The sequence below is a fragment of the Affinundibacterium flavidum genome (genome assembly GCF_014284175.1).
Lineage (GTDB): Bacteria > Pseudomonadota > Gammaproteobacteria > Burkholderiales > Burkholderiaceae_D > Undibacterium > Undibacterium flavidum.
On sequence record NZ_JACOGA010000016.1, the window covers coordinates 1 to 114,888 of the forward strand.

Genomic DNA, 114,888 nt, shown 5'->3' on the forward strand with positions numbered 1-114,888 from the left:
TCGCACAGTCCATTCAAATCTATAACAACGAACGGCCACACTCTAGTCTCAAAAACAAAACGCCCAATGAGGTTCATCGAGCGTGTTTGCAACACTTTTAGTTGTCAACTTATTTTAGGACTAGACAGAATCAAATGTAATGCAAAATTAATTTCGTGTTTTTAGGTCGCATACATAGATTTGAGGCTATCTTACGATAATCCGAAGTTATTTCCTCGTTGGCATACTCAGCTCAACATAAGTGTCTCGTTTGATCGAAAAATACTTCGACGTTTCAGTATTAGAGGAGTCGACAATGTTTGAAAGTAATAGCCATTCATCACTGCCAATTGGAACAAAATGAGAAACAATACCTGGAAAAATTAGTGTGCGGTGTCCGTTTGCTGTAGCACCTATCAAGAGCTCAAATTTTTCGGAATTATGCTGCTCGGTCAATTTAGCTAATGGGGTCGAATAGAAAGAGGTTGTAATTCCTTTCCTCACAGTGATGGAAAACTTGACCATTTCGGAGTGTTTGTCATCTAAAGTTAATGCAGAAACTTGTACTGGCGAGTCAAAGGTTTGTTCAATAAAATCGCTGAAATCTACGAAAACACCATTTTTTGAATTCAATTCAATTGAATCGTTATCAAAAATAGAAATTGGAACCCAAACAAATGCTACCGCCAAAGGCTTTTTGAAAGTCGACGATTCGTACTCGTCAATAGCAAACAAAATGCCACGATCAGTCATGAGCGCATCGACAATATTTGCTTTATTTGCAACGCCATTTTTGCGTGAGATTATATCAAATATTTTCTCACGTATTGCATTACCATTGATTACTGGATTTTTCAAAGAGGTAACGGCTAGACTTTCTGTATTGGATGTAGAAGTTATTTGTGTGGGAGGTTGACTTAAATTTGCAATGCATCGATACAATGTTTGTGTTGCTAGGTTTCTGACGTTAATAAATTCAGCAAAATCCTTAAATGAACTGATATTAACTTCCTTTTGCGCTGGAAATGTACAGTGATTGATAATGCCTCCGGCCTTCGTATTTCCTCGAGGAAGTGAAGCTGACGGCTGTAAATCTTGTTCCTTAAGCGAAATAGCGTTCAATAGATTTTTGCTTTTTATTAAGTACAACTCAGGCTCAAATTTACCCTCAACCTTACTGCCATTGGATAGCACAAAATAGGAGCTAGGTATGCGATTTCCAACAGAAACTGCAGAATGAATTCCGGCAAACTCGTTAGACAATAACAACTCGCTGTCAAAAAATGGTGATTTACTATTGCTCTGAGATAAAAGTCTTACGCCTTCTGTAGATACTTCCTTCTTTTCATCTTTTAGATAAAGAACACCATTTAAATAAATTGGACGAAAACCAGCGTCGTCGCACTTCACTTTTAATGACCCACATCGAAAATTCAGTGGTGTATTTTCAAGCTTTAGGTAATCGCGTTTCCAACCGCTAGATTGAGCAAAGGAAGTTTCCGTCAAAATGCAAAAAGCCCCGATGACACAAGTCGAAAATGATAAATATCTCATTCTATTTTTGTTCATTTAAGTAGTTTGCCATTAGATAGCCAATAACCCAACCACCATCACGATTGAAAATTATTTGGCGTGTATCTGCTTTTATTTCCTCCAAAACGGCAACAAGCAACGCAGATCCGGCTTGCAATTCACGTTTATGTGGAGGGAATACGTCGAGAACTTCGCTTATTCCATCTTCTGCATACTGAGGTAGATCAGGTGCAGACCAATCGGCACTGGCAAAACGTTGAGCAGTTCTTCGCACATCTGATACATTAAGATAGGTATACGGTTTGTTAATTTCTAACGGTTTGGAAAACGACGAAACTGCCCAAGGGGTGCCTCCCTCCATGTAAATTCTTCTCCGAATATTTGCGTATCCACCTACGCTTGCCAGTTCTTTGCGTATAACTGGACGAATCTCTTCGTCAATTATTTTTGCTAATGTGATTGAATAGTCACCACCGCGTTCAAGAGCCTTTTTTGCCAGGTTTGCAGTTCCATAGTCAACGGTGAATGATTCAAACCTACGTGCATTGTTCCTAGTATGAAAACCAAGTTTTGTATTTCCGCTGCCAATATCTAGCAGCATGCTGCGAGATTCTAGTCTTGGGCGAATACTTGTGCGCATTGCATAATAGATCTCCTCTGGTCCAGAAATTAATTTAACATCAATACCAGAAAGTTCTCTAATTCTCCTCTCTAATACAGGCCGATTGTTATAGAGATCAAGTGATGTTGACGCGACAATTACTGAATAAACAGGATCATATTTTCGAAGCACATTTAGGTGTTCTGCAACTGCTTTTGCACCACGTTCAATTCCTTCAGTTGTCAGGAAGCCGTCTTTCGCACCATCAATTATTCCAGGATTAGAATTCGCTTTGTATATGATCTTGTATTCTGCAACTGCCTCGGAATCCCCTGCCTTAGTATTAATATCAATCACACGAACTTTGACACCTTTTGAACCCAATTCAATTGCTGCAATAACTTCGGCATTCGCGGAACTACCAATTACACAGAAAGTTAAGGCAATCAAACTTATCACTAATTTATTCAGCATACCAACTCCATTAATTAAATTAAATATTACCCTTAGTGAACTTGTCGCACCCAGGAGTGCCTGGTTGGCAGTCTTTGATATTCGGATCCGGCATTGGTTTCAATCTTGAGCAGTTTGGGGGGGTACCTATTTGCCCCTGAGGGCACTTCTCTGGCGATGAGGCTGAGCAATTAGGTGGCGTACCCATTTGTCCAAGTGGGCATTTCTCCGCATGTTGGACTGAACAGTTAGGGGGGGAGCCTATCTGTCCTATTGGGCACTTCTGAGCTATAGCCGGGGTTGTGCAGTTCGGTGGTGAACCTACTTGTCCTTTTGGACATTTTTCTTGGTGCGTTGAGACAGCTCCATTCAATAAAATATAAGCGACTTCCAAAGGCTTATCTTGCGTTGCTGGTAGCTTGCATAGTGCCTTCAGTAGATCTGCCGAAGTCTTTTGACTATTTGCTGAACCAACCACAATAGTGGTCTCTTTGAGATCGGTTTCAATGAGCTTTGAAAAACTTCTACTGAATTGAACTTCATCAGTTAAATATACCAGCACATTGGGTTTCTCAAGTGTAAGAAGTCCTTTTAATTCTGATAAATTGACTAAAGTTGCTGTAGCAGGAGCAAGTGCTTCGACAGGCGGCTTCCAATTTTGTATTGTTTTGGCAACTTTTTCTTCCAGCGCTTTACCAGATAATTTTACCGAAAGAAAACCATCGATCCCAGTCGATTGAGTTAGCTTTTCTAAAGAACCTATTGGAACCGTTTTAGACTGATTCTGGTCGAATCTTCGCAAGTAAATTTGCGGCTCAAAAGTCACGTTATCGCAATCTGGCCCACCTGTCAGCGGTAAAATGAAAGGTTTCAATTTTTCGTCGAAGGTTAACTGTGATGGCTCTGTCGACTGATAAAGTGGTGCATTTGAATAAAAAGTGATCTTTATAATTTGCTCTGGTGGGCGACTGCATCCACCGAAAATAAGAACAATAAATAGTAGGTATATTCTTTTGCCGAAGGGTTTCATACTGGCTCTCAGATTATGCGATGGGATTGAATGAACAGAGCTGCTTTTGCCACTTCAGTTTGCGCAGCAGAAGCATATTCAGATTGAGAAAAGATATTCATTAATCCCACAATATCTTGATCATAAATGGCACCAAGTGGCTTAAGGTATAAAGCCCAGCTTCCATTTTCTTCTCTATTAAAAATAATTTTGTGCGCTCTGTGTTGCGCGAACGTTTCTTCTGATTTCGGTGCTGGCACCTTCTTTAATGCAATTCTCAACGCTGCGTCGCCACTAATTTTCTGTGGGAATGATCTTGCGCTTGCAAGATAACGAGTATCTTTTGAATTAGATTTATAACGAGAAAGATCCTTACTAAACCCCCAAATTCCAAACCAACCTGAAGCCCATAAATGTGCCAACACGTAGCCAGTAATATATAGGTGAACAATGCATGTCGCGACATAGACAATCGTCATTGCGAATAATGATGAGTCGATCTTTTGCCCGCCTATTCGATAGTAGGCAAAAACTTTCAATACTGTGATTAAGACAAGGACAATTGTTGGAATTATACCAATTGCATTTCTCCGACTTATTCTTTCAGCATAACCACCAGAAACAGCAGTCGGTGCTCGATCATCGCTCACTTCAATATCTGCAACATACTCTTTAACCTCTAATATACGTGGACATGTTTGACGATGATGCCAAAACGCAAAAACTAAATCCAACATCAATGCACCAAACGCTAATCCAACGGCGACCGATGTCGGCATATAGCGTGTAATTAAGAACATACCAACAAATTCCGCTATTAGGACTGCTGAAAACAACGCATAGTCACGTCCAACATGATCTTCACCAAGCAGGCCAAGTCTACCTATGGGGTGTGGTAAAGGCGACCTTCTACACCATGTCTGTGCCTTTAGCACTTCTTGTCTTGGCATAAACTCAGGGTACTCAATCGAAATCAATGGCATAGTTATGGTCTTTCTATCTAGACGATCAAAAAAAGTAAAATTCAGTTAACCCTTGACATCGTCAGGTCAATTGAACACATTTGTCGGTAGTGCATCACAAAAGATATTAACTTAAACCACCGAATGAAAATATTCTAACCGAGTCGCATGATCATAAGTGCAATTTTCGACATAAATTGACCCGATCACGCAACACATTTCCACGCAAGGCAGCAGTTCATGCACAAACGTGCCTGCGATCGTTTTAAATGCGAATGCTATGAGATGAAGTCACGTTTTGAAATGATACATTTTGAAATGGCTGGAACGGGATTATCCTCGGAGCTAACATTTGGCTTTTAATATATCCCGTGCATTGCTTTAGCTTCTACGACTCAGCTTGTACCAAACTCAATCACTGTGACAGATCATCAATGGAAACGCGGAGTCAAGTGGAAACGCGGGGTCACCCATTAGCCCCCAGTAGTCAAGTAGTCGAACCAAATACTCGCAAATTACCGCGATAGAAATTTCCTGCAACGCCACCACACATCTATCTCAAAATGCCATCGTGCCCTGTTGCTTCGTCGTGTGGTTGCGTGAATCGCACCAGTCACCCATGTGGTTCTAGCGAAAATGGTGTTGCTGTTTTCGCCCAAGTAGCACTGCTACTCCAGAAGCATCTCAGTACCGCTTTGCGTCCAAGTGATGGGCAGATCTGTGGCTACCTTTCGGTTCCAACCCCTTGTGGCTCACATTGCAGACGATTCATAAGCCTTCGACCGTGCGCACAACTCAAAAGTCTGTCACGCATGGTGAGAGCAAGTGTTAGGACGGAAGCGGTATTATCAATTAATAGAAAAAGTTATGCCCTTAAAATTTTTGGGCGCTATTTATTCGCTACTCTTTGATTTTTCACGATTAAGTACGTAGAAACGTCCAGCTTGGGTTAGTTCGTAAATTGTAAAATCCAAAGAATCTTCATGCGGTACTTCGGCAACGTATTTCTGATCTACCAGTTTCTTGATGAAATAGTCAAAGGATAAAGTTGGAATTTTCGATATTTGTTTAAGTTGCTGGCCATCTAATTTTTGGTGAGCGCCCAGTACTGTCAAGATTGTTGATTCGTCTTCGCTGAGCAGCAGTTCTTTTTGTTTTTTGTCTAAGCCTGATTCGAACTTCGCGAGTTTCTCAGCTTGAGTTTTGACAACTAATTCAAGCTCAATTTGTTGCCTTCTAAGGTCTGCAATTTCGGTATCTTTGTTCAGTCTGAGTGCGATCATTTCGCCTTGTATTATCATTGATTCTTCGAGGGTCAAAAGTGCACCTTTGGTCGCTTCTTTTAATTTATTTTGATGTCCTATTTGGAGCGTTGTCTGATCTTTATGAATCCAATTTGAAAGTTTTTGGTAGCCATATAGATAAAAGATTGCGAGTGCAAACGGAGCGAATAAATTCATAAATGTCGCAGTTGCATTTGGAAAAACGTGCTTATCAATTAGACCGAAAGTGGTTGAAATGGAATTGCTTGAAAATACGATCATGATCAACTTGTAATTCCATAGGCTCCATGAAATCACGTAGCTTGAAGTCAATGGACTTGCAAATCTGGAAGCAACCGCTTCTTTCAATGGAGCAAATAGGTATTCTAGAGTTTCCTTCATCTTGCCCCATCTAAGAATTAACTAAAAAGAACAGAGCGCCCATAAAGCTGTATCGACAGCGGTACGGGTTTCTCATAACTAAAGGGGGCAGCATCGATTAAAAGAATTCGACACTGACGGTTTTTGTGTGGTCTTAAGACTAAACAGACAACACAAACCGCGCTTTTAATTCCCGCAAAAACTGAAACGTATTCACGCAAGGCACGTCGAACTGAAGACAGATATTTGGTACTTTGACTTTCTTCGTATTAGCAGCAGCCAAAGCTTCATGCGTCACGATAGTTGCGCCTATCGTTTTTGCTTTTGCAATTATCCAAGGATCAGCTTTCGCTAGAAAATCATCTCGATTCCCAGGGTTGTAATCGCCAGTTACTACGGTTTGTGCGATTTGTGCAAACACAGATTGTGTAGCCACATCGTCATTCGCTAAGAAATGTGCAGGGCGTTCTTTCACCCAACTGGCTAATTCGTCGTTACCATCTTTGAGTTCTTTGGCGATCATGTGGATACTAGCGACCACACCAAATTGAAATTGTTGATCTAACCAATCCCAGTATGCGGGACAAATATCCATGCCGTAGTATTGGTTCTTTGCTTGGATGTAGGTGTTTGCGTCTAATAAGTATTTCAAAGACCTAGCTCCTTAGCGAAGTGTGCAATCTTGTTTGGTTTGATGCCGCCCAATAATGCACTTGCCTCACGTAATAAAAGCTGTCCGCTAAGCGCTTCGGTCACCACCGCCTTGGAGAAAGCCGTGCTGATCTGTGCCTTTTTCAGCGTGTAATACGAAGGGCCGCTAGCTTCTTTATTTTTATGCGCTTTGACTTTTGCGCTGATAAAAATTCCGTATTCTTCTTGCGTGACGAAGCCTAAGGTTAACGCACGTCTTGCGAGTACCCAAGTGCTTACATGGAAGCGTGCTTCAAGTGCTGGTAGATTGGCCTGCCAATTTTCCAGTTGATCATTCCATAAACTGCTGAACTCTTTTTCTGGCACAAGCAGTTCTGCGGCAACGGCATTGCATAAAATTTCGTCTTGTCGTTGAGTTTGTGTACTGCCATCAGACAAGCCGGACTGTCCAATCCAGATATGACAGAGTTCATGAATCAAGGTGAATAAACGCGCGCCCATAGCATCGGCATGATTAACAAAAATCATCGGGGCTAAATCATCCACGATGGCAAAGCCACGGAATTCTTCGACCTTGAGTGGGCGAGTGAAATGACCAAGGTAGGCTTGACGCATGACTAAAATCCCTAAAGATTCTATGCGTTTTACAAGATCGCGATAATACTCTTCCCAATTGCCACGTTGAGGATGCTCAGCTATGTTCAAGTGTTTCCGCATATCTTGAACGATGGCAGTAACGCCATCATTTATACTAAAGCGACCGACGATAGAATTGGATTCAGACAAATGCTGTTTTAAATATTCTTTGTACCATTCCTGACGCTGTAGCATGAGCTTAAGCAAATCCAATAGCTCGGCACTAGGGCGCTGTACACCCTGACCATCTATCGTGCGTAAATCAGGAATAGGCAGCGAATCTTCTGGTGGTGCGGAGAGAAATAAATAGCCAAACGGGATATAGGCTTTTTCGGCATAGTTCATGGCTTGACTAAATGTTAGAGCAGCCTCGCCTGTTTCCCAAGCCAATATTTTTTCTTCGTCTACATGACATTTTTGAGCAAAATCAGACAAAGCAATGCCAGAACGCGTACGCGCCCAGCTAAGCATTTGTGCATTGATATTTGCTGTGGACATAAATTTCTTGGGTGTGTTGAAGTGATGATTGTAAATCGAAACAGGACTGCTTATTTTTTAGCTTTTCGAATTTTATAGGTAACGGCTATTAATTAAACTATAGAAAATAAAGAAACTACATAAAGTGTAAGTTTGAAACAAAAATTTATCTTGTGTGACTGCGTTGTCGCCTTGGATTATGGTTTTTTAATGCCTAAAGTAGCTCAAGGAAACCGAAGAATATGAATTCAGCGCGGGCTTGTTATCTACCTGTAATTTCAAAGTAAGTAGCTGGAAAGATTGCTCTGATTGAGCTACAAAGTCCATCATTCAACTAGGGTTAGGTTTGCTACCCATAGCTGAATGATGTTTTGTCAAACTTTATATCTCTTTTTTGGGCTTAAAAACCAAAAGAAACCGAAAATGCCAATCCATATTTGGTTGTTTTTTTATATCGAATTTCTGTTTCGCCAACTGGTAATGGAGAATTTGCTGCTAGGCCATCGCCTAAAGTTTGAGCGTGTGGAGATATCGCTAATCCTAATCCTAAGTTCAATGTTTGCGTTGTCTTTGGTTGTCTAAAGCCCCACATCCATCCCAATATTGCGGTGTCAATTCCCGCATCCCCACCCATTACAAGCCCAACGAAAGGACCATTTACCGTTTTGCTCAAACCATCAGGTGAACCTTTGGTGAATTTATGGGCTTCAAGAAAAAATCCAACTTGGGCCTTAGATTCTTCGTCAATTCTCACTTTACCCGCGACAAGCCGCGCATTCTTAACGCGCAAATTTGACGGTCCTCCTAGGTCAATGTTCGCCATAATCCCAGCGCCGAAATATTTTGAAAGAATTTCTTCCTGCTCGGCCGTTTCGTCAGATACTTTCGGAACTATAGGCGGTTTTCCCGGCTGGCTATCCGCAGATTGTGCCATAGCGCTTCCTATAATTAAATGCCCTAGAATACCTAAAATTAATACAAATTTAATGTTTTTGAAATAGTGTGATTTCATAATGTACCTTTTGAAAAAATAAAATAAAAAGTTACCTCTATTTAGTATTTAATCAACTTAGATTTTTTGGTCGAAACACTAAATATTCAAAAAAGAATAATGTAAAAGTCTTTATATGTATATTTATATTTTTAGTAATTTTGTAATTTTAGTGTGGAAATTAAATAGAAATTAGGATAACTATTTGTCCTGAGGCGGTGGCTTAAGCCTTGAAATGACAGATTTTTAACTGAACGGAATCGGATCATCCTCGAAGCCAAAGCCTCGCCAGTGTCAATTTAAGAACCTGTGAACACCAAACCATTCACCACACTCAAAATCTCAGGCGATTCCGCAATCACCTCCTTGATGCGAGGTGAAGCCGACGATGTCGAGTGATTGCAAGAAGCAGCGGAATATAACGAGCAAACACGAACCCAGATTTTCCATTAGACCGCTTCATCTCTTTAAATCCAGAGCCAGAGGTCAGAATCCGGAGCCAGAGGTCAGAATCCGGAGCCAGAGGTCAGAATCCGGAGCAAGGGGCCTTACATTTGACATTTCTCTTTCATCATCTTAAGCGCTTCAGCATTTAAATCGACGGGAGATGGAAATGGCGAGACCATTACGCATAGAGTATGCAGGTGCTTTGTACCAAGTCACAGCCCGCGGGAATGCACGAGCGAATATTTATGGCAATGACGATGATAGCCAGCGGTTTTTATCGCTGTTGAAAATTGTGGTGGATCGCTATGATTGGTATTGTCACGCTTACTGTCTGATGGACAATCACTACCATCTTTTGATTGAAACAAACCGAGCAAGTTTGTCTGACGGTATGAAATTGCTCAGTGGTTCTTATACCCAGTATGTCAATCGGCAGTATCAACGAGTTGGCCATGTTTTTCAGGGGCGATTTAAAGCGATTTTGGTGCAGAAAGAATCCTACCTGCTTGAATTGGCGCGCTACATCGCCTTAAATCCGGTACGTGCTGGCATGGTGCGCAGTGCCAAAGACTGGCCGTGGAGTAGCTATCGTGCCACTGCCGGATTGGCAGAAGGCGCGGCATGTCTGACGACCGATTGGGTTCTGGGTGGATTTGCCAAGACCAAGAATATCGCACAGCAGTGCAATTGTGAATTTGTACAGCAGGGCAAAGGACAGCCTTCTCCTTGGCAGAGCTTGAAGAACCAAATTTATCTCGGTGACGACGATTTTGTACTTGATATGCAATGCAAGCTCGATCCCGAACAATCACTCAAAGACATCCCTAAAAAACAAAAACAAGCCCTCATCAAACCATTGGATTACTTTGTGAATTTGGAAAACACACGAAACGAAAATATGGCATTGGCATACTTGAGTGGGCACTACACACTTGAGCAGGTAGGTACCCATTTTGGGGTAAGTTACGCGACGGTTAGTCGGGCTGTGAAACAGAAAGAGCGTGGTGTTGATTGATTGCTGAATGTCGAATATGAAACCTGACCCCGTTCTTCCGCGCCTTTTTTGCGGTCGACTGTGCAGCTATTGTTGATGCTGCCAAATTGGCTGATAAGAGAACATTTCGCTAGTCGAAGTGGTATCAGACAAGATTGCCTGCTGAGGTGCTCAAGCAGGCATTTTTTTTGCTTATATGCATGGAAATAAGCATGGCGATACAACACCGCTATGGTTTATTTCGCAAAAATTTTATCAAAAACAATATAATTTTTGATTCAGTTCATTCTTGTGTCCACGGTTATTCTTAATGAGGTCAATCATGAGTTCAACAACTTACCAGAAACAAAGCGAAGCCGAAAATCTGTCTTCCCATGCTAAACCGAAGACACAACTTAAGTCGCAAGCGAGCTCTGCAAACAGCAAGTCAAACGAGGCACTCAATCAATTACAAGTAATCTCACACAACAGCGCGCAAAGCAATCAACTACAAAAACTGAACCAATTAGCAAAAGCGAGCGAGCGTACAACTCAGCTCAAAGCCTTGACAACGATCATGGACAACTCGACGGCACAAAGAGTCGAAGATGAGGAAGCACTGCAAGGAAAATTTGCATCCGTGCAAAGAATTGAAGAGGAAGATCCACTACAAGGAAAATTTGCAACAGTACAGCGAATGGTTGAAGAGGAGCCTTTACAGGCACATGCGGCGACAGCACAGCGAATTGAAGATGAGGAACCGCTACAAGCAAAATTGATCAACGATTCTATCCAACGCGCGATCGATAGTCAGCCCGCAAAATCAAACGACACTGGGCTTCCAGACAATCTTAAATCGGGTATCGAATCACTCTCTGGCATGAACATGGATCATGTCAAAGTTCATTACAACTCTGCCCAACCCGCACAACTTAACGCCCATGCTTATGCTCAAGGTAGCGATATCCACATTGCACCGGGTCAAGAGCAACATTTGCCACATGAAGCTTGGCATGTAGTTCAGCAAGCACAAGGGCGTGTTAGACCAACCATGCAAATGCAAAGCGGGATAGCGGTGAATGATGATGTGAGTTTGGAGAGTGAAGCAGATGTGATGGGCGCGCGGGCAATCCATCAAATGGGAGATACTGTAAAAACCGCCCAAATGAAGGGATTAACCAATAGTCGAACAATTCAATTTATGTTACCTGGTAGCTACGAAGAATCCGAAGCTGACGACTATAATCCCCATGGAAAATCTGACACTTATCGCTCCGGAGTAGATAATTTTAAACGTCTTGCATCGAGCGGCTTTATCACTGGCTGGCGAGAAAAGATGATCGATCATTGGAATGATAAAGGCTGGGTCACGAAACCTAACAATTGGGGAATTCGGGGTATAAAAGAACAAAAAACAGGACAATTCATTGACGAGCGGGGTATACAACTAGATCATGCAAAAACCGTATCGAGCATGAAAGATGATCTACTTGATGTAGACGAAAACCAAGCAATATCCGCAGCTTATTCGAACAGTGCGATGAAAAATTATTACCACTTAGAAGATGGTAAGAAAAAACATATTGCATGGCCAAAATCAAAAACTTTAGCAAAAAAGAAAACAGCAATAAAGAACACCACCGTTGAACCAACCATACACGGCGCAAGAAAGTACTACCATGATATGGATAATTTGGTTCCATTAGCGGGGACTGATAATGCTGCAAAAGGTGATAAAGACGTCGCAGTATTCGATTGGGATTGGGATTTTCTAAAGAATCAAAGGGAATGGGAAGAAATGATGGGTTGGGTAAGAGAGGGTGTTTCGAACAAAGATATTGATGAAGTCACTGATGCCGTCGATGCAATGAAAGAAACTTTAGATGAATACGATGGTGACTGGCCTGTTCTTTAAACCTACCGACCATCTGCTCACGCCTCCTTCGTATGAAAAATGCGTAAGTACAGTACTGGGTCAGGCCTTACATTCGACATTCATCAGTAAATAAATCAGAGGGAGAGTGGCGTTGACGGATGTTGAATATCAAGGCCTGACCCCAAAGTGTTCGTGTCAATTTTTTACTCGAAATAATGTTCATGGAACTTATCTATTTCGCTTTAACATCCATGTAATTTTAATATAGTTAAAAATTACTCAATAAATTCTCCATGGACAAAGCACAAGGTATGAAATCAATTCTAAACATTTGGTATCTCTCAATCGCCATAATTTTCACTGGATGCGCGACAAAAATTGACTCCCTCAGACTTGAACGAAATGCTCCGCCTATTAAAGATGTCTCAATTGTTATTAGCTTGGGCGATTTATCCTCGGTAAATGTTGCATCATCAACGGAAAAATCTTTTTATCAAGCAAAACTTCCTGAAAGTTTAAAGACGCGCCTTCCAGCAATATTTTCGAAAAATGAAATAGCTCTTCAAGGACTCATCATTCAACAGAAACTGATTACTGATCATGAAGTTCCACCATTTTTAGAAAAAACAAAAGCAACGCATCTTTTAGTGGTGACCCCATTTTCCACAAGTTATTTAACCAACTCATACGGTGCTCGTATGTCAGATATTTCAGTCAACTTTGTAACCGCCCTTTGGGATGTAAGCCAGAAAAAGCCAGTCTGGCGGGCAACTCCCAAACTTAAATTATTGAAAGACCAACCCCTTTTAACTTCTCAGGAATTTGCAGGAATGCTGCTAAAAGGCCTTTTCCGTGACGGTTTTTTGAGCCTTAGACAAGGATTTCCAATCGATCTAGATGGGAAAGAAATTATGCATAATTGGGGAACTGGTAACGATAAGTGATAAAGAGTTTGAAATTGGTTTAAAAGTCGAGTGTCAAGCTTTGACATGACATATTTTTTGAAGTGAACGGAACGGGGTCATTCTCGAAGTTGGTATGTAAGCAGTTTGCGCATTGCAGATAAACCGGAAACACGGGGTCACCCATTAGCCCCCGGTAGTCAAGTAGTGGAACAAAATACTCGCAAATGACTGCAATAAAAATTTTCCTATAACGAAAGCCCGGGGTCTGGCTTTACATTTGACACTTCTCTTTCCTCTTTCGCCATCCCACGGAGAGCGGAGCACGGGGTCAAGCGGAGCACGGGGTCAGGCCTTACATTTGACATTTATTCGCCAAGGAAGGGTCAGTTTTAGCATGCCAACATCGGTCGTAAAATGTATGAATGTTGGAACTGACCCCGTTCTTGTTTTGGAACTGACCCCGTTCTTGTTCTAATTTTTTCGTGTTCTAGAGTTGACTTGAACAAATACTCCGCATATTTTTCAAATGCAAAATGATCGATGTTGTTCTGCTTAACGAAGCATCATTCGCCATGGAAAAAAACAATCCGGAGTCGATATGTTCCATTTCATTTAGCTTTTTATCAGTAATCGAAGTCCATGAACTTTTGATCGATATTTTTTCATTCAAAGGGACTTGTACGCCGTGCGGTAGTTTAATAGTCGCGCCATCCATGTTTACTGTTTTGCTTGGGACATACTGAGGATCTTTCATATCAGATCGCATGTTGAAGACAGCGACCGTTTGACCTGATGACGCAAGATTCTGAGTCAGTACAGATTCTTCCCAAGATGTGGTCACATTTACGATACAACCATCGTTGATTGTCAAACGAACCTTTCCTGAAGTTGCGAAATCTGGATGATCCAATAACGCATTCACTGCATTAAGCTCAGCTTGCAAATTCATGGGTAGCGACTTAGGTGCTGAAGTGCTGCATCCAACAAGTAACAAGAAAAATAGTGGAAGAATTTTATTCATGGAGCCATACACCTTTTTGAATTGCGTAAATTGTACATTTTACACCAGTAGTGTCCGGTTAAAAATCGAGTAAATTCAATTGGTTAACGGTGGGTGCTGTTTCAAAGGACGGGGTCAGACCTTACATTTGATATTCTCTTTCACTACCCTAAGAAAGCCCGGGGTCAAAAGCCCGGGGTCAGGCCTTACATTTGACACTTCTCTTTCGCCATCCCAGACTCTACCGTAACTAAATCGACGGGAGATTGAAATGGCGAGACCATTGCGCATAGAGTATGCAGGTGCTTTGTAGCACGTCACAGCCCGCGGGAATGCACGAGCAAATATTTATGCCGATTACGATGATCGTTATGAATATGAACGCTGAAGGAGCAATGTTGTAAATGGAATCACCGACTTCGCGTGCAGTAAACAGCGAGATGATTATCAGGCCTTACACTTGCTCTGGCTACTTTGCGCGCACTTTTGAGATCACAGACCGCACTGCATCAATGACAACCGCAGGCCGATCAAGTTGGATATAGTGACCTGTATCTTGTACCAGCTGATGCTGACTCTGTGATGACCACTTCGCTTGATCTTTCTGCATCCACGACCCATTTTCTTTTAATGCTTTATCGAACTTGGAGAGTTCTTGTTTAGGTACAGGCTGCACTGCTGTCAAGACCGCTATTGGGCGGTCGCCAAGGTGCCGAAACGTTCCTGCTTCATTCAATGTTTGCTCAAGCGCATCCTCTTCCTTTAGAAAGGAACTAAATGAAGTTGACGCGTAAGCTTTCTCGGCCTGATCATTGGACTCAGTCCGATTTCCCTCTTTTTCTTCCATAGCTGCAAGGAACCGAACTATACCGGTCCAATTTAATGCAGCCCCCGATTTTTCTAGAAAAGCCGACCAGTTCGACTCTGACTTTCTTTCCAATGGTGCCGAATTCGACTCTAAAGCTTCCAGTGCTCTACCGCGCGATAGCTGATCAGGGTGAGATGTATCAACAAATACCAATCCCGCTACTTCCGCACCGAAGTATTTCGTGTAGACCATGTTGTAAGGGCCGCCAAGAGAGTGCCCTACAAGGACTAAAGGGCCTTTTTCGTTGGCATTTTTTAAGGCAGCATGCAAGTCCTCTGCAATCGATTTTGCAAGCGCCGGAGCATCATGGGGGGCACTCCACATGATGCCAGCGCGACTATAGGCACAAGCCCGAGTTGCCTTCGCAATTTCGTCATGAACTGCCGACCAGCTCAGCGATCCCGCCATATCCTGTCCCGATTGAAATACGACAGTAGGGCTCCCCGAACCTCGGCAATCCAATTGAATATGACGACCACCAATATCGACTAATTTGCCAGGTGGTGGAAAGTTCTGTGCAGCACTTCGTCTACCCAAGTTCTCATAGATGGTGCCGACGATGAGAAGAACGAGGATAAGTCCAAGAATGCCGAAACCAATATTGACGAATATTTTCTTCATCGTATCTCCACTCAAACTTTTTTTTGTGCGGCACCCCGAAGGGGAACCGCGTAGCGGTGTCCGCTACCAATGCTCTTTGCACGGCGCGTCTACAGCTGGTTATAAATTAGTTATGGAGATTTTAAGAGTTGTCAGAACGAGAAGCAATCTGATTTATTCTTAAATTTAAAAGAATGTTAATCAAAGGGGGCAGCATCGAATATTTCCGTTCGATGCTGACCCATTTAGTTTCCATTTGGTTTTACGTGCCTTAAGCCAATCACTACTCAATCATGCTTGTGTTCGCACCAATACGCCAGTTTCTCGACTTTTGATTGGCTTGCCGCCTGATTCAAGTTGCCCATAGTTCACTCTCCTCAATCCGCCTTTACGATTTAATGAGGTGTACGTTTAATGGTTTTGGGTTGGACGCTTACACAGCCTCCACAATTTCTCCACATCTGATTTATAAGATACGTTTTTGGCAAAAATGCTGCTAGCTTTTGCTAAATCTTGCTTCTCAGAGAGCAATCATGAAGTCGCTATTAGTCAACCTAGGGGGCAGTTCTTACATTTGACATTCATTCACTAAAAAGAGGTCAGATTTATCATTCCAACATCGGTCGTAAAGTGTAAGAGCCACCCCCCATTTTGGGATTGAAATTTTTGAGGAATCAACTAGTCTGACAGATGGGAGTAATGTCATATGTAAGGCCTGACCCTGTTTTTCCGAGTCCTGATGTACCAAACTGAGCGCACCTATATTGCAAGCACGGGGTCATGCCTTACATTTGACATTTTTTTCAACCGCTACCCTACGCTCTGGTGTAAATAAATCAGAGGGAAAGTGAGATGGCGAGGCCGTTACGTATTGAGTTTGCTGGTGCGTTGTACCATGTTACTGCTTGCGGTAATGCGCGAGCGAATATTGATGGCAATGACGATGATCGCCAGCAGTTTTTATCTCTACTAAAAACCGCAGTGGATCGCTATGACTGGTATTGCCATGCCTACCGCCTGATGGATAATCACTATCTTCTCTTGATTGAAACAAATCGCGTCAGTTTGCCTGACGGAATGAAATTGCTGAATGGCTCTTACACCCAATAGGTCAATTGGTAGCATCAACGAGTAGGCCATGTTTTTCAGGGATGATTGGAAGCGATCTTGGTGCAAAGAGTATCCTATCTGCTTGAACTGGCGCGTTATATTGTCTTGAATCCTGTGCGTGCCGTGGGTTCAAAGAGTCAGCATCGAATAGAAAATAATCGATGCTGACTCCTTTAGTTCCGTCCGCTTTCTTGTGTACTAGGTACTCCACGCGTATCATGATTATTGTAATTTTTTCGCATTCGTATTACGCCCATGTTGCGTCATGATTAAATGGCTGGTTTTGCCGTTAGCGTCCTTTTCAAATTTCAGTTGACCGTTGAAGCTCTTTGCAAGAAAAACATTGTCAGCGATTGCTGAAATTTCGACTACGTCTTGGCCGGTTGCTTGAGTATAGTAGCGATCACCATTTCGGCTGACGGTCAAAATGAAGTCGGGCGCGATTTGATATTTTCCTACATAGGTATCGAAGATCGCCGGGGCTACTTTCACTTCCTTGATTATTTTTGTGGTCGAATTTTTGATACGCACTGCAGGTCTTTCATCACCCCCATAGGTCAATAGGAGCTGAGGTACTGAACCGTCGGCGGCGGGTTGAAACACCACTTTTGCGCCAGCTTCATTCGAAATAAAAGTATCCTGAGCCGTTGCTGTTAAAACGACAGGCAATTGCCCAGTTGCTTGTCCGATGAACTTGGTTCCGTCACGGCGTATTGATATGATTATCTTTGGTGTTAGTTGATAATCGCCGACGTAGGTATCCAATAGCGCAAGTGGGACGGCGACTTCTTTTGGCAGCGCTTCGTAAGTACGTGAAAACCTGCTTATGTCGCCATTCTGATAGACGATGACTTTAATCCCTTCTTCCATTACATTCTTGATGAACTCAATTCGCGTCAGAGAATTGGTATCGTAGAAAAATCCCGTCTCAGAATAGGCTTGCAAATTCATTGTGGGACCATTGGTACTAGACATAATGAATTTGTCACCCTCACGAACAAAATTATATTGATTCTTGTCGTCGATTTTATACATACCAGTGAGCTTGTCCATGGTTTTTGCATCGAGCTTGATCGCTTTGAAATTGGGTATAGACTTGCCAATGAGCTTCGCGGCAAGTCGATTGGCCACCATGGCTGGTGACGCTAGTCCTCCATCACTATTGGTCAGTACGGCGACATACACTTTCTCTTCTGGCAAACGGAGTGCAAACGCCGTGAATCCATTGATGCCTCCACCGTGTGAAATCATGGGGCTGTCTTCGAGTTTGCGTATGAACCAGCCATAACCATATTGACTGCCTTTACCATTACTCAATTTATACTCGGTAAATACACGCTTCCAACTTTGTGCGTTAAGTAATTTTCCAGTACTGATGGCAGCATCCCAAAGCTTCATATCGTCGACTGTCGATATGAGCGATCCGCCGGCATAAGGCTGGCTCATGCTAAGTGGAGTGCTGGCGGAAAATCTTGATCCGTCACGACTATGCCCGGCAGCATGTTTCTGCTTTGTCCGTTCAAATCCTTCGTAAGCAGTGTTTTTCATGTCGAGAGGCACAAAAACATTCTTTTCCATAAATTTTGCATAGGTCTCACCACTGACTTTTTCGATCAAGGCACCAAGTAAAAAATACCCAGAATTACTGTAGATCCAATGTGAGCCAGGTTCAAATTCGAGAGGATCGTTTTTAAATGTATCGAGCATTTGATTAACGCTGATGTCCTTTATAGAATTGGCTTTGAAATCGGGTTTCTCGGTGTAATTGGGAATGCCCGAAGTGTGGGTAAGTAAATGTTCGACAGTGATTTTTTTACCCGTTTTCGGATAGTCTGGAAGAATCTTGGAGACGGTATCGTTGAGGGAAATTTTGCCTTGTTCTACGAGCATCATGATCGCAACAGCGGTAAATTGTTTGGTGATGGAGCCTATGCGCAAGACATCATCGGCATGCATGCGACGTTTTTCAGCGAGGCTAGACATGCCATAGGCTTTGCGTAAAATCGTCTTGCCGTCTTTTACGACGATGACGGTTGCCCCTGGCTCGTGCGCTTTGTAGTAAGAGCTTACTAAGCGATCGAGTTGCTGGGAATCTTGCTGTTTGCCGATAGCCACTGGCTTGGCGACATGGTTACTGTTTGAGTCTGTTTTGGGATGGAATACGCGGGTGGAATCGGCGTGTTGAACCCGCTCAAATCCAACTGTATATGCGCCGAATGTATTGGTTAACTCGATGTCTGCTGCATGAACGTTTCGCATTGCTAGGTTAGAAAAAAAACAGAGTAGGGAGAAAAATATGATGCGCATTGATGGCTCCAAAGTGAATTGAAATCAAAGAAAAGATACTGTACGAATTGGAAAACTGCGGTGAATTTTGTCGAGCAAGCCAGCGCGTCATACCATATTGCAGCTTTATGTATCATGGCGGCTTTTCGCTCACCCCTCATTCGAGATTGAAAGAAAGATGAAAATTACCCAACACATTATGCTCATCCCCCTGCGTAGCATAAAAGTACCGTGTGATCACAAAGGATAAGCGTGTGACGAACCATGCATCAAGGGTGTCTAAAGTAAAGATGAGTTGCGATATACTGCCCAGATGCCTATAACAAAACTCAGCTTCGCCAATGCATCTACCTTATTACCGTCCAATAAATGGTTACGGTCGCTCGTCGTTAATCTTTTAATTTGGGGAAGCATACTTACGCTTGGTGCATGGGGCCAATATCTGGATGTTGTTAAGGAGGAAAAGGATTTGCGTTTTGTGAGTATGTGGATGAGTTGGGTGGAAAATCAGTTTCTACTTTTTGTATTAAGCTGCATCCTTTACCCGCTGCTAGTGAAATACCCCCGTCTTGTGGCTAATGCGTGGAGCATCTCGCGTTTATACCTCAATTTGTTGATCTTCTATTACCCATTGTATGCGCTGTCGAAATGTTTTTTTAATTGGAAACGGTTTGATCTACACCTTCGAAACAAGAGTTTTCTCGACTACGTACTAAGCGTGGATAATATTGGTTTGTTTTATGGCTTTTATTATTTTACTTTGATGGTCACTGCTATAATTTTTGTTCGCATCTGGCATGAGAATAGAGAACGGCAAACCGACAACTTAAAACTCAATCTAGCGTTAGAGCAGCAAAAATTGCAAAGCCTACGTCAACAACTAGAACCACATTTTATTTTCAATGCGCTCAATGCGATCAGCGCCTTAGTCAGAACCAATGAAAAGTCTGTCGCATTAGATGGCATCAATAGACTCAGTGATTTACTGCGTTATGCGCTCTCGGCAACAAATAAGAATTGGATTAGCTTCAAGGAAGAACTCGATTTCATTCGTGACTATCTGGCGCTTCAACAATTACGTTATGATGACCGCCTCGAATTCTGTATTAGTGGCGACACGCCTGAAATCTTGCATGGCGATTGCCTACCTTTGCTATTACAGCCCTTAATCGAAAACGCTTTACGTCATGATCTCGATTGCCATGAAGAGCAAAGTCAAATCTATTTGCAATTGAGCTTGAACGCTGATCAGGTAACGATGCAGATACACAATCGCTTACATGCGCAATCTGTAAAAAATCCTGGCTTGGGGCTGGGGCTGTCCCAGACACGATTACGTTTAGAGATGATGTATAAGGGCAAAGCTAGTATGCGAATCAGCGAAAGCATTGACAATTTTAGTGTCCTCATCACAGTACCCCTTTATCAATCAGAGACGGTTCTATGAACCAAACCATTCGTGCCTTGATCGTTGACGATGAGAAATTAGGTCGCAAAAATTTGCACTGTGCGATTGAAGTCCATAGGAGTTGGTTGGTCGTTGCCCAGGCGTCTAGCGCCACCAACGCCCGCCTCGCACTTGCCGCGAACGATATCGACGTAATTTTTTTAGATATCCAAATGCCGCGTGAAACTGGTTTGCAGTTCGCGAGAGAACTATCCGAAAAAAACTTGCCTCCGTTGATTATTTTTGTGACGGCATTTAATGAGCACGCAATTGAAGCATTTGAATTGCACGCTCTCGATTATCTCTTAAAACCACTTAACGACAAACGTCTCGCGCATGCTTTAGAGCGTGCCGAGGCTATGCTTGGTTTGCAGCAGCAAGCCAACTATGGCATTGCATTGCGTCGCTATATTGAAGATGAAAAGAGTAAAGAGCATGCGAGTCCAAAATACTGGCAACAAATCAGTGTACGTTCTATCGGCAAAATCGAAACTGTTTCGCTTACTGATGTCTTATGGATAGAAGCGCAAGGCAATTACATGCAACTTCACACCAGTACTCGACAAATTCTTTACCGAGCCTCAATGGTGCATTTAGAAAAACATTTAGATCCCGACACTTTTTTGCGTATACATCGCAGTACGATCATACGCAAAGATCAAATTGCCAGCATTCATGTTACTGCCGACAATAACTACAAAATGGTTTTAGCTTGCAACGATCAGATCCCGATTGGTGAACGCTACGTTGCGGCAGTTAAGAAAGTTTTGGGTCAGCATTAACTGGTTAGTTACTGGTTAGTCAGATCAACTACACGTTGCCCAATTTTGCCGATCACACAGAAACGAGAACCAAAGGGGTCAGCATCAATTAAAAAATATTCGATACTTCCCAGTTTTTTTCTGATTTTAAAACTAAACAGACAATACAAACCGAGCCTTTAATTCCCGTAAGAACTGAAACGTATTTACGCAAGGCACGTCGAATTGAAGACAGATATTTGGTACTTTGATTTTCTTCGTATTAGCAGCAGCCAAAGCTTCATGCGTCACGATAGTTGCGCCTATCGTTTTTGCTTTTGCAATAATCCAAGGATCAGCTTTCGCCAAAAATTTATCTCGATTTCCTAGGTTGTAATCGCCTGTCGCGACGACATGTGCAATTTGTGCGAATACAGATTGCATGTTGACATCCCCATTCGCTATGAAATGTGCAGGCCGTTCTTTCACCCAACTAGCTAATTCGTCGTTACTGTCTTTGAGTTCTTTGGCGATCATGTGGATACTGGCGACCACACCAAATTGGAATTGTTGATTTAACCAATCCCAGTATGCGGAACAAATATCCATACCGTAGTATTGGTTCTTTGCTTGGATGTAGGTGTTTGCGTCTAATAAGTATCTCAAAGGCCTAGCTCCTTAGCGAAGTGTGCGATCTTGTTTGGCTTGATGCCGCCCAATAATGCACTTGCCTCGCGTAACAAAAGCTGTCCGCTAAGTGCCTCCGTCACCACCGCCTTGGAGAAAGCCGTGCTGATCTGTGCCTTTTTCAGCGTGTAATACGAAAGGCCGCTAGCTTCCTTATTTTTATGCGCTTTGACTTTTGCGCTGATAAAAAGTCCGTATTCTTCTTGCGTGATGAAGCCTAAGGTCAACGCTCGTCTCGCGAGTGCCCAAGTGCTTACTTGGAAGCGCACTTCAAGTGTCGGAAGATTGGCTTGCCAACTTTCTAGTTGATCATTCCATAAACTGCGAAATTCTTGTTTAGGCACGGGAGAATAGGGTCACAAGGAGAATAGAAGGAGAATAGAGCCAGGTCTTAAATTTGACATTATTCAACCTCCACTCTACCCTCTTCTAGAGGGAGTAAGCTGATTGAGGGCTGACGCATGCTTTAGTCCGGGACTAGCCTTCTTTTGCTTGTTAGCTCAGCGTTTGAAGTAAGCAATTTGCTGCGGTGTATGAATGCGATTTGACGCCATAAGCTTCTCCAAGATCGTCGATGTACTCGCCCGTAAATACATCCATAACGATCGTAAAAAACGATGGTCGATTGAAGAGTGCTGTCGGTAACGACTTCGCCGCGCAGGTCAGCGTCAAGCCCTATGATTAATTTCTAGCGGATCTATTTGCAAAAGCCACTGACTGGAATTTTTTCACCCGTTTATTTCACCCGTTTATATCTCGCGAGAATGGTGGTTGGACTTTCCCAAGTTCATCGACAAACCTTAATTGCAGAAGAACTGCTTCATTGTGTTGCACGAGTAATACACGTTCATTTAGAGAATCACTGAGTTTCCTATTTTCATTTAATTCTAATCGTTGCACCTACACTTTGCAGGCACTTTTGTATCGGCCTACGATATTAAAAGAACTGGGGGTAGTGACACGCTTGGAAACCCAAGTGGCAAAGCTGCTTAGTGCATTACCCGCCCAAGTAACAGGCACATATTTTGCATCGAGTCTATTTATCTGGCGTCGTCCAACCAGAAATAGGTGATAACAGTTCTACTCTGTCTGTCATCTGACATAGCAGCAAACTAAAGCCGTTTCTCCAAATACCCAAATTGACATGTAAAGATAAAACACTTATGAATACCTCAAGCAATGTTCAAGCTTTACCCAGCCAAACCATCAATTTTTCGGTGGCCAATCCCACGCCTTCTGCCAACCTCTCACTAGCCAAATCACAAGGCGCGGGATTTCGTTCGCAATATAGCACTTGGTCGCTAACGGAAAGCACTGGCTTCATGCAATTCAATCTCCAGCTCAGCACACCTGTGCGTGTCGCTTGGAGCATGGTAGTGTGCGCTGCTTTGGTCGATGGCGAAGCGAATAATCCCATTTCAATCAACGTCAACGGTTTTTCATTTATTCCTGATTACGTAGACCAAGATCCCAATTTTCACACGATAAATTGGACGATTCCGCCATCCTTATTGAACGCTGGCGACAATGCTATTACGGTCACGTTGCTAGACTCGGCCAGCAGTCAGTTTTTTATCCAGTCAGTGACTGTTGCAGCTACTAGCCTTACTCGTAGCAACGCCTGGAATAATGACGGCAGCTTTCAAAATACGGATTTATTGTGGTATGCCAAAGGTGTGGGCGCGATGATGTCGCGCTCGCTAGACGACCCTACCAGTTGGTGGTTTTTTGCGGCGATTCATGGTCAATACATCGTTGATAACGATGATCCTGGCACTCCAGCACCCAGCGGCTTTCCAAATTGGGCTGATATTCCCCCTGTTCCCGCCGTACCAACTAGTCCCTTGCCTAGCAACACACTCATTGCTCAATATTGGGATCAGTGCCAACATGCTGGTTGGTTTTTTCCACCCTGGCATCGTGGCTATCTCTATGCACTCGAAAACATTCTGAGCATCATTATCCAACAACAAGGTGGCCCGGCCAATTGGGCTTTGCCTTACTGGAATTATCTCGATACGAATACCAATGAATTGAATATGCCACCCGCATTCTCGCAAACGCAATTGCCTGACAGTACGCCAAATCCACTTTTTGTCACGGCACGATATGGTATTGAAGGTAACGGTAAGATTTATATTGATCCAACGGTAGTCAATCAGTCTTGCCAGCAAGATACGGTCTACACCGATGCTTATGGTGGCGGCGATACTGAGGGTTTTGCCCATTTCGGATCATCGACGGGTGATCTCGAGCAAAATCCGCATAATATGGTTCACGTCGAAGTGGGTGGTCAGGTTAGCCAAACCTTGTGGGGTTTAATGTCTGATCCGGGTCTGGCTGGGCTGGATCCGATTTTTTATCTACACCACTCCAATATCGACCGTCTGTGGGCGAGCTGGAATCAAGCGGATAATGTTAATCCCACCGACTCAGATTGGTTGGAAGGCCCGAATGACAGCGACCCCAGAGGCAATCGTCGGCCATTCTATATGCCTAATCCCAATGGTTCGGCTTGGTTGTACTACCCTTCGATGGTGAACACCATCAGTCAGCTCGATTACTCGTACCAAGACCTCAACGCGCAAACCAGTGTCACAGCGCCTAATCTGATGCAGACACGTTTGCGCACTTTAAGCAAAACCTCAACTCTAGCTGCACCTACGCTTATGCAAAACAAAGACACACCCGAATTATTTGGTGCTTCCAACCAAAAAATCAGTCTCGGCACGGCTGCCACTCAAGTCAGCGTTAAATTGGATAACACACCGAAACAAACACTGCTAAAAAGCCTAGCATCGGTCAGTGCCAATCAATTGCCTGACGATGTCTACCTCGCGCTGGAAGGCATCAAGGGCGAAATGGATGCGGCTATTTATAAAGTCATCGTCAATAATATTGATGCGGGTCACTTCTCACTCTTTGGGGTCCGCAAAGCGACTTTGCAAACAGGCCACCATGCTGGTGCTGGTCTGACGGTGAAATTGAATATCTCAGCCATAGCGGACCAACTACATTTGGTGGGAGATCTCCTTGATAGCCTGGATATCAAGATAGAGCCACAAGGGTCTCTCCAATCGGATGGAGAAACCTGCACCATCGATCGCATCAGCGTTTATCGTCTGGCTAATAAGTAAAGGACCTAAATCATGAGACTATCAGCAGAACTCCAACGCAAAATTAATGGTTTGCTGATTAGTCTCAGTCTAGTGGCTTGGGCACTGCTGATTTTCAGGCCGGGCGGCAGGCTCGAGATGGATATTTGCCGCGTCTTAACACCGACGACATTTTGGCTTAGCTTCGCGCAATTAGAAAATTTCAATCTAGTTTGGGATCAATTGCTGGGTTGGAGCCTGATGGTGCTGGCGATGATGTGCCCCAAATTAATACTACCAATTCAACAGCTCGTTGCGCTAAGTCTCAAACGCCTGCGTATCTTAAACGCGAGCCTGTTTGTACTTGGCTATCTCACTAGTTGGACTATGGCCGGTATCTTGATATTGGCAACCAGCCTGAACATCCTTCGCCTACTACCGCAGTCTTACCTGCCAGCTCTAGTCTGTTTGCTGCTGGCAATTATCTGGCAATGTTCACCGTATAAGCAATTTTTTTTAAATCAAGGCCGCCAGCACAAAATAATTCGAGCGTTTGGCTACCAAGCCGCCTTCGACTCGTATGTCTATGGCGTGCGGCACGGCCTATGGTGCGTAGGTTCAGGCCTGTTACTGATGTTATTCCCCATGCTGCTGCCCACAGCGCATATTTTCGCCATGGCACTCATCACCTTCATCATGCTGAGTGAACACCTGCAAAACCCCCGCCCCATCAAATGGCGCGTTGATTTACGATTGCAATTGTTGCGTTATTTGATTGTGCGGGCTGGCAAATACTTGACCAATGTCAAATGGCGTACTGCTGGGGATGTGGAGAGCTAAGGTCGTTCACTGAGATGAAAGCGGACTTTGTAGACGGTAACAATGATGGCTACATTTTTAACGAACGCTTTCCTACGATTGCTGTCATTCTAATTTAATTTTAATCTTTATGACCAGCCCAATGAAGTTTGAAAAAGAATGGTTTGCGTCACTTTGATATTGTCGATCAAGGTTGCGAGACAATTTCCAAGCTCGCCGCGACGCTGTTGAATTCTGAGGTCTGGTATTTTTGGTGGAATTGACGGTTTTAATACGTTCCTGCCAAGAAAGCGAGAATCGTAAATTGAATCCTTCACTTCAAAAATGAAAAAATGGGAGTCACGACTTGACCCCATTTTTCATAGCCTTGTTAGCATCAAGTTAGGAAAAATGCTGTGTGATCGCATATATTCCTTGCACCACTTGTGCCATGCGGCGGTAGTCGAGTTTTTCAAAGGTATCGGTCATCCTGTGATAGTGGGGGTTGCGAAAAAAAGCGGTGTCTGAGACCATCAATGCTGGGTAGCCTTCATTCCAGAAATTCAAGTGATCTGAAAGAGCGATACCCTGCAAATTCGCTGGCGCGTTGCAGGAGACGACCGGTAGATTGCTAACGCCGCGCATGAGTGCTTTGGCGCGGCGGATTGCGCCAAAATTACTTAAATTGCCGACCAGAGTAATAAAGTTGCCGCGATCCCCATACAGAGCGGACATACCCGGCGCGGGATAGTCTTGGCTGTTAGCCTTATCGGCAAAATAGCCTATCATTTCTATCGACAACATCAATTGAACTTCATGTCCTGATTCCTTGAGTGAGCGTGCATGTCGAAAGCTGCCCATTTCTTCGGTGCCAAAATGGGGATCTTCTTCCAGCGTGTAGGCCACCAGTTCTATCGATCGGGATTGCTGTTTTTTGCTCAGCAGTCGCGCTAGTTCAAGCAAGCCCGCCACACCACTGGCATTGTCGTCAGCGCCAGGTGTCGCCATTCCTTTTGGTTTCCAGTTGCGAAGCGATTGAGCGTCTGAGTCGTAATGCGCTCCGATGACTAATAACGGCCCTGTGGAAGGCCCAAATCGCGCTATGAAGTTTTTGTATGTCTTGCCCTTGACCTTGACTTCTTGCACTTCAACTGGCGCACCCATTGCTTTCAACTCGTCGAAAACGTATTGGCCCGCCTTTTCGAGATTTGAAAAACTGCTCGAACTACGCGGGTGAACGTCCGTCGAAAGGTATTTCACATGAGCTTTCAGTTTAATTAAATCGATCTCCTCGGGCGTTGAAGGAATCGGTGTCACGAAGGGCTGTGTTACGATGGAGATGACAAGGGCAGCAAGTAAAACAATCGTGGTGATTGTGATGTAGAGGGTCTTCAGACGCATAGTAAATTTAGGATAATTGGTTTTCGGGTAAAAACTGTTGAAAAAATCTAGGTTAAACCAATAAAACATTGTCACTTAACGGTGTGTTTAGGAATTGTTTGAAAAAAGGAACTTTATGCGTCACACAATTCCCTTGAACAATGAACTTTTCTTCGGTTCAGCCCAACAAGGATTCTCTGCTTCAAAGCCACACTGGCACTGCGGTTTCAATTTGCAAAAAATAAGCTAACTTGAGAAGCTTCATTCGAATTTGCCTTAGATTTCATTTCGCTCCTCCCAACAAGAATTGGCTCAAATTCACCCAGAATTCGGGCTTTTGGAAGCATAGAAAAAACGCCAATATTTGTCCAGCGACGAGAGAGGGCAAACCGATGGAATAGACGCGATGAACAGAATGGATGACGATGTGATCACGAATCATCGCCAAGACTATTAATGCGTCAACAAAAAAGTAAAACCACCAGCTAGGTACAATGAAATGCAATCTGGCGAAGGCTGCGCTGGTTAAGCAACATGTGGCGATGAGCAAAAGCCGCTTATGATATTCCGGTCTACTTCGCCACCACATTGCTAAACCAAATGCGATTGAAAAGCTAAGCATATCGTTGAGCGAGATACTAAAAAACACTGGATTGGTGCTGTGACCTTGACTGAGATGCCACTGATTCATTGCAATTTCGGTGGCAATCCCGAGTATTGGTAGTGAAATACCTAGTGCAAAACCGAATTGTCCCAATTGCCTGTGCAAGCGTAAATTCGCCCCTCTTACCAAACTCACTTGAACACAAAGTAGTAGCACCCATGCGACAGAAACTGCTGCATGGAGATACAAAATGAGAGGTGGACGAAGTGATGGATAAACCATTGTTTGGGCTAAATTCGGGCCAAAGGCAAATCCAATGATCGTCGCGATCAATAAAGACATGAACAAGTAAAAATAGGTGCTTAGTAGTTTCTTCATTTCCAAATTCCCGTCGCCAATAAAGAAGAATTCTGTTTATCAAGGGCCTCTTTGACGGAGGCAATGTAGCGTTCGCTTATTTGGGTCTGATCACCGCAACGCATGACCATTTTGTAGTAATTGTCAGCAGCCACATAGATGCTGGCGATTTGATCCTTGCGAACAATAGTGCCGCGATGTATGCGCATAAAAATCTTCGGGTCTAAATGCTTTACAAGGCGGGTCATCGGAGCACGGTAGAGAATGGCGCGCGCGTCTGTGTGAAGTTGCATGTAATTGCCTTGCGCTTCAATCCATAAAACATCGCTGAGAAAAACTGTTTCTATTTTTCCGATAGAGCGTACACAGACCTGTTGCCAATACTCTTGCGTCGGCTGTGTTTTGCTGTTTTCATCTTCAACATAGCGACGCAACGCTTTTCGATAGTCGGCTTTCTGCTGTAGTGAAAGCATACTTTCCGCACGCTCTAAAGCTTTGGCAAGGCGCGTATCGTTGAGTGGCTTCAATAGATAATCAAGTGCGTGTAATTCAAATGCTTCAATCGCATGTTCATTAAATACAGTGACAAAAATAATTAACGGTGGTGCTTCTTGCGTTGATAATTCTCGCGCCAATTGCAGGCCAGTCTCCTCGGGCATCTGTATATCTAAAAAAATGACATCTATCTGTTCAGACGCCAGAATATTGCGTGCTTCGGCAACACTAGAAACCTGTGCCACTATTGACCAATTGCTGTGTTCATCAATGGCGCATTGTAGATTTTTTCTACCCAGTTCTTCATCATCAACAATTAAGGCGCGGGGAATAAAAGTGGGCAAATTTTGGTTCATAGCATGTCGTCAGCTTGGTCGGGTCGATAGCTTGGTATGGTGATGACAACGCTAAAATCTTGTGCGCCTTCCTTAATGTGCATACTCGCTTTACCTTCGTACATCAACTCTAGGCGTAATCGTGTTTGTGATAAACCTAGGCCTAAACCTGGATTCTTTTTTGCCTTGCTTTGAATCTGATTGTTTATTTGAATAGTGATCTGACTTTGATCTTGATTCAAACTCAGTAGCACATCGATTTTGCTTTTGCCCTTATGGCAATCGAGATCATGGCGCAAGGCATTCTCTATTAATGGTTGCAGTAATAATGGTAGACAATCACCGTGCAAAATTGCAGGTACATCACCATGGATGGAAACCTCTAGTCGGCCACCATAGCGTAACTGTTGTAGCGCTAGATAGTCACGTATGAAGTCAAGTTCGTCTTTAAAGCTGCCCCAGTCTCTGTTGCTTGCCCTCAGTGCGTAACTCAATAAATCGCTTAGTTTTTGGATACCAACTAGTGCGACAGATTTCTCGTTTGTTCTTACTAACGCGCTGATGGCATTCAGCGCATTGAAAATGAAATGTGGCTCTAGCTGTTGTTTTAAACTCTGTAGACGTTGTTGTTCAAGCGCGAGTTCGAGCTGAAGATAGGCGGTTTGTGTCTGCTGCAAAGTGGCATTGCGTGCTTGTCCGATATACCAAATGCGAATTGCGATAACCGCAGTAAAGGTACCGGTGAACCAGCAAAATTCTATAAACCAAGTAAAGCTATTATTGTGTATAAACTCTGACCAAAGACTGTCTAGCGTATGCGGGCCAGGCGTATTTAACCAAGTTGGGACAATAGTGCTATACAGTACGTGGAGTGGAAAAAAAGTGAGAACTAATAGCACATAGAGACGAATGACGTGGCCTGTAGTGGCAATTTTTTCTGGATTTTTTTGTAGAAAAATATAGAGGCCGGTACTGATGAAAAACAGCATTGTGAGTGCATTGACCCCAGTGAGCCATAGCCCTAAATACGGTAAATAACCACCGTGACGCAAGATGTCGTGGTAGCGCCCCGCCGAACCCAAGGTGCTGATTCCCAGCCATATCAATAAATTGACACCTACAACTTTCAGCAAAGGCGCGTCGATGCTAGTGGGTGTGCTGTTGGACAAGTGCGTAGTATTCATGGCAGCGAGTGTACATGACGACATGGCCTGTGAAAACAATCTAGCTATACATTTTGTCACCTGCTTTTACAGTTTCGTCACTTACCCAATTTGAGAGGTGCAGAGGCGTGTTTGTGAAGTATGCGCGAAGTGTGACGCAGGTCTTACTATTGACATTTGATTAGATATTCACAAGTAGACATTCACAGCACATAGGGAGCGCCCATTAAGGTCCGACCCCAGATTGGTATAGCAGCGGCGGAACGAAAACCGAATGATCATCGCTCTTTACTTGTCGGATGACTGGCATTGAGTTGTTGCAGTAACGGTATCGCGACATCATCTTTCGGGTTCAGCGCCAGCGCTTTTCGACAGTTGACGAGCGCCTCAGCCCAATTGCCTGCCGCTAGGTACGCTTCGGCCAGACGGACATGGGCTCTTGCCGATTGTGGGTAAGCTACCAGGTTCAAACGGAAAATGCCGATCGCGTCATCATAACGCCGGCTGGCAACCAGTTTCTTACCCAAAGCCCGCAGCTCACTCTCATCGAAGTTATAACGCGTCGGCGCTGCAGATTTCAATGCGTGATATTGCTTTATGGCCTGATCAAGGCTGCCGGAAAGGAGGGTGGCAGAAAGCGTATCGGCAATAGAAATGCGATGGTCATTCGCCGCCTTGACTGCTGGAATCCAAGAGAACATCGAAACACCGACTGTCCCGATGACAGTCAATCCTGCGGCAATCGCCAGGGTGGCTGCCATGAAGAGCTTGCGGCTGGTAGCGGCATTCTGTTTGGTGCGCAGATAGAGCTCAAGAACGATCAGGGGAACCAGGTAGCAACCGAAGGACCAGAAAATGACCACGGGACCATCAAAGTTGGCACCCATGCCGACCGGGCCTTGAGCAATAATCAGCCAGGCGAATAGTCCAATCCTGGTAAACCACTGCGCATTCGACACAAGATAAAGACGCAGCGCCCAAAGGCGATGGCTGGCAATGTCACGCCGCATCGCTGTGCGCAAGGAGAGCCAACCGAAGCCAAGGATAAACACAGCATTGAGCGTGATGGCCAGGTCGGCGATCAATGGTGCGGGTGTACCGCGAATCCAGATCATGTACAGCCCTGTGATGCTCAGGCAGAGCACGGTTGCCATAAACAGGCGACCGTTCCAGCGGTGAAAAGTAGGCGCCGCTTTCCGTAACTGAGGGATGAGTTGTACCGCGCCGCCAAACGCGATGATGGCGGCAAGTAATGCATGTGCAGCAAACGCGAGATTGCCGACCGTATCGCCAGCCACGTAGCCCTTCGGTAACATTGGATTTTTGGTCCAGAGTTGAAAGTTGCCAGTCAACGTCGATGGTGCATAAAAGCCCAAGAGATAGGCCAGAAATACCCACTGGCCTATGATCGCTATGACAAACCACGCACGCGTCGCGATGCTAAAGAGTTTGTCTGCCAGCGCTCTGGATGCTGCCCCGCTTCCAGTAATCTTGGTGCGTCCAGGCATGCCTATTGCGCCTGTATCGCTGGCCGTTTTGCCTTGCGGCAGGTCGATGTGATTAATTGTCATTTCCATTCCTCAACTGGTTTGCGCTTGTCAGGTAGCACTTTGCGCATTGCCATGAGCCTCTGCCAGTGAATTGCGATGACCCACGTTACAATCTCGATGAATGACGGTCTATGGCGATGGCTTACAAGAAGGCCGTAGGCTGTGCCGGCTGAACCGCTAGGTGCTCCGTCGCAGCAAACCAAGCTTTGGTCGGGTCACCAGCGTGGTGAATCCATGGCTGTGCACCAAGGTGAGGGGGAGAGTATGAGTAAGGCGGCGATGGACGATAGTAATCAAAAGGGTCTTTCCGTTTTTGAGATACAAAAACTCACCCTTACAATCGCCAGATGTTTTCGAGGAAAATGTTGTGCATCATTTTGTCGCATCAATTCATTGAGACGTTAATTGGCCGTTTCCCGCGTTCAAATCTCAGACTCTCATAGGATTGAACTTCCAATCCCTCATTTCCTACCTTGCACCCCACTCCACGAAATCAGCAAACTGCAATGAAGACTTGACTCCTGTATTTATCTGTATATACTTAATATGCTCAGTTAAGCACGGAACTTCAGGAACTTCAAAAGGCTTCAGACAATGACCACAGATAAACTTTTTCTCTCCAATCACGATAGTACGCCGATGTACGAACAGATCATGGAGCAGATTACCACCAAGGTAATGGCTGGTGATTGGCGCCCGGGTCAATCCCTGCCTTCGATACGTGAATTAGCTAGCGCGAGTAGCGTGAGTGTGATCACCGTTAAACGCGCCTATCTCGAATTAGAACGCGCGGGCGTGATCGTCACTCGGCAAGGCAAAGGTTCCTTCGTTGCCGAGACTCAGGATCTGGCCAAACAACTTGTTCGGGACGAATTCGATGCGCATCTAATGGGCATGGTGGGCGCCGCGCACAAATTGGGTATGGATGGGAAGGAGGTGGTCGAGCATGTTAGTGCCGCTATGGTAGCGACCGCCCCCGACGTTTCCAACAGCAAAGCCATCAATGCAAAAACCAGCACAAACTCTTCTTTGACAAGGATCATCAAATGAATTTGCAAACCGATGTTGCCATTTCATTGCGCGCCGTGCAGAAAACTTACGCGGACTTTGTGCTGCACCCACTAGATTTAGAATTGCCTACTGGGCAGATTATGGGCTTGGTTGGAGCCAATGGCGCAGGTAAATCCACCATTATGCGTATCCTCATGGGCTTGATTCGTGCCGATGCAGGCGAAGTCGACGTCTGTGGTCATCGATTACCAGAGGCGCAGGTGGCAGCGAAACGGGATGTCGGTTATGCCTCTGAAGACATGCGCTTATACAAAACGCAGACACTGCGTTGGCATATGGATTTTATCCAGGGGATTTTCCCCGAGTGGGATGAAACTTACGCAGCGCAATTGCTCAAGCGTTTTGATCTGAAATCGCAACAGAAGTTAGGTGGTTTTTCGCACGGACAAAGGGTGAAAGCCGCCTTGCTGTTGATTCTTGCGCGCCGTCCGAAACTGTTGCTACTCGATGAACCAACCACAGGTTTAGATCCGGTCGCGCGGGCTGAAGTGCTTGAGGCTTTGGCGGATGTGTTGCGGGACGAATCGCGCAGTGTTCTCTTCTCATCGCATAACACGGTCGATGTGGAACAGCTTTCCGATTCCATCAGTTTTATCCACAAAGGCAAGCTCGTGGCATCCGAAGATAAGGAAACTTTCTTATCCAGTTGGCGCCGCATTATTTGCCACGGACCTTGGCAAGATGAGCTCAAAGACATACCCGAAGTGATCAGTGCGCGCAATAACGGCTCCATCATTGAACTCAAGGTGCGCAACGCAGGGGATGTTTTTGAGACGCGCCTTGCACAGATGAACCTGACGGTGAACACGGTAGAACCCATGAACCTAGAAGACATTTTCGTGACGAGCGTTCGCGCGGGAGACAAATGATGAGCACACTACCTCAAAACAACGCGAGTGAAACGCAACAAACAAGACACATGATCAAAAGGCTCATTCTGAAAGAGTTTCACATGTATCAAAAACAATTTGCGGCTTACGTGATCGGGCTACTCATTGGTTTGACCCTGATCGGCATGGCGAAGACGTGGGCGTTTTATGCTGGCGGCATGATCTTGCTCGTGCTCTTGATTTGTGTCGGTGGGTTTGCGATTCAGACCTCACTTCTGAATGAACGCAGGGAACACACTTTGACTTTCATGATGAGTCTGCCGATGACGCCGATGACTTTTTTTTGGAGCAAAGTTTTAGCTAATCTGGTGCTTTATCTTGTACCTTTCTTGATCGTGGTGGCGGGGACCGCGTTCTTGGTTCTGTTTACGCCTTTGCCAGACGGTATTTTGATTTGGTCATTCTTGATCTACGGGTTTCTGGCAACGAATTTTTTCATCTCGCTGAGTGCGGCTTTGGTGCTGGAGTCAGAGGGTTGGAATATCTTCGTTCAAATTGCGGTATCGACTTTCGTCGGCCCATTTATGGTCGTCCTCGGCACCATTGACGCCATCGGTAAGAAAATTGAAACCAACGACATCGTTTTGAGTCAAGAAGCTTTGAGCATTTTTGCTTTGGAGTTGGCAGTAATATTGTTGTCACTTGCTTTTGCCCGTGCCGTGTATCGCCGCAAGGATTCTTTTCTATGAACGCCCCAGCGCAGATGCCAGAAGCGAATGAGCGCTTTCACTACATGGACAATCTGCGCGCCCTGGCGATGCTGACGGGTGTGGTGTTTCATACCGCACTCGCCTATAGCGTTTTGGCACATCCATTTTGGCCCACTGCTGACAGGGGACAATCGCTTATCGTAGACGCGTTTGCCTGGTTCTTTCATCTATTTCGCATGCCCTTGTTCTTTGTGGTGGCGGGTTTCTTTGCCGCTTTGCTCGTGCAAAAGCGGGGCATGGGCGGCATGCTTAAAAACCGCTTCATGCGCATCATCTTGCCCTTGCTTGTGTTCTGGCCGCTTGTCTATTTCTCGATGGGCTGGCTCATTCGTCTGGCGATTACGGATGTAGAGAATTTATCTCCTTTACTTCAAGTGATTAAGCCGTGGCTGGACAATCCCCAAGCACCCACGGCACCACCCACGCTCGCGCACCTATGGTTTTTACCCTATGTGATGTGCTTTTGCATTTTGGTTTGGGTGGCTTCAACATTGGAATGGAATGAACATCTTAGCTGGCTAGATAGTTGGCTAGATGCGTTGACGCCAATGAAGAAGGTCTGCCTTGTACCGCTGGCCCTGATGCCAGCACTGTTTGCCGTACCAGCGCCTTTTCCAGCACCGGAAAGCTTCTTCCCGCAATGGTGGGCGCTGCTCTTTTACGGAGCGTATTTCCTGATCGGATTTCGTCTATTTCATCAAGCTCGTTGGATAGATCAACTAAGCCTGTTCGCGCCTAGATTGCTGCTGTTATCGTTATTGGCGTATGCGCTGTTTCTTTACCTTCTGCGAATCAATGGGGCGATCAAACCTGATCTATCCTTACAAGCGATTCTGGTGCTTTTACAAGCCTATACTGGGTATTGGATGACGCTTGTGTGCATTATCTTTGGTCGACGCTGGCTCGATGCGCATCATGGCTTTCTGCGCTATATCGCTGATGCTTCTTACTGGGTATATCTGATTCACTTACCATTGATCTTTGCCATCCAAATTCCATTAATGGACGTGAACTTACATTGGAGTGTGAAACTAAGCCTTTCACTATGTGCGACCTTGAGCATCGCATTTCTTACTTATCACCTGTTCGTACGTGGGCGCCTGTTGGGGAAATTTTTAAACGGCAATAATTCAGACACTAAGACCTCATGCGCTAAGACCTCTGCATCATAGCTTTGCATCACGCACAGTCGCTCGCAAAGACATGGTATTCGCATCTGATTGAAACAAACCGAGCCAGTTTCTCTGACGGTATGAAATTGCTGAATGGCTCTTATGCCCAATATGTCAACAGGCAGTATCAACGGGTAGGCCATGTTTTTCAGGGGCGATTTAAAGCGATTTTGGCGCAGAAAGAATTCTACCTGCTTGAATTGGCGCGCTACATCGCCTTAAATCCGGTACGTGCCGGCATGGTGCGCAGTGCCAAAGACTGGCCGTGGAGTAGCTATCGTGCTACTGCTGGATTGGCAGAAGGCGCGGCATGTTTAAGCCAGATTTTCCATTAGGTGCACCTGCGGTGCTATTTGCGTGCTGACAGCGCATTTTCGGCTATTTTTGCTACTCTTCGTTGCTAATAGCTCGCTATTAGCGCCTCATTCGCATCAAAACTATCTCGAAAAGTGCATCCGTCTTCATCGCAAATCCTAATGGAAATTCTGGGTTTAACGACCGAGTGGGTTCTGGGTGGATTTGCCAAGACTAAGAAAGTCGCACAGCAGCGTTATCGTGAATTTGTACAGCAGGGCAAAGGACAAGCTTCTCCTTGGCAGAGCTTGAAGAACCAAATTTATCTCGGTGACGACGATTTTGTACTTGATATGCAATGCAAGCTCGATCCCGAACAATCACTCAAAGACATCCCCAAAAAACAAAAACAAACCCCCATCAAGCCATTGGATTACTTTGTCAATTTGGGAAACACGCGAAACGAAAATATGGCACTGGCATACTTAAGTGGGCATTGCACACTTGAGCATGTAGTTACCCATTTTGGGGTAAGTTACGCGACGGTGAGTCGTGCAGTGAAACAGAAAGAAAGTTCTTCTACAACGGATTCTATCGTGCGGTCGCCTCGATCGTAGACTTTGAGTAGTGCTTGCTCTTTGAATTGGTAAGAATAAGTTCTATACATCTTTTGCATCTTGCGTTTGATCTCGGATCGAGATTCTTGAGGCGACAACTAGTCTGACAGATAGAGTTACAAATGGAGTCCTTTTTTCAACATTAAAGACAACTTAATAGTTAAAAGGCAACACGAAATAGTCGACTTCTCGTAGAATGACGAGCCTGCCAATTTTGGTATATCTCGATGAGGATCAGGCATCTACTTTTAGGGAACATTTAAATGAGCAGTTGTATTTTGAGATTATTCGCAGTTGTGTTGTCGGTGGCGGCTTTGGTGTCCGGTTGCGGCGGTGGCGGCGGCGGTAATAGTACGTCGAGTACGGTGACCACGATGACCACGGTGACCGTCAGCGCCCCAAGCAGCATGCCTGTAATTGCCAGTACTAAATTGGTGGATGAATATTACGACGATATTGAATTTTCTGGAACGATCAGCGGTAATCTCGATAGCCTGAACGGGAAGACCGTGTTCGTATTAGTGGAAGACCCAGCCAACCTGTTCCAAGCCGAGGGATATTTGATCATCCAGCGCCTCGCAAGCGGCTCGACTTATATCCTCAGACTGATAGGTAAGCAGTTGAAAGTGGCCGGTCACTTCACTGGCAATGTGCGCGTCAGGGCTTGCCTAGATGCGGCGTGTACTCAACCGATCGCTGGCACCCCGCTCCTGTTACCATACAACGTGAAAGTGGAGGCCGGGCTGACCGTGAGCCGGAATGAAATCAATGTGACAGTGCCATTTGGCACGGTACCACCACCGGAAATGGTTGATATTGGCTATTCAAGCCTTGGCAAGGGCTGGGTCGCAAACATTTCGAGCCCCTATAGAACCATCGTGGAGGAGCACACGTTAAGCATCGGCAATACAACGTACTATTATCCCTACCCGACCATTGGCGTGCTACCCAGACAGGGCACCATCTTGCAGGACAAGCAGATGCAGATCCAGATCTATCCGAGCAAGCCGGGCAACTATTTCCATACTGTGAGAGTGTCCGCTGTAGCAACGTCCCCGGGCCGGGAACTAATTTTTGAGCAGACCGTGAATGTGCGCTATAACGTCACGCCAAATCCTGCGATCAACTCACTGTTTTACCCAGCAACCTTGGACTTTATGCAGAAACAGCAAACGTCGACAATGGAATACAACTATCAACTGGTTACCAACATAGGTATTGCCAGTGAATTTGTTGGCATCGAGTATCTAAGCGCTGCAGGCACGACCGGCCCTGTTAACAGTTGGTGGAGTGAGTTTCCTTACCGGAGTGCCGCTACTTGTATCAGTAATTATTATAGTGGGATGAGCTGTCTGACGCCGGGCGTCTACACGGCCCAAGTGCGCTATCGTCTGATTACGCCGAAGGGGACCCTCGGCGACGTACTTTATCCGATCCGGATGACGGTCACAGGCGCTTGACGGAAACGGCCTCTGCCTAAAGGAAGCACGGGGTCAAGTCATGACATCACACTTTAGTGATTTGATCACGGTGTTGAGTTTGGCGTAAAGTCAGTCGTCGAAAATAAGCGCGATCATTGTTCCAGCTCTTTCCAATTTATATGTATTGGCCATGACTCACATTTTGAGGGAGATGTGGTGATGCTGCATAGTAAGACGTGACACGATTTTTTATGCACGTTAAACTGCCACGTTTTATGACTCAAACCACCTCAACTATCTAAGGACTTCGCGAATGAAGAAATTTTCTATTGCCCTGCTTTTTTTGTTTAATCTCGCGGCGTTTCCCGCATCGGCTGCCGACGCTCCTGCAAGTGATGCGTCGATTAAACAACTGATTGAAATTACCAACTCAAAAAAGATGTTGGATGGTTTGATGCCGCAAATGGATGCAATGATGAAGTCTTCTATGCAGCAAGCATTAGCGGGTAATAAAATGACTGCGGAACAAGAAGCTGTCGTGCTCGAGATGCAGAAAGAGCTCGCCACATTATTGAAAAATGAGATGACATGGGAAACGATCGAACCTATGTTCCTTGAGATTTACAAAAAGAGTTTTACTCAAAAAGAGATTGAGGGCATGCTCAGTTTCTATCAATCGCCAGCAGGTCAAGCTGTGATCAAAAAGATGCCTTTGGTGATGCAAATGACCATGCAAATGATGGAGCGCCGCATGGCAGTGATGATGCCGAAGTTAGAGAAAATTAGTGCTGAGAGCGTAGAGAAACTGAAAAAGGTCTCAGAACAACCGAAAGGCTAAAAAGTCGCTCGACATGAAAAGCTGGGGTCAAGTTTTGACATCACACATTTTCGTAGAGTTTGGTGGCAATCACACAGAAATTTGTGATTGCTGCTCAGCTCCAGCACATCATCTTGTCGGTATCATCTTAGATCCATTTCTTACTCTGAATCTGATTGTGGATTCTTTTTTTGATTGATCTTCAAGTACGCATCCTATAGCAGCTCACGGCTGGACAATTCGCAGCTTGGTTTTGCTGGTACTGCTGCGTTGGTGGTTTAAAAAAAGAATCCTTGCTATAATCAAAACCGAAGTACACAGCGACTTCGATTTTCAATCTCTCATAATAACGATAAAAAGGAGCTCATCATGAATTCAATCAACCTGTTCCCACCACACGCTTTTTTTATTAGCGGGTTGCGTCAGGCTTAAGCGTATTTCCTTGATCTATTAATCTGAATAATCTGAAATCAGATTGATTAGTTAAGCGGAATTGCGATCAATACGTCCTGGCGACGACCTGCACTTTTACAGGTTGAAACCGAATGGGCAATTCCTCATTACAAATCATCGCAGAAAATGTTTCTGTGATCGCCTCACCAAAAACATGGATTGAAGGAGGCGCAATCCAGCAATTACAAACTACAGCAAAACTGCCAGGTATGCACCGGGTGGTTGGCATGCCTGATTTACATCCGGGGCGTGGTTATCCTGTGGGCGCAGCTTTCTTTTCGGTTGGTCGATTCTATCCCGCATTGATTGGTGGCGACATCGGTTGCGGCATGCGTTTATTAAAAACGGATCTTTCCATTGCAAAGCTATCACTCGACAAATTGGTTAAGCGTTTGGGCAATATTGATGCGCCCTTGATCGAGCAAAATGATTTTTGGCGAGAGCGCGTGCGTTCTTATCAATTGCAAGAGAGCGGCTTTGAACCCAGTTTGGGCACGATAGGCGGTGGCAATCATTTTGCTGAACTACAGCAGATAACCGAAGTGTTTGATCAGCAAATTTTTTCAGCGCATGGACTTGATCGCAAACAAGTGATGTTGCTGGTGCATAGCGGTTCACGCGGTTTCGGTGGACAAATTTTGCGTCAGCATATAGAGCAGTATGGACATCACGGTCTAGCTGAAGATGATGCCGCCGCGACTTCATATTGGCAGCAACATCAGCAAGCTTTACATTTTGCGCTATGCAATCGGAGTTTGATCGCTGAGCGTATTTGTGCGAACTTGGCCACGCATGCCGAACCGATATTGGACATCCATCATAATTTTTTGAGTGAAGTCAGCATCGATGGCGCGCGCGGGTTCTTGCACAGAAAAGGAGCGACGCCTGCAGACGAAGGTTTAATCGTGATTCCAGGCTCTCGCGGTGATTATTCCTTTGTGGTGCAGGCAAGATTAGGTAATCAAGGTGAGCTGGCTAGCCACAGTCTATTTTCCCTAGCGCATGGCGCGGGTCGAAAGTGGATGCGTAGCGAATGTGAGCCACGCCTCAAGCAACGGTACACGGTGGCGCAATTAAGCAGGACAGCGTTAGATAGTCGGGTGGTGTGCCACGATAAAGGCTTGATTTTTGAAGAAGCGCCAGAAGCATATAAACCGATCGATAGCGTGATTGAATCGCTACAAGATGCCGGTCTAATTCATGTGGTCGCCAAGCTCAAGCCCTTGATTAGCTATAAAACATCGGGTGGGTGCTGCTTATGATCTTAGTACAAATCACCGCTGGTCAGGGACCGGAAGAATGTTGTCTGGGCGTTGCTAAGACCTGGCAAGCTTTGCAACGCGAAGCGAGGCGCTATGCTTGTCGTTTAGAGTTAGTCGAGAGTGTTCCCGCTACGCGCACTTCAAACTTTAAATCTCTATTGCTTAGTCTTGAGGGGGAAAATGAAAATTCGTCAACCTCATGGATTCAAGAGTGGCAGGGTAGCGTGCAGTGGATATGTGAGAGCCCCTAGTTTGCGTTACCCGCGTAAAAATTGGTTCATCGGTGTGCGCTTATTTCAGATCGAAGAACGCATTGCCGATCACACCATGTGCTATCAAGCATGTCGTGCTAGCGGACCCGGCGGGCAACACGTCAACAAAACCGATAGCGCGATTCGCGCCACGCATATGGCGAGTGGAATCAGTGTTAAGGTACAGACTGAACGCAGTCAATATGCCAATAAAAAATTGGCGCAGCTTTTGATTGCCCAGAAACTAGCTGAACGCGATGAACAGCAAGCACTTCAACAAAATCGTGAGCGGCGACTTAGTCACTTGGAATTAGAGCGTGGGCGTGCAGGCTTAGTATTTGTTGGCTCAGAGTTCAAACGGCTATGATGACATCGACATTGAGTTTGTTTAGCTAATTCAATGTGACGAGAGTTTGAAGCTTAGTGTGCGGCATAATTTGAAGCATACAACGACGATGGAGATAAATATTCGGGCGATAAATTTAAACGCGCCAAATTCGTGAGCATGCAAAACCCGACCTTAAGCCTTGACATAACATTTTTTTGATAAGACAGTATCAGTTCACCCTAGAAGCAATCTTGAATTTATCTTTATCCTCAATTGAAAAATATGAATACAGATCTTTTTACTACAAGCAAAACCACAGGCGAAGCGGCAATCGAATCACTGATGCAACAGCGTGGTACTTATCCTCAGACTGGCGATTATCCATTCTTGATCGGCGATGCCGACGATGTGGAGCAATTGCAAGAAGCGGCTGAATACAACGAGCAGTCAGTGGATGAGATTCTGGGCGAAGCGGCTCGATTCGACATAGAGGCGTGGCTGCAAGAGCGTCGTGCGGAAGCAGAAGAATATGAATTCAGCGAAGACGAGGTGCTTGGTGAATGGCCTGGTGACGTTGCTGAGAAAGGCGCGATCTCACTGCATCGCGATATCTTGACGAGCGAAGTGAAATCTGAGGTCTACTTAGGCTCAGCAAAAATAGCGCAGCCTTGGCATCTACCTGCGGTCTTAAAATATGGTGACTGGAATGATTGCCCTGATCCCGTAGTGCATTGCGCGATGCATCAATACTGGCAAAAAGAATTCGGCGCTGAAATTGTCGGCGTCTCAGGAGACGTGATCGAGTGCATCGTTAAAAATCCACCGCGCGACCAAGAGACCGCGATCAAACTCGCATGGCAGCAATATTGGTATTGTACGGATATCGTCGACCAAGGTTGCGAAACCATCGCCAACCTCGCTGCGACGTTGTTGAATGCTGAGGTTTGGTATTTTTGGTGGGATTGAGGGTTTTTTGAGACAGTACAAAGTGCATTTCGACAAAATGCGACCATTTCGTGTGGTAGGAGTTGCTGTGTGAGCGCGCCCTCGTATCGATGGTGATACAGTATTTAGTCTATAAATCGGCAGTAGTCTAGCGATCAAGTATATAAATACTGGGCGCACTGTCAACAGTGTAGACAATGCGTAAGTTTTCATCGATGCGATAAATGTGCACAGAATCTGCCGAGGTGTCCAATATAAGGCGATCGTGTAGAACCTTTCGCCCTGTCACGGAATCCATCTGCACAATGTAGTCCTCGGTAATTAATAAAATAGATCCGGTGTAGTCACCTTTAAGTACATCGGCGTCGTACTGAGATAAGGGGACGTCTTCATCGAAAGCGATGTTGTGAAGTTGCAGTTCTCTAGATTGAAGACGGGCGACCAACTTTTCATTTACCCATGGTTTTGCTTGGTCGTTTAGCGAAAACGTTGTCGGGTCGATTAAGGCTTGTAAACTTGCTTTTTCGTAGTCGACCGAGTTGTCGTAGACAAAGGCGGCATCGGCAATTTCGACGGCTTTGGGTAAGAGTGCCAGTGTTCTCTGATAGCGCTCACGCACTTTGTCGGGAGCGACAAAATGGCCGGTGGTTGTTTTGGATTGGTAACGATCAATCACGCGTAAAACGTTTTTTTCTGGATCGTCGGTTGTGATAAATACCAGTAGAACGTGATAGCCTTGATTTTTAAGTGAGACTAATTCGTTGATCCGTGATGTGTGCGACATCACTGTTTCGAAAGCAAAGGTCTGATGATTTTCTATCGCCGTGAGCCGCATTTGAATGGCCGTGTTTTGCGCGGCGCGGTCGTGATCTTCTTGACTGGCATAATCGCCTGTTAAATCTTTGGCTACTTGGTCTGGGTTAATGAAGTGCGTGGGGATAGGAAATATTCCTCCCAGTGCTGCCAATCCTGTCTTTTTCACCTCGTCAATGAGCGAAGTTTTTCCACTACCATTTGGGCCAGCAAATACCACAACGTAAGGAGAGTCTTGAGGCGCGAGACTTGTGCTAATCATCATTAAAAAACGCGGCGAACCGTGTTTGATTGTTGGCGCATGTGTTGATGGACTTATTGGTGTTTAATCGCTTTGTTTAGCGGACTATGCGCGTTTTGCGATGCTTTATCGCACTAGCCAGATCACCAGACGGAAGTTGTCGTAGATCTATAGTAGTTGTAGCGTTTGCATTTTTGGCAGCTTGTACCCGTGCTTTGACAACTTTGAGTGAATTGGTCATATCGCCAGTTAAGGCTTCATCCCATTGTTTCGCGGTAGCACCAAGCACTTTGGTCGTATCAGTCAAGCGCGTTGGCGTCGTAAAACGGGAATATGTCTTGGTAGTCATCATAGAACTCCTAGAAGGATCGATTTATTATAGTCGATTTATCCGGCGTTAGAAAACCTGACATGAAATTGCATTAATATTTGCAAAAGAATTTGGCGCTGAAATCGTCGGCGTCTCAGGCGACGTGATCGAGTGCATCGTCAAAAATCCACCGCGCGACAAAGATACCGCAATCAAACTCGCATGGCAGCAATATTGGTATTGCACGGATATCGTCGAGCAAGCTTGCGAGACAATCGCTAACCTCGCCGCAACGTTGTTGAATGCTGAGGTTTGGTATTTTTGGTGGGATTGAGGTTTCTTATTCCGCCTTTCACCGGCATTTCATAAGCCCATTGTCAGTTCCATTCCTGCTTAGAAAATTTTTAGCAATATTCGTGCGCATGAATTTATGCATAATAAATGCGTATTATATTGTGGGATTTCGTTATTTTGGAGTTAAAAATGAAGCAAACAAATTCACCAAAAAAAGCAACGAACATCAGCTTACCCATGGATGTTTACCTTAGCGCAAAGGAATTGGGGATTAACATTTCACAAGTGTGCGAACAAAGTTTGCGTGAAACGATACGTTCTGAACAAGAGCGTGAATGGAATGAAAAAAATGCCGCATTTATCAAAGTCTATAATCAAAAAGTAGAAGAAGATGGCGTGGCATTGGCAGAGTGGCGAGGGTTTTAAATGGCGCGCTTTGATGTGTATGCGAACACAGGGAAGAGTAAAAAGGCGACACCTTTTTTGATCGACGTACAAAGTAATGTGATTAGTGGATTGGCGACACGTATCGTTATTCCATTGCACGACTTGAGCACAACTTGAACGCATTTAAGAATGTCGAAGCGCCCGCAGATTTGTTTCCTAGGATTACAGTCAACGGAAAGAAATATTTGCTAGATACACCGCAGCTTGCCGCAATCCCATTGGTAGAGTTGAAGGAAAAAGTTGACACTGCCGCTGTATTTCAAGTAGCGATACTTGATGCCTTAGACAGAGTTTTTGGTGCATATTAATGGGCAACAAAAATTGTAGCTGGACGCATGGCAGCGATGTTGGTATTGCAAAAGCCAAATAAATTATTCAGTCACTCACTACCGACTTTGAAGCGCATGCGCAGCACACCTATCAGAGTGTGGAGTATTGGTTGGCACGGAATATTCAGCATCTTTAGATTACGCAAAGTGAGAAATTTCCTCAATGCGCTCAATAAAGTAAAGGCAGCTTGCGAGGTATTCGGACAGGTCATAGAAAACCATGCTCCTGATGTCAGGAACATGGTGGACTCACAAGACAAAAACAAGGGCAGTTTTCATATTTCAACATGATGGATGTCGTGTATTAATGTTAGAACTGGCTCCCTTTCACCTTAGCACTGCAGCCTATTGTGCGGGAAGTAAATAGTCGTCATACCAAACATGTTCCAAGCTATCCGCTTCCGCAAGCCATTCCTGTACCGTCGAACGTGCCAGTAACATCTCACCCCACTTTTTCACTAAAGGAAAAGCTGCGAAGTTAGGTTGATGGCGAAACAAACGCAACACGGCTGGCACAAAATTGAGATCAACCAGAGACAATGCACCGAACAAATACGGCCCACCACTAAAGCTTAATTGTTTTTCCCAGACCGCAAACAAGAATGCAATCTGCTCTTGTTCGGTTTGACTCAATGCACGCTTTTCTGGGTAAAACGCGCTTTCAAATGAGAGGCGATGGCAAATATTCGATAGCCCGCTGTGTTGCCAAGCCAGCATAGATCTGGCTCGTGCTCGTTCGATCAGGTTTTCAGGTAACAAAGTCTGCTCACCAAGCTCGCTCACCAGTTCCATAATGGCCAAAGAATCAAAGATCACTTGATCATCTACCAACAATACAGGTACAGCACCAGGTGGTGAAAATTCGGCGATAGCAGCCAGGTTCTTGAAGCGTTGTGGACGTCGTATATCGACTACACGCTCTTCAAATGTTAAGCCTTGCTCTTTCAACGCGAGCCATGCCCGCATCGCCCAACTTGAAGCATTTTTGGTTCCAGAATAAAGTACTAACTTCATGTTCTTTCCTTATTGTTGTATCACCGCGATGACGATGCCAAACCACCATTTAGTTTTGTAGTTTGAGCTCTCCAACTCTGGCAAGCGGTAAAATGATAGCTTCAAAGTAAAGTCGACAAGCGGCGTTAATGGCTGCAAAAACGCCCGATTCCTGCAAATTTTTTTAAAATGCGGACATACTGCACAAATGAATAAGCTTGATAATTTCGATCTCGTCATCCTACGAGAGTTGCAAAAAGACTGTCGTCGAACTTCTGAACAATTAGCGGAAATCGTCGCCTTATCTCCTACCGCCATCCAACGTCGCATCAAACGCTTGCGCGATGAACAGGTCATTCTTGCAGAACGTGCCACGATCAATCCTAAAGCATTAGGGCGCTACTTAAGTTTGATTGTCATGGTGAGCTTTAAACTGGGACGAAGTGATATTAATGCCCAATTTAAGCGAACCATGTGCGAGACGCCGCAAGTATTGCAATGTTATGCGGTCACAGGTGATTACGATTTCGCTTTGACCATTTCGGTCAAAGATATGGAAGAATATGAAGCGCTCACACACCATCTTTTTCATAGCAACGAAGCGATACAAAAATTTCAAACCATGGTGGTAATGGAAGCAGTCAAGGAGGGCTTGCAGATACCCATTGATGCATAAGCTATGACACACAGAGGGTTATTGCGATCGCGTCTCGATTGAATAACGCTACGACACAATTGCTTGCTACGGTTGTGCAGCGACCTCGATCTTGTAGAGCATTGCTCAACATCGATATCGGCAAAAAAAATTTGGCGCTGAAATCGTCGGCGTGTTAGGCGACGTAATTGGGTGCATCGTCAAAAATCCACGACGCGACAAAGAAACCGCAATCAAACTCGCATGGCAGCAACATTGGTACTGCCGCACGGATTATCTAGTCCACTCTTGCCCACGGGGTCATGGGCTAAACCTGACAATATCAGGAAGGCACGCGTTCAATACGACATGCGTAACAACCATAAGTAGGGAATCTCACTAAGACGAATTTAACTTCCTGCTTGGCCAACAATGCTTGCAAATCGACTTCACATTGCAACGGTGCTGTAAGGCAGGCGTCAACAATACGCTCTTGCGCTGAATAGGCACGCAGGACGAATTGTTGCCCAAGGTAATGCTGTTTGACGAGATCAGACAAATGTGGAGGATGCACTTGCGTATGCGTATGCGTATGCTTATGTTCATGTGCATGCGCACGAATAAAAACGGGTCCATACTCCTTATACGGGCTGGCGACCTCAAACGGGCAGTAACTTGCCAATATCAATTCCTCACCCGCCTTAGCTCTGTGTAAGCTATCGCGGCACGGCTCACCGCCACTTGCAATCAGTCGCTCGACGGTTTGACCTTGATCATCCACACCCGACTCGCGGGCGCGTTGCAGAAATGTCGATTTAACAGGAATGATTTTGTAGGATAAATCGGATTGCGCTTTCTGTTCTATTCTTTGTTCCATGCTTTGCACCACGCTTTTCATTATTCAATTGCGATTGAGGAGCTGCAATTGTCCAGCATCGTCGTCAATAATGATCGCCAAATTCGGACAGGTAATTGAAGATTAGCTTACTTAATTTACCTGCCTATCTTCGAGGCTCAAGGCTCAAGGAAGCTTCTCCGCCAGAGTAAGCAACTGATTAACGACCGCATCCAAACCAGGTCTCTGCATATTGGGAATGAACATGGCGTTCGCCAACAAAATCAGCGTCATTTTCTTTTGCGGTACTTGCCTATAGGCTGTCGCCATGCCACCGGTAAATCCATAAGTCGCGATACCATTCAATTCAATTAGATCCCAACCATGTGTGAAATTTCTAGCTTGAGCATAGATAAAAGGCTGGCGTAATCTAAGCAAGCTGGCAGTGGAAAGTAAGTTGCCCGCATCAAGTTTCTGATTCCATTCGAGAAAAGCATTCATACTCAAATTCAAACCAGCCGCACCGTAGTTGTAGTGAGGAAAATGCCAATTTCGCTTGGTCAATTTGTCGCTTGTATTGTTATATCCTGAGCTAAAATTTTGCATGACTGCCAGGTGATTCCCCTCAAAAAATACAGGAAATTGCGTCCTTGCAAATTGAGTTTCGAGAATATAAGCACTCAAGCTTAGTCCCAGTATCTTTTGAAAAATACGATTGAGTAGCCAATAGTTCGTTTGATTGTAATCAAACCGAGCCCCGGGTTTAAATAGAATCGCTTTCGCATATACCGCTTGCTGTGCCTCGGCTTCAGGTAAATTTTCATAGGTGACGATGTCTGGTAATCCGGATGAGTGACTGAGTAAATGTGCTATCGTTACCTCACGCCACGCCTCGGGCAGGTCGGTTAAAAAATCCACCAGCTTGCTATCCAGCGACAATTTGCCTTGCTCTATCAATTGATGAACTGCAAGCGCCGAAAAAATTTTGGTACTGGAAAATAGCGGAAACACGGTGTCATCAGTGACAGGCACAGAGAATTCTAAATTTGCCCACCCATAATTACCTCGGTGTATGAGTTTGCCGTCTCTGACTATCGCCAGTGCAAGACCCGGTATCTTATGCGACCGCTGAACCTCGCGCACGTAACGATCAATCTCGTTCTCGGTTTGAGAATGAGCATGGGGCATACTGAATAACAGTAGACAGATAAAACAAACTCGTGCCAAACAAATCAACATCATTTCTTCTCATTGAGTAAGCGAATCACAGCTTCTGCCACGGCAACCGAAGATTCCCAATTCATCCCTGTCACCAGACGACCATCAACCTCGAAATGGCTTTTACCATTAGCGCCAAAGGTGAATTTTCCTTTGCGTTGCGTAATCGTGGTCTCTAAGGAAAAAGGATAAGCTTTAAAGATGGGTGATTGTTGATTTAGGTAACGATCTGGAAAACTGGTCACTACCTTATCGCTGAGTAAGAAAGTTCCATTGCTTTGCTTTAAATTGCTAATACCTTGCGTACCTTGGCAAATCGCGGCAATCACGCCGCCTTGTTGCTCATAAATTTGCATAGCAATGTCTTGTATTGCCCGGTTATCGGCAATCTCAATAATTGCAGAGCCACCGCCTATGTAGTTAATGGCGGCATAATCCGATGCATTTATTTCGGATGGCTGCTTGGTATGCGATAGCGCCCACATAAAATCGTGGTCATACAGATGCTGCCGCTGTACGGTATCTGAAGTATTGATCATTTCTAAAGGGACAGAACCGCCTTGCTGACTCATGAAATCAATCGCATAACCGGCTTTGATAAAAGTCTGATACGCGTATGCTAATTCAGGAAAATTATTCCCTGTATTCATGGACGTGCCGGGATATTGCTGGGCATTCGACACCACAAACAGAATCTTGCGACCGTGCTGTGGTGCATTTTCTCGAATCGCCGTCTTACTAATAATTTGCCAGGTTCCCTGAATTTTCTTGAGTAAAAACACATCGACAAAACGTATACCTGGTTTAAGCAGCAAGATTTCTGCTTTCGCGGTGGCGACATCACCTGTGACATCCATGCTAATTATGCGGCCTAGTCGTCCATTGAATTGGCCTTTTTTATCCTCAGGAAAAAGTTGCGCATATTCTAAAGCCCCCATTTCACGCATCGCATCATCTTTGCCTGGTAAATATAAGCGGGCGTTGGCATAAAAAGCTGCTTTGATTTGGCTTTGATCGTTATAACTGGTTCCATTCAAATACAAATGTATGGCTTGCTTAATCCCTTTCCCTTCCTCATTGCCGGTCACTGCAGAGGCAGCGAGACTCCGGTCGGCTATTGCAAACCAACAACACAGCAAAAAAAGAATACGTACAAAGAAAATTTTATTCATTGCTTCACCTTCATCCGAAAAATATTTGTTCATTGATTTTGATTGATTGTTCAAATACAAATCGGTGTTCAGGGCTGACTGAAATTTAAAAGCGTCAAAAGCGTCAAAAACGTCGACACTGCACGCGGCTATGAACACCTGTTTTGCAGATGTTCAATGTAAGAGAGATAAGGATGTTTGCTGTTCCAAACCATGATTCAGGACTCCAGAATCATAATTTCAGAGAGTGTAGAGGGCGAAAAAGCTAGCGCCTATGCCTATAACTGTGGGTTATTAATATGGGTTATAACTTAGATGCAGCGCGATAGCTAGCGGGTGTCTGTTCGGTGATTTTCTTAAATGCGGCGAAGAAGGTAGAGTTGGAATTGAAGCCACAACGTTCAGCAACTAATTCCATGTTCAAGTGTGGTTCGTTGAGCAAGAGCTTTTTTGCATCTTCGATACGAAATTCGTTGACATAGAGATTAAAACTTTTATTCAGCCTGTCGTTGAGGACTTGAGAAACGGTGGTTTGCAGACTGCCCGTTTTTTTGGCTAGTAGTGCTAGAGTCAAATTCGGATGTAAATGTAACTGTTGTTCGTGCATGACTTGATTAAGTGAGGCCAATAACTTGAGTGCATCGTCTTCAGTCAATTTGCGGTTTTGATACTTTTCTTTTTTACCCGCATCCACTAAAGCCTCTTTGCGCAACATGAAAGCGATCACCGTTATGTGTACAGAAAAAGTAAATGACAGTGCTCCGACAATATATGAGGTCAGGGGAGTCGTAACATAAGCGATCAAAATCACGCCGCTGCTACAAAAAACGCTCAGTAAAAGAAAGGTATTGCGGGACATAGGCGCAACGTCATCGAACAATATCGCCCGTGATCGCCACAATTGCCAAGCAGCCGCCAATAAATAGGAAAACCAAACCGCATGTATGCCGTAGATGGAGTAACGCCAGATGATGCGATATTCAGAATAAGGGAAGAAGCATCCGAGAGCGATGACAAAGAAAGGCCAACTAAGATGCCAACGCCATTCATGCCCAGACACGGCTTGACGGAACTCGACCAGATGATAATGCACATAAAGATAGGTCAAAGGCCCGATCAACAAACAGGCTGATAACCCTATCTGCAAAAACTCAACGGCAAGATCTCGATTGAAAAAATATAAAGTCGATTTGGCGGTACGTACCGCGATCACTAACAAGAGCGCCCCCAACATGCTGTTGGCTAAACGATGAGGACGCCGGCTAAAAAAATAGATCGCCAAGAAAAGGCCGTTAATCGCTCCAAGCGCGCTAAACAAGAATAGAAGATGGCCTGCGAACATGGGCATATTTAGAGACTAAAGATTAAGTGTGGAAATGTCAGGTCGAAAGAATTTAGCTCACAAGTATAGACGCAATAGCACGCAGGGTGCTGATTTAAGTCCGGTGTTGATGTCTTTGCAGAAGTCGCATAATTTGACTTGAGCTCGTTTAAAATTTAGTCTTCGGATGGGTAGGTTTTTTACGCACTCTTTTTTCTGGTTTTTTGGTTTATATGACTTAACAGTGGTTCCGAATGTGAACTATGTGCCTTGAGCTTGTATGTCAAGATTTGGGCGCAATTTTTGCTTGTTCTTAAGATTTGTCATTATATTCAAATTGAAGCGAGACCAAAATGCAAACATCCGTACCGCGCCAAACTGAACAGACTCAGCAAACGCCGCAGCAAACCGGATTAACGAAGCAACCTAATTCCGTCTACGGTTTGGCTAGTACGCATTCTCTCGCGACGGCACAACGACAAGAAACGGCGGACAGTGCTGTTCAAGCGACACAATTGCAAGCGCGTTCGCGGATGATGGCGGCAAGCCACAGCGCTCTGCAATTAAAGGCTATCGCGACCTTGCTCAATGGCAATTCTGGCGCTGCAGCGCAGCGGGTAGAGCAGAACGGATCAACTTTTATCCAAAGAAAACCTCAATCCCAAGAGTCGCTACAAATGCAGGCAGTGACACCCGAAAAACCAAATCAGACCGGGCTCCCACACCAACTTAAAGCGGGCATCGAATCTCTGTCTGGTATCAGCATGGATCACGTAAAGGTGCACTACAACTCATCTCAACCTGCGCAATTGAATGCAATGGCCTATGCTCAAGGTCATGACATCCATGTCGCTCCCGGACAAGAGCGACATTTGCCACATGAAGCATGGCATGTGGTACAGCAAGCTCAGGGCAGAGTAAAGGCGACCATGCAAATGAAAGCCGGTGTGTTGGTGAATGATGATGTCGGCTTGGAGACCGAAGCAGACATCATGGGAGCCAAGGCCATGGAATTAAAGCCAGCTGCTACGTCTGCTGTATCTGCTGTACCAACGGCTCAGTTTCGACAAATGGCTGGAAACCTGAGTTCAGGAACTGGTGCTTACCCAATACAACTCGCTACCATCACTGGATCAGGTGGTACGGTCAAGACCTTCAACGAGACGACCACGAAATCAGTGTCATATGCGATCGGCGATGTGGCTGCAAAGGCGGGCGGCACGGCCACTGGCACCGCGGAGTGGAAGGATGTCTTAATAGACGCTGGTACAAACAACGCTGCTACGCAATTACATTTAGTAAACATGGATTGGGGCGGTAAAGGCGGCTCGGCTGACGGCAATATTTTCCCTGGATCGCAATCTTTGAATGGTCATCACAAAACACAAGAAAACAAATTTAGAAGATTATTTTCTGCCCCCGGTGACAAAGCACCGGTCGCTATGACTTATACCTGTTCCACTAATGGCCCGGTGGGAAATCACACTTTTCCATTAGGTCCAGCTGCTGCCGATGTCCCACTCGCAGATCATACCGTCAACGTGAGGGTGACAGATGACACTAATGGCGGTTCCTTGTTAAACGAAAATGTTGCCGCCGGCGCGAACATGAAAATACGTGATCCGAAGTAAAACCAAGTGGAAATAGGCTCTTGGCGCGCGCAAAAAATCCGATAACACAGAGCATTCGTTCAGCGACTATTTTGAACTGTAGCAATCACGCAAAATAGGTTTGATCAGAGTTCAAGGATGTTATTTTGTGATTCCCTTGAGATAAGCTCGGTCTGAAAATTCGATTTTTCAACGCCAGTTTTTGTCGTTTCGTCGCATATTCCTGATAAGTCAAAGAAAAATTCGATACAGTGCGAGCCGTCAACAGCTTTCACTGTTTTTCTTTTTTTCGAGACGATAATGCACACACCAAAAAGTTCAGTCATCACCCTTATTCTCTGCAATGTTATTGCCGTATCCGCACATGCTCAGCAGTCTAGCGATACGAAAACGCAAACTCAAACGCAAGCTCAAACTCAAGCACAACAGACACAACGTGTCGAAGTACAAGGCAAATCGCAAGAACAATTTGCACGCACAGAAACCGCTGCGCGATCTATTGTCAGCAATGCAGAACTCACCCGTTTTGGCGACAACAATATCGTCGATGCGATGAAACGTGTTCCGGGTGTGCAAGTCACCAATAACAAACTTCATCTCTTAGGGATGGCGGCAGGCTACACCCAAATTCTGATCGATGGCGAGGCACCGCGCGGCATCACCGTGGAAGATATTCCGCTCAATATGATCGAGCGTGTTGAAATTTATCGTGGTGCGAATGCGCAATTTAGTACGCAAGCTATGGCGGGCACGATCAATATTATTCTCAAGAAATCAGCGACCAATAAACAGCACAGTATTAAGGCCAGCGTTGGCCATATGTTCCAAAATACGGGCAGTGTAGATTGGTTTCATTCCGATAAAGACGGCAATCTTTCTCATACCGTCAGCGTCAGCTTATCCAAGGATCGTTCGAAAGCTAGTCAACCAGAGGATTCGACGACGAACTTCGTCAATGAAAATACATTATCTGGCGTTAAGAGCGAATTTCAGAATGTGTCGCACAGTAAGCGTGGTGATGAGTCGCTACGTATTTCTCCCAGAATTCAATATAAAACCGATTCCAATATTAATCTGACGTCGACATCGATCATTGCGCACAATCGCTTCAACGCAGACACAACGAGTCAGTTCAATAATGTGTCTGGACGTGTGTTTGAAATCGGTAAAACCACTTCACATGACAGCAACCGTGGCACTAACTTCGGCAGCACGCTCAAAGCGGTTACCAGCTTGGATAATCAGATTGGTGTCGATGCCAGCGCAGGCTTTCAGGCGCAAAGTTTTATCGCACGTTCGCAATCACAAAATTATCTGCCTGATGGCACACTTAAGTTTAATCGCGACCTCAATACGGACGTCCATGTCATCGTCGGCATTACCAATGGCAAGCTGAGTATCCCAACGAATGCAGAACATGATTTGGTCATTGGTTGGTCTGGTTGGCGTGCTAACGTCGATGTGGAAAATAATCAAAGCGATCGATACGCTTCTAGTCAAAATAATGTCTTTCGCCCGCATAGCGCAAACTCCGTAATGGACAACGCCGCTTTCTTCGCACAAGACGATTGGAAATTTAAGAAAAATTCCTCGGTCTCTCTTGGATTGCGTTGGGAATCTCAAGGCATACGTACTGAGAATAACTTTGGCGACAAAGTGAATAATCGCGCTAGTGTTTTGAGTCCGGTGGTTCAGACGATGTGGCAGCTCGATCCACAAAACACTGAACGAATTCGTCTTGGTGTTTCGCGTACTTTCAAAGCACCAGAAGGTACGCAACTCTTAATGCCGAAGATTTTTGTCATCAATAATTCCATCGAGAGTCCGAACATTGTCGGCAATCCAAACTTACGTCCAGAACTTTCTTGGAGCCTGGACGCCGCGTTTGAGCACAATGGAAAAGATGGTCTCAATTATGCGATCCGCGCTAAAGCGCAATCTATTGAGGATATTCACCGCGAAGTGGTATTCGAAGCCGATAATGCTTATTGGAAAAGATTTGTGAATGCGGGCACTGCACAGAGTCAAAGCCTTGAGCTTTCCACGCAATTTCCATTGAAACGTTGGATGGACAATGCGCCGGACATGGACTTTTCTGCCAGTTACTCTCACTTCTGGTCGAACGTAAAAGATTTGGCGACTCCGTATAACTCACTCACACCATATCAATATGTGTACACCTTCGGTGCAAACTACCGCGCTAAAGATATTCCACTTACGGCTGGTGTTAGCGCCAAAATTCAAGATTCTCATTGGCAGCAAATTAGTCTTACAGAACGTCAATACTTGAAGACACCTAAGAATGTCGATATCTACGCGCTGTGGAAATTCGACAAGCAAAGTCAATTGCGCTTTGCGCTGAATAATCTTCTCGGTGGAAAAGCCTATGATTCATTCACCTATGCCAGTGTCGGCAACGAGAGGAGTCAATCAGCACGAGCTGTGCCAACTGCGCGTAACTTCAGCATGACTTACGAGTATAAGTTTTAAGCTAGTATCTGCATCCCCGAAATCTGTATCTCCGAAACAGAGTCGGGGATGCGCTTTTCGGGTTCTATGAAAACTTAACCCTCAAGAAACACTGCAGCTCACTCTCTAGTATGTGCAGAATACGACCATATTCTTGCACTCTATCGCTCACCTATCTGAACCAAGTTTTTCCTTTGATAAGCTAGTCTCCTTTCATCATTGGAGGAGACTAAACATGAAAAAAACTTTGTTAGCGCTGGCTTGCTTCGCCAGCTTTTTTCACACCGCTATACAAGCGCAAACTGCCGATTTTGATCCACGCACCTGGAAAAAAGAAGTGCATGGTAAGGCAACGCAAGTCTTGGTTTTGGGATCGCCACATTTGAGTGCCTATGGCGATAAATTGAATCGCGCGCATTTGTCTGACTTGTTGGATCGATTGGCGCAGTTCAAGCCTGACATTATTACGATTGAAGCTTTGTCAGGTGAACAGTGCGAGTTTGTACGCGTCAATGCTGTCACGCACCCTGACGTGTATAAGGATTATTGCTGGGATCCTGCACCAGCGCAGAAAGCGATTGGATTCGGTTTGCAAGAGGCCTTGGTGGAAATTCAAACCACTTTAAAGACTTGGGCGCAGCAACCCCAAACAATACCTAGTCCTGCACAACGACGTCGCTTAGTCGCGGTGTTTTTAGCGGCGAATGATCGCGCGTCGGCCTTGGTGCAATGGTTGCGACTGGATGTGAATGAACGCAAGGCTGTCGATGGAATAGATGAGAGCGTGTTGAAATTCCTAAATCGTGAGTCGCCAAAATCCAACGAAAATTTTGAAGTCGCTGCCGTGTTGGCAGCAAGACTCGGCCTGGAGCGCGTCTACGCAACTGATGATCACACTGCTGATGATATTACTGACAGAGCCGGTCCAAAGTTCGGCGATGCTTTACAAGATATATGGAGCAAGATCAACATTCCTGAGAAAAAGGAATCGCAAGCTTTGGAAGCCAAGATGGACTCAACACAAGGCGTGTTGAATCTGTATCGCTTCTACAATAATCCAGAGAAGTTGCGTGCCTTTATCGGCGCAGACTTTGGCGGTGGCATCAAGCACGCAACGCCTGAATTATACGGGCGGCAATATGTGGCGTGGTGGGAGACGCGTAACCTGCGCATGGTTGCGAATATCCGCAGTGCATTTGGTAATCAGCCCGGTGCTAAAGTCTTGTCGGTCGTTGGCTCTTCGCATAAGCCTTACTTCGATGCCTACTTGAACATGATGCATGAAGTGCAGTTGATTGATGCGGCCAAGTTGCTTAAATAAGTTGATTAAATAAGGTGCTTAAATAAGGTGCTTGATTCAAATGAAACTAGCTCATCCAAGTTAAAGCTATAGAATGGGGATGAGCTAATTCTAGACATCAGAAGTAGCGTATCTAAGCAGATTATCCGCACATGGGTTGAGCGACGGAAGTTAAGCTTGCTTTGAAATTTGAATTCTTGTGAGGAGTGATCGTATCTATGAGTTGCCAGCTTCCACTGACTGTTTTGTCGACACGGCTCTCTATACGAAATACGCCCTGCCGAATTTGAGTGCAGGAATTATATGAATCGATAGGGCAAAGAAAGACACTCAGGCCATTTTCCGTGTCACCATTGCCTATGTTCCATTGTCCGACAAGTGAATCGACAGATCTATTTAATCCGAAAATGAGTTTTTGTTGGTTCTCAACGGGGAATTCGAATCTGGTTGCTACACCATCAACGGGTGAGCAGGCAGCCCAAGCTGTGCCTGTCACTAAGGTTGGCGCCTCTTCGTTACCGCCGCATGAAGACATGCACAAGCCGAGTATGGCAATGCTGATGATTCGAAATTGTGGTTTGATTTGACGCATAGATTTTTAATTGAGTATTTTTCAGATAGTCTAAAGGCATCGTAGATTTGAGCCAGAAGTGCGCAATTTTATCAAAAATAAAACATTAAATTTATTAAATTAATAGAAATAACTACGTAGGGCTCAGCATCAAATTATTGCTTTTCAAATTTGTTTCGCCATAGAACAAGCGAATCTCCAAATTCAAAGCATGCAGCTTGACAGAGCTTCTATAACAATTAGAATGCCTCAGTGATACAAAATTAACAAAGACAGAAACCTCACCATCTTGGGCCAATCTGAAAACAATAGGCACCGAAGAACCACACAATGTTCGTCTTCTGAATTAACTGACTGACCGATTAGGCGCTCTGACAATCATGAGAACATAGTGCCTTTATCAATGACGAAATTCTCAAATCACCATTAAAATCTAAACCAAAATGTCCGAAGACCTATCCATTCTCAGCCGCACAGCCAACCCACCAGATCTAAGCCTCAGTTATGGCGACCATGCCGACCAAGTCGCCGATATTCGTTACGGAAGCAAAGGTAGTGAACTCCCTTTACTAGTCTTAATCCACGGTGGTTTTTGGAAACCAGAATACGACCGCGCGCATGCCGAAGCGATGTCGTGTGCCTTAGCTGAAGCGGGCTGGACGACTTTGACTTTGGAGTATCGCCGTGTGTCAGGCCAGCCGGATGTGACTTTGGATGATGTGATGAGCGCCTTGACCACTTTGCCAGCGCGGGTGCAACGGCATAATGCTCAGGTGATCTTGATCGGGCATTCTGCGGGTGGACACTTGGTGCTGTGGGCGGCTGCGCGTTGTGCTCAGCTTGGATTGCCCCTTGTTTTACAAGGTGTGGTGGCCTTGGCACCAGCAGTCGATTTGCAGATGGCGCATGCTTTGAATTTAGGTGATGGTGCAGTGCTGCGTTTCTTGGGACAAGATCCCGTTCAGCGCCCTGATGTGAATCCTATGCATTTGCCTACGCCGACGGCGGCAGTGACGATCATTCAGGGCGACGATGATGAGATCGTGCCACCCGTAGTTGCCGCTTCGTATTGTGCGGCTTTCCCAAATACGCGTTTGGTGTCATTGCCGGACTGCGGTCACTTTGCGGTGATTGATCCGGCGACGGTGGCTTGGGAGGCTGTGGTGCACGAGTTGAGATCTTTGGCGTAATTTGTATCGTCGCTGGATTTTTGGATGGGCAGGTTTTCGTATCTACCCATGTAGCTAACTGCGAAAGATTCTTCGCTGAAGAAAAGCGTCGTAATCTTGTCGCTCAGTGCAGATCAAATAAACATAGATGTGTTGGCGATTTTCTTCAATCTCATAAACTATTTTGTTTTTTCCCATGACCACCATTTGTCGCCACTGCGTCATTCCTAACATTGCGAGTTGGGGTATGCTTGTGCCGAGTTGTGGATTGTCTTCCAACATTAATATACTGTTTCGGATATCAGTATAAATTTTGTTCGCTAGCTTTTCTGAGAACTGATTTTTAATGTAGGTATGGATCTGCCACAAGTCTTCTTCGGCATCATCTAGCACGTATACCGTGTAGCTCACCCCAATATTTCCTTGTCCATTTTGGCGAAAATTTCGCGGGCAGATTTGAATTGACCGTTTTCAATTTGCTTGCGACCAAGCGCCAATATCTTGAGTAAAGCCATCGTGTTTTTAGTGTCTTCGTAGCTTTTGATATCTTGAATGACACAGGTCGCTTCGCCATTTTGGGTGATGATGAGTGGCTCATGCGTTTCGGTCATTTCGGCGATTGCTTTGGCAGCATTATCTTTGAAATAGCTGATGGGTTTAACTTGTTCTGAAAGGCGCATGACGGGCTCCGTTAAGGGAAATCTTGGAAGTCAGTTTAAAGACTTAATTCAGACATGTCAACGCGGTACTTGGGCTGAAAAGCCCCGACCTGATACTACTTAATCAGGTCGGTTTGAATCAATGCCGCCTCTCTAGATTCAAGAATTACTCCGGGCTATCACTTCCCTTGTATCCGGGACGAGGTTCCACCCGCATTTTGTCATTTGTTTTGAGGCGCTCACGGAAGACTTCAATCTCGGCTTGTAAAGCAGGGATCAATTGATCTGCGGCTTTGTTGTAACCCTCTGCGCGCGCTGCACGTGCGCGTTCGCTAAAGTTAGCCAAATTGCCGCCACCTTTGACTTGACTCGTGCCCGGTGCGCGCATGAGCAATTTGCGGCTAGCTACATCAAACACAGAAATGTCCAGCATGGTTTGGGTATCGTGTTCATTGCCATGGATGACGTAGGCGCCAATCACCGTCCAATACAAAAACGACAGCGAATTACTATCGGTGAACTGAATTTGGTCATAGGACACCATCGCCATCACATCGACATTAAACATGCGGGCGACTTGTTCCATGTTGTCAAAACCGCCGGCTGGCTTTAAGTATTGTGAGGGAATAATGTCGATGGAGCCGATGAAAACTTGTCCGGCAAACGCTGTTTTGACACGTTCCATTAATTTGATTTTTTCTGTTTCGGGCAAGGTATGTGCCCTAGGATCGTTGGGTGCAAAGGCGATGCCCACCCGCACTGGTGGTCTTAGATAGGTGATGCCTGGTGTCAGTTGTGGTGCTTGTGTCGCTTTAGGATAGAGGTAATCGACGATGCTGGCAGATTGCTTGGATTCGCGTGGTCCGGCCATACTGGCACATCCACTGAGGGAAAATACGGTGAAAAGCACGACGGTCAATCCGCTGAGAAATTTGAAGGTCTTCATATTGTCCTTGGCGTAGTAAATAGTTTGCGTAGCTTAGCTTAAACCACTGCAGCTTGCGCGAGCTTTCAAAAAAGTCTTACGCTCTGCTACCGTGCGTAGCATCTCGAATCATCTTTCTCTGCAGACATCGCTTACTCGCGACTAAAGTGTTTCGTCTCGTTGAGCAAAAATGCTGGTGACAAATGTCATGTGAAGTCATGACAAACGCTACTACGCGACTTCCTTGTATTCCTTCATGATGGCTCCATCGCTGCACGCATAGTGTTGCAGACTTTTTGATAGGGAGCGCATCATGACATCATCTTCAGTGACTTCACATGTTTCTACTTCATTAGATCAACAGTTAGTCGAATTTCGCCAACGCCGTTTCTTAGCGATGCCCTTAGCGGGAATTTTGGTGTGGTCTGCACTGATTGTGACGGGGATATTCTTCAATCCTAAAGCCCAAGTCTTGGCGGTATTTGTCGGCACAGGCAGTATCGTTTATCTAGCAATGTTTTTAGCAAAACTCACCGGTGAGCAATTGCAATTTACGTCGAATAAAAAACGTAATTTCTTCGATACCCTGTTTCTATCTGCGGTCGCTATGAGCTTTTTATGTTACGCCTTGGTGATTCCTTTCTTCTTGGAGAACTATCGTAGCCTGCCTTTTGCGGTAGCTATTTTAACGGGCTTGATGTGGTTGCCCTTGAGTGTTTTGATACAGCATTGGGTTGGTGTTTTTCATGCCGTTGCGCGTACCACCTTATGCATTTGGGCTTGGATCATGTATCCCGAACATAGCTTTGTTTTACAGCCAGTAATTGTGGGGGCGATGTATGTAGTGAGTATTGCTGCCTTGGAATTGCGTTGGAAGCGACTGCAGGCAGCACAGCGTTTGCATACGTCGCCTTCCACGAAGCTTGCGTTTTGATTTCTGGGTGAGGTACTAAAAATATTGTTTGATTGAAGTTGTCGAAATAATACGTGGTAGACTTGAATAAAATATTGTTATCAGATCGCACAATGGTTGATCATACGTCGCACGTTTGTAAGTCATGTTAGTTTTAGAGTGAATTCTTGACTTGTGAACTTGGTCTCTGATCTTGATTATTCTATTCCTATCTAATTCATTCTATGCCTCAAAAAAATGTTGATCTTCAAAGGCGCCGTTCATTCATTAGGGCCTTGGGCCTTTTTGCGCTATCTCCTTTAAGTGCGCTGTCGCAAACGAACCCTATAATGCTTGTGGCTATACCACGCAATGACCCGATTGACTTTATGGCCAAACAAATTTTGGCTGAAGCTTATCGACAAATTGATATCTCATTGCAGTTTGAGCGGAAAGCGTTTGCAGGTAAAAGGGAAGGGTTTGGCAATAAATTTTTGCTGAAGAACTTATATTCCTATAAGAGCACTGAAATTTTAGACGACCAAAGTGTACGTTTGCCTGAACCTCTTTTTGAAGATGAGCTTGTTATCTACTGTTTGAGTACTTCGCCATCAATTAATAGCGTAGAAGATTTGCACGGGCAGAAGCTTGGAACTACCAGCTTACTAGCGGAATCATTGGAGTTGCAGAAACTATTAAAAGAAACAAAATTCGAAACTGGATACAGCCTCAAAAAAGCTTTAGAAATGATGTTGACGGGTAAGGGCGATGTTGTGATTGGAAGTCGCCTATCGGGACAGCATGCATTCAGAGAATTGGAGGCAAAAGGGTATTTTGAAATAGTAATCAAAGAGCGCGACGTGGACATGTTACATCGGCCTTTTAATCGTAGCGAAATCAAGGTATCTAAGTTAGCGATCGGTTCATTGCCTGTCTATCACCATGTCCCTCGCATATTGGCCCAAGAGATCCCTAGGTTACAGAAAATTCTGTCACAGATGCGGGTTGACAGGCGCACAGAAAAAATTCAACAGACGATTATTAACGATGTTAATGAAGGGAAAAATGAGTTTGATGTCGCTTCACTTGCGGAAATTCGACGCTTGAGTGAGCTACGTGAGATACCATATTCAAAACCGATGTTGCATCAAGAAGCCATCAAAATCAACTTGCTTTCCAATGAAAGGGCAGCCTTAAAACAGTTGCGGATGAGTGGAGTTCGTTGGAACTGGCGCGATGCAAGGTTTCAATCGGCCTACGCAGAAGCCCTGACGGCTGTTTCTGAGATTCAAAATGCTGATTGGGATAAATGTACATATCCTGTGATGCAAAAATATGCATCTGAGCGAGAGTCGCTTGCAGCAGAATATGAGTCGAGCATGCCTTATGCTTGGAGCTATATGCAGTTCAAAGAAGTATTAAATTTTTTTGAATCGAAATTAGGAAGTAAGTATCGTCAGTTTCTCCGATTTGCCGCCAATGCCTATTTGGAGCTAGATCTCGTTCGACAAAAAAGAGATCTCGGTTATCCAGACTTTACGACCAAATACATAATGCCTGTCGAAAATAGCAGTGAGTTACGTTTGATGCGTAATGGATTTGAATTGTTTTTTGGTGAAACAGAGTTTTTTTTGCTCGACTTTATCGTTTATGTACCTGATTTTATTCAAAGGATTAATACAATTTTCAATCAGCAAGAACAAATACGAGTGTTAGTTTTTTTGGATACCGAGGCGGCGACCATTGAGAGAAAAATTGTTCGGCAATGGCAGGGTAAGGTCGGGATGGATATATATTCTAGTGATAGAAAATGCGAGACTAGCAGCAAATTACAAGCGATTAAGTTACAGCCAAAAAAATAGAAAATGCTGGAATATTAAGGTGGCAAAGCAGTAGATTTTGCTCCAAACAACTGCGAAACAATTGGGCAACATTGTGTACAAGGTACTTGATGTTGCCCCTTTTGTTTCTTGGTTCTTTTGCTTAAGTAGAAATGCTGAATTATCCTGATATCGGATCAAGTCCGGTATGTCGATTATTGTCACCTGCACTATTCGAAATACCACATATCCAATTTTTGTGGATATGTGAATTCGCATTTCGCATACGAGAGGAGCCAATATTCTTACTCAACAGCTAGCCTTTTTCCTCAGCGTATTAATCTGAATATGCGGCCAGCGTGTGGTTTGTCCATTAGAACCCACCATGAATTCAAAGAAGATGATTTGCTCATATTGCAGTTGCAATACTTCGGTGCCGTCGGCTTCGATCACTGTTTCCAGCCACATGTTCAAACTCATCTCAGTCACATCGGCAAATTTTTTGACGAAGGGAATATTCAAAATCCCACCTTGAGGACCGCCATCGTGTTTGCTGGTCAATTGGATCAAAGTGTATTTGCTGATGTTTTGATCTTTGATGGCATCCCGTAAGCGCAAATCTGGACGTACTGAATACGGATAATGTGGGTCGGCGACTATGCGTTGGAAGTAGGTGAGATTGCTGTCCGGTTGCGTCACTGGCAAGGATTTGTCAAACGCCCAAGCTGGTGCTGGCTCGTCAAGATTGAGTGGAACTGGCGTAGAGCCATCAGGCGGAGTCAACAATGCAGATGCGCCCATGCTCGGTGAAATTGCCAGTGGTGAAGACGCGAGATTGGGTGCGTTGGCAACTTGTAGCGCAGGCCAGGAAGTAATGAATGGTTGGGTCCAGCTTTCTGTGCCAGTTGGGAATGGCGGTTTACCAGCGACATCCTGTTGAAAGCTGCCGGTCAACATAATCGAGCTACCATGTGGAATGGTGCCACTGCGCGCAATCGAATACGGTGGTACGAAGTTAGGGCCGTTTGCACCCGCGCCAATCGAGATCAGTGGATAGCCATTGTCTTCAATGACCGATTCTTCGGTCGCTGCATGGTTATACATTTCGTTCAGCCACAAATACATCCCGACTTCTTCGTGGATACCGACACCATCACTGACGCGCTGTACGCTTTGTTTGTATTCAATCGCACCAGTAAATTGCTCATTCGTGCCACCACGATTGCGTACGCCACCAGACACCGGAGCGAACGTCAGTTCTTCGGTATAGTCTTCGCACAAAAAATGGAAGATACCAAAAATAGTCTCAGTATTCGTGCCAGGTGAAGGCATGCAGGTAGTGTGTAAGCCCCAACCAGTATTATTGTTGTTTGGGTTGACGTTGACCCACGTGCCTATCAGTTGTTCCAGGATGCCGTAGTCTGCTGGCGCAGTTAACACGGCGTCGGAATACTCTGGGTATGGAGGGGTAGGGTTTTGCGGAATGGACATTCTTAAGTCTCCTTTAGTAAGCATTACAGTTGAATTTGTTGAACATCACGAACAAAGATGGAGAAAACATAGGGGAAATTGCCCAGTCTCATCAAGCTCAGTCCGGCTCAGTTTTTTGATCAGTGTTTTGATCACTGAGAAAGTCCATGAACAGAATTTGTGGCGAAACTGAAATTAACTTTTAGCAAGCATCGTGCCAAGAGAAGAGACGGACGTGAAGGCCAATGAGTTTGCGCACGGCGAAGACAGGTATACGACTGGGATGGGTATTTGGTGGAAAAGCTGCAGGTTCGACTCGGTCGAGAAATTATCGCTATTCGTCAGGTTTTACATGTCAAACTTGACAGTGCTCAACATGTAAATTCAGAAATGGCGTGTATGCGTCGTATGTTGTATGGAGATGCGCTGATTTAGGCTTCAGCTTTGATGAGATCTGCTGAGTGCCGCGGCGCAAATTATAGCTCTCTCGCTCCACTGACTTGATCAGCTTTAGCGGTGATTTGTTCTGTGTTGAGCATTTCCAGATGCATTCGATATTCTTGTTCAACAAGAGTTTTCAAAGCCTGTGTTGATGCGATTTGTTTTGCGCGTTCATAGTTGTTGGTATTCATAATGACGCGCAATTGTGCATATTCTTGGCTTGCGTAGATAGCCGCATTCTTTGTTTGAGTGCTGATTTGCTGCCCTTCATCACCCATTTTTGTTGAGGGGTTTGTGCTAGACCATACTTGCACAAATCCGCTTAAACCTTGGTTGTTGTGATGGGCAGCTTGATTTGAACGCGAAGAAGACGCTGAACTGGCCGGTGTAGAACTCGCCGTAGCTTCGATCAAGTGAACTTGTTCCGGCAAATTATTTGTATCGACAGTACAGGCGCTGAATGCACATACGGTAAGACATGCAATGACCCATACCAGGCTCTTATGAAATGTGGCGTTCATTTTCGACTTCCTCGCTAATTATTTAAAGATTTATTGCAAACGGCCAACCGCAATTACACGGCAACTATTGATGCTATAGAAAACTGATGCGGATGATACTGTCCATGTATAACCAGCAATTTGACCCGTCTGCTTATCCTTGTATAAACGTAGGGTTCCCATGCCCGCGCCACTTCCTTCGCCGCGCGTATCCTTGTAGATTTTTCCATTAGCGTCAGTTGCTTGGTGAGAGGAACTCGATGAGTCAGCAATAGAAATGTCGTATTGTTCTGTGCCTGCAATAATCGGTGCAGTATCTACCGTTCTTTTGATTGCGCCAGACATCGCTATCATCATATGGCCAGTGGTATCTTTATTCGCGCAGGGCAAATAGTTGATGGAAAGCAGATCACCACGTTGAATTCCTTCGACTGTCATGACGCGTTGAAAATGGTTTTGTGCCACGATGGCGGCGTGATATTGCGATGAACTTGGGCTGGTGGAATCAAACCAGTTCTTGTAGGTCGTATCGCTAATGTCATAAGCTGTCTTGATGACACGGGTGACGAAAGGAGAACAGGTTGAACGGTTTTGATAGATGGCTGCGCCATTGATACCTGCCCAAGTCACGATGGTCGGGTTACTGTCATAGACATTATTTGTCGGCTGCACAAAGCTGATTAATTTCTCCGCGAAGTTGGCATGCGTGAGGTAGTTTTCTGCTTGAGCAGTACCGATGCAGAAAGCGGACAGGGCGAGTGCTGAAAATGCGATGTGTTTTTTGAAAATAGACGTCATTATTTGTTGCTCCTAAAAACGATTAAAAAGATTTTTACGTAAGTGCTATTCGATAATTACTCAGTGGCTGTCGCAATGTTTTAACCTAGTATTTGAGTAATGCGCTTTTGTTTCACAGCGCGTAGAGAGATAGTACGAAAATCCTAAAAATGTTTCTGTGAGGCATTCCGCTAAAAATATGTGAAAAATTACCAAAATGGTTTTTTTCGCAAAAAAGAGTAATTTTTGAACGCAGCTTTTCCTATCCGACTAGAGGCATATTGAAAAACCGATTATGTCGTGAAGACAAAGTGGAAGAGGCTTGCTAACACTATATTGAGCGCAGTTTTAGCAATAGTGGATTGCAGAGTATGAGTCACCAAGAAGCTGGAAGACGTCGCTTGATTTCAATCTGACGTCGCGAACATGTTAGGTAGCCACCGACGCTTAAGTCCTTGAGAATTTTACTCACCATTTCTCGCGAACATCCAATTCTATTCGCCATCTCTTGTTGCGTGAGTGGATTGAGAATCACCATACGCTGGTCGATAGGTTCGGCAAGCTCTGTCAATAATTCGGCAAGTCTGCCATACACATCAAGCAGTGCCATGCCCTTGAAATTTTTGGTGACCACCCGTGTCCGCCGAATCAGTTTGGACAGCAGCGAGAAAACAAAATCAGGATGTGTTCTAAGAAAATTTTTGAAATCTTCAATGCTGACGATCGCTAAAGAAACTGGTTCCACGGCCATGACAGAAGCAGATCGATAGCCTTCCTCCAAGGCCATTTCGCCGAAGTAGTCATTTGCCTTGATGTTCGCTACGATGACTTCGTTGCCATCTTCATCGGATAAAAAAACTTTAACGCTGCCAGAGACGATGAAATAAACACTGTCTGAATCGTCGCCTTCACTGACGATGATAGCGTTGCGAGAAAACTTGCGCATGGTCGCAATCGCTAATAATTCATCGACGCCTTCTGTCGTCAATCCGGTAATGGTGAAGGATGTCATTAAGATGTGGAGTTAAAAATTTGGGAGTTGCGAGTTGCCATCATAAGCGAATTTTGCATCGAGTAATAGTAGATAGAATTCTGATAGTCCTGGTCGATTGTTGAGTTCCTCACTGCAGTTTTTCCTTTGCCACCAGCAAAGCGAGTCGAATGAAAAAGTTTCAATAAAGGGAGACAGAGCTTGTGTTTTTTATAGCGTTACGTATAGTCACGTAACTTTCTCTTTCATTTTTTTTAGAGCTATTTTGATGAAATCTAATCGTTTCCACAAACAGTTATGCGCATTCCTTGTTACCGCAGCATGTATGCCGCAAGCGCATGCAGATGCCAAGAAGATGTGGGTGCAGGGTTCTTGGGTAAACATTCGGCAAAGCGCTGATATGAATGCAAAGGTGATTGACCATTTAAGTACAAATACACCGGTCTTTTTGATTGCGCAAAAGGACAAAAGTTGTGAAATTAGTTGGGGGATTTCTGGACATGGCTATATTCCCTGCAAATTTCTTGCAGATCAGGTCTTGGTATTTGCCGATGTCGCCACGGAGAACTCCTCTCCAGAAAAAGCGAAAAATTATTCACCTACTCGCGCATTTTGGATTGCTCCATCAATGCGCGGGCTCTTTAACGCCGGCAAATATTTTCAAGAGAATTTACTCAAACCAGAACAGCTCAACTTGGAAAATGGTTCAGTACAAGATCGCCCAGAGCCACAACGTCCTCCAAAGTTGATACGTTATTCAGTGCCTGAGTTTGAAGCAATGAAAGAAATGATGAACAAAGGCGTTATTGCACCAGTAGTCGCGTTTGCTCCCTTGTTTAGCTGTGAACAAATGCAAGAAGCTAAGCGCAGGCAGGTTGGATCAAGTAAAGATGAATTCACAAGGAGTTCGAACGATTGGAGTGCACCCGATGCAGAAAAATATCCCTACAGCTATATCTATGCCCATGACTGTCTGGTACCTGAAATTCCAAAATTGAGCCTGCCTAAGATAAAAGTATCTTACTTCAAGGATGTTCAGAAAGTGTTGCCAGGCAACACTCAAATTGAAGAAATTAGCGCGAAATTTGGCATTGTCGAGCGCGGTTCCGTGACTGGATCACCGCGCTGGGCTTTGGACTACGATACCTATCGTTACACAGGTGCGTGGGATATCGGAAGCTACACCTTAACTCTGGACAAACCAGTATACGAACATGTGATCGGGCGCACTGGTTTAGTCGCGGTCTACCGTTGGTTGCCAGGCATAGATGAAGAACCGTTTGGTCCATCTGCAAGCTGCGAAGAAGGTTTGCGAAATCAAAGAAATGGGAAGGAATTACTTTCCGGTTATCCTAAAGTCAAAGACGCGCTACTGTGGTTTCAATCGGCTACTCCCTTATCGTTTAGAACTGCCAAAATTAATTCGCGTGCCTATCTAGCTCCAGCACGTTCGCTCAAAGAGGGTGAAGAGCAAAGAGGTATCAAAAAAGTGGTGGTGTATGAAGTTGATTTAGATGGCGATGGCATCGCCGATTTTGTGCAATGGGATATGTGGGGAGAACCGGAAATTTCGGGTCCGTCGCCATTGCTCACTTTGCGACAAATATTTATAAATATTAACGGCGTCTGGCATCCATTTGAACGGGATTCCTATGGTGAATGCACTTAATTATTCTAGGTGAATCAATTTTTTTGCTGATGCGGTAAGCTAAATAGTAAGCCCATAAACAATGCTTCCGCCAATACCAATAATGCTGCTTTATATGGCAGCAAGTCTGCTGGTTGCTGCATGAAACGCAAATATAAGGCAAAAATGCCCACGGCAATTGCGCTCCATAACAATCGCCGTTGATTCTTATGTTTGAAGTAGCGATGTAATATCAATCCAGTGACACCGCCACCGAGGCCGACCAAAAGCATGGGTAATTCTTTCATCCAATTATAGGAACATGCAGCCATCCATTCCACGCAATGGTATTTCCAATGCTCGTGCAGCATAAACTGCTCATCAAATGCCATACCCAGCATCGCAAGACAGAGCCAGATGCACATCAAGCGTGGCAACGCTTTTTCTTGCCATAAGCGTAGCAGTAGTATCGCCATCGCCCAAAGCTGTGCGCTAGATAACCACGCAACTGGAGAATCATCTGTACGAAAAGCGATCTCAGGACTTGGCCAATAAAACGCAAATGAGCACAACATAAAAATGACTGCCGCACCGAGACTCATGCTCAAAGGCAGCAAGATGTTCGGCATCGACATCGCGGCATTTTTCACTGCAATTTTTATGTCAACTGAAGGATCATTCATTTCATTCGCCATTCAAGAATAAGCCTTTGTATTTTTCTTACTTACTGATCTTGCCATTTTTCGGTCCGTTGATCATGGTCGGCAGCAGCATAACTTCGACGATTTTGCCATCGGATAATTGCCCGTGTCCATCGCTTCCCCTTCAGCAAACCTTCGCCGACACAAAAGTCAAGCCAATCACGGGCGACACTCATCGCCTTTAGTTCAACCGCGAAAGCTTCGCGTTTACCTTGCGCATCCAAATTGCCGTTAAAGAAATCAGCGTCTCGCCATGCCCATAGTTGCCCGTTACTATCGATACCGGTGACTAGTCCCCAGTGTTCTTCCACCTTGCGCCAACGCTTGCCATTAAAGATTGGCAGATATTCGCCAAATTTTGTTGTGAGATGATTTTCAACATCGGCAAAACCACGTCGCCACAATTGCGCATCTTCGGTAATGAGATAGGAGGCAGTACTACCCGTATGAACTGCTAGCACGTGATCTGGATTGCCTAAAGGAATCGCACCTGGCAGATCGCCATGGTAGTCCGCACCAAGTTGTCGCTCACTATTATTTCCCCAGCCATATACCTTATCTTCTTCACTCAAAAATACGATATGGTCGTTTGCAACGCTGAGTAACCCAGGCCTGTGCGTAGCAACAAAGGCAGGCACTTCAGGGATTGAACTTGCGCTTACTGCAGTGACTATTTTCGTTCTGGTACGACTTTTTTGCTGTAGAACGATGACGTCAATGATGCAAAAGAAAACAAGGATAACAGTGATTTTGCGCATAGTGAGGCTTACATTCGCTGAAGTTCTTTTATGGCTTAGTGCTTTGATGCCTGTGTAGGACGGGCGCAATCCGCACTGTAAATTAGTCGATTGCGCTTCGATACATTTTTGACTTACTTGACGAGTGCTTTCCCGCGCGCCACATGCAATTTTTTATAACTATCAATCAAACGCTGATGTCTATCCAAGCCTTCGAGTTTTGTACTAGTTGGTGTCAATCCGTAAAAGCGAACACTACCATCGACCGATCCCAGCACTGCATCCATACGCTCATTGCCAAACATGCGACGGAAATTGGTTTCGTAATTTTCTAATCCCAAGTCCTCATCAAGCGTGACTTCGAGGACGACGTTTAATGCTTGATAAAATAAGCCGCGCTCGACGCTGTTGTCGTTGTATTGGAGGAAGGCTTGCACCAGATCTTGCGCGTCTTCAAGTTGTTCTAAAGCCAGATGGATGAGCAGCTTCAATTCGAGTACAGTGAGCTGTCCCCACACGGTGTTCTCGTCAAATTCTATGCCGATCAAGGTGGCGATGTCACTGTAATCGTCTAGTTCGTTATTTTCCAAACGGTCTAGCAAGGCTTCTAGCGCGTCATCGTCGAGCCGGTGCAAATTTAAAATGTCAGTGCGGAACAGCAAGGCTTTGTTGGTGTTATCCCAGACCAGATCTTCAACTGGATACACTTCAGAATAGCCCGGCACCAAGATGCGGCAAGCGGTCGCGCCGAGTTGGTCGTAGACCGCTTGGTACACTTCTTTGCCCATCTCGGTGAGGATACCAAATAGTGTGGCAGCTTCGTCGGCGTTTGAATTTGCGCCTTGTCCTGAGAAATCCCATTCCACAAATTCGTAATCAGACTTTGAGCTGAAAAAGCGCCACGACACTACACCGCTGGAATCAATAAAATGTTCAACAAAATTGTTCGGCTCGGTGACGGCATTGCTGACAAAAGTCGGTTGTGGCAAATCGTTGAGACCTTCAAAACTGCGACCTTGCAATAGCTCAGTCAAGCTGCGTTCCAAGGCGACTTCTAAACTAGGATGCGCACCAAATGAGGCAAATACGCCGCCTGTACGTGGGTTCATTAAGGTCACGCACATCACTGGGTATTGCCCACCGAGTGAGGCGTCTTTCACTAGCACTGGGAAACCTTGCTCTTCCAAGCCTTGTATGCCTGCCAAAATGCCAGGATATTTCGCCAACACGTCTGGCGGTACATCTGGCAGAGCGATTTCGCCTTCGAGAATTTCACGTTTGACGGCACGCTCAAAAATCTCTGACAGACATTGCACCTGCGCTTCGACCAGCGTATTGCCGGCACTCATGCCATTGCTGGCGAATAGGTTTTCGACTAAATTGGATGGGAAGTACACGACTTCATTATCAGATTGCCGCACGAAGGGTAATGAACAAATACCGCGTTCGGTATTCCCTGAATTGGTGTCGATCAGATGCGAGCCACGTAACTCATTGTCGGGGTTGTAAATCTCCAGGCAGTATTCATCCAGAATTTCTTTAGGCAGCGCATCTTTTTTTCCCGCCTTAAACCACTTCTCGTTCGGATAATGCACGAACTCGGCATTGGCGATGTCTTCACCCCAAAATGAACCAGCGTAAAAGTGGTTGTTGCTGAGGCGTTCAATATACTCGCCCAAGGCGGAGGCTAAAGCGCTTTCTTTGGTTGCGCCTTTGCCATTGGTAAAACACATAGGAGAATGCGCATCGCGAATATGTAGCGACCACACATTCGGGATGATATTACGCCACGAGGCGATTTCAATTTTGATGCCAAGACCCGCTAACAAGCCCGACATATTCGCAATGGTTTGTTCTAAGGGCAAATCTTTGCCAAGGATATAAGTCGCGGCATCCGCATCTGGATTTAAGGTCAGCAAGGCTTGCGCATCTGCATCGAGATTGTCGACTTCTTCGATGATAAATTCAGGCCCTGCCTGCACGACTTTTTTGACGGTGCAGCGATCGATAGAACGCAAAATACCTTCGCGGTCTTTGGCTGAAATATCGGCGGGTAATTCAACTTGGATTTTAAAAATTTGTGCGTAACGGTTTTCCGGGTCAACGATATTGTTTTGCGAAAGACGAATATTCTCGGTGGGGATATTGCGCGTATTGCAGTACAACTTCACAAAGTAAGCCGCGCATAAAGCCGAAGATGCCAAGAAATAATCAAACGGCCCCGGTGCAGAACCATCGCCTTTATAACGTATAGGCTGATCAGCGATCACCGTGAAATCATCGAATTTGGCTTCGAGGCGAAGCTTATCGAGAAAGTTGACTTTAATTTCCATGAGAGTGTTCCAAAAAGACGGCCAAAATAGCGTTAACAGTGAATTAGCCGCCATTATCCTAGATTACTCCCTTGACCGCTCAAATTCGTCTTTGGATGCATTTGATTATCTGTGTGGCAGCTTGGCACGATGGGCTGTCAAGTCGTTCTCAGCCTGCGCAATAAATGCTTAATGTTACTTAATGCATTGCTTAATGATTGTTTAAGATTGCTCAATGACTACTTAATGACTACCCAATGACTTTTAATGTGCTTGACTTTGCTCTAGCTATCTTTTACATTCAACTTTATGGTTGAATATAAAACGACATCCCTTAATTCGCAAGACGATGCTTGGCTTGACGCTTCTTTCACTGCCATGGCAGACCCAACGCGGCGAGCTATTTTGGCGCGACTGGCTTTGTCTGATGCGCGGGTGACGGAAATTGCTGGCGATTTTCCGATGTCGCTTAATGCGGTTTCTAAGCACATCAAAATTCTGGAACGTGCAGAGCTTGTGCGTCGAACTGTGCAAGGGCGAGATCATGTGCTGTCGCTTAATGCGGAGGCGATGACAAGTGCAGCGGAATGGATTGATTATTACCGCCAGTTCTGGCAAGACAGGCTGGCGTCTCTCGATAGTTTCTTCACCCAACAGCAGATTCGCGCTAAGAAAGGAAACAAAACATGACTGCCACGGCCAATGTTCCCAGTATCACCGTCAAACGCAAGATCGCAGCTCCAGCGCAGCAAGTATTTGAGGCTTGGCTTAATCCGGAATTTTTAGCACAATGGATGCGCCCTTGTTCGAGTAGTACACAACTTTCGGATATCAAAGTTGACGCGTGCGTCGGCGGTGCATTTGAGATTATCATGCATGTGGCATCTGGACCGGTTCCGCATACTGGCGTTTATCAGATTATTGATGCACCACGTCAGCTTGTATTTACGTGGAATTCACCTCATGCAGGGAACCATGATTCACTCGTCACTGTGGATTTTTATGCAGAGGGCGACGCCACTGAAGTGGTTGTGACGCACGAACGTTTGCCAGAGGCGGCTCGCAACGGGCATATAGGTGGATGGACAGAAATTCTTGAGTCTCTGGCTCAGAAGATCAATACTTAATTCATGCTTAATCAGAGCTAGTCAAAGCGAATCAGAGCGAATCAGAGCGAATCAGAGCGAATCAGAGCTTAATCAACGATACGGATAGGAAACCTATAATGAAATATCAAGGAAGCTGCCACTGTGGACAAATAGCCTTCGAGGTAGAAGGCGATTTGACGAATGTCATGTCGTGTAATTGTTCACTGTGCCAACGTAAAGGTGCATTGATGTGGTTCGTTCCCACCCAAGCCATGACTTTGTTGACACCAGTGGAGGCGATGCGCACCTACACCTTCAATAAGCATGTGATACAACATCATTTCTGTCCAACTTGTGGCATTCATCCTTATGGTGAAGCAGCTGCTCCCGATGGACAACAGATGGCCGCGATAAATGTGCGTTGTATCGACGATCTGGATTTATCCAGTTTGACGGTGCAAGAATTTAATGGACGTGAACGTTAATAAATTCGCGTAATTGCGGGTACTCAACTAGGATGGAAAATTTTGTGTTTCCACCCTAGGTAGCATTTTTTATTCGCTACGATGTGGCGGCGCAATTGTTGGCGTAACTTTTTGCATTTCGCGAATTGCTGCTACGACTAGTTCTGGATTGGCGGTCTGTATAGCATGGTCAGAATCCGCGATGACCAGTTTTGCATTTGGATATAAGTTGCGGGCGAAACTAATCGTTTGCGGGTCATCATTGACTACCCCAAAATCAACCGCAATCGCAGTCGCTGATTTGGGTACATTGATCAGGCGTATCATGGGTTTGCTATCGATGCTGGGTAGAGCGAGCACTTGTTCACCCGTCGTATGAATTTGATCGATCTCACTTTGCAGTGTGCTGTTCAAGAAGAGACTTTTTCCTACCCGAGTTAGCCAAGGAAAGTCTTCCGGTTTTTTGATAATTTTGGGATACAAGGCATCTACCATAACGATTCCTTGTACTTCATCGGGATAGGTTTTTGCGAACAATTGCATGTATAAACCGCCCATAGAATGACCCACTAAGATGTAGGGCGGTTTGAGATTACGGTGCTGCAGCATCTGATGTAACTCAGCGACAATTGTCTGACCATCACGCGGTGAATTGGTTTTATCACTTTTCCCATAGCCGGGGCGATTATAGGCAAATACCGTGCTATCTTGGCTGACTTCACTGAGCACCTTGTCCCATTTGTTGATGGTCTCTTTCGCGCCATTTTCAAAAACGACGACGGCTTTGGAATTTGGTCGTACCTGTGTAAAAGCCTCGACCTGACGCCCTTGAAAAGTTTCGGTGACCGAGCCTGCTAAGCTTGGAGTCGTTTGACACGCGGTCATCGATATTGCTACCCCTATAGCGCTCACCAACAGTAGTTGGAATATCCGTTTTTTTGTGAATCTAAAAGATGATATTTTCATGGAGAAGTTTTGACGCACATAGTTGGCTGCGGCTGATTTAGAGTTAATGAAATATCACCTTAACATTTCATTATCTATTGGCATCGTCTGTATCCGATGAAGCGCACATTTCTGCGATTGAAATGTGCGTTTGGAGGGTTTGGTGGGAAAAAATAAGTCAACTAGTGCGTAGGCACATTGAAGACCTGTCTACGTCTCCCACGTTCTGCTAGTCACTGAGAAATGCCCGGTGTTTAGACCGCAGTACACGGGGTGTGCCCTTATTGTCTATTCCAGGCTTTTTGGCTACTTTTACTGATAAAAACACCGTCCACAAACGTGCTGATAGCGTTCATTCCCACCGATATCAATTTGTTCGCCAGCGGTCATGCGTTTGCCTTGGGCATCGACGCGAATATTCATCGTGGCTTTCTTGCCGCAGGTGCAGATGTTTTTTAGTTCTTCTATGGTGTCGGCCAGTGTCATCAGATAGCCCGAGCCGCGGAAAGGCTCACCCAGAAAATCGCTGCGCAAGCCGTAGCAAATCACCGGTATGCCCCTGACGTGTGCGAGTCGGTGCAATTGCTTGACTTGCTCAGGCGATAAAAACTGGGCTTCATCGACCAGAATGCAATTGACGGTGGGAGCATCGGTGAAAAAATCAAAGCCTGCATCAAAAGTTGCGGCTCCGCGTTGCGGACCAAGGCGCGATGTGATTTTGCCTGTGCCATAGCGATTGTCGATGGCAGCGGTGTATAAGCAAACGCTTTGTCCTTGTTCTTCGTAGTTATGAGCGACTTGCAGTAGTGCCGTAGATTTACCGGCGTTCATCGCCGAATATCGAAAATATAACTTTGCCAATTCTGTATTCCTGTCTTGTATTCGTGCTATTACTGACTATTAACTAAACGAGACCTCTGCCCAACCTACTGCGTACTGCGCGGCCGAATTTTGAATCTGCTATTTGCAAATGCGTCGCTGTGCTCTAGCACAGGTGCGCTTTTTGATTCAAACTTCGACCGCTCGCGACGGTTGTGCAGAGGTCTCTAAACTAATCATCGATGACTTGCTCAATCTGAATGCTATGCAAAGTTGTCATTTATCTGCTGATGTTTTTGCCGGACGTATTATACGGGGGCTTCGCGCTCTCGAAGTAAGGTCCGCGGGTAGAAGAATTCCACGGGGACTTAGTTTTTGCAACTCAATTGCAATCAAGGCATAATAGAGATCTTGGTATTCCCCATTTTTTGCCTAATGAACATCCCGATTTCGTCTTCGTCGCCGATGGTATCCGCGACCATGTTAGTGTTGGCTGAGGCCAAACTCAGGCAAGCACAAGTGCGGGTGACGCAGGCGCGCAAAGAGGTATTGAGTGTATTGCTGGCACAGCAAAGAGCTTTGTCACACACTGAAATGCAAGATGCTTTGCCCGCCATGGATAGAGTGACTTTGTATAGAGCGCTCGATTGTTTGGCTGATGCGGGGCTGGCGCATAAGATCACCGGGGACGACCGTGTATTTCGATTTAGTACCGGGCATGAACCTGCGCAGCTTGCAAGTAGTGTGGATAAGATCGCTCAACATCAGCATGGACATTTTCAATGTACGCGTTGTGCCAAGGTTTTTTGCTTAGAACAACCGGACGCCGGGCATACCTTGCGTGATCAGTTACAAGCCACATTGGATGCGACTGCTGCTAAAGGTTTTCAGAGCCATGCGATCGAAGTCACGATTAAAGGCTGGTGTGAACGTTGTCAGTAGCACTTCTACAAAATTTCTATTTACTTTTCACGACTGATTTCATCATGGCATTAATTCCCACCACGATTTTGACTGGCTTTCTTGGCGCAGGCAAAACCACTTTATTGAATCGTATTTTGCAAGAGCAGCACGGCTATAAAATCGCTGTGATCGAAAACGAATTCGGTCAGGAAAATATCGATAACGAGATCTTGGTTCAAGACAGCAATGAACAGATCATAGAAATGAATAATGGCTGCATTTGTTGCACGGTACGCGGCGATTTGATCATTGCCTTAAATACGCTGATGCAAAAAAAACTAGCGGGCGAATTTCATTTTGACCGGGTGATTATTGAAACTACTGGCTTAGCGAATCCTGGCCCGGTGGCACAGACTTTTTTTGTAGATGAAGAAGTCGGCTTGCATTACATGCTCGATGCCGTGGTGACGGTGGTCGATGCCAAACATGCGATGACGCAACTTGATGAACACGAAGAAGCACAGCGTCAGGTGGGATTTGCCGACAAAATTTTATTGTCGAAAGCCGACCTAGTCAGTGCAGAAGAAATCGCAGCATTGAAACAGCGCCTGATTAAGATTAATCCACGCGCATCCATCGCTGCGGTAGATTTTGGCAAAGTCGCGATTGCAGAAGTTTTGGATCTGAAAGGTTTTAATCTGAATGCTAAATTAGAACTTGATCCTGATTTTCTGGCGGCGGAAGAGCAGGCACATGTGCACGACCATGAGCATGGAGATTGTGATGAGCATTGTAGTCATGAACATCATGCACATCATGAGCATCATGAGCATGTAGATCATCATCATGCCCATCACAGCGATGATATTGCTGCATTTGTGTATAAAACGACAAAGCCATTCAATACCGAAAAATTAGATTATTTTCTAGGTGGATTGGTACAAGTTTATGGTCCGCGCATGCTCCGTTATAAGGGAGTGTTGTATATGGAACACGCCGACCGCAAAGTCATTTTCCAGGGAGTGCACCAGATTATGGGCACTGACATAGGAGGAAAATGGGCTGAAAATGAAATCAAAGAAAGCAAAATGGTCTTTATTGGTAAAAATTTACCGAAAGAGATTTTTATTCAAGGTTTAGAGCAATGTTTGGTATAAACTAGCGCCCTATTGAATTGAAACAGGTTAGGACTTACGCAAAACAGACGCTGGCGTCGTTGCGTTCGCCTTGCCGTACAATTGTACTGTCATCGGCTCCGTGCCCCCGATTTAAGCATTCGAGGGCAGGCTCTAGTCAGCGCAATTTTGCGCAAGTCCAAAGTTTTGACCAACTGTCTCAGTTGAATAGATTTGTATGCGGAACAAGCGCGCTATATACTTGTCCTTGAGGGGAAGTGTGGGAATGGCATTTCAATAAGAAGAGTGTTCAACCGCACTTGCGTATATTAACCTGTTGTATCGAAAGTAAGCGAAGTGGCAACTAAATCATCTAAATCAACTGCACCAGCTAGTGCACCTGCAGCTCTCCTCACCGAAGAAGAAATTTTGAAGATGGGTGAGAAGGACTATATGAATGACGCACAATTGGCGTTTTTCAAAGCCCGTCTGCAACAACTTGAAAAAGATTTGTTGAAGAATGCCGACGAAACGACTGAGCATTTGCGTGAAACCGTCTTGGTTCCAGATCCAGCAGATCGCGCGACCATTGAAGAAGAACATTCTTTAGAATTGCGCACCCGTGATCGTGAACGTAAGTTATTGCGCAAAGTGCAGCAATCGATTGCCGCGATTGATGCGGGTGATTACGGTTGGTGCGAGGAAACTGGTGAGCCTATTGGCGTGCCGCGTTTAATGGCGCGTCCAACGGCAACTTTGTCTTTAGAAGCACAGCAGCGTCGTGAACTAAAGCAAAAGCTGTACGGAGACTAATCAGGTTTTCGGCCATCGTCGTAGAAAAATGCGCAGACTTCTCTGCGCATTTTTTATGATGATAGCCTGCAACTTTGTTGCATTTGCGTGGTCAGAGTAATGGCAAGATCTTGGTTTTTATCAAATGCACATTACATATGCCGTGTGAATCATTGTTAAGAGTGCTCAAAAAGGTATTCAAAAAGGTATCCCATCAGCATGTCAAATTTGTCGTTTAACAATAGGCGCCTCAAAGCCATAGTTCTGTTATGGACTATGCTGGTTGTTCTATTGTCGGCGCAATGGCTGGGATTCGCACATAGGATGTCGCATATCACCACGATTTCTGGTGAAGTGATGACCTTGGCTTCCGATGGTGAAAATTACCTCGGCATACAAAAACTCAGCAATGCGAATGAATCGAGCATACATTCTTGTATTTTGTTTGACGCCGCCAGCATTGCAGACGGTTTACAACATAGCATCGCCTTAGAAGTTCCCGCCGTATTTACTGATTTGCCGTCGGTTCAAGTTAGTATTCTTCCTTGGTTTGCTTCTCTCAGCGTCTATTTTTTAAGTCGCGCCCCACCATTCTGAAAAACACCGCAGTCCACTGAAGCTCATCTCGGGTCACTGCCATTGCATTAATCTACGTCGCTATCGCGATGCTCTTTGCTATGTGTTTTTCAGGAATGAATCATGTCTTTACAACCTACTATTTTAGCCGCGGCTATTTGCGCCGCATTTGCGCCATGTGTTGCATCTGCTCAATCCGTGACACCTGCCCAGTCTTCCACCTCGACCGTAACGGTTTCCGCGAACCCCTTGGGAAAAGAAGAAAGTATGCAAATTCTTAGTCCGACAAAAATTTTGTCCGGATCTGAATTGCGCTCCAAAATTGGCAGCTCTTTGGGAGAGACTTTGGGTAGTGAACTTGGCGTTAGCGCCTCTGGTTTTGGTGCTGGTGCATCTCGTCCTATCATCCGTGGGCTGGAAGGTCCGCGCGTAAAGATTCTGCAAAACGGTATGACGGTGGCCGACGTTTCTGGCTTGTCGAATGATCATGCGGTGGCCAGTGAAACGGCGAGTTCTCAACAAATCGAAATTTTGCGTGGCCCGGCGGCTTTGTTATATGGCAGTGGCGCAATTGGTGGCTTGGTGAATGTGGTGGATGGACGGATTCCGTTGACCTTGAGCAAACAACTTAATGGTGAATTTGAAGTTAAATACGCAGGAGTAAATGCAGAAAAAGGCGGTTCATTCTTCCTTGATGGTTCGTTAAATGACATCGCCCTGCATTTAGACGGAAATAGTCGCAACACAGGGGATTACAAAATTCCTGGCAATGCGAATGTCCATGGTGATGGTGACATCAAAGGGCGCTTGCCGAATAGTTTTACACATGAACATAGCCTGGGTTTTGGTGCTAGTCTGATTCAATCATGGGGACACATTGGTGCTTCGGTGCAAAGTATGGCGGACCGTTATGGTATCCCGACCGAAGAAATGTCTTTCATCGATTTAGATCAAACTCGCTTTGATTTGGATGCTGCCGTCCAGCGCCCTTTCTTAGCTTTTGATGCGCTAACTTTCAAATTGGGCTCTACGGATTATCAGCACGTAGAAAAATTGCGCGACGGCACGCCTGCGACCAACTTTAAAAATCGCACCCTGGAAACTCGCACTGGTTTATCCCATAGCAATTGGCAAGGATGGGAAGGCAATATCGGCGTGCAAACTGAGAACTCTAATTTTTCTGCCTTAGCTGCTGCGACTGGTCGAGCAGATACTGTGCCGGTGACGCGTAGCGTATCGAATGCCGTATTTTTGGTAGAACAAAAGACTTTTGGTAGCGTGGCTTTGAGTGCTGGCGCACGGATAGAAAATGTACAGCGACAACCAAAAGCCTCTTTCAATTTACCAGAACGTAGTTTTAATCTGCATTCATTTTCGGTCGGCGGTTTAATTCCTGTGATCGATGGTTACGCTATCGTGACTAGTTTGTCGACCGCCGAGCGTGCGCCCACCACGGAAGAATTGTATTCGAAGGGGCCGCATGAATCGACCTTGACTTTTGATATTGGTAACCAGCATTTGCAGAGTGAAAAATCACGCAATCTGGAATTGAGCATGCAAAAAACCGTAGGCCTAGTACGTTGGAAGGTGAATGGCTTCATTAATCAAGTCGACAATTATGTGTTTGGTGAAATTGATGGATTGCGTGTGAATGAAGAGGGTGAGCACGATGTCACCGGCGAATTTACTCAACGCTATTGGAAACAAGCTGCGGCGACCATACGTGGTGGCGAAGCTGAGATTGCTTATAATCAAATTGGCGAAGGAATCTCTATCCGCGCTTTTGCAGATACTTCACATGGCACTTTAAAGCAGCGCGGCAATCTACCTTTGCAAGCCGCGAACCGTATCGGTCTCGATCTCGGTTACCGCAGCGGAGCGTGGCGTAATGCGGTGAGTGTATTGCATGCCCAAAAACAAGATCGATTGGCCAGCTCAGAAACTTTTGTCACGCCATCTTTCACTAAAGTAGACGTCAATATCACTTATACGCATCCGTACATGAATGCGCAATTGACTTGGTTTGCTCAAATCAAAAATTTGCTCAATCAAGATATTCGTTTAGCGACTTCCGTGCTAAAGGAAACCGTACCGCAACCGATGCGTGGTTTTATTTGTGGTGTCAGAGCGAATTTTTAAGTCAATTTGCGATGGATCTTTAATCTGTATTAAGTGGATAAACGCAAAATATTGTGAAATAGATTTGTTACCCATGATCTTTGCTAAACTGATCTGGGATGCTCAAATGAATATTTAATTGATTAAATGGAATCGATTTAGACACAATTGAGAGAATTTTCGCCGAAGAACCAAAAAATACTTGATGGCGACTAGTTGCTATCAAGTACTAATGCTAAAATTTTCCACTACGCGCGGAAATGATTCCTGTCTTTTATGAGCAAAATTATCAGATTTCCGTCTATACTTAGAATACAGATGAAAATCTAAATTCAAATATATTGAAGCAGTTGATTATTGTTTGACATTTTCAAAACTAAAGTTAGGTTGCCGTGGGGATTTTTAAGCTTTTCGGAAAGAAACCAGATCGAGAAGAGCCTAGTAGCTCTGAAAAGCCGGTTTCCAAGAAAACTCGAGTCAAGAAACAAAACACCGTCATTGGACAAGTCCAAGATGACGAGGCTTTGACACATTCTTTGACCGAGAAAAAGCATATTGCGCGCGCGACTGAAAGAAAGATTGATGCGATAGAATTTGAAATGTCCCGCGATATGGGACGACCAAAGTCCCTATCGTCGAAAATGAACACTGACGGCCCCTTGACCCGCACCGGCCCGAATCAATTTCATAGCGATTTTATCGCCACTGACTTCCAAAGTACGGTGGCATTAAATTTACCGACCACTGAGTTATTGCTGGGCCATACCGAGTTAAATCCCGCAACCATGGCGCAGACGGAATCTGTACCTTTGCTGGAAGAAGCTGCCATTCTTTTTGCTACTGGCCAGGTCAAGGTTGCCGAGCACATGTTGCGTAGTGCGATAGATCTGGATAATTTAGGCAATGCGGCAACTCTCGCTTGGTTCATGTTATTTGATCTCTACCAGATTGAAAAGAATCAATACGCATTTGAAAGCCTGTCCTTAGACTACGCCGGCAAATACGAAACTTCTCCACCAGTTTGGCATAATTCAGAAACGAATATTGATGCTCCTGAAAGCAAAGACGAAAGTGCGATTCCAGGTCTGGTCTTTCCTTCTAAGCTCGATGGTGAAATCATTAAGTTACTGCAAAAACTGAATAATCTCAGTGATAGCAGTAAAGTCTTAAAATTGGATTTTGGTCGTGTGAAAACGGTCGACCCGGTCGGTTGTGGTTTGCTCTTGCGCGCCATGCGTAATTTGAAAAAAACCAAACATGATTTGGTGTTGGTTGCGGCACAAAATCTCACCGAACAAATACGCTCAATACTCGAAGTTGGGCGACGCGATGAAACTGAAGCGCCGTGGTTATTGCTACTAGAAGTCTTGCAATTACTGCAGTTGAAAGAAGTATTTGAAGAGGCCAGTATCGACTATTGTGTGACCTTCGAAGTGTCGCCGCCAGCCTTCGAAGCGCCGACCAGTAAGGTGACAACCGCCGTTGCCGAAGCTATTCCTGCCGACGAGAATTCTGATCGTTTTATGATGCCGAAAACGATAGAAGGAAGTACGGAAGCACTGGTCAAACAAATTGCCGCACATGCTAAAAACCACGATCTGGTCATACTCGATTGCTCACAACTGGAGCGAGTTGAATTTGGCGCTTCGGCGCAGCTATTGAATGGTTTGGTGCCGATTTCAGGCACTAAAGGCAAGTCAGTACAATTTCATGAAGTGAATTATTTGGTGATGCATTTATTTAATGCCATGGGCTTAAAAAATGTTGCCGCTATCTTTCCGCGCAAGCAATCTTAAATCGCTTAACGACGCCAGTCTTGCAATTGGCGAAATACACCCCATTTTCTTTTTCTGAGCGCGTCTGCCTTACGCTGATAGCCGCTATCGCCTATGCTTTTGTATAGGCGGAAATTCAATGAGGACATTATGGAACAATTTCACGGCACCACGATTCTGACTGTACGCAGAGGTAATGTGGTGGCATTGGGTGGTGATGGTCAAGTCACTTTAGGCAATATCGTCATGAAGGGTACGGCACGTAAAGTGCGTAAGCTGTATCACAATAAGGTGTTGGCAGGATTTGCAGGTGGCACAGCGGATGCCTTTACCTTGATAGAGCGCTTTGAGTCTAAGTTAGAAAAGCATCAGGGGCATTTAATGCGTGCGTCGGTGGAGCTTGCAAAAGACTGGCGTACGGATCGTATGCTACGCCGCTTAGAAGCGATGCTATTGGTGGCGGATAAAGATACTACCTTGGTCATTACCGGAAACGGCGATGTATTAGAACCGAATGACGGCATCGGTGCGATTGGTTCCGGCGGTACTTTTGCGCAATCGGCCGCCATTGCACTTTATCAAAATACGGACTTGTCGCCTGTAGATATTGTAAAAAAATCGCTCACGATTGCTGGCGAACTCTGTATCTACACGAATCTGTCCCATACGATCGAAACCTTGGAATAAGCTAAATAGTGCTAAGCCTGCGCAGATGAATGCGCGGCCACTGTTAGTTTCGCTAAAGAGATGAAAAAATGAATATGACTCCTCAGGAAATTGTTTCCGAATTAGATAAACATGTCGTCGGTCAAGATAAAGCTAAGCGCGCAGTGGCGATTGCTTTGCGCAATCGCTGGCGTCGTCAGCAAGTGGCGGAGCCTTTACGTCACGAGATTACTCCCAAAAATATTTTGATGATAGGGCCAACTGGTGTTGGTAAGACCGAGATTGCACGTCGCCTGGCGAAGCTAGCTGATGCGCCGTTTATCAAAATAGAAGCGACTAAGTTTACCGAAGTCGGCTATGTCGGGCGTGATGTGGATACCATCATTCGTGATTTGGTTGATATTGGTATTAAGCAAACGCGCGAATCCGCCATGCGCAAAGTGCGTGCCCGTGCCGAAGATGCGGCGGAAGATAGAATCTTAGATGTCTTATTGCCACCAGCACGTGATTTTGGCATAGGTCAGGAAGCGAATACCGATAGTTCAAGTGCCGATAATGCGACGCGTCAGACTTTCAGAAAACGTCTGCGCGAAGGTGGTCTGGACGATAAAGAAATTGAGATTGATGTGGCTGAAGCCGCGCCACAGATGGAAATCATGGCACCGCCAGGCATGGAAGAAATGACGGATCAGATTAAGGCGATGTTTTCTGGTGTTGGTAGTGGCCGTAAGAAATCCCGTCGTCTGAAAATCAAAGATGCTCTGAAGTTGATGATAGACGAGGAAGCGGCCAAACTGATCAATGACGACGAGCTCAAGCAAGATGCGATTAAAAACGTCGAGCAAAACGGCATCGTTTTTTTAGATGAAATCGATAAGATTGCTTCCCGTTCTGAAGCTGGCGGTGCTGAAGTATCACGCGCTGGCGTGCAACGCGATTTATTACCGTTGGTAGAAGGTACAACTGTCAACACCAAGTTTGGTATGATCAAAACCGATCATATTTTGTTCATCGCGTCAGGGGCATTTCATTTTGCTAAGCCATCAGATTTGATTCCCGAGCTGCAAGGCCGCTTTCCGATTCGGGTGGAATTAGAATCGCTATCAATTGCAGATTTTGAATGTATCTTAACTAGTACTGACGCCTGCTTAACGCGTCAATACGAAGCCTTGCTGGCAACCGAAGGCGTTAAGATAGAGTTTCTGCCAGAAGGTGTACAGCGCCTCGCAGGGATCGCCTATTCCGTGAATGAAACCACAGAAAACATCGGTGCCCGTCGTCTGTACACGGTGATGGAAAAACTGTTGGAAGAAATCTCGTTTGATGCCCATCAAAACAGTGGTAAAACGGTCGTGATCGATGCAGCTTATGTGGAGCAACGTTTGCAAGCTTTATCGGTCAATGAAGACTTATCGCGTTACGTTTTGTAGTGCAGAATTATTGAAGATGGGAGAGCAGGGTGGCGAATAAGACTTTAGGCACGCGACAAAAACTCGTGTTTCGTCTTGACCCTGCGCAAGTGAAACCGCGTAACCCTGTTGCTGCACTAGCTAAGCGTGGTGGTGCTGGCAGCCATCAGAAAAACAGTGCAGCTTTGCGACAAGCACAGAAACAAGCATTAAAAAAATTGGCAATTGAAGGCGAAGGGGATTAAACTTCGTTCAGATATTGCCCAACCGCAATGCTATTTCAAAGACCGGAGTCTGACATGCCAGGCTGTAGAAAACGTAAATGTTTGAATAAGTTCAGAAAACCCTTGCGGCGTCGTGACCTTTTGACACGGATGTTGGTTGATCTCGGGATGACCTATGCAGAATCTTTTGGTGGTCTAAAAGCGATTGCTTTTCTGCGTGAGAAAAATGTACCCGAAATGGTAATCTCTCGGGTGATCGGTAACGACTATCCCTTATATTGATTCAAATTGATTCAACCTTGGCATTGCGCGACAGTAAGCGCTCTATCATGTCGGAGGTCGTCACATTGTCAAATAGCACACCAGCAACCGCATCGGTAATTGGCATTTCCACTTTCAGTTCATGCGCCAGAGCGCGTACAGCTTGAGCGCAGCGCACACCTTCCGCTACATGTCCTAATTCTTGGATGATCGTATCTAAAGATTTACCTTCGGCGAGCGCCAGACCTACTCTGCGGTTACGCGACAAATTTCCAGTGCAGGTTAAAATCAAATCACCAACGCCTGTGAGCCCCATTAAGGTTTCCAGTTTTCCACCTAGTGCGGTACAAAGCCGGCTGATTTCTGCCAGACCGCGAGTCATTAAGGCTGCGCGTGCATTCAGACCTAAGCCTAAGCCATCCGCGACACCGGTGGCAATTGCCAGTATGTTTTTGACCGCACCACCGACTTCGACCCCGATTACATCATCGCTGGAATAAATCCGCAAACTGGCACTATGTGCCGCATCTACTACCAATTGACAAAGCTCAGGCGATTGTGAGGCGATAGTAAGTGCACAGGGCAGGCCTTGCGCGACTTCTTGCGCAAACGAGGGGCCAGATAAGGCACCAGCGAGTACTTGCTCACCTAGCTCTTGTTTTACCACTTGATGTGGCAACAAACGCGTGGACTCTTCAAAGCCTTTGCACAACCATACAACTTGGCGCAATGGATAGACTTTGGCTTGCTGAAGAAGTGGACGTAAGCCAGAGACTGAACTGGCAATAATCAATAAACCATCATCGAGCGCATGGCGCATTGCTAAGTCGAAATCAGTGGTTGCCAGTAAGTTATCGGGTAAGGAGAAGCCAGGTAAGTAGTGTTGGTTTTCACGTGTATTCTGGGCATTGGTCATCGCCGCTTGATTGCGCCCCCATAGGACGACTTGATTTTTGCCTGCCAGCGAGATGGCTAAAGCTGTGCCCCAAGCACCAGCGCCGAGTACAGTAATTTTCATGATGAACCTGTTAGGTATTTAGCAAATAAATATTTAGCAAATAAGTGCTTAGCACAGCAGTCGCCAATTAAGCGTGAAGAAAAGCGATAGAGAACAACTCAGAGCAACTGAGAGCAATTTTCGCGAGGCGAGGCAATTTGCTTACAAACCCCACACCTCACTGGTGCGGACATATCCAGTTTGACCATCACGATGTCTGACTTTAACCCAAGAGCCAATCGCGGGTTCAGCCATTTCCAGCAGCACGTGTTTATCGGCGCTAAATACCATAGATGCTGATTCTTCAGCGGAGGAGCGAATTCTGGCAGTGCCAACTTTCACGATTAAGTTGCGTCGCGTGATGAGATCTTTGGCTTCTATCCAGCTTAAATCACCATTCATGTCACGCACGCGGCACCAAGCGCCGGAGGTCAAAATAATTTCGACAGGCATACCTGCTGGAGCCACATAGAGCTTGATTCCACGTACAGAGGGGGCGTCGTACATGATGACAGGCGCAGCGCCGACGGAGCGAAAATCTAAAGCGTGGGAAAGACTTGAGACTGAGCTTAATCCCAATAAAACTAGTGTAGAAAGCTTGGAGATAAGACGCATTACCAAATCCTGTAATCTTGGGAGAAAGATCTAAAAAGAAAACCCCATTATCCTTGTGCAGGATAATGGGTTGGTAATGCTATTAGTGCGTAGTTGCTGCTGCGTCTGCAGTAGCAGCTTCTGCTGCCAACTTAGCTTGTTCAGCCATGTTAGCCATACGTTGTTGGTAGAACGCTTCGAAGTTGATTTCTGTCAAATGAATCGGTGGGAAACCAGCGCGGGAAATCGCATCCGCTACGTTAGAACGCAGGTACGGATAGATGATATTTGGGCAACCGATGCCTAACAATGGATCCATTTGTTCTTGTGGAATATTGCGTGCTTCGAAAATACCAGCTTGTTTAGCTTCAACCAAGAAAGCAACTTTGTCTTTAACTTTTGCTGTTACTGTCACTGTTACTGTGGACTCAACGATGCCTTCAGCCAATGGCTCAGCAGCTACGTCTAATGTCACTTCGATACTTGGAGCTTCTTGTTCCAAGAAAATCGCTGGAGAGTTTGGTTGTTCGAGCGATAAATCTTTCAGATAGACGCGTTGAATTTGGAAAATTGGCTGCAAATTTTGGTCGGACATGTGAGACTTTCTTAAAATTCTATAAATTAATCAGGAACAACTAGCTGCTTACATAAGGACGAATAGCGGATATTCAAGTCCTATTCTGCTTTGTTCTATCAGTGCCGCAAATTGTTCACACAAATAATTCTTACAAATAAATTATGCTGACAAACTAAGGCGACGAAACAGAATCAGCCTTCTATTGTAGCAAGCGGAATTGAAAAACCGCAATCAAAGCCGCTTGTGCACTGCGTTTTATGTTGGATTTAATAGAGAATCGAGCTTGCCAGCACGATCTAATGCCGATAAATCATCAAAACCACCCACATGTGTTTCCCCTATGTAAATTTGAGGAACAGTACGACGTCCGGTTTTTTGCATCATCGCTTCACGCACCGCAGGATCAAGATCAACTCTGACTTTTTCAATGTCTGCTACACCTTTGGATTTCAACAGGCGCTCAGCCATCACGCAATACGGACAAACTGCTGTGCTATACATTACTACATGGGCAACCATGACAACTCCTTGCTAAATCTTACTCAATTTTACTTAACTGTAGGCAAGCCTTGTGACTGCCAAGCCGCAACGCCACCATCTAAACTAAATGCCTGCTCAAATCCGGCTTTGTTCAATACGGCGACTGCACTGCTAGAGCGTACGCCGCTGGCGCAAACAGTAATCACTACATTGCTTTTGGATTTTTCGATTTCTTTAATTCTTGATTCCAGTTCTTTTAACGGAATATTTTTGGCATTTGGCAAATGACCAGTGGCGAATTCTTCGGCGCTACGGACGTCAAGCACCAAAGTCTTGCCTTGATTCATATATTGTGTCGCTTGCAATTGCGAGACTCGTGCGCCGCGTCTTTGCAGGCTAGGGAGTAATAAGGCACCGCCAGAAATGATGGCAATGGATAGCAAAAACAGATTGTCGCTAATGAAATTCACAGTTTTCCCGTGTTAAGAATGGTTATAAGTGGTTAAAGACAAGCGCCTCATTATAAAATAGATGGGGAAATTAGTTTTAAATTGTCTTAAATCTGAATTTAATCCAGATCAAGTCTAGTTTTAGAACCGCAGTACCTTCCTTTCTGTTCTTCTCCAATCACCGTAAATAAACAAATATCATGTATAAAATTGTATTGATGCGCCATGGCGAATCCACTTGGAATCTCGATAATCGTTTTACTGGCTGGACCGATGTCGATCTGACTGAAAAAGGCGTTGCCGAAGCGCGTCAAGCGGGACAATTGCTGAAAGAAGCAGGTTTTACTTTTGATTTAGCCTACACCTCGGTATTAAAGCGCGCGATTCGTACCTTGTGGGGCACGCTAGATGAGATGGATTTGATGTGGTTGCCAGTAGAACATGATTGGCGTTTGAATGAACGCCACTACGGTGCCTTGCAAGGTTTGAATAAGGCTGAAACAGCCGCTAAATATGGCGATGAGCAGGTATTAGTGTGGCGCCGTAGCTATGACACACCGCCGAATCCTTTGGCGGAAGATGATGAGCGTACCTCTTTCAACGATCCACGTTACGCTGGTTTAAAGCGTGAACAGATTCCTTTAACAGAATGTTTGAAAGATACCGTTGCACGTGTTGTGCCCGCTTGGGATGACTCTATCGCACCAGCCATCCGTTCTGGTAAACGCATCATCGTTTCTGCTCATGGCAATAGTCTGCGCGCTTTGATCAAAATGCTCGATGGTATCAGCGATGACGATATCGTGAATCTGAATATTCCAAATGGTCAGCCTTTGGTGTATGAATTAGATGCGGATTTGAAGCCGATCAAGAGCTACTACCTCGGTGACCAAGATGCAATTGCAGCTGCTTTAGCCGCCGTTGCAAGCCAAGGCAAGTCGAAGTAAGGCAATGTTATTTGCTCCTTTGAATTCTCTTTTGTCGCAAGTGAGCTCAACCGGCAAACCGACTTTATCGCATCAGGTAAAAGCGGTTTGCTTGCTGTGTGCATTTAGCTTGTTCAGTCATCTCGCGCAAGCCCAAAGTAATCGCGCCAAAGAAAAGAAACGGGCTGAAGCCAGTCGTGTTGAGTTGCAACAAAAACTCAAAGCACTGAAAAAAGACATTAGCAAAACTGAGTCTGCAAAAGAAAAAGCCAGCGATGCATTGGAAGATTCTGAGCAAGCAATTTCTGAAGCAAATCGTTCGATTCGCGATTTGCAAATTGAGCAGCAACAGGCCAATGAAAAATTGAATCAGCTGATAGCCGAGCAAGCGCGTTTGACGGCTCAGGTTGAGCAGCAAAAAAAACAATTATCTGATTTTTTGCGTCGCCAATATATGCATGGTGATAGTGACCGGATTAAATTGCTGCTATCTGGAGACAATCCCAATCGCATCAACCGCGAAATGCATTACATGAGTTATGTGTCGCAAACGCAAGCCAAGATGATCACGGCTTTGCGCACTAGCCTCGATGAAATAGAAAAAAATAAGCAAGCCGCACAAGAAACTAAAGACGAGTTAGATGAAATTGCGCAAGAAGAGCGCGCTCATAAACAAGGTTTAGAAAAAGAAAAAAAACGACACGCGGCTTTGTTATCGCAACTCGCGACTAAGTTGCATACGCAGAAAAAAGAAGCTGAAAATTTGCAAAAAGATGAACAGCGTTTGAGCAATTTAGTCACACGCTTGAATAAATTAATGGAAGAGCAAGTCAAAGCGGAACAGGCGCGCTTGGCACTATTAGATAAACAACGTAAAGAAAAATTGGCGCAAGAAAAAGCCTTGCGTGAAAAAAACCAGGTCGCGACGCAAGGCAAAAATACTGGTAAGCCAGTGAAAGACGTAGAAGAGACCAAAGAAAGCAAGGGCATGAGCGTAGAGCAAACGCCAGTGCCGGGCATGTTTGACGGTCAAGAATTTAATCGTTTGAAGGGACAGTTACGCTTGCCAGTCAAAGGTGAATTGATCGCGCGTTTTGGTACTAAGCGTGGTGATGGCCCTAGCTGGAAAGGCTTATTTATCAAAGCCGGTGAAGGCGCAGAAGTCAAAGCGATTGCTGCTGGAAAGGTCGTATTTGCAGAATGGTTGCGCGGCTTTGGGAATATGATCATTCTTGATCACGGTGGCCAATATTTAAGCCTTTATAGCAATACGCAAGCGGTCTTAAAGCATGCGGGTGATATTGTGAAGGCCGGCGATACGATTGCGAATGCGGGCAACAGCGGCGGGAACGAAGAAACGGGTCTATACTTTGAAATGCGTTATAAAGGTCAAGTGTTTGATCCTATGAGTTGGGTGCGTAAATAAGCAATTGATGTGTTTGCATGTTAAATTTTTGTGCAGTTAATTTTGGTACGGTGAACGCCGGTTTGGAATTATGGGTAGTAAATTAAAAAATTTAGGCTTAATCAGTTTTGGTGTAGTGGCCGGTGTTGCAGCCTCGCTGCAATATTCTGCCCTCGCACAAAAAATCAATGCACTGCCCTTGCCGCTGGAAAAACTCAGTGAGTTCTCTGAAGTGTTTGGCATGATTAAGTCGGAATATGTTGAGCCGGTAGAAGATGAAAAACTCTTAGATGAAGCCATCAATGGCATGGTGAATGCACTTGATCCACACTCGGCCTACTTAGACAAAAAATCTTTCAAAGAATTACGCGAAGGCACAGAAGGTAAGTTCGTAGGTTTGGGCATCGAAGTCGGAATGGAAGATGGCTATGTCAAAGTGGTTTCCCCGATTGAAGATTCGCCAGCTTCTCGCGCTGGCATACAGCCTAGTGATTTGATTACTCGCATTGACGGTGTACCGATTAAAGGTTTGAGTATTGATGACGCCGTTAAAAAAATGCGTGGCGAGCCGAATTCTAAAATTACTTTGACGATCGCACGCAAGACCGAAGATAAGCCCATCGTTGTAACTTTGACGCGTGAATTGATTAAGCAACACAGCGTCAAAGGAAAGCTCGTCGAGCCTGGCTATGCGTGGATCAGAATCTCGCAATTTCAAGAACCAACCTTGGACGACATGGTGAAAAAGATCAGCGCACTGTATACGCAGGATCCGGGTTTGAAAGGTTTGGTACTCGATTTGCGCAATGATCCGGGCGGTGTATTGCCGGGGGCAATTGGTGTCTCGGCGGCGTTCTTGCCTAAGGATGTGGCGGTCGTTTCAACCAATGGTCAGGTAGAAGATTCTAAACGCACGTATTTTGCGAAAAAAGAATTTTATGCCGAGCGCGGCGTCGGCGATCCACTTGCGAAATTGCCAGCAGCAATCAAAAATATTCCTATGGTGGTATTGATCAATACCGGATCGGCATCGGCTTCTGAAATCGTCGCCGGTGCTCTGCAAGATTATCGTCGCGCGACCATCATCGGTACGCAAAGTTATGGCAAGGGCTCCGTCCAGACTGTGCATCAGATTACTGATGATACAGCGATCAAATTGACCACGGCACGTTATTACACGCCTTTAGGGCGGGCGATTCAGGCCAAAGGTATACAGCCGGATTTACGCGTAGAAGAAACGGCGAATGGCGATGGATTTAATGCCTTGCGCTCGCGTGAAGCGGATCTGGTAAAACATTTGAGTAATGATCGGGAAGCAGAACCTGAAACTGCAATTGTCGATGAATTGGAAGAAGAAAAGCGTTTGATTGAATTGGCGAAGAAGAGCGCACCTTTGGAGTTTGGTAGCAAAGACGATTTCCAATTAAAGCAAGCGCTGAATCATTTGAAGGGTTTGCCTGTCAAGGTTACGCCTTTGAAAACTGCCAGTCTGGAGCCAGTCAATGCCGCACCGCCAGCTGTCAAAAATAAGGGTGGTCACAGTAAGAAATGATGGTGGTGCCAAATCCCATTCAACTTCGAAGCTCCATAGATACATAAATACATAAGTAAAGCGTTGATGTAACATCAGCCTTTCGTATTCCCTGGCAAACTATGAACGATAATCAATTGTTGCGTTACTCGCGACACATTTTGCTGGATCAGATAGGCATAGAAGGCCAGCAAAAAATTCTGGCCGCACATGCCTTAATCATTGGTGCTGGTGGCCTCGGTTCTCCTGCTGCACTCTATCTAGCCAGCGCCGGAATCGGCAAGCTCACCATTGTCGATGACGATGAAGTTGACCTCACCAATTTGCAGCGTCAGATTTTGCATACGACTGAGCGCGTAGGTAAAGATAAAGTTGACTCGGCAAAAATTTGCTTGCAACAAATCAATCCTGAAGTGGAAGTCATCGCGCTTAAAGAAAGACTGCAAGGGCAGCGTTTGCAAGAATTGGTGCGCAGTGCGAGTGTTGTCCTTGATTGCAGCGACAATTTCAAAACTCGTCACGCGGTGAATGCTGCGTGCGTAGAATTTTCTGTGCCTTTGGTATCGGGTGCGGCGATTTCTTTTGATGGACAATTGAGCGTATTCGATACGCGTCACAGTGATGCACCATGCTATGCCTGCTTGTTCCCACCCGATCAGGATGTGGAAGAAGTGCGTTGTTCGACGATGGGCGTGTTTTCTCCCCTAGTCGGTATTATCGGTACCATGCAAGCGGCCGAAGCACTCAAGCTGGTGATGAATTTGGGACTATCGGTGAGCGGACGCTTATTATTGCTCGACGCTATGCAAATGGAATGGACCAGCATAGGGGTGAGTAAAAATCATGAATGCGCAGTGTGTGGTGCTAAGTAGGTTCAGACATCAGCGTTGGCAATACTAGTGTCGCCTTCAAAACTCCACGCAAGGCATTGCATACCAAGATCTCATCGGCTTGTTGCAGATCATTGAGTGTCAATGATTTTTCTATCGCCTGTAGTTGCGCATCTTCCAGTAACACGCTGCGCATAATTCCGGGTAATACGCCATCATTTAATGGTGGTGTGTACCAATTTCCCCTTATTTTGACAAATACATTGCTGCGTCCACCTTCGGTGATCTTGCCGGCGGTATTGCAAAACAGACTGTCGAAGCCGCCATGTTTTTCTGCGTCTTGCCAGGCTTGGTCATACTGTGCGCGATGCGTACTTTTATGCGCTAAAAAGACTGGCGCGGTTGTGCATGTTTCTGCACTTATGAAAATACGAACGGGCTGTTCTAGTGGGCGTAATTCAGCATGTTGTATGGCGATATCGCCATTCGACTTGAGCGACAATTTGAGTCGGTATTCTTTGCCGACAGCGAAATGTTGCTGATAATTCTGTAGCTCCAGGAGGATGCGTTCGGGTTCACATTTGAATTCGAAAAAAGCCGCCGATGCTTGTAAGCGGGCCAGATGGCGTTCGAGGTGGCGATATCCAATGTCGTGCTTCGTATACATGGTTTCGAACAATTCAAAATCCGGTTGCATTCCCGTCAGAAATTTTGCTTTCAACTGACACTCGGCAAATTCTTCATCGGGCTGGCTATCATAGACGATGCCCGCACCTACGCCCATCACACCCACTCTGCAAGCATTAGCATCGGGCGCTTGTAAAGTGAGTGTGCGTATCGGCACCGATAAACAAAAATCGGCCACGCTTTGTGGCGTTGCCGGTGGATCGAACCAGCCAATCGCGCCGGTATAAATGCCGCGATCTTCGGTTTCAATTTCACGAATGATTTCCATAGTGCGATGCTTGGGCGCACCGGTAATCGAGCCGCAAGGAAATAGCGCTGACATTACGGCATCTAAACGCAAGTCGCTGCGTAACTGTGCGGTGATAGTCGAGGTCATTTGTAATACGCTGGTAAAGCTTTGTACTTCAAATAATGCTGGGACTTTAACGGTTCCGGTTTGCGCGATGCGGCCTAAATCATTGCGTAATAAATCGACGATCATTAAATTTTCAGCGCGATTTTTGGGATCGTGGCTGAGTTGCTGTGCGCGTTGTTGATCCTGAACCGCATCACCACTGGCAGCCGCGGTACCTTTCATCGGTTTTGCTAATAATTGCCCGGCTTGATGACGGATAAATAATTCTGGAGACAAGGATAAAATCGCACGACCATCGGGTAGGCTGATGAAGGCGGCAAACGGCACTGGCTGACGCTTGCGTAAAGCCCGATACAAAGCGAGCGCGGTACCGTAGGTCGAAAAATGCAGACGATATGTGTAATTAACTTGATAGGTATCACCGGCGGCAATATAGGCGCGGATCTGATTGATCGCTTGTGTGAATTCGGCTTGATCCACATTCGCTCGCAATTGCCGGATACCTGCGACTTCGTTAGTGCATGCTTGTGTCAACCGCTCTGCGACTTGTTGCCGACTCCAATGTTGGCAATCACGAAATACCAATAACTGCGAGATGGTTTGATTCGTTTCAGCTTGCTCACGCGCCGTAATGGCATGCAATTGTGCGCCACTTTCGTAACTCAAAACAGCAAGAACGTAGTAGCCATTTGATAAAGCTTGCTCGGCCTGCTGCCACATGGCTGGCCAAGTTTCGGCTGAACTGCTGCTCAATGTGTCGATCAGATCGGAATAAAATCGCGATTGTGCAACATCGCTCTGTGCATCGTCTAAGAGCGCGAAGCATAGGTTTGCCGAGTCTGGATTGGAAAGAAGAAGAGAGGAAGCGGACACAATATATACCTGATGAGAATCGGCCTTAGTTTACCCTTAGATTGCTTTTCTTGCAGTACGCTTGTGCTTCTCAACAAGCTGCCTAGGGTTTCATCTCCAGTGACAATTTGTAAAAAACCGTGAAACTTGACATAAATTAAAGAGGCGCATAGAGAAACGGGCGCGAAGTTTGTAACCAAAAAGCTTGAGCCGCGTTAGTGGCAGAGAGGCGCCAAAAACGTGCAATAACGGTGTAATAATCGCGTTATAATGCGCGGACAAAGCGGCTCAGCAATTGGTTAGGATGCAGTGTGTACTGTTTTTATAAACATGACAAAGCTTCTCCTCGCCAGCAAAAATTTGTTTTGGGCTGTCCTGTTCATTCGCTCACTTATCTCATTTATATAAATATAGCCATGATAAAAAAATCTCCTATCGCCTTGGCGGCACTCCTCGTAGCCCTTGGTACTGCATCGATTGCCGCGATACCTGCGGTTGCACAGGCACAAACAGCAGATACTGCCGAAAAAGATAAAGCCAAATTAGAAGTGATTCGTAATGAATGGTCTAAGCCGTACACCGAAATTCAAAAACTGATCGGTGAAAAACAATATGCGCCAGCGCTTGAAAAAGTAGCTGCACTAGAAGCTTCTGAAAAGAAAACTGCTTACGAAACATTCTTCATTAGCCGTACCAAAGCCGCAATCGCTTCAGGCATGGGAGACAATCTCCTGTTGGCAAAAAGCTTTGAAGAAATGATAGGTAGTGAATTTTTGCCTGCAGCCGATAAGCTGCGTTTTATGGAAGCAATGGCAGGTACTTTCTACAATATCAAGCAATATGCGGATGCACAGATCTGGACTAAGCGTTATTTGGGTGTGAATCCAACGAATGTGGTAATGCAGGATTTGCTGGTACAAAATTACTATTTGGCAGATGACTTTGCGAATGCCTTAAAAGAAGTAAAAGCACAGATTGCGGCTGATGAACAAGCTGGTCGCGTACCAGATGAAAAGCGTTTGCGCCTGATGCACGGTGCGAGTATGAAATTGAAAGATGTTAATACCTCAACTCAGGCTTTAGAGTTGTTGGTGAAATATCATCCAACTAAAGAATACTGGGCCGATTTGATGTATCGCTTGATCAGCAAGCCGGGCTTTACTGATCGTATGCGTTTGGATTGGTACCGTTTGATGCTTGCCAATGAAAATTTGGAAGACGATACACAATACATCGAAATGGCCGAAACTGCTTTGTTGGCTGGTTTGCCTTTAGAAGCAAAGAGCGTGGTGGAAGCTGCATACAAAGCGGGTTATTTCGGCAAAGGTAAGAATGTTGCCAAACATAAGCCACTGCAAGATAAAGCGAATAAACAAGCTGCTGACGATGCAAAAACTTTAGATGCTGGTGAAGCTGCAGCGAAGGCTGCGAAGACAGGTTTAGGTATGGTCAACATGGGTTACAACTTCGTGACCTACGGCCAATTTGAACGCGGTATCGCTTTGATTGAAGCGGGTCTGGCAAAAGGCGGTTTGAAAAATCCAGAAGAAGCGAAATTGCATTTAGGTATCGCGTATCATAAAGCGGGCAACAAGGCCAAAGCCGCGGAAGTATTCAAAACTGTGCAAGGCAATGATGGCGCGGTGGAATTGGCTCGTTACTGGACTTACATGAAGTAAGATTTCTAGAAAGTGATTTGTCGATGGCCAAATCACTTTCTACATAATCACTTCCTAGGTAGTGAATAATTCAATAAAAAAGCAGTAAAGATTTTGTCTTTACTGCTTTTTGCTTATGTAGCGTCGTGGTTGCCAAAAATCCGCAGATCAGAATGACGCTTATTTGATTGGCAAAGCAGTCGTATTTTTGACTTCTTCCATCACTGCATAGGTATGGGTTTCACGCACGCCACTTAATTGCAGCAAAGACTTACCGAGGAAATCGCGATACGCATTCATATCTTTCACGCGCGCTTTGACCAAGTAGTCAAAGCCGCCAGCGACCATGTGGCATTCCAGCACTTCAGGAATGGCCTGCACGCCGCGTTTGAAGGCGTCGAACACATCTGGCGTGGTGCGGTCTAAGACCACTTCGATGAATACCAGCAAAGCAACATCGAGTAAATGTGGATTTAGTTGGGCGGTATAGCCTAGAATGTAGTTTGATTCTTGCAACTTGCGGACACGTTCCAGACAAGCAGCCGGAGACAGGTTAACTCGCGTGGCAAGTTCTACATTACTGATGCGGCCATCATTTTGTAATTCGGCCAGAATTCTTTTACTGATTTTGTCTAGCATAAGAAAAATTTAAGTGGTTATTAATAATATTTGGTGGAATTCTCTCACAAAATACAATATTTCGATATACCTCAGAATTTCCAGAATTAATCCTCGCGAATGATCTATACAATTAAATCATATTTGCTTTCATAAATAAATGATGAATCCTTCCATGAACCCACCCTCAAACGCACTCCCATTTCAGACCTTACAGCAAGAATTGCTGGTCAATCCCACCGAGTTAAGAGTAAAAATCACCGAAGCCTATCGTCGCGACGAAGCTGAAACGGTGGCTTGGTTGTTGGCAAATTTGCAGGAAATACCTGCAGCAAAAAACAACATTCATGAACTCGCGAAGAAATTAGTTAGTTCCGTACGTCAACAACGTACGCGCGCTTCTGGTGTCGATGCCTTGATGCATGAGTTTTCATTATCCTCCGAAGAAGGCGTGGCTTTGATGTGTTTGGCCGAAGCACTGTTGCGTATTCCCGACGCTGCGACCAAAGATCGCCTGATCGCCGACAAAATCAGTAAGGGCGACTGGCGTAAACATTTGGGCGAATCGCCATCTTTATTTGTGAACGCCGCGACTTGGGGTTTGCTGGTTACCGGTAAATTGGTCAGCACTAACAGTGATCAGGGTTTGGGTTCAGCATTGACCCGTTTGATTGCGAAGGGCGGCGAACCTTTGATCCGTAAAGGCGTGGATCTGGCGATGCGCATGTTGGGTAACCAATTCGTCACAGGTCAGACCATAGAAGAAGCACTGAAAAACAGTCAAGATAATGAAACGCGTGGCTATCGTTATTCCTACGATATGTTAGGCGAAGCGGCATTGACTATGCACGATGCTGCGTATTACTACAAAGCCTACGAAACGGCCATTCATGCAATTGGTAAAGCATCGAATGGTCGTGGTATCAAAGATGGTCCGGGTATCTCGGTCAAACTCTCGGCTTTGCACCCACGTTATTCGCGCGCGCAACGTGCGCGTACGATGGAAGAATTACTGCCATTGTTGAAAAAATTGTTGGTGCTGGCGAAGCAATACAATATCGGTCTCAATATCGATGCGGAAGAAACTGATCGTCTGGAATTGTCTTTAGATTTGATGGAAGCACTGGCTTTCGATAAAGATTTAGAAGGCTTTGAAGGCATCGGTTTTGTGGTGCAGGCTTACCAAAAACGCTGCCCGTTTGTGATTGATTATTTAATCGATCTGGCGCGTCGCAGCGGTCGTAAATTCATGGTGCGTTTGGTCAAAGGGGCCTATTGGGACTCTGAAATCAAACGTGCGCAAGTCGATGGTATGCCGGGTTTTCCGGTGTATACACGCAAGGTTTACACTGATGTGTCTTATCTGATGTGTGCGCAAAAATTATTGGCGGTCACGGATGTGATTTACCCGCAATTTGCCACGCACAATGCTCTGACATTGTCGACAATTTATAGTTGGGCGCAAGAAGCCAAAGTTACCGATTACGAATTCCAATGCCTGCACGGCATGGGTGAAACTTTGTATGATCAAGTAGTCGGCGCGGATAAGTTGAACAAGCCTTGCCGTATTTATGCACCAGTTGGATCACATCAAACTTTGTTGGCGTATTTGGTACGTCGTCTGTTAGAAAACGGTGCGAACTCCTCATTTGTGAATCAAATCGTGGATGAAAAAATTTCGATTGATTCTTTGATCGAAGACCCGATCAGTATCGCTAGCAAACTCGCAGGCAAAATGCATAGCGGCATCAACTTGCCAACGAATCTGTTCGGCAAAGAACGTAAAAATTCTGCTGGCATGGATTTCAGCAATGAATTGCAATTGCAAAAAATTAGCGCACATTTCAGTGCGTTTAGCCAACAGGCCTTAACGGCAGCGCCTTTGTTAGCAGGCAGTGTTTCGGCAACTGCGGCGCGCCCGGTATTGAATCCAGCGGATCACAGCGATGTAGTAGGACAGATCATCGAAGCGGATGCAAATGACGTACAAACAGCCTTAGCTGCAGCGCAAGCTTATGCCGCTGAATGGCAAAATCAAACGCCAGCAGCGCGCGCCGCATGTTTGAGCAAAGCTGGTGATTTGTTGGAAGCACAGACCTTAGATTTCATGGCATTAGCGATTCGTGAAGCCGGTAAATCTCTGCCGAATGCCTTGGCAGAAGTGCGTGAAGCTGTCGACTTCTTGCGTTACTACGCAGCGCAAGTGGAGAACTTGCCACAAACGCAGGCTTTGGGTCCTGTGGTTTGTATCAGCCCATGGAATTTCCCCCTCGCGATTTTCATCGGTGAAGTGAGTGCCGCCTTGGCTGCGGGTAATGTGGTGTTAGCGAAGCCTGCGGAACAAACACCATTGATCGCGCATCGTGCGATTCAACTGATGCATGAAGCAGGTGTACCAGTCGGCGCTTTGCAATTCTTGCCAGGTACAGGTGAAGTCGTCGGTGCGCAGCTGGTGGCAGATAGCCGCGTGAAAGGTGTGATCTTTACGGGTTCAACTGAAGTTGCACAAATCATTAATCGCACTTTGGCAAAACGTTCTGTGGCAGAAGGCATCGATATTCCTTTGATCGCCGAAACCGGTGGTCAAAACGCGATGATCGTCGACAGTAGTGCTTTGCCAGAACAAGTCGTGAATGATGTCTTGTCATCGGCTTTTGACAGCGCAGGTCAGCGTTGTTCTGCCTTGCGTGTATTGTGCTTGCAAGAAGATATCGCCGACAAAACTTTGGAAATGTTGCGCGGTGCAATGCAAGAATTGCGCGTTGGTATTCCAGATCGTTTAGCAACGGATATTGGTCCAGTGATCGACGCAGAAGCACAAAAGAATCTGCAAAATCATATTGACGCTATGCGTACTAAGGCGAAGTCTTTCTACAGTTTAGATTTACCAGCGAGCTGCAAGAACGGTACTTTTGTTGCACCAACTGTGATGGAAATTAATTCCTTATCCGAGTTGACCAAAGAAGTATTTGGCCCTGTGTTGCACGTCTTGCGTTATCAACGTGATGCCCTGCCAGCTTTGATTGATGCGATTAATGCGACGGGTTTTGGCTTGACTCTTGGTGTGCATTCACGCATTGATGAAACCATAGAATTCATCACGCAACGCGCCCATGTCGGCAACATTTACGTGAACCGGAATATCGTTGGTGCGGTAGTTGGTGTGCAGCCTTTTGGTGGTGAAGGCAAATCTGGTACAGGTCCAAAAGCCGGTGGTCCTTTGTATCTGAAGCGCTTGCAACACAATCCGACCATGAGCTTCAGCGGGAATACCGTCTACGAAAAACAAGCACCCGTTGCACTCGATGCGCTGACCGTGTGGGCAAAAACGCATGGTCACGCTGATGTCGCGGTGTTGGCGGAACATTATGCACGTCTCAATCCTTACAAGATGACGATGTTATTGCCAGGCCCAACTGGTGAGACCAATACTCTTGCATTTGCTTCGCGCGGTAGCGTGTTCTGTGCAGCGAGTGATGTTGCCACTTTACTCAATCAAATCGCCGCAGTACTCGCAACGGGTAACACCGTCGTATTGGAAGAAAAAACCAAAGCCTTGTTGCCAGCGGATTTACCAAAATTGGTGAGTGATGCGATCAGTGTAGGTACATCTGAACACGTGCATTTTGCCTTGCTTGGCCGTGATATTGCGGCGAGTTACAAAATTGCCTTAGCACAGCAAACCGGGGCGATTGTTTGTATCGCTGAATGTGATGCTAAGACGGAATTGCCATTATGGCGTTTGGTGGCAGAACGCGCTTTGTGTGTGAACACGACAGCAGCGGGTGGTAATGCGAGCTTGATGAGTTTGCAAAGCTGATTAGCTTAAGTCGATAGCGATCGTAAAAAAGCCGCAGCACCTATTTGGGCTGCGGCTTTTTTGTGCCTACTCAATCTGAATTTTTATTTCAATAATTTCGGTGCAGGCAAAGCGGGTCTTGCTACTTCAAATGCAAAACCCATCTGCAATAAGCGCGCATCACTCCAGGCATCTGCAAAGAACGACAAACCGACTGGTAAGCCTTTGACTAAACCCATAGGAACAGTCAGATGCGGATATCCCGCGATCGCAGCAGGTGAGCTGGCGCTACCGGCAATCACATCGCCTTTCTTGTAATTGATATCCCAAGCCGGACCCGTGGTTGGCGCGATCAATGCATCAAGTTGATGTTGCTTTAGCGCAGCGTCAATGCCTTCGGGGCCTGATAAGCGTTTCGCGCGCGCACTAGCGTCCAGGTAAGCTTGCTCGCTCAGTGGACCTTTGGCTTGCGCTTGTAGCATGATTTCCTGACCAAAATGTGGCATTACCTGCTTCGCATTTTTCTTGTTGAAGGCGATGACGTCCGCCATACTGCGGCTACTGACGGTCGCAGGCGTACTCGCCAAATAGTTGTTTAGATCGGCTTTAAAGTCATACAGCAAGACCGTGTATTCATCTTTGCCTGCTGCTTCCATGTGCGGGATCTCGACTTTATCGATGATGATTGCGCCTTGTGCTTTGAGAATTTCAATGCTGCGATGAAACAGTGCGAGTGTTTCTTTATCGTAGCCTTTGACTAGCTTGCTGACGATACCTATGCGTTTGCCTTTCAGTGCTTGCGCGTCTAATCCCTGCGTGTAATCAGTTTTATGTTGATCTGCTGCTTGGGTCGCTGGATCGCTAGGATCACTGCCCACGATGACATTCATTAATAGCGCGGCATCGCGTACCGTTAAGGTCATTGGCCCTGCTGTGTCCTGACTATGTGAGAGCGGCACGATACCACTGCGACTGACCAAACCTAAGGTTGGTTTGAAGCCGACCAAGCCATTCACTGCGGCCGGGCACACTATTGAGCCGTCGGTTTCAGTGCCGATGGCAGCGGGAATTAAGCGCGCCGCGACTGCAGCTCCCGAGCCTGAGCTAGAACCACAGGAATTTTTCTTGATGTTATAAGGATTGCGTGTCTGACCGCCGACGCTGCTCCAGCCACTGGTGGATTTCGTTGAGCGGAAATTTGCCCATTCACTCAAATTGGTTTTGCCTGCGAGTACCGCGCCCGCTGCGCGTAATTTGGCAACGAGGAAGGCGTCGCTGCTAGCCATATTGTTTGCTAATGCGAGTGAGCCTGCTGTGGTCGGCATACCTTGAATCGCGATATTGTCTTTGACCATGATGGGCAAGCCTTGCAAGATCAGACGTGGGTTTTTGTTTTTATCGGCCTGTTCGGCATCTCGTTTTGCTTCTGCGCGTACTGCGCTGACCGCCACGATGTGCGGGTTCAATTTGGTACTACGGGCTTGATATTGTTCGAGTATCTGTGTTGCGGTGGTTTTGCCTGCTTGTAGATCTTGTTTTAACTGATGTAGATCTTCTGTGCTTTGGGCATGGATGGGGCTACTTAGCGCCGTACAAGCTAAAGCCAGGCTGATTGCTAAACCGATTCGGTGTTGTTGCATGATGTCTCCTCTATTCGTTCTTATTGATGTGATACTTGTTGTTGGACGCACATCGCCTGTTTTAGTTCATGAAGGGAAATGGCTGTTTGCTAATTGCCACTGCAATGATATAGGCAAAGCACATCAGTGCAAGGGCGAAGCTTATGTTTTGAGCGCGCGCGGTTTGCGCTCGTTTCAGCGCGAAAGTTCCTGCCATGATATAGGCGAACAGAGCGATGATTTTCGCTGCTAACCACGGTTGTTCTAAGGGATTGATGCTGGCGATCCACGCCATGCTGATGGCGCTGGCAAGTAAAAGGGAGTCAATACCGTGTGGCAGAATTTTGACCCATTTTTTTTGCAACATCAGGGGATTTTGTTTGCGCCAATAGAAGCGTAAAGTGAACAGACAGATGCTGAGCGTAATACAAGTCAGATGTAGATGTTTCAGAATGATGTACATAGTTTTTCCGTTTGCTTATTGCATTTCATTGATTGTTGATTGAAATCATTGTTGGTTGAAATTGGATGCAGAGACTTACAGTGTTGGCAGTGCTTCCAATCGTCCGGCGCTGATACTCCAAACACCACCACTGACCAAAATCTCACCTTGTGCGTTTTGTTGCACAGACAGGCAACTTGGACGATGGCGAAATCTGCCTTGACGAATGGTGACGAGCTGATCTGCTGGTATTACATCATGCGCATACAGGTAGGCGGCAGCAGGGCCAGCGGCGCTGCCAGTGGCGATGTCTTCGACTTTCCCGGCGTTATCCCAAGTGCGGATTTCGCGCGCTTGAACATCAAAGATAAAAACAAATTTCGCCCCCAGTCGGGCAAGTTCCTGCTCTAAATCATCGCCACAGAATTGCACCTTGTCGATGGCGTCGCTGTGTATCGGCAAGATGAGATAATCCAAACCCGTGGAAATGACTTGAGGTGGCAATGCGCGAATGAGGTCGTCTTGTTGTAATCCTAATCGCTGCAATACGCCGTCCACTCCGGCGTGCGATAGCGCGGCCTGAATAATCGGTTTGCCTTGATTCATCTGGCAGACAAAATGATTTCCGCGATGTACGCTGTTGACAGCAATTTCACGGGTACCGACGGTGATCGTCCATGCACATTCTGTTTGCTCGTTTGCCTGCGTGCGATGTAAAACGGCAGCAGCACCTAAAATCGGATGACCAGCGAAGGGTAATTCTTCTTCCACTGTAAAGATTCTGGCGTGTGCACGGTAAGCGTTTTCTGTTTGTATCCGCGATAAGAAGATGGACTCAAATTGCTGCTTCTCTTGCGTCAGTGTTTGCATGAATTCTGTTGGCCAATGTTCGGTTTGCAGAAAAACCGCTAAACCATTGCCACTATAGGCTTGATCGGCGAAGACATCGACGTGGAAGTAATTGGGTTCAGACATGGCTAAGGGCGATAAATATGGAGGAAAACATAGTCAAAAAAAGCGCAATCCATCTGCACTAATCTCACTACTCTTACCAATGTGAAATTTCATGAAATCAGAAAGTGATGGAATAAGAAAGTGACGCGGCTTTGACGAAAATCGCATCCTAACAGAAGCTGGTATTCATTTTTCAAACTAGCCCTCATGATTTTGCAGCCATCGTGTGAATTCTGCTTTTGGCATGGGTTTGGCGAAATAGTAACCTTGCCCTTTGCGACAACCTTCGGCTTGCAAAAAGTCAGATTGCTCTTGGGTTTCTACGCCTTCTGCGACTACATTAAATCCCATGCTGCTACCCAGTGCCAGAATGGCGCGGACAATCGCGATACCTTTATTATTTGAAGGAATGTCACGAATAAAGGCGCGGTCGATTTTTAAGGTGTCTATAGGTAATTCCCGCAAATAAGCGAGGGAAGAATAACCAGTACCAAAGTCATCAATGGCGATAGTCACGCCCAATTCTTGGATCGCTAACAAGATGTCTTTGATTTCTTGCGGGTTTTCCATCATAAAGGTTTCGGTCACTTCAATTTCCAGCATGCCAGCTGGAATCTGGTATTCACTCAGACAGTCTTTGATCGTCGCCACGATATCACTGCGATAAAATTGCGGTCCCGCGACATTCACCGACAGTCGTTTGGCATTTAACTGTGCTGCTTGCCATTCTTTAAAGTCGGCACATACTTGATGCAGCACAAATTCCCCTATGGGTAGAATCATGCCATTTTGCTCAGCTAGGGGAATAAATTCGAGGGGCGGAATCAGACCACGTAAGGGATCGCGCCAGCGTATCAAAGCCTCAGCGCCGAGGAAGCGCTGGCTTGATAAATCGATTTGTGGTTGATACCAAACTTCAAATTCTTTTTGCTCTATCGCGCGCCGTAGATCTCGTTCGGCGCTTAGTCTTTGTTGCGCCTTTACCGTCATTTCTGCCTGATAAAAGCAGTAAGTGTTGCGGCCTTTGGCTTTGGCCTCATACATGGCGGCATCGGCGTTACGTATCAAGTCATTGCCGTCTTCAGTATCATCCGGAAAGATGGATATGCCGACACTGCTAGTCACCATCACCGCATGATCGTTGACGTGATAAGGTTCTTGCGATGCCTGTAAGATTTTATGTGCTGCTTGAATTGCGTCATCGCCAGAATTGAGCTCCGTAATTAGCACCGCGAATTCATCCCCACCGAGGCGGGATACTGTATCCTCAGCGCGCATACATTGGCTTAATCTTTGTGCGACTAATTGCAATAGACGATCGCCGATAGGATGACCAAGGCTATCGTTGACAGTTTTAAATCCATCCAGATCAAACAGCACAATCGCGAGTTTTGTGTGATGGCGTCTAGCGTGTTCTAGTGCCTGGCTTACACGATCTTTAAACAATACGCGGTTGGGTAATTCTGTGAGTGCGTCATAGTGGGCGAGTCGCTCCAGTCTTTCTTGCGATTGTTTGACCTCGGTAATATCGGAAAAGACCGAGACATAATTGGTTGTTTCGCCAGCTTCATTTTTGACTGAGGTAATAGTTTGCCATGCAGGGAAAATTTCTCCATTTTTGCGGCGATTCCAGATCTCACCTTGCCACATACCGTTTTCAAGAATTTGATGCCACATCGCTTCGTAGAAGGCCTTGTCTTGTCGCTCCGATTGCAACATGCTGGGTTTTTGTCCATACGTTTCATCGTAGGCATACCCTGTAATTCTGCTGAATGCCTGATTCACTGAAATGATGGTAGCGTCAATGTCGGTGATGATAATGCCATCGGCGATATGCCGAAACACAGTGGCAGCCAGTTTACCCTCGTTCTCGCTGCGTTTGCGTGCCGTGATATCGGTGGAGATACCAATCACAGCCCAGGCTTCGCCTTTGTCAGAATACAAGGGATTTTTGATCGTCAAATAGGTATGCAGGCCATCGGTTTCTAGATTAGTTTCCTCGAAGGAACTGGTGCATTTGCTCCGTAGCACCTGCAAGTCATTTTGATAGTGTTCATGCGCAATCTCAGCGGGAAGAAAGTTGGTTCTGACTTTGCCAAGAATCTCAGAACGTGGGTATCCGACCGCTTTTTCAAATTGCTGATTGCATAAAATCAGTTTGCTGTTGATGTCACAGACATAGACTAAGGCTGCAGCGTTTTCTATGATGGCGGTTAACAGTTGTTGATTTTCAATTTCCTTTCTTTCCATCTCTTTGCGTTCGCTAATGTCACGCCACACGCAATAAATTACTTGCCGCCCCTTCATCGTCATCCGCGACAGTGTTACTTCTGCTGGAAAATTGCTGCCATCGAGGCGCGTGTGTATCCATTCAAATCGATGTAGACCACGCTCATCGGCTAAATGCATCATGCGTTCGGCTTTGGCGTACGAGGCTTCGCCATCGGGTTGAAATTCCGGCGAGAGTTTTGAGGGATGGGTATTGTCGAGCGCCTCCTTGCTGGGATAGCCAAGGATCTGCACCGCAGCACTATTACATAAAGTAAATTGATGATTGTCGATGATCCAGGTTGGATCAGGAGAATCTTCAAACATGGATTGAAAACGCGCCTCTTCGGCAGCGAGTTTCTTTTCGACTTCTTCTTTGTTGTTTAAGACGATGCTAAGCTTGACATGAGATGCTTTAAGCGAACGTAGGCGTCGATACTGAACCGTGATCACAATCGCCATCAGTATGCTCATCACCAATAATAGGATGGTACAAAGTAACAATGACGTATTGTTTTGCAGTAAATTCAACATAGAGTCATGCTCTTTTCCGGCTTACCGAAGTTAATCGTCTTTATCTACATATGATGTTTAGGACTTACGCAAAACAGACGCTGGCATTGTTGCGTTCGCCTCGCCCCTGTCTTCGCAGGGGCAGGCCAAGCAATCGTACTGTCTTCGGCTCCGCGCCTAACCGGCGCAATTTTGAGTAAGTCCTAATGTTAACAAAAACTTCAGTGCGATCTTGTTAATTTAGAAAAGTATCTGCCGTGGTGGTGCGGCATGTCAATTAGGATTGTAGGGATTTGTCTATTCTGTTGTTTATGCTGATCTGAGAGAGCTTGACCGTGAAGCAATCTGGAAGATAGATATACTCAATTAGCTGCCAAATCGCGATGGCTGGGAATTTGATTCAGTTAACAAGCGTATTTGCAGGCTGTTTGCTCAAACAGCTGTGATTGGCGACACTTTTTTATGTGCTATGCGCGCACAACTCGCTGTGCCTTAAAGTCCGGAAATCATTGTCAAATTTCGACTAAATTCGGTTGAAATTCGATTATCATGCGAGCTATTGAATTGTTATTCACTTTATTCTGGATCGTAATATGAAATTAGTTCCTTTTTTGCTTGCTACTTTAACTTTGCTGGGCGCCAATTCCGCGCAGGCACAAAGCGCTAGTGAACCAGCCTCCACTAATCAAACTGCCGCGCCAGCAAGTCCGGCACCATTACATATCACTAAATTAGGCATTACCGATACCGTGGTCGGTACGGGTGAAGAAGTCACAAATGGTATGGTGGTGGAAGTTCATTACACAGGTTGGTTATACAACCATAAAGCTTGGAACTTGCATGGCGCACAGTTTGATACTTCGCGTGATACAGGGACTCCTTTGCAAGTGCAGGTTGGTGCCAAGCAAGTGATTCGTGGCTGGGATTTGGGTTTGCTGGGTATGAAGGTCGGCGGCAAGCGTACCTTGTTGATTCCCGCCTATCTCGGTTATAGCACCCAAGGCTCAGGAAATATTCCACCGAATACGCATTTGGTGTTTGACGTGGAATTAGTGTCGATCAAGAAATAAGGCCACCATGGCACGTAGCTTACAAGGCATTACTTTGGAAAATCTGCTGACACAATTACAGCAGGTTTATGGCTGGGAAGGATTGGCGCAGCGCGTGGACATACAATGTTTTCGTAAAGACCCCAGTATCTCTTCCAGTCTAAAATTTCTGCGTCGCACGCCGTGGGCCAGAAGCAAGGTGGAAAGCTTGTATATTGATTTGCCAGAATAAACAGCAGAATACGCAGCAGAGCAAGCAGCAGAGCAAGCAGCGGAGTAAGCTGAACTTCAAATAAACCACGGACTCAAATTGACAGAGCCCTGACCATCGCCGATACTCTAGATAGCGTTTTCAAGGAACGCATGAATGAGTGATTGAACGAGCGCTCACTACTGTAGTAAAAGGAAATTTTGTATGACACTGCGTATTATCGCCACAGGCGGCACCTTTGATAAACATTATGATGAATTGGCAGGTAAGTTGACTTTTCATGAAAGCCATTTGCCGGAAGTATTAAAGCGTGCGCGCTTGACGGTACCGGTCGAGTTAGAAGTGCGACCTTTGATTGACTCCCTCGATATGGTGGATCAGGATCGCAAAGAGATTTTGGAATCTTGTCAAAATTCTGCAGAAAAAGCGATCGTCATTATCCATGGCACTGACACCATGCGTGAAACGGCACATGTATTGGGCGCGGCGAACTTAGATAAAGTGATAGTCTTCACTGGTGCGATGATTCCTTACGGTGTCGTAAATTCCGATGCATTCTTCAATTTGGGCTTTGCCTGCGGCGTGGCGCAATTATTGCCAGCGGGTGTGTATGTGGCGATGAATGGTCAGGTTTTCCCCTGGGATAATGTGCAAAAAGATCGTAGTGCTGGTGTGTTTGTTACCAACTAAAGAGATCCATCATGAAACGCCTGTTGACCACTTTCTGTTGCTGCGTCTTGCTCATGTTGAGCGGTTGCCAAAAAGAATTGCAGGTGCGTTTCGATAGTCTGTATTTTTTTCAAAATGAAGAACAACTGCAAGCCATGAAGATCGATCAAGATCAATTGGCGCAGTACAGCCGGAATTTGCAAGCCAGGGTCGGCAAAATCATGAAGAAAGCGCAGGCGACATCCGGCAACGGTTATGTGGTGGTGGCGATACGCTCAGATGAAGAAGTGGCGGTGTGGTTAGATATGGCCCCTGTCCTGCACGAATACTACGAATACGAAATCATTGAGTCGATCAAGAAAATGCGCCCCCCGGCGGTCGATCATGGGATTCTGGTATTCGGAATTAAGATGGCGATCGAAACGGCAGTCCATACTCCCAAGGCCATTCCTGAACCGAAGGCATGGATAGAAGCGAAGAAAAAAGTCGGCGACCCCGATGACATTGAACAAGTCGTTTTATCGATTTGGCCGGAAGAATAAATTTTCATCGCTGGCAATAATCCGCGTCCCTGCATGACTATCCAAAAAGTTTTATATCTGGGCTATGTCTGGCCTGAGCCGAATTCGTCTGCCGCTGGCAGTCGGACTATGGAATTCTTGCGCCTGTTTCGCCAACAAAATTGGCAAGTCGTGTTCGCCAGCGTGGCGGCTTTGTCACCGCATCGCGCCGATTTATCTGCGCTGCAAATAGAAGAAAAGCAGCTGACGCTCAACTGCGATAGCTTTGATGAATTTATCCTTAGCTATCAACCAGACCTGGTTGTATTCGATCGTTTTTTTACGGAAGAACAATTTGGCTGGCGAGTCGAGCGCCACTGTCCACAGGCCTTACGCGTGCTCGATACTTGCGACTTGCATAGTTTGCGCGAAGCCCGTCATCGTCTATTAAAGCAAGCTTTGCATACGTCAACTGGCACAGTGCCAGCGTTGTTGGTACCAGCCACCGAGCATGCGACTTTGTATCGTAGCATGTGTGAAGAAGACGTTGCTCAACGTGAAATTGCAGCGATCTATCGTTGCGATCTGAGCCTGATGATTTCGCAATTTGAAGTGGATTTATTACGCGATCTTTTTCAAGTTCCTGACTACCTTTTATGTGAAAATAACTTGATGTTGGTGCCCGAAAATTCTGCACAACAGAATTCGCCAGGTTTTGATGAGCGCCAACATTTTGTCAGTATAGGCAATTTTCGACATGCGCCGAATTGGGATGCGGTATTGTGTTTGTACCAGATCATCTGGCCGCGCATACGTGCCCGTTTGCCGCACGCACAGTTGCATGTATTTGGTTCTTATCCACCGCCAAAAGCAATGGCATTGCATCAGCCAGCGCAAGGGTTTCATGTGCGTGGCTGGGCAGAAGATGCCCACGCAGTAATGCAGGCTTCTCGTGTTTGTCTTGCACCTTTACGCTTTGGTGCGGGGATTAAGGGCAAATTAGCCGATGCGATGGCTTGCGGTACGCCGAGCGTGACGACCAGTATCGGTGCTGAATCTATGTGTGGTGAATTGCCGTGGGCGGGCGTGATTGCGGATGAACTCGATGCCTTTGTCGATGCGGCGGTGATGTTGAGTAATGACCTAGATCAATGGCAATTAGCGCAGCAACGCGGTCGGGAAATTTTGCAAACGCACTTCAATCGTAGCGTTTCTTCGACACTGTTTTTGCAGGCAATTTTACAAGCACGCGCACAACAGCAAGAGCGTCGCGCGCAGAATTTCACTGGTGCGATGTTGCGTCACCATAGCCTCAAAAGTACACAATATATGTCGCAGTGGATACAGCTAAAAAATCAGGCAGCGAAGCCATCCTGAGATGGATTGGATTTATTCATCCGGATCAGGTGGCGTCAGCAAGAATTGATGATCGCTGGAATCCCCAGCCAACAGCGCATCTAAGCCTTCAATTGGGATAGGTTTGGAATACAAATAACCTTGGAAGGTTAGACAATTGTGTTCAATCAGGAAACGTCGTTGGGCCACGGTTTCCACTCCTTCAGCAATGACATCTAAGCCGAGATTCAAACCCAAAGAAATAATTGCACGTACGATAGTCGCATCATTTTCATCATCACTTAAATCGCGCACAAATGACTGGTCGATTTTTAATTGATTCAGTGGGAGTTTTTGCAAATAAGCAAGTGAAGAATAGCCAGTACCAAAATCATCCATAGAAAACGCGATACCGAGCTTTTTCAATTGCTGCATTTTTTCAGTCGTGGCATCGACGTTATCGAGAATCGTACTTTCGGTCAGTTCGATTTTTAAGCGACTAGGGTCGATATTATGCAGACGCACGATTTCAGTCACGGTCTCGACAAAATTGGTTTGTTGGAATTGTTTGGCACTCACGTTGACCGCCAGACTCAGATGCGCCGTGCGTGGATTTCTGCCCCATTTTTTCAATTGATGACAGGCAGTTTCTAAGACCCAGGTACCGATAGGAATAATCAATCCAGTCTGCTCCGCAATTGGAATAAACTCTAAAGGGGAGATGAAACCACGGTCAGGATGTATCCAGCGTAGCAGCGCTTCAGCACCAATCACATTGCCTTCCGCATCGACTTGTATTTGGTAATACAATTGGAATTGTTCGAGAGCCAGTGCGACCCGCAAATTCGATTCCAGCATCATCTTCACAACCAGCACTGCTTGCATTGCCGGATCAAAGAAACGCACCGCATTGCGTCCCGAAGTCTTCGCTTCGTACATTGCGGTGTCGGCGCGTTTAAATAAATCTTTGACCGTGATGTCGCCACCCTGAAATAAACAGACACCTATACTGCCAGCACCATGATGGATGAAGTCGGTGATTTGGTAGGGCTCGTTCAGCAATAAGCGAATTTTTTCTGCGATTTTATCGGCTTGAACCGCCGCCGCATCTTTATCTTGACTGAGTGCTTGTAACACCACCACAAACTCATCGCCACCCAGCCGCGCCACAGTATCGCTTTCGCGCACGCAGGTTTGCAAACGCTGCGCGACTTCCACTAAGAGTAAATCCCCGGCATCGTGACCACGCGTATCATTGAGCGTTTTAAAGTTATCTAGATCAATAAACAGAATCGCACTATGCGCATCGTCGCGCTGATTCATCGCGATCAGATGCTGCAATCTATCCATCAATAAGCGACGATTCGGTAAATGCGTGAGCGGATCATAAAATGCCAGATTCAGAATTTCATCCTCATAGCCTTTATGCCGGCTGATGTCGGTGAACGATCCTATGTAGTGCGTGATCATGCCCGTGTCATTGGTGATCGCCGTTAAAGTAATCAATTGCGGATAGACTTCACCGTTTTTCTTCTCCGCCCATAGCTCACCTTGCCAGTAGCGGTGCTGATCCAAAGCTTGATAAATATTGCTGAAAAAGATGTCGTCTTGTTGCTGGCTGAGATGGCGAGGTAAGGGCTTGCCTATCAATTCATGTGCATCAAAGCCGGTGGTGCGCGAGTAAGCTTGATTGATGCGCAATACGCGCCATTGGTTGTCAGTGACGAAAATACCTTCCTGCGATTCAAAGGTAATTGCGGCTACCCGTAAATCTTGCTCAGCCGCTTTGCGTTCGGTAATGTCGCTGATAAAGCAATGCCAGAGCGTGCTGCCATCGTCCGATTCAAGTTCTGGTAAGGCATCTAGAAACAACCAGCGCACGGTGCCATCGGTACGATGATAGCGAAACTCCATCTGATAGGGACTCAGATGTTTGGTCGCATATTCATGATTTTGCAAGAAGGCTTTCTTGTCCGCGGTGTCTATATGTTTTACCAGTATCGAGGCATTATTCTTGATGTCTTTGGCCGTAATTTCAAACATGCCTTCAATCGCATCGCTCGCGTATAACACGTTGGTGCTGTTATCACGCCGAATACGGTATTGCATGACCACGCCCGGCAAACGTGAGGCGACTTTGCTGATGCGCTCGAAAGCATCGCGCAATTCATTCGTCGCGGCGATTCGCTCTGCTTGTAGTGCCGTGATCAGTAAGGCGGTGATAGACAGTGTGGCCATATAAAGCCAGAGGACGATAGAGCTTTCGGCAGGATTAAATGATTGAAACGGTCCTAGACCGCAATAGGTAGCGATTGCGGCGAATGCCGACGAGGCGATGACGGTCACGGAGGCCATTAAATTGCCGAGGCGTATTGCCGCCCAAATCATGATGGCAATCGCGATAAAGGTTAAATGCAGTAGGCCAGATTTCGATAAAAAGATTGCCCAATGAGCGACGCCAAAAATACACAGGAAGATGAAATTTTCTTCGTAGGTTTGGCGAACTTTTGGATAGCTTCCCATCAAGGCGAATAGAAATGGTGTCGCCAGAAACACGCCGACCGTGTCACCCGCCCACCAGCTAATCCAGGCAAATTTCGGATCCGTAAATAAATCCGCCTGCCATAAGACAAAACTACCAAAGCTGGCCGAAATTGTCATGCCCAGCATGCTGGCAATGCAAAAATGTATGACGTCATCGCGATGGATGAAATTCACTGAAAAATTCTTACGCTTGAGATACCAGGCAACCACAAGCGGGGCTAAGGTATTTCCCAGACCTATCATGGTCCCTGCATGCCAGGAAACACCTGTGCCAATATTGAGAGCCAGCGCCGCCAGAAAAATACCGATACTGACTTGATAACCCCAGCCATACAGGGCGGCAACGGCGATCCCTGTTGGTAGCCAGATCAGGGTGATATTCGGGGGAATAAAAGGAAACTGTAGACCTAACTTCCCAGAAATAAAATACGCAATAAAGATGAATAGCACGCGCAAGCCTAAGCGCAGACGACTGGGACTCTGTTGAAAAAGAAAGGCTTGTGAATGCAGCATGCAGATTTCTTTAAACGTAGAATAAGTTCTACATTATGCGCGAAACATCTATCAAAAAACATTCTTTGCGGCAAATTTCTGGCAAAAGATACACTTATCACAAAAAATCACTTTTGTGCCCGGTCATGTGCAGAATGGATCGATTGAATAGCGTTGATCTGCGTTGATCAAAATTAACCAAAAAGCAATTGATGTCGCGATCTTAATTTGCCAAATGCCGATGCTGACGCTTGGCGATGGATTTGCCAGGGGCTTCAGTCATATCTTGCATTCGACGTGGATTTTTTTGCTCTTTCTTCAGCACTTCCGGGCTTTGTTTATGCTTGGCATCACCCGCGTAATCTTTGCCTATCATGGTCAACACTTGTTGCTGCGGCATGCCGCGTTCTTCACATAACCAGCGTGTGACCAAATTGGCTAGTCTATCCAAGGCGATTTTGTGGGTTGCATCGGTTTGCGCGTAGATCCAATTTGATAAGGCCATGAAATTTTCGAATGGCGTATCACCTAGGATGACGGGCAAAGTGTGGCTGAAGCGCCCTGAATTGGCGACCAAATCCCAATACCGCGCAAAGCGGATTAGCTTTTGCATCTCGGCGAAGGGAACATCTTTATTCGCTAGAATGGTGTAAGGCGGATACGGATCAAAGCGCATCCCAAAATCGTCAGTATGACGAATGATGGGCGTGCCACGCAGACGTTTTAAGATGCCGAATTGAATTTCATGCGGCCCTAATGCATACAATTGATCAAAGCCTGCGGCGAAACTTTCTACCGTTTCACCGGGTAAGCCCGCGATCAGATCGACGTGCAGATGCGCGGTCGAATGTTGGCACAGCCATTCGATATTGGCTGCCGCTTTGGCATTATCTTGCTTACGGCTGATGCGGCTCTGTACCTCAGGGTTGAAACTTTGGATACCAATTTCAAATTGCAGACAGCCTTCGGGGAATTGTTGTATCCCAGCTTTTAAAGCATCGGGTAAATGATCTGGCACGACTTCGAAATGCGCAAACACTGGATCATCCGGATGCGCCGCCAGCTTATCGAGGAAAAATTGCATGATCTTTAAACTGGTTTTAATGTTCAGATTAAAGGTGCGATCGACAAATTTAAACAGGCGGGCACCACGTGCATGCAAGTTTTCCATTTCAGCAAGAAAGCGGTCGATATCGAAAGGCCAGGCGGTTTTGTCCAGCGCCGACAGACAGAATTCACACTTAAACGGGCAACCACGTGAAGCCTCTACATACAAAGTGCGGGTTTGAATATCCTTGTCGCTGTAATACGCGTAAGGCAATTGCAAGTCGTCGAGTTTGGCTTGCACACCAGCATGGATTTTCATCAAGGGTTGTGGACCGTGCAGAATCTGCTGGCACAGCGCCGCAAAACTGATGTCGCCCCAGCCTGTAATCACATAATCGGCCAAGCGCACAATGTCTTGTTCTTGCGTCTCGTACGAGACTTCGGGGCCACCCAATACGATGATGACTTCTGGTGCAACGCGTTTGATCAAGGCGACTAAGCGGGTTGTTTCTTCGACATTCCAGATGTACACCCCAAAGCCGATAATGAGTTTCTCATCGGCGCGCTGCCAACTGAGTAAGCGCTCTAGTAAATCGGTGGTTTTTGCACCGATGACAAATTCTTGCAGATGTGTCTGCGCCTGCAACTCTCCCATGTTGGCATAAAGATAGCGTAAGCCCATAGAAGCATGGGTATAGCGTGCGTTTAAGGTGGAGAGCAAAATCGTCATAAGTGTGGTCTGGTATAGCTTTCAGGCTGGAATTGCAGGCGAAGACTCGCGCGCAATTCCGTAAAAAGCCTCATTGTACGCTGGCAGGTCTTCGACCGTGTACTCAGGCTGCTTTTTCCGATATGAAAAAGTATTTTCGCTGGCACATTTGGTGGCTTTATCC

Annotated in this window: 111 protein-coding genes; 59 read left to right on the forward strand and 52 right to left on the reverse strand. The window is 45.7% G+C overall.

Translation table 11 applies throughout. The annotated features are described in order from the left end of the window. Positions 1 to 101, forward strand: a 101-nt coding sequence (locus H8K55_RS22340) for an integrase core domain-containing protein (protein WP_186942982.1), incomplete at its 5' end; no start/stop codon positions are given. Between the two features lie 106 nt (positions 102 to 207). On the opposite strand, the gene H8K55_RS16150 is transcribed toward H8K55_RS22340, so the two are convergent. From H8K55_RS16150 to H8K55_RS16185, 8 genes are all read right to left on the reverse strand, one after another. Continuing rightward, positions 208 to 1,533, reverse strand: a complete 1,326-nt coding sequence (locus H8K55_RS16150; protein ID WP_186943099.1) for a hypothetical protein — start codon at positions 1,531 to 1,533, stop codon at positions 208 to 210. A 1-nt stretch (position 1,534) separates the two neighbouring features. Beyond that, positions 1,535 to 2,587 carry a Ppx/GppA phosphatase family protein gene (locus H8K55_RS16155; protein ID WP_186943100.1) on the reverse strand — a complete coding sequence of 351 codons (1,053 nt, stop codon included), beginning with the start codon at positions 2,585 to 2,587 and terminating at the stop codon, positions 1,535 to 1,537. Between the two features lie 19 nt (positions 2,588 to 2,606). Beyond that, on the reverse strand, positions 2,607 to 3,596 hold the full coding sequence (locus H8K55_RS16160; RefSeq protein ID WP_186943101.1) for a hypothetical protein: 990 nt from the start codon (positions 3,594 to 3,596) through the stop codon (positions 2,607 to 2,609). 8 nt (positions 3,597 to 3,604) lie between these two features. Continuing rightward, positions 3,605 to 4,558 (reverse strand): hypothetical protein, encoded by a 954-nt coding sequence (locus H8K55_RS16165; protein ID WP_186943102.1) that lies wholly within the window; start codon positions 4,556 to 4,558, stop codon positions 3,605 to 3,607. An 872-nt stretch (positions 4,559 to 5,430) separates the two neighbouring features. After that, entirely contained in the window at positions 5,431 to 6,201 is a 771-nt protein-coding gene (locus tag H8K55_RS16170) for a hypothetical protein (protein WP_186943103.1), read from the reverse strand. 139 nt (positions 6,202 to 6,340) lie between these two features. After that, positions 6,341 to 6,832 (reverse strand): DUF4411 family protein, encoded by a 492-nt coding sequence (locus H8K55_RS16175; RefSeq protein ID WP_186943104.1) that lies wholly within the window; start codon positions 6,830 to 6,832, stop codon positions 6,341 to 6,343. Beyond that, on the reverse strand, positions 6,829 to 7,965 hold the full coding sequence (locus H8K55_RS16180) for an ImmA/IrrE family metallo-endopeptidase (protein WP_186943105.1): 1,137 nt from the start codon (positions 7,963 to 7,965) through the stop codon (positions 6,829 to 6,831). Before H8K55_RS16180 ends, H8K55_RS16175 begins: the two co-directional genes overlap by 4 nt. Before the next feature lie 379 nt (positions 7,966 to 8,344). Continuing rightward, entirely contained in the window at positions 8,345 to 8,956 is a 612-nt protein-coding gene (locus tag H8K55_RS16185; RefSeq protein ID WP_186943106.1) for a hypothetical protein, read from the reverse strand. Positions 8,957 to 9,548: 592 nt separating this feature from the next. Here H8K55_RS16185 and H8K55_RS16190 point away from each other — a divergent pair. The 3 genes from H8K55_RS16190 to H8K55_RS16200 all read left to right on the forward strand — a co-directional run bounded on the left by H8K55_RS16190 (position 9,549) and on the right by H8K55_RS16200 (position 13,175). Then, complete coding sequence (locus H8K55_RS16190) at positions 9,549 to 10,397, forward strand: REP-associated tyrosine transposase (protein ID WP_186943107.1); 849 nt, start codon at positions 9,549 to 9,551, stop codon at positions 10,395 to 10,397. 301 nt (positions 10,398 to 10,698) lie between these two features. After that, complete coding sequence (locus tag H8K55_RS21910; RefSeq protein ID WP_230408666.1) at positions 10,699 to 12,270, forward strand: eCIS core domain-containing protein; 1,572 nt, start codon at positions 10,699 to 10,701, stop codon at positions 12,268 to 12,270. 254 nt (positions 12,271 to 12,524) lie between these two features. Then, a complete protein-coding gene (locus H8K55_RS16200; protein ID WP_186943108.1) occupies positions 12,525 to 13,175 on the forward strand; it encodes a hypothetical protein in 651 nt (216 codons plus the stop codon). Positions 13,176 to 13,623: 448 nt separating this feature from the next. On the opposite strand, the gene H8K55_RS16205 is transcribed toward H8K55_RS16200, so the two are convergent. Both H8K55_RS16205 and H8K55_RS16210 read right to left on the reverse strand, forming a co-directional pair. After that, positions 13,624 to 14,157 (reverse strand): hypothetical protein, encoded by a 534-nt coding sequence (locus H8K55_RS16205; protein WP_186943109.1) that lies wholly within the window; start codon positions 14,155 to 14,157, stop codon positions 13,624 to 13,626. A 448-nt stretch (positions 14,158 to 14,605) separates the two neighbouring features. Then, a complete protein-coding gene (locus tag H8K55_RS16210; protein ID WP_186943110.1) occupies positions 14,606 to 15,625 on the reverse strand; it encodes an alpha/beta hydrolase in 1,020 nt (339 codons plus the stop codon). 831 nt (positions 15,626 to 16,456) lie between these two features. Between H8K55_RS16210 and H8K55_RS21605 the strand changes: the two genes are divergently transcribed. Beyond that, a complete protein-coding gene (locus tag H8K55_RS21605) occupies positions 16,457 to 16,714 on the forward strand; it encodes a transposase (RefSeq protein ID WP_222612504.1) in 258 nt (85 codons plus the stop codon). A 222-nt stretch (positions 16,715 to 16,936) separates the two neighbouring features. Here the strand turns inward: H8K55_RS21605 and H8K55_RS16220 are convergent, their stop codons facing one another. Continuing rightward, the gene (locus H8K55_RS16220; protein WP_186943111.1) at positions 16,937 to 18,973 is read right to left on the reverse strand and encodes a serine hydrolase; all 2,037 of its coding nucleotides are present in this window, start codon (positions 18,971 to 18,973) and stop codon (positions 16,937 to 16,939) included. A 790-nt stretch (positions 18,974 to 19,763) separates the two neighbouring features. Between H8K55_RS16220 and H8K55_RS16225 the strand changes: the two genes are divergently transcribed. Both H8K55_RS16225 and H8K55_RS16230 read left to right on the forward strand, forming a co-directional pair. Further along, positions 19,764 to 20,447: a sensor histidine kinase gene (locus H8K55_RS16225; RefSeq protein WP_186943112.1), complete on the forward strand. Its 684-nt coding sequence runs from the start codon at positions 19,764 to 19,766 to the stop codon at positions 20,445 to 20,447. Continuing rightward, entirely contained in the window at positions 20,444 to 21,229 is a 786-nt protein-coding gene (locus H8K55_RS16230) for a LytR/AlgR family response regulator transcription factor (RefSeq protein ID WP_222612505.1), read from the forward strand. Before H8K55_RS16225 ends, H8K55_RS16230 begins: the two co-directional genes overlap by 4 nt. 132 nt (positions 21,230 to 21,361) lie before the next feature. Here H8K55_RS16230 and H8K55_RS16235 read toward each other — a convergent pair whose 3' ends face one another. Both H8K55_RS16235 and H8K55_RS16240 read right to left on the reverse strand, forming a co-directional pair. Next, positions 21,362 to 21,853, reverse strand: coding sequence for a DUF4411 family protein (locus H8K55_RS16235; RefSeq protein WP_186943113.1), 492 nt, complete (start codon positions 21,851 to 21,853; stop codon positions 21,362 to 21,364). Beyond that, entirely contained in the window at positions 21,850 to 22,218 is a 369-nt protein-coding gene (locus H8K55_RS16240) for a hypothetical protein (protein WP_186943114.1), read from the reverse strand. Before H8K55_RS16240 ends, H8K55_RS16235 begins: the two co-directional genes overlap by 4 nt. 819 nt (positions 22,219 to 23,037) lie before the next feature. On the opposite strand from H8K55_RS16240, the gene H8K55_RS16245 reads away from it, so the two are divergent. The 3 genes from H8K55_RS16245 (at position 23,038) to H8K55_RS22345 (ending at position 26,051) form a co-directional block, all read left to right on the forward strand. Beyond that, the gene (locus H8K55_RS16245; protein WP_186943115.1) at positions 23,038 to 25,011 is read left to right on the forward strand and encodes a tyrosinase family protein; all 1,974 of its coding nucleotides are present in this window, start codon (positions 23,038 to 23,040) and stop codon (positions 25,009 to 25,011) included. 12 nt (positions 25,012 to 25,023) lie between these two features. Next, on the forward strand, positions 25,024 to 25,809 hold the full coding sequence (locus tag H8K55_RS16250) for a copper chaperone (protein WP_186943116.1): 786 nt from the start codon (positions 25,024 to 25,026) through the stop codon (positions 25,807 to 25,809). A gap of 143 nt (positions 25,810 to 25,952) precedes the next feature. Continuing rightward, the gene (locus H8K55_RS22345) at positions 25,953 to 26,051 is read left to right on the forward strand and encodes a DUF4253 domain-containing protein (protein WP_408057982.1); all 99 of its coding nucleotides are present in this window, start codon (positions 25,953 to 25,955) and stop codon (positions 26,049 to 26,051) included. A 118-nt stretch (positions 26,052 to 26,169) separates the two neighbouring features. Here H8K55_RS22345 and H8K55_RS16260 read toward each other — a convergent pair whose 3' ends face one another. The 5 genes from H8K55_RS16260 to H8K55_RS16280 form a co-directional block, all read right to left on the reverse strand. After that, entirely contained in the window at positions 26,170 to 27,237 is a 1,068-nt protein-coding gene (locus H8K55_RS16260) for a M28 family peptidase (protein WP_222612506.1), read from the reverse strand. Positions 27,238 to 27,430: 193 nt separating this feature from the next. Next, positions 27,431 to 28,129, reverse strand: a complete 699-nt coding sequence (locus tag H8K55_RS16265; RefSeq protein WP_186943118.1) for a hypothetical protein — start codon at positions 28,127 to 28,129, stop codon at positions 27,431 to 27,433. Next, positions 28,126 to 28,959 carry a LytR/AlgR family response regulator transcription factor gene (locus tag H8K55_RS16270; RefSeq protein WP_186943119.1) on the reverse strand — a complete coding sequence of 278 codons (834 nt, stop codon included), beginning with the start codon at positions 28,957 to 28,959 and terminating at the stop codon, positions 28,126 to 28,128. The genes H8K55_RS16265 and H8K55_RS16270 overlap by 4 nt, the downstream gene beginning before the upstream one ends. Further along, positions 28,956 to 30,122 carry a sensor histidine kinase gene (locus H8K55_RS16275; protein WP_186943120.1) on the reverse strand — a complete coding sequence of 389 codons (1,167 nt, stop codon included), beginning with the start codon at positions 30,120 to 30,122 and terminating at the stop codon, positions 28,956 to 28,958. The genes H8K55_RS16270 and H8K55_RS16275 overlap by 4 nt, the downstream gene beginning before the upstream one ends. Positions 30,123 to 30,379: 257 nt before the next feature. Continuing rightward, positions 30,380 to 31,672: a DUF2306 domain-containing protein gene (locus H8K55_RS16280; protein WP_186943121.1), complete on the reverse strand. Its 1,293-nt coding sequence runs from the start codon at positions 31,670 to 31,672 to the stop codon at positions 30,380 to 30,382. 573 nt (positions 31,673 to 32,245) lie between these two features. Here H8K55_RS16280 and H8K55_RS16285 point away from each other — a divergent pair. The 12 genes from H8K55_RS16285 to H8K55_RS16335 all read left to right on the forward strand — a co-directional run bounded on the left by H8K55_RS16285 (position 32,246) and on the right by H8K55_RS16335 (position 41,903). After that, positions 32,246 to 32,701, forward strand: coding sequence for a GntR family transcriptional regulator (locus tag H8K55_RS16285; RefSeq protein ID WP_230408667.1), 456 nt, complete (start codon positions 32,246 to 32,248; stop codon positions 32,699 to 32,701). Then, positions 32,698 to 33,591, forward strand: a complete 894-nt coding sequence (locus H8K55_RS16290) for an ABC transporter ATP-binding protein (protein WP_186943122.1) — start codon at positions 32,698 to 32,700, stop codon at positions 33,589 to 33,591. Before H8K55_RS16285 ends, H8K55_RS16290 begins: the two co-directional genes overlap by 4 nt. An 83-nt stretch (positions 33,592 to 33,674) precedes the next feature. After that, the gene (locus H8K55_RS16295) at positions 33,675 to 34,301 is read left to right on the forward strand and encodes a hypothetical protein (RefSeq protein ID WP_186943123.1); all 627 of its coding nucleotides are present in this window, start codon (positions 33,675 to 33,677) and stop codon (positions 34,299 to 34,301) included. Then, positions 34,298 to 35,494, forward strand: a complete 1,197-nt coding sequence (locus H8K55_RS16300; RefSeq protein WP_186943124.1) for an acyltransferase family protein — start codon at positions 34,298 to 34,300, stop codon at positions 35,492 to 35,494. Before H8K55_RS16295 ends, H8K55_RS16300 begins: the two co-directional genes overlap by 4 nt. 80 nt (positions 35,495 to 35,574) lie before the next feature. Then, complete coding sequence (locus tag H8K55_RS16305) at positions 35,575 to 35,829, forward strand: hypothetical protein (protein WP_186943125.1); 255 nt, start codon at positions 35,575 to 35,577, stop codon at positions 35,827 to 35,829. Between the two features lie 141 nt (positions 35,830 to 35,970). Continuing rightward, the gene (locus tag H8K55_RS16310; RefSeq protein WP_186943126.1) at positions 35,971 to 36,405 is read left to right on the forward strand and encodes a hypothetical protein; all 435 of its coding nucleotides are present in this window, start codon (positions 35,971 to 35,973) and stop codon (positions 36,403 to 36,405) included. Positions 36,406 to 36,668: 263 nt separating this feature from the next. Continuing rightward, complete coding sequence (locus tag H8K55_RS16315) at positions 36,669 to 37,865, forward strand: hypothetical protein (protein WP_186943127.1); 1,197 nt, start codon at positions 36,669 to 36,671, stop codon at positions 37,863 to 37,865. A 274-nt stretch (positions 37,866 to 38,139) separates the two neighbouring features. Continuing rightward, positions 38,140 to 38,664 (forward strand): DUF2059 domain-containing protein, encoded by a 525-nt coding sequence (locus H8K55_RS16320; RefSeq protein ID WP_186943128.1) that lies wholly within the window; start codon positions 38,140 to 38,142, stop codon positions 38,662 to 38,664. A gap of 524 nt (positions 38,665 to 39,188) precedes the next feature. Then, positions 39,189 to 40,358: an RNA ligase RtcB family protein gene (locus tag H8K55_RS16325; protein ID WP_186943129.1), complete on the forward strand. Its 1,170-nt coding sequence runs from the start codon at positions 39,189 to 39,191 to the stop codon at positions 40,356 to 40,358. After that, complete coding sequence (locus tag H8K55_RS21610) at positions 40,355 to 40,609, forward strand: hypothetical protein (RefSeq protein WP_222612511.1); 255 nt, start codon at positions 40,355 to 40,357, stop codon at positions 40,607 to 40,609. Before H8K55_RS16325 ends, H8K55_RS21610 begins: the two co-directional genes overlap by 4 nt. Beyond that, positions 40,596 to 40,976: a peptide chain release factor-like protein gene (locus H8K55_RS16330; RefSeq protein ID WP_329605055.1), complete on the forward strand. Its 381-nt coding sequence runs from the start codon at positions 40,596 to 40,598 to the stop codon at positions 40,974 to 40,976. The genes H8K55_RS21610 and H8K55_RS16330 overlap by 14 nt, the downstream gene beginning before the upstream one ends. A gap of 243 nt (positions 40,977 to 41,219) precedes the next feature. Next, complete coding sequence (locus tag H8K55_RS16335) at positions 41,220 to 41,903, forward strand: DUF4253 domain-containing protein (RefSeq protein WP_186943130.1); 684 nt, start codon at positions 41,220 to 41,222, stop codon at positions 41,901 to 41,903. 127 nt (positions 41,904 to 42,030) lie between these two features. Here the strand turns inward: H8K55_RS16335 and H8K55_RS16340 are convergent, their stop codons facing one another. Next, complete coding sequence (locus H8K55_RS16340) at positions 42,031 to 42,957, reverse strand: zeta toxin family protein (protein WP_222612508.1); 927 nt, start codon at positions 42,955 to 42,957, stop codon at positions 42,031 to 42,033. Between the two features lie 76 nt (positions 42,958 to 43,033). Next, entirely contained in the window at positions 43,034 to 43,285 is a 252-nt protein-coding gene (locus H8K55_RS16345; RefSeq protein ID WP_186943132.1) for a hypothetical protein, read from the reverse strand. Positions 43,286 to 43,361: 76 nt separating this feature from the next. Between H8K55_RS16345 and H8K55_RS16350 the strand changes: the two genes are divergently transcribed. The 4 genes from H8K55_RS16350 (at position 43,362) to H8K55_RS22075 (ending at position 44,295) form a co-directional block, all read left to right on the forward strand. Then, positions 43,362 to 43,580 (forward strand): DUF4253 domain-containing protein, encoded by a 219-nt coding sequence (locus tag H8K55_RS16350; RefSeq protein ID WP_329605057.1) that lies wholly within the window; start codon positions 43,362 to 43,364, stop codon positions 43,578 to 43,580. Positions 43,581 to 43,729: 149 nt separating this feature from the next. Next, on the forward strand, positions 43,730 to 43,966 hold the full coding sequence (locus H8K55_RS16355; protein ID WP_186943133.1) for a type II toxin-antitoxin system CcdA family antitoxin: 237 nt from the start codon (positions 43,730 to 43,732) through the stop codon (positions 43,964 to 43,966). Continuing rightward, positions 43,967 to 44,104: a CcdB family protein gene (locus H8K55_RS22070; RefSeq protein ID WP_186943134.1), complete on the forward strand. Its 138-nt coding sequence runs from the start codon at positions 43,967 to 43,969 to the stop codon at positions 44,102 to 44,104. Further along, positions 44,101 to 44,295: a CcdB family protein gene (locus H8K55_RS22075; protein WP_186943135.1), complete on the forward strand. Its 195-nt coding sequence runs from the start codon at positions 44,101 to 44,103 to the stop codon at positions 44,293 to 44,295. Before H8K55_RS22070 ends, H8K55_RS22075 begins: the two co-directional genes overlap by 4 nt. Positions 44,296 to 44,661: 366 nt before the next feature. Here the strand turns inward: H8K55_RS22075 and H8K55_RS16375 are convergent, their stop codons facing one another. After that, positions 44,662 to 45,330, reverse strand: coding sequence for a glutathione S-transferase family protein (locus H8K55_RS16375; RefSeq protein WP_186943137.1), 669 nt, complete (start codon positions 45,328 to 45,330; stop codon positions 44,662 to 44,664). Between the two features lie 187 nt (positions 45,331 to 45,517). Between H8K55_RS16375 and H8K55_RS16380 the strand changes: the two genes are divergently transcribed. Both H8K55_RS16380 and H8K55_RS22350 read left to right on the forward strand, forming a co-directional pair. Beyond that, on the forward strand, positions 45,518 to 45,985 hold the full coding sequence (locus H8K55_RS16380) for an Lrp/AsnC family transcriptional regulator (protein ID WP_186943138.1): 468 nt from the start codon (positions 45,518 to 45,520) through the stop codon (positions 45,983 to 45,985). A 100-nt stretch (positions 45,986 to 46,085) separates the two neighbouring features. Next, entirely contained in the window at positions 46,086 to 46,346 is a 261-nt protein-coding gene (locus H8K55_RS22350) for a DUF4253 domain-containing protein (protein WP_408057983.1), read from the forward strand. Here the strand turns inward: H8K55_RS22350 and H8K55_RS16385 are convergent. From H8K55_RS16385 to H8K55_RS16400, 4 genes are all read right to left on the reverse strand, one after another. Beyond that, the gene (locus tag H8K55_RS16385; protein WP_186943139.1) at positions 46,287 to 46,820 is read right to left on the reverse strand and encodes a DUF1203 domain-containing protein; all 534 of its coding nucleotides are present in this window, start codon (positions 46,818 to 46,820) and stop codon (positions 46,287 to 46,289) included. The genes H8K55_RS22350 and H8K55_RS16385 overlap by 60 nt on opposite strands. 144 nt (positions 46,821 to 46,964) lie before the next feature. Further along, positions 46,965 to 47,966 (reverse strand): serine hydrolase domain-containing protein, encoded by a 1,002-nt coding sequence (locus tag H8K55_RS16390; protein ID WP_186943140.1) that lies wholly within the window; start codon positions 47,964 to 47,966, stop codon positions 46,965 to 46,967. 50 nt (positions 47,967 to 48,016) lie between these two features. Beyond that, positions 48,017 to 49,168, reverse strand: coding sequence for a nuclear transport factor 2 family protein (locus tag H8K55_RS16395; RefSeq protein WP_186943141.1), 1,152 nt, complete (start codon positions 49,166 to 49,168; stop codon positions 48,017 to 48,019). Positions 49,169 to 49,451: 283 nt separating this feature from the next. Then, positions 49,452 to 50,495 (reverse strand): AraC family transcriptional regulator, encoded by a 1,044-nt coding sequence (locus tag H8K55_RS16400; protein WP_186943142.1) that lies wholly within the window; start codon positions 50,493 to 50,495, stop codon positions 49,452 to 49,454. 326 nt (positions 50,496 to 50,821) lie between these two features. Between H8K55_RS16400 and H8K55_RS16405 the strand changes: the two genes are divergently transcribed. The 3 genes from H8K55_RS16405 (at position 50,822) to H8K55_RS16415 (ending at position 55,868) form a co-directional block, all read left to right on the forward strand. Beyond that, on the forward strand, positions 50,822 to 52,099 hold the full coding sequence (locus tag H8K55_RS16405) for an eCIS core domain-containing protein (protein ID WP_230408668.1): 1,278 nt from the start codon (positions 50,822 to 50,824) through the stop codon (positions 52,097 to 52,099). Between the two features lie 279 nt (positions 52,100 to 52,378). After that, positions 52,379 to 54,568, forward strand: a complete 2,190-nt coding sequence (locus H8K55_RS16410; RefSeq protein WP_186943143.1) for a TonB-dependent receptor plug domain-containing protein — start codon at positions 52,379 to 52,381, stop codon at positions 54,566 to 54,568. A 214-nt stretch (positions 54,569 to 54,782) separates the two neighbouring features. Next, positions 54,783 to 55,868 (forward strand): DUF5694 domain-containing protein, encoded by a 1,086-nt coding sequence (locus tag H8K55_RS16415; RefSeq protein WP_186943144.1) that lies wholly within the window; start codon positions 54,783 to 54,785, stop codon positions 55,866 to 55,868. 121 nt (positions 55,869 to 55,989) lie between these two features. Here the strand turns inward: H8K55_RS16415 and H8K55_RS16420 are convergent, their stop codons facing one another. Continuing rightward, complete coding sequence (locus H8K55_RS16420) at positions 55,990 to 56,439, reverse strand: hypothetical protein (RefSeq protein ID WP_186943145.1); 450 nt, start codon at positions 56,437 to 56,439, stop codon at positions 55,990 to 55,992. A 422-nt stretch (positions 56,440 to 56,861) separates the two neighbouring features. Here H8K55_RS16420 and H8K55_RS16425 point away from each other — a divergent pair, with 422 nt between their 5' ends. Beyond that, complete coding sequence (locus tag H8K55_RS16425) at positions 56,862 to 57,608, forward strand: alpha/beta hydrolase family protein (RefSeq protein ID WP_186943146.1); 747 nt, start codon at positions 56,862 to 56,864, stop codon at positions 57,606 to 57,608. 54 nt (positions 57,609 to 57,662) lie between these two features. Here the strand turns inward: H8K55_RS16425 and H8K55_RS16430 are convergent, their stop codons facing one another. From H8K55_RS16430 to rhlP, 3 genes are all read right to left on the reverse strand, one after another. Further along, positions 57,663 to 57,998 carry a type II toxin-antitoxin system RelE/ParE family toxin gene (locus H8K55_RS16430; protein ID WP_186943147.1) on the reverse strand — a complete coding sequence of 112 codons (336 nt, stop codon included), beginning with the start codon at positions 57,996 to 57,998 and terminating at the stop codon, positions 57,663 to 57,665. After that, positions 57,995 to 58,267 (reverse strand): type II toxin-antitoxin system Phd/YefM family antitoxin, encoded by a 273-nt coding sequence (locus H8K55_RS16435; protein ID WP_186943148.1) that lies wholly within the window; start codon positions 58,265 to 58,267, stop codon positions 57,995 to 57,997. The genes H8K55_RS16430 and H8K55_RS16435 overlap by 4 nt, the downstream gene beginning before the upstream one ends. Positions 58,268 to 58,412: 145 nt before the next feature. Further along, a complete protein-coding gene (gene rhlP, locus H8K55_RS16440; protein ID WP_186943149.1) occupies positions 58,413 to 59,192 on the reverse strand; it encodes a rhombotarget lipoprotein in 780 nt (259 codons plus the stop codon). A gap of 292 nt (positions 59,193 to 59,484) precedes the next feature. Here rhlP and H8K55_RS16445 point away from each other — a divergent pair, with 292 nt between their 5' ends. Together H8K55_RS16445 and H8K55_RS16450 are read left to right on the forward strand one after the other, a co-directional pair. Next, complete coding sequence (locus H8K55_RS16445) at positions 59,485 to 60,105, forward strand: DUF7010 family protein (protein WP_186943150.1); 621 nt, start codon at positions 59,485 to 59,487, stop codon at positions 60,103 to 60,105. 203 nt (positions 60,106 to 60,308) lie between these two features. Further along, on the forward strand, positions 60,309 to 61,925 hold the full coding sequence (locus tag H8K55_RS16450) for a type 2 periplasmic-binding domain-containing protein (protein ID WP_186943151.1): 1,617 nt from the start codon (positions 60,309 to 60,311) through the stop codon (positions 61,923 to 61,925). A gap of 267 nt (positions 61,926 to 62,192) precedes the next feature. Here the strand turns inward: H8K55_RS16450 and H8K55_RS16455 are convergent, their stop codons facing one another. The 4 genes from H8K55_RS16455 to H8K55_RS16470 all read right to left on the reverse strand — a co-directional run bounded on the left by H8K55_RS16455 (position 62,193) and on the right by H8K55_RS16470 (position 66,083). Beyond that, positions 62,193 to 63,374: a peroxidase, FMP-type gene (locus tag H8K55_RS16455; protein ID WP_186943152.1), complete on the reverse strand. Its 1,182-nt coding sequence runs from the start codon at positions 63,372 to 63,374 to the stop codon at positions 62,193 to 62,195. A 455-nt stretch (positions 63,375 to 63,829) separates the two neighbouring features. After that, complete coding sequence (locus H8K55_RS16460; protein ID WP_186943153.1) at positions 63,830 to 64,315, reverse strand: hypothetical protein; 486 nt, start codon at positions 64,313 to 64,315, stop codon at positions 63,830 to 63,832. 30 nt (positions 64,316 to 64,345) lie between these two features. Next, the gene (locus H8K55_RS16465) at positions 64,346 to 65,092 is read right to left on the reverse strand and encodes a hypothetical protein (protein WP_186943154.1); all 747 of its coding nucleotides are present in this window, start codon (positions 65,090 to 65,092) and stop codon (positions 64,346 to 64,348) included. Positions 65,093 to 65,447: 355 nt separating this feature from the next. After that, positions 65,448 to 66,083, reverse strand: coding sequence for a Crp/Fnr family transcriptional regulator (locus H8K55_RS16470; RefSeq protein WP_186943155.1), 636 nt, complete (start codon positions 66,081 to 66,083; stop codon positions 65,448 to 65,450). A 247-nt stretch (positions 66,084 to 66,330) separates the two neighbouring features. Between H8K55_RS16470 and H8K55_RS16475 the strand changes: the two genes are divergently transcribed. Further along, entirely contained in the window at positions 66,331 to 67,731 is a 1,401-nt protein-coding gene (locus H8K55_RS16475) for an SH3 domain-containing protein (RefSeq protein ID WP_186943156.1), read from the forward strand. Between the two features lie 14 nt (positions 67,732 to 67,745). On the opposite strand, the gene H8K55_RS16480 is transcribed toward H8K55_RS16475, so the two are convergent. The 3 genes from H8K55_RS16480 to H8K55_RS16490 all read right to left on the reverse strand — a co-directional run bounded on the left by H8K55_RS16480 (position 67,746) and on the right by H8K55_RS16490 (position 71,460). Continuing rightward, complete coding sequence (locus H8K55_RS16480; RefSeq protein ID WP_186943157.1) at positions 67,746 to 68,372, reverse strand: hypothetical protein; 627 nt, start codon at positions 68,370 to 68,372, stop codon at positions 67,746 to 67,748. A gap of 41 nt (positions 68,373 to 68,413) precedes the next feature. Beyond that, positions 68,414 to 69,148, reverse strand: coding sequence for an RCC1 domain-containing protein (locus H8K55_RS16485; protein WP_186943158.1), 735 nt, complete (start codon positions 69,146 to 69,148; stop codon positions 68,414 to 68,416). Positions 69,149 to 69,261: 113 nt separating this feature from the next. Then, entirely contained in the window at positions 69,262 to 71,460 is a 2,199-nt protein-coding gene (locus H8K55_RS16490; protein ID WP_186943159.1) for an OsmC domain/YcaO domain-containing protein, read from the reverse strand. Between the two features lie 288 nt (positions 71,461 to 71,748). On the opposite strand from H8K55_RS16490, the gene H8K55_RS16495 reads away from it, so the two are divergent. From H8K55_RS16495 to H8K55_RS16505, 3 genes are all read left to right on the forward strand, one after another. Beyond that, a complete protein-coding gene (locus H8K55_RS16495) occupies positions 71,749 to 72,129 on the forward strand; it encodes an ArsR/SmtB family transcription factor (protein WP_186943160.1) in 381 nt (126 codons plus the stop codon). Continuing rightward, complete coding sequence (locus tag H8K55_RS16500) at positions 72,126 to 72,566, forward strand: SRPBCC family protein (protein WP_186943161.1); 441 nt, start codon at positions 72,126 to 72,128, stop codon at positions 72,564 to 72,566. The genes H8K55_RS16495 and H8K55_RS16500 overlap by 4 nt, the downstream gene beginning before the upstream one ends. A 98-nt stretch (positions 72,567 to 72,664) precedes the next feature. Next, positions 72,665 to 73,012, forward strand: coding sequence for a GFA family protein (locus H8K55_RS16505; RefSeq protein ID WP_186943162.1), 348 nt, complete (start codon positions 72,665 to 72,667; stop codon positions 73,010 to 73,012). 69 nt (positions 73,013 to 73,081) lie between these two features. Here the strand turns inward: H8K55_RS16505 and H8K55_RS16510 are convergent, their stop codons facing one another. Both H8K55_RS16510 and H8K55_RS16515 read right to left on the reverse strand, forming a co-directional pair. Continuing rightward, positions 73,082 to 73,876, reverse strand: a complete 795-nt coding sequence (locus H8K55_RS16510; RefSeq protein ID WP_230408670.1) for an alpha/beta fold hydrolase — start codon at positions 73,874 to 73,876, stop codon at positions 73,082 to 73,084. Positions 73,877 to 74,248: 372 nt separating this feature from the next. Further along, positions 74,249 to 74,797, reverse strand: a complete 549-nt coding sequence (locus tag H8K55_RS16515) for a thymidine kinase (protein WP_186943164.1) — start codon at positions 74,795 to 74,797, stop codon at positions 74,249 to 74,251. 393 nt (positions 74,798 to 75,190) lie between these two features. Here H8K55_RS16515 and H8K55_RS16520 point away from each other — a divergent pair, with 393 nt between their 5' ends. The 6 genes from H8K55_RS16520 to H8K55_RS16545 all read left to right on the forward strand — a co-directional run bounded on the left by H8K55_RS16520 (position 75,191) and on the right by H8K55_RS16545 (position 82,055). Further along, positions 75,191 to 75,697 carry a Fur family transcriptional regulator gene (locus H8K55_RS16520; RefSeq protein ID WP_186943165.1) on the forward strand — a complete coding sequence of 169 codons (507 nt, stop codon included), beginning with the start codon at positions 75,191 to 75,193 and terminating at the stop codon, positions 75,695 to 75,697. Positions 75,698 to 75,741: 44 nt separating this feature from the next. Next, positions 75,742 to 76,815: a CobW family GTP-binding protein gene (locus H8K55_RS16525; RefSeq protein ID WP_186943166.1), complete on the forward strand. Its 1,074-nt coding sequence runs from the start codon at positions 75,742 to 75,744 to the stop codon at positions 76,813 to 76,815. Between the two features lie 315 nt (positions 76,816 to 77,130). After that, the gene (dksA, locus tag H8K55_RS16530; RefSeq protein ID WP_186943167.1) at positions 77,131 to 77,586 is read left to right on the forward strand and encodes an RNA polymerase-binding protein DksA; all 456 of its coding nucleotides are present in this window, start codon (positions 77,131 to 77,133) and stop codon (positions 77,584 to 77,586) included. 255 nt (positions 77,587 to 77,841) lie between these two features. After that, entirely contained in the window at positions 77,842 to 78,162 is a 321-nt protein-coding gene (locus H8K55_RS16535) for a hypothetical protein (protein WP_186943168.1), read from the forward strand. A 102-nt stretch (positions 78,163 to 78,264) separates the two neighbouring features. Next, positions 78,265 to 80,280, forward strand: a complete 2,016-nt coding sequence (locus tag H8K55_RS16540; protein WP_186943169.1) for a TonB-dependent receptor — start codon at positions 78,265 to 78,267, stop codon at positions 80,278 to 80,280. Between the two features lie 578 nt (positions 80,281 to 80,858). Further along, on the forward strand, positions 80,859 to 82,055 hold the full coding sequence (locus H8K55_RS16545; protein WP_186943170.1) for an STAS domain-containing protein: 1,197 nt from the start codon (positions 80,859 to 80,861) through the stop codon (positions 82,053 to 82,055). Positions 82,056 to 82,060: 5 nt separating this feature from the next. On the opposite strand, the gene H8K55_RS22080 is transcribed toward H8K55_RS16545, so the two are convergent. After that, the gene (locus H8K55_RS22080; RefSeq protein WP_268978015.1) at positions 82,061 to 82,183 is read right to left on the reverse strand and encodes a hypothetical protein; all 123 of its coding nucleotides are present in this window, start codon (positions 82,181 to 82,183) and stop codon (positions 82,061 to 82,063) included. A 1-nt stretch (position 82,184) separates the two neighbouring features. Between H8K55_RS22080 and hslV the strand changes: the two genes are divergently transcribed. The 4 genes from hslV to H8K55_RS16565 all read left to right on the forward strand — a co-directional run bounded on the left by hslV (position 82,185) and on the right by H8K55_RS16565 (position 84,615). Further along, complete coding sequence (gene hslV / locus H8K55_RS16550) at positions 82,185 to 82,721, forward strand: ATP-dependent protease subunit HslV (RefSeq protein ID WP_186943171.1); 537 nt, start codon at positions 82,185 to 82,187, stop codon at positions 82,719 to 82,721. Between the two features lie 68 nt (positions 82,722 to 82,789). Then, positions 82,790 to 84,130: an ATP-dependent protease ATPase subunit HslU gene (gene hslU / locus H8K55_RS16555; RefSeq protein WP_186943172.1), complete on the forward strand. Its 1,341-nt coding sequence runs from the start codon at positions 82,790 to 82,792 to the stop codon at positions 84,128 to 84,130. Positions 84,131 to 84,159: 29 nt separating this feature from the next. Next, the gene (locus H8K55_RS16560; RefSeq protein WP_186943173.1) at positions 84,160 to 84,354 is read left to right on the forward strand and encodes a hypothetical protein; all 195 of its coding nucleotides are present in this window, start codon (positions 84,160 to 84,162) and stop codon (positions 84,352 to 84,354) included. A 54-nt stretch (positions 84,355 to 84,408) separates the two neighbouring features. After that, positions 84,409 to 84,615, forward strand: coding sequence for a hypothetical protein (locus H8K55_RS16565; protein WP_186943174.1), 207 nt, complete (start codon positions 84,409 to 84,411; stop codon positions 84,613 to 84,615). Position 84,616: 1 nt separating this feature from the next. On the opposite strand, the gene H8K55_RS16570 is transcribed toward H8K55_RS16565, so the two are convergent. From H8K55_RS16570 to H8K55_RS16590, 5 genes are all read right to left on the reverse strand, one after another. After that, the gene (locus H8K55_RS16570) at positions 84,617 to 85,612 is read right to left on the reverse strand and encodes an NAD(P)H-dependent glycerol-3-phosphate dehydrogenase (protein ID WP_186943175.1); all 996 of its coding nucleotides are present in this window, start codon (positions 85,610 to 85,612) and stop codon (positions 84,617 to 84,619) included. A 141-nt stretch (positions 85,613 to 85,753) separates the two neighbouring features. Then, positions 85,754 to 86,206, reverse strand: coding sequence for an SH3 domain-containing protein (locus H8K55_RS16575; protein WP_186943176.1), 453 nt, complete (start codon positions 86,204 to 86,206; stop codon positions 85,754 to 85,756). Between the two features lie 82 nt (positions 86,207 to 86,288). Beyond that, the gene (gene secB, locus H8K55_RS16580) at positions 86,289 to 86,780 is read right to left on the reverse strand and encodes a protein-export chaperone SecB (protein WP_186943177.1); all 492 of its coding nucleotides are present in this window, start codon (positions 86,778 to 86,780) and stop codon (positions 86,289 to 86,291) included. A gap of 237 nt (positions 86,781 to 87,017) precedes the next feature. Then, positions 87,018 to 87,281: a glutaredoxin 3 gene (gene grxC / locus H8K55_RS16585; RefSeq protein WP_186943178.1), complete on the reverse strand. Its 264-nt coding sequence runs from the start codon at positions 87,279 to 87,281 to the stop codon at positions 87,018 to 87,020. Positions 87,282 to 87,310: 29 nt separating this feature from the next. Beyond that, positions 87,311 to 87,712 carry a rhodanese-like domain-containing protein gene (locus H8K55_RS16590; protein WP_186943179.1) on the reverse strand — a complete coding sequence of 134 codons (402 nt, stop codon included), beginning with the start codon at positions 87,710 to 87,712 and terminating at the stop codon, positions 87,311 to 87,313. Between the two features lie 179 nt (positions 87,713 to 87,891). Between H8K55_RS16590 and gpmA the strand changes: the two genes are divergently transcribed. The 4 genes from gpmA (at position 87,892) to H8K55_RS16610 (ending at position 92,425) form a co-directional block, all read left to right on the forward strand. After that, positions 87,892 to 88,638 (forward strand): 2,3-diphosphoglycerate-dependent phosphoglycerate mutase, encoded by a 747-nt coding sequence (gene gpmA / locus H8K55_RS16595; protein ID WP_186943180.1) that lies wholly within the window; start codon positions 87,892 to 87,894, stop codon positions 88,636 to 88,638. Positions 88,639 to 88,642: 4 nt separating this feature from the next. Then, complete coding sequence (locus H8K55_RS16600) at positions 88,643 to 90,043, forward strand: murein hydrolase activator EnvC family protein (RefSeq protein ID WP_186943181.1); 1,401 nt, start codon at positions 88,643 to 88,645, stop codon at positions 90,041 to 90,043. 70 nt (positions 90,044 to 90,113) lie between these two features. Further along, positions 90,114 to 91,574 carry a S41 family peptidase gene (locus H8K55_RS16605; protein WP_186943182.1) on the forward strand — a complete coding sequence of 487 codons (1,461 nt, stop codon included), beginning with the start codon at positions 90,114 to 90,116 and terminating at the stop codon, positions 91,572 to 91,574. A 101-nt stretch (positions 91,575 to 91,675) separates the two neighbouring features. Continuing rightward, positions 91,676 to 92,425, forward strand: coding sequence for a HesA/MoeB/ThiF family protein (locus H8K55_RS16610; RefSeq protein ID WP_186943183.1), 750 nt, complete (start codon positions 91,676 to 91,678; stop codon positions 92,423 to 92,425). On the opposite strand, the gene pabB is transcribed toward H8K55_RS16610, so the two are convergent. Next, complete coding sequence (pabB, locus tag H8K55_RS16615; protein WP_186943184.1) at positions 92,418 to 94,298, reverse strand: aminodeoxychorismate synthase component I; 1,881 nt, start codon at positions 94,296 to 94,298, stop codon at positions 92,418 to 92,420. The two genes, H8K55_RS16610 and pabB, sit on opposite strands and share 8 nt — an antisense overlap. A 395-nt stretch (positions 94,299 to 94,693) precedes the next feature. Between pabB and H8K55_RS16620 the strand changes: the two genes are divergently transcribed. Then, positions 94,694 to 95,956: a hypothetical protein gene (locus H8K55_RS16620; protein ID WP_186943185.1), complete on the forward strand. Its 1,263-nt coding sequence runs from the start codon at positions 94,694 to 94,696 to the stop codon at positions 95,954 to 95,956. A gap of 159 nt (positions 95,957 to 96,115) precedes the next feature. On the opposite strand, the gene H8K55_RS16625 is transcribed toward H8K55_RS16620, so the two are convergent. Beyond that, the gene (locus tag H8K55_RS16625) at positions 96,116 to 96,574 is read right to left on the reverse strand and encodes an Lrp/AsnC ligand binding domain-containing protein (protein ID WP_186891595.1); all 459 of its coding nucleotides are present in this window, start codon (positions 96,572 to 96,574) and stop codon (positions 96,116 to 96,118) included. A 142-nt stretch (positions 96,575 to 96,716) separates the two neighbouring features. Here H8K55_RS16625 and putA point away from each other — a divergent pair, with 142 nt between their 5' ends. Continuing rightward, complete coding sequence (putA, locus tag H8K55_RS16630; RefSeq protein ID WP_186943186.1) at positions 96,717 to 100,373, forward strand: trifunctional transcriptional regulator/proline dehydrogenase/L-glutamate gamma-semialdehyde dehydrogenase; 3,657 nt, start codon at positions 96,717 to 96,719, stop codon at positions 100,371 to 100,373. Between the two features lie 83 nt (positions 100,374 to 100,456). Here putA and H8K55_RS16635 read toward each other — a convergent pair whose 3' ends face one another. The 4 genes from H8K55_RS16635 to H8K55_RS16650 form a co-directional block, all read right to left on the reverse strand. Further along, a complete protein-coding gene (locus H8K55_RS16635) occupies positions 100,457 to 101,992 on the reverse strand; it encodes an amidase (RefSeq protein WP_186943187.1) in 1,536 nt (511 codons plus the stop codon). Positions 101,993 to 102,053: 61 nt separating this feature from the next. Then, positions 102,054 to 102,434, reverse strand: coding sequence for a SirB2 family protein (locus H8K55_RS16640; RefSeq protein WP_186943188.1), 381 nt, complete (start codon positions 102,432 to 102,434; stop codon positions 102,054 to 102,056). A 75-nt stretch (positions 102,435 to 102,509) separates the two neighbouring features. Then, on the reverse strand, positions 102,510 to 103,388 hold the full coding sequence (locus tag H8K55_RS16645) for a PhzF family phenazine biosynthesis protein (RefSeq protein ID WP_186943189.1): 879 nt from the start codon (positions 103,386 to 103,388) through the stop codon (positions 102,510 to 102,512). A gap of 177 nt (positions 103,389 to 103,565) precedes the next feature. Beyond that, positions 103,566 to 106,169, reverse strand: a complete 2,604-nt coding sequence (locus H8K55_RS16650; RefSeq protein WP_186943190.1) for a sensor domain-containing protein — start codon at positions 106,167 to 106,169, stop codon at positions 103,566 to 103,568. A gap of 572 nt (positions 106,170 to 106,741) precedes the next feature. Here H8K55_RS16650 and H8K55_RS16655 point away from each other — a divergent pair. From H8K55_RS16655 to H8K55_RS16675, 5 genes are all read left to right on the forward strand, one after another. After that, positions 106,742 to 107,218 (forward strand): FKBP-type peptidyl-prolyl cis-trans isomerase, encoded by a 477-nt coding sequence (locus H8K55_RS16655; RefSeq protein WP_186943191.1) that lies wholly within the window; start codon positions 106,742 to 106,744, stop codon positions 107,216 to 107,218. 7 nt (positions 107,219 to 107,225) lie between these two features. Further along, complete coding sequence (locus H8K55_RS16660) at positions 107,226 to 107,429, forward strand: VF530 family protein (RefSeq protein WP_186943192.1); 204 nt, start codon at positions 107,226 to 107,228, stop codon at positions 107,427 to 107,429. Positions 107,430 to 107,612: 183 nt separating this feature from the next. Beyond that, positions 107,613 to 108,098, forward strand: a complete 486-nt coding sequence (locus tag H8K55_RS16665; RefSeq protein WP_186943193.1) for an asparaginase domain-containing protein — start codon at positions 107,613 to 107,615, stop codon at positions 108,096 to 108,098. Positions 108,099 to 108,109: 11 nt separating this feature from the next. Continuing rightward, positions 108,110 to 108,619, forward strand: coding sequence for a hypothetical protein (locus tag H8K55_RS16670; RefSeq protein ID WP_186943194.1), 510 nt, complete (start codon positions 108,110 to 108,112; stop codon positions 108,617 to 108,619). A gap of 33 nt (positions 108,620 to 108,652) precedes the next feature. Beyond that, positions 108,653 to 109,954, forward strand: coding sequence for a glycosyltransferase (locus H8K55_RS16675; protein ID WP_186943195.1), 1,302 nt, complete (start codon positions 108,653 to 108,655; stop codon positions 109,952 to 109,954). A gap of 12 nt (positions 109,955 to 109,966) precedes the next feature. Here the strand turns inward: H8K55_RS16675 and H8K55_RS16680 are convergent, their stop codons facing one another. Together H8K55_RS16680 and H8K55_RS16685 are read right to left on the reverse strand one after the other, a co-directional pair. After that, positions 109,967 to 112,969, reverse strand: a complete 3,003-nt coding sequence (locus tag H8K55_RS16680) for a bifunctional diguanylate cyclase/phosphodiesterase (protein WP_186943196.1) — start codon at positions 112,967 to 112,969, stop codon at positions 109,967 to 109,969. A gap of 202 nt (positions 112,970 to 113,171) precedes the next feature. Next, a complete protein-coding gene (locus H8K55_RS16685; RefSeq protein WP_186943197.1) occupies positions 113,172 to 114,725 on the reverse strand; it encodes a B12-binding domain-containing radical SAM protein in 1,554 nt (517 codons plus the stop codon). Positions 114,726 to 114,888 lie beyond the last annotated feature (163 nt).

What these genes read in the sequence shown, in the direction of transcription:
- H8K55_RS16475 (WP_186943156.1), top strand. Translation starts at nt 66,331, where the DNA reads ATGAAATCTAATCGTTTCCACAAACAGTTATGCGCATTCCTTGTTACC.
- H8K55_RS16600 (WP_186943181.1), top strand. Translation starts at nt 88,643, where the DNA reads ATGTTATTTGCTCCTTTGAATTCTCTTTTGTCGCAAGTGAGCTCAACC.
- H8K55_RS16650 (WP_186943190.1), bottom strand. Translation starts at nt 106,169, where the DNA reads ATGTTGAATTTACTGCAAAACAATACGTCATTGTTACTTTGTACCATC.
- hslV (WP_186943171.1), top strand. Translation starts at nt 82,185, where the DNA reads ATGGAACAATTTCACGGCACCACGATTCTGACTGTACGCAGAGGTAAT.
- H8K55_RS16480 (WP_186943157.1), bottom strand. Translation starts at nt 68,372, where the DNA reads ATGAATGATCCTTCAGTTGACATAAAAATTGCAGTGAAAAATGCCGCG.
- H8K55_RS16335 (WP_186943130.1), top strand. Translation starts at nt 41,220, where the DNA reads ATGAATACAGATCTTTTTACTACAAGCAAAACCACAGGCGAAGCGGCA.
- H8K55_RS16165 (WP_186943102.1), bottom strand. Translation starts at nt 4,558, where the DNA reads ATGCCATTGATTTCGATTGAGTACCCTGAGTTTATGCCAAGACAAGAA.
- H8K55_RS16660 (WP_186943192.1), top strand. Translation starts at nt 107,226, where the DNA reads ATGGCACGTAGCTTACAAGGCATTACTTTGGAAAATCTGCTGACACAA.
- H8K55_RS16655 (WP_186943191.1), top strand. Translation starts at nt 106,742, where the DNA reads ATGAAATTAGTTCCTTTTTTGCTTGCTACTTTAACTTTGCTGGGCGCC.
- H8K55_RS16375 (WP_186943137.1), bottom strand. Translation starts at nt 45,330, where the DNA reads ATGAAGTTAGTACTTTATTCTGGAACCAAAAATGCTTCAAGTTGGGCG.
- H8K55_RS16620 (WP_186943185.1), top strand. Translation starts at nt 94,694, where the DNA reads ATGATAAAAAAATCTCCTATCGCCTTGGCGGCACTCCTCGTAGCCCTT.
- H8K55_RS16340 (WP_222612508.1), bottom strand. Translation starts at nt 42,957, where the DNA reads ATGATTAGCACAAGTCTCGCGCCTCAAGACTCTCCTTACGTTGTGGTA.
- H8K55_RS16575 (WP_186943176.1), bottom strand. Translation starts at nt 86,206, where the DNA reads ATGCGTCTTATCTCCAAGCTTTCTACACTAGTTTTATTGGGATTAAGC.
- H8K55_RS16315 (WP_186943127.1), top strand. Translation starts at nt 36,669, where the DNA reads ATGAGCAGTTGTATTTTGAGATTATTCGCAGTTGTGTTGTCGGTGGCG.
- H8K55_RS16465 (WP_186943154.1), bottom strand. Translation starts at nt 65,092, where the DNA reads ATGACGTCTATTTTCAAAAAACACATCGCATTTTCAGCACTCGCCCTG.
- H8K55_RS16500 (WP_186943161.1), top strand. Translation starts at nt 72,126, where the DNA reads ATGACTGCCACGGCCAATGTTCCCAGTATCACCGTCAAACGCAAGATC.
- hslU (WP_186943172.1), top strand. Translation starts at nt 82,790, where the DNA reads ATGAATATGACTCCTCAGGAAATTGTTTCCGAATTAGATAAACATGTC.
- H8K55_RS16525 (WP_186943166.1), top strand. Translation starts at nt 75,742, where the DNA reads ATGGCATTAATTCCCACCACGATTTTGACTGGCTTTCTTGGCGCAGGC.
- gpmA (WP_186943180.1), top strand. Translation starts at nt 87,892, where the DNA reads ATGTATAAAATTGTATTGATGCGCCATGGCGAATCCACTTGGAATCTC.
- H8K55_RS16460 (WP_186943153.1), bottom strand. Translation starts at nt 64,315, where the DNA reads ATGAACGCCACATTTCATAAGAGCCTGGTATGGGTCATTGCATGTCTT.
- H8K55_RS22080 (WP_268978015.1), bottom strand. Translation starts at nt 82,183, where the DNA reads ATGTCCTCATTGAATTTCCGCCTATACAAAAGCATAGGCGATAGCGGC.
- H8K55_RS16610 (WP_186943183.1), top strand. Translation starts at nt 91,676, where the DNA reads ATGAACGATAATCAATTGTTGCGTTACTCGCGACACATTTTGCTGGAT.
- H8K55_RS16345 (WP_186943132.1), bottom strand. Translation starts at nt 43,285, where the DNA reads ATGACTACCAAGACATATTCCCGTTTTACGACGCCAACGCGCTTGACT.
- H8K55_RS16260 (WP_222612506.1), bottom strand. Translation starts at nt 27,237, where the DNA reads ATGTTTTATTGGTTTAACCTAGATTTTTTCAACAGTTTTTACCCGAAA.
- H8K55_RS16275 (WP_186943120.1), bottom strand. Translation starts at nt 30,122, where the DNA reads ATGAATACTACGCACTTGTCCAACAGCACACCCACTAGCATCGACGCG.
- H8K55_RS16325 (WP_186943129.1), top strand. Translation starts at nt 39,189, where the DNA reads ATGGGCAATTCCTCATTACAAATCATCGCAGAAAATGTTTCTGTGATC.
- rhlP (WP_186943149.1), bottom strand. Translation starts at nt 59,192, where the DNA reads ATGAAGACCTTCAAATTTCTCAGCGGATTGACCGTCGTGCTTTTCACC.
- H8K55_RS16185 (WP_186943106.1), bottom strand. Translation starts at nt 8,956, where the DNA reads ATGAAATCACACTATTTCAAAAACATTAAATTTGTATTAATTTTAGGT.
- H8K55_RS16490 (WP_186943159.1), bottom strand. Translation starts at nt 71,460, where the DNA reads ATGGAAATTAAAGTCAACTTTCTCGATAAGCTTCGCCTCGAAGCCAAA.
- H8K55_RS16405 (WP_230408668.1), top strand. Translation starts at nt 50,822, where the DNA reads ATGCAAACATCCGTACCGCGCCAAACTGAACAGACTCAGCAAACGCCG.
- H8K55_RS21610 (WP_222612511.1), top strand. Translation starts at nt 40,355, where the DNA reads ATGATCTTAGTACAAATCACCGCTGGTCAGGGACCGGAAGAATGTTGT.
- H8K55_RS16285 (WP_230408667.1), top strand. Translation starts at nt 32,246, where the DNA reads ATGACCACAGATAAACTTTTTCTCTCCAATCACGATAGTACGCCGATG.
- H8K55_RS16385 (WP_186943139.1), bottom strand. Translation starts at nt 46,820, where the DNA reads ATGGAACAAAGAATAGAACAGAAAGCGCAATCCGATTTATCCTACAAA.
- grxC (WP_186943178.1), bottom strand. Translation starts at nt 87,281, where the DNA reads ATGGTTGCCCATGTAGTAATGTATAGCACAGCAGTTTGTCCGTATTGC.
- H8K55_RS16190 (WP_186943107.1), top strand. Translation starts at nt 9,549, where the DNA reads ATGGCGAGACCATTACGCATAGAGTATGCAGGTGCTTTGTACCAAGTC.
- H8K55_RS16200 (WP_186943108.1), top strand. Translation starts at nt 12,525, where the DNA reads ATGGACAAAGCACAAGGTATGAAATCAATTCTAAACATTTGGTATCTC.
- H8K55_RS16160 (WP_186943101.1), bottom strand. Translation starts at nt 3,596, where the DNA reads ATGAAACCCTTCGGCAAAAGAATATACCTACTATTTATTGTTCTTATT.
- H8K55_RS16230 (WP_222612505.1), top strand. Translation starts at nt 20,444, where the DNA reads ATGAACCAAACCATTCGTGCCTTGATCGTTGACGATGAGAAATTAGGT.
- H8K55_RS16435 (WP_186943148.1), bottom strand. Translation starts at nt 58,267, where the DNA reads ATGCGCCTTTCAGAACAAGTTAAACCCATCAGCTATTTCAAAGATAAT.
- H8K55_RS16180 (WP_186943105.1), bottom strand. Translation starts at nt 7,965, where the DNA reads ATGTCCACAGCAAATATCAATGCACAAATGCTTAGCTGGGCGCGTACG.
- H8K55_RS16605 (WP_186943182.1), top strand. Translation starts at nt 90,114, where the DNA reads ATGGGTAGTAAATTAAAAAATTTAGGCTTAATCAGTTTTGGTGTAGTG.
- H8K55_RS16445 (WP_186943150.1), top strand. Translation starts at nt 59,485, where the DNA reads ATGACATCATCTTCAGTGACTTCACATGTTTCTACTTCATTAGATCAA.
- H8K55_RS16470 (WP_186943155.1), bottom strand. Translation starts at nt 66,083, where the DNA reads ATGACATCCTTCACCATTACCGGATTGACGACAGAAGGCGTCGATGAA.
- H8K55_RS16455 (WP_186943152.1), bottom strand. Translation starts at nt 63,374, where the DNA reads ATGTCCATTCCGCAAAACCCTACCCCTCCATACCCAGAGTATTCCGAC.
- H8K55_RS16310 (WP_186943126.1), top strand. Translation starts at nt 35,971, where the DNA reads ATGGAAATTCTGGGTTTAACGACCGAGTGGGTTCTGGGTGGATTTGCC.
- H8K55_RS16390 (WP_186943140.1), bottom strand. Translation starts at nt 47,966, where the DNA reads ATGCCCCATGCTCATTCTCAAACCGAGAACGAGATTGATCGTTACGTG.
- H8K55_RS16510 (WP_230408670.1), bottom strand. Translation starts at nt 73,876, where the DNA reads ATGACCGCGTGTCAAACGACTCCAAGCTTAGCAGGCTCGGTCACCGAA.
- H8K55_RS16680 (WP_186943196.1), bottom strand. Translation starts at nt 112,969, where the DNA reads ATGCTGCATTCACAAGCCTTTCTTTTTCAACAGAGTCCCAGTCGTCTG.
- H8K55_RS16220 (WP_186943111.1), bottom strand. Translation starts at nt 18,973, where the DNA reads ATGCGAAACGTTCATGCAGCAGACATCGAGTTAACCAATACATTCGGC.
- H8K55_RS16495 (WP_186943160.1), top strand. Translation starts at nt 71,749, where the DNA reads ATGGTTGAATATAAAACGACATCCCTTAATTCGCAAGACGATGCTTGG.
- H8K55_RS16545 (WP_186943170.1), top strand. Translation starts at nt 80,859, where the DNA reads ATGTCCCGCGATATGGGACGACCAAAGTCCCTATCGTCGAAAATGAAC.
- H8K55_RS16670 (WP_186943194.1), top strand. Translation starts at nt 108,110, where the DNA reads ATGAAACGCCTGTTGACCACTTTCTGTTGCTGCGTCTTGCTCATGTTG.
- H8K55_RS16685 (WP_186943197.1), bottom strand. Translation starts at nt 114,725, where the DNA reads ATGACGATTTTGCTCTCCACCTTAAACGCACGCTATACCCATGCTTCT.
- H8K55_RS16645 (WP_186943189.1), bottom strand. Translation starts at nt 103,388, where the DNA reads ATGTCTGAACCCAATTACTTCCACGTCGATGTCTTCGCCGATCAAGCC.
- H8K55_RS16295 (WP_186943123.1), top strand. Translation starts at nt 33,675, where the DNA reads ATGTATCAAAAACAATTTGCGGCTTACGTGATCGGGCTACTCATTGGT.
- putA (WP_186943186.1), top strand. Translation starts at nt 96,717, where the DNA reads ATGAATCCTTCCATGAACCCACCCTCAAACGCACTCCCATTTCAGACC.
- H8K55_RS16245 (WP_186943115.1), top strand. Translation starts at nt 23,038, where the DNA reads ATGAATACCTCAAGCAATGTTCAAGCTTTACCCAGCCAAACCATCAAT.
- H8K55_RS21605 (WP_222612504.1), top strand. Translation starts at nt 16,457, where the DNA reads ATGGCGAGGCCGTTACGTATTGAGTTTGCTGGTGCGTTGTACCATGTT.
- H8K55_RS16355 (WP_186943133.1), top strand. Translation starts at nt 43,730, where the DNA reads ATGAAGCAAACAAATTCACCAAAAAAAGCAACGAACATCAGCTTACCC.
- H8K55_RS22070 (WP_186943134.1), top strand. Translation starts at nt 43,967, where the DNA reads ATGGCGCGCTTTGATGTGTATGCGAACACAGGGAAGAGTAAAAAGGCG.
- H8K55_RS16520 (WP_186943165.1), top strand. Translation starts at nt 75,191, where the DNA reads ATGAACATCCCGATTTCGTCTTCGTCGCCGATGGTATCCGCGACCATG.
- H8K55_RS16420 (WP_186943145.1), bottom strand. Translation starts at nt 56,439, where the DNA reads ATGCGTCAAATCAAACCACAATTTCGAATCATCAGCATTGCCATACTC.
- H8K55_RS16425 (WP_186943146.1), top strand. Translation starts at nt 56,862, where the DNA reads ATGTCCGAAGACCTATCCATTCTCAGCCGCACAGCCAACCCACCAGAT.
- H8K55_RS16635 (WP_186943187.1), bottom strand. Translation starts at nt 101,992, where the DNA reads ATGCAACAACACCGAATCGGTTTAGCAATCAGCCTGGCTTTAGCTTGT.
- H8K55_RS16265 (WP_186943118.1), bottom strand. Translation starts at nt 28,129, where the DNA reads ATGAAGAAACTACTAAGCACCTATTTTTACTTGTTCATGTCTTTATTG.
- H8K55_RS16415 (WP_186943144.1), top strand. Translation starts at nt 54,783, where the DNA reads ATGAAAAAAACTTTGTTAGCGCTGGCTTGCTTCGCCAGCTTTTTTCAC.
- H8K55_RS16150 (WP_186943099.1), bottom strand. Translation starts at nt 1,533, where the DNA reads ATGAGATATTTATCATTTTCGACTTGTGTCATCGGGGCTTTTTGCATT.
- H8K55_RS16505 (WP_186943162.1), top strand. Translation starts at nt 72,665, where the DNA reads ATGAAATATCAAGGAAGCTGCCACTGTGGACAAATAGCCTTCGAGGTA.
- H8K55_RS16205 (WP_186943109.1), bottom strand. Translation starts at nt 14,157, where the DNA reads ATGAATAAAATTCTTCCACTATTTTTCTTGTTACTTGTTGGATGCAGC.
- H8K55_RS16450 (WP_186943151.1), top strand. Translation starts at nt 60,309, where the DNA reads ATGCCTCAAAAAAATGTTGATCTTCAAAGGCGCCGTTCATTCATTAGG.
- H8K55_RS16380 (WP_186943138.1), top strand. Translation starts at nt 45,518, where the DNA reads ATGAATAAGCTTGATAATTTCGATCTCGTCATCCTACGAGAGTTGCAA.
- H8K55_RS16290 (WP_186943122.1), top strand. Translation starts at nt 32,698, where the DNA reads ATGAATTTGCAAACCGATGTTGCCATTTCATTGCGCGCCGTGCAGAAA.
- H8K55_RS16270 (WP_186943119.1), bottom strand. Translation starts at nt 28,959, where the DNA reads ATGAACCAAAATTTGCCCACTTTTATTCCCCGCGCCTTAATTGTTGAT.
- H8K55_RS16640 (WP_186943188.1), bottom strand. Translation starts at nt 102,434, where the DNA reads ATGTACATCATTCTGAAACATCTACATCTGACTTGTATTACGCTCAGC.
- secB (WP_186943177.1), bottom strand. Translation starts at nt 86,780, where the DNA reads ATGTCCGACCAAAATTTGCAGCCAATTTTCCAAATTCAACGCGTCTAT.
- H8K55_RS16210 (WP_186943110.1), bottom strand. Translation starts at nt 15,625, where the DNA reads ATGAAGAAAATATTCGTCAATATTGGTTTCGGCATTCTTGGACTTATC.
- H8K55_RS16565 (WP_186943174.1), top strand. Translation starts at nt 84,409, where the DNA reads ATGCCAGGCTGTAGAAAACGTAAATGTTTGAATAAGTTCAGAAAACCC.
- H8K55_RS16485 (WP_186943158.1), bottom strand. Translation starts at nt 69,148, where the DNA reads ATGCGCAAAATCACTGTTATCCTTGTTTTCTTTTGCATCATTGACGTC.
- H8K55_RS16170 (WP_186943103.1), bottom strand. Translation starts at nt 6,201, where the DNA reads ATGAAGGAAACTCTAGAATACCTATTTGCTCCATTGAAAGAAGCGGTT.
- H8K55_RS16665 (WP_186943193.1), top strand. Translation starts at nt 107,613, where the DNA reads ATGACACTGCGTATTATCGCCACAGGCGGCACCTTTGATAAACATTAT.
- H8K55_RS16225 (WP_186943112.1), top strand. Translation starts at nt 19,764, where the DNA reads ATGGTCACTGCTATAATTTTTGTTCGCATCTGGCATGAGAATAGAGAA.
- H8K55_RS16155 (WP_186943100.1), bottom strand. Translation starts at nt 2,587, where the DNA reads ATGCTGAATAAATTAGTGATAAGTTTGATTGCCTTAACTTTCTGTGTA.
- H8K55_RS16280 (WP_186943121.1), bottom strand. Translation starts at nt 31,672, where the DNA reads ATGACAATTAATCACATCGACCTGCCGCAAGGCAAAACGGCCAGCGAT.
- H8K55_RS16320 (WP_186943128.1), top strand. Translation starts at nt 38,140, where the DNA reads ATGAAGAAATTTTCTATTGCCCTGCTTTTTTTGTTTAATCTCGCGGCG.
- H8K55_RS16625 (WP_186891595.1), bottom strand. Translation starts at nt 96,574, where the DNA reads ATGCTAGACAAAATCAGTAAAAGAATTCTGGCCGAATTACAAAATGAT.
- H8K55_RS16540 (WP_186943169.1), top strand. Translation starts at nt 78,265, where the DNA reads ATGTCTTTACAACCTACTATTTTAGCCGCGGCTATTTGCGCCGCATTT.
- H8K55_RS16410 (WP_186943143.1), top strand. Translation starts at nt 52,379, where the DNA reads ATGCACACACCAAAAAGTTCAGTCATCACCCTTATTCTCTGCAATGTT.
- H8K55_RS16395 (WP_186943141.1), bottom strand. Translation starts at nt 49,168, where the DNA reads ATGAATAAAATTTTCTTTGTACGTATTCTTTTTTTGCTGTGTTGTTGG.
- H8K55_RS16535 (WP_186943168.1), top strand. Translation starts at nt 77,842, where the DNA reads ATGCTGGTTGTTCTATTGTCGGCGCAATGGCTGGGATTCGCACATAGG.
- H8K55_RS16570 (WP_186943175.1), bottom strand. Translation starts at nt 85,612, where the DNA reads ATGAAAATTACTGTACTCGGCGCTGGTGCTTGGGGCACAGCTTTAGCC.
- H8K55_RS16305 (WP_186943125.1), top strand. Translation starts at nt 35,575, where the DNA reads ATGAAATTGCTGAATGGCTCTTATGCCCAATATGTCAACAGGCAGTAT.
- H8K55_RS16675 (WP_186943195.1), top strand. Translation starts at nt 108,653, where the DNA reads ATGACTATCCAAAAAGTTTTATATCTGGGCTATGTCTGGCCTGAGCCG.
- H8K55_RS21910 (WP_230408666.1), top strand. Translation starts at nt 10,699, where the DNA reads ATGAGTTCAACAACTTACCAGAAACAAAGCGAAGCCGAAAATCTGTCT.
- H8K55_RS16250 (WP_186943116.1), top strand. Translation starts at nt 25,024, where the DNA reads ATGAGACTATCAGCAGAACTCCAACGCAAAATTAATGGTTTGCTGATT.
- H8K55_RS16400 (WP_186943142.1), bottom strand. Translation starts at nt 50,495, where the DNA reads ATGCCCATGTTCGCAGGCCATCTTCTATTCTTGTTTAGCGCGCTTGGA.
- H8K55_RS16300 (WP_186943124.1), top strand. Translation starts at nt 34,298, where the DNA reads ATGAACGCCCCAGCGCAGATGCCAGAAGCGAATGAGCGCTTTCACTAC.